The organism is Pseudomonas sp. B392_1p, from assembly GCF_052245235.1.
In the GTDB taxonomy this organism is placed as follows: domain Bacteria; phylum Pseudomonadota; class Gammaproteobacteria; order Pseudomonadales; family Pseudomonadaceae; genus Serpens; species Serpens gallinarum.
Genome location: NZ_JBQPXM010000001.1, coordinates 57,067 through 168,698, shown reverse-complemented (window position 1 = coordinate 168,698; position 111,632 = coordinate 57,067). Strand labels below are relative to the sequence as shown.

Annotated in this window: 108 protein-coding genes and 1 pseudogene (2 of these 109 only partly in view); 54 read left to right on the top strand and 55 right to left on the bottom strand. The window is 61.8% G+C overall.

The features are described 5' to 3' along the window. Nucleotides 1-257, top strand: the final stretch of a protein-coding gene (locus ACTV8E_RS00800) for an asparaginase (RefSeq protein ID WP_443198156.1). The gene continues 739 nt to the left of window position 1, outside the view; 257 of the gene's 996 nt are visible here — the last part of the coding sequence; its start codon lies beyond the left edge, outside the window; its stop codon occupies nucleotides 255-257. A 101-nt stretch (nucleotides 258-358) separates the two neighbouring features. Further along, complete coding sequence (locus tag ACTV8E_RS00795) at nucleotides 359-814, top strand: GNAT family N-acetyltransferase (RefSeq protein WP_443198155.1); 456 nt, start codon at nucleotides 359-361, stop codon at nucleotides 812-814. Nucleotides 815-928: 114 nt separating this feature from the next. Here the strand turns inward: ACTV8E_RS00795 and oadA are convergent, their stop codons facing one another. Further along, nucleotides 929-2,737, bottom strand: coding sequence for a sodium-extruding oxaloacetate decarboxylase subunit alpha (oadA, locus tag ACTV8E_RS00790; protein ID WP_443198154.1), 1,809 nt, complete (start codon nucleotides 2,735-2,737; stop codon nucleotides 929-931). Nucleotides 2,738-2,747: 10 nt separating this feature from the next. Beyond that, nucleotides 2,748-4,163, bottom strand: coding sequence for an acetyl-CoA carboxylase biotin carboxylase subunit (locus tag ACTV8E_RS00785; RefSeq protein ID WP_443198153.1), 1,416 nt, complete (start codon nucleotides 4,161-4,163; stop codon nucleotides 2,748-2,750). Between the two features lie 216 nt (nucleotides 4,164-4,379). Here ACTV8E_RS00785 and ACTV8E_RS00780 point away from each other — a divergent pair, with 216 nt between their 5' ends. Continuing rightward, nucleotides 4,380-5,336 carry a LysR family transcriptional regulator gene (locus tag ACTV8E_RS00780; RefSeq protein ID WP_286010235.1) on the top strand — a complete coding sequence of 319 codons (957 nt, stop codon included), beginning with the start codon at nucleotides 4,380-4,382 and terminating at the stop codon, nucleotides 5,334-5,336. On the opposite strand, the gene ACTV8E_RS00775 is transcribed toward ACTV8E_RS00780, so the two are convergent. Together ACTV8E_RS00775 and hexR are read right to left on the bottom strand one after the other, a co-directional pair. After that, complete coding sequence (locus ACTV8E_RS00775) at nucleotides 5,333-5,494, bottom strand: PA3496 family putative envelope integrity protein (RefSeq protein ID WP_251835832.1); 162 nt, start codon at nucleotides 5,492-5,494, stop codon at nucleotides 5,333-5,335. The genes ACTV8E_RS00780 and ACTV8E_RS00775 overlap by 4 nt on opposite strands. 91 nt (nucleotides 5,495-5,585) lie before the next feature. Then, nucleotides 5,586-6,452: a transcriptional regulator HexR gene (gene hexR / locus ACTV8E_RS00770; RefSeq protein WP_251835516.1), complete on the bottom strand. Its 867-nt coding sequence runs from the start codon at nucleotides 6,450-6,452 to the stop codon at nucleotides 5,586-5,588. A gap of 123 nt (nucleotides 6,453-6,575) precedes the next feature. Here hexR and zwf point away from each other — a divergent pair, with 123 nt between their 5' ends. The 3 genes from zwf to trhP all read left to right on the top strand — a co-directional run bounded on the left by zwf (nucleotide 6,576) and on the right by trhP (nucleotide 11,588). Continuing rightward, nucleotides 6,576-7,997, top strand: a complete 1,422-nt coding sequence (gene zwf, locus ACTV8E_RS00765; RefSeq protein ID WP_251835817.1) for a glucose-6-phosphate dehydrogenase — start codon at nucleotides 6,576-6,578, stop codon at nucleotides 7,995-7,997. A 324-nt stretch (nucleotides 7,998-8,321) separates the two neighbouring features. Continuing rightward, complete coding sequence (locus tag ACTV8E_RS00760; protein WP_251835515.1) at nucleotides 8,322-9,800, top strand: carbon starvation CstA family protein; 1,479 nt, start codon at nucleotides 8,322-8,324, stop codon at nucleotides 9,798-9,800. Nucleotides 9,801-10,229: 429 nt separating this feature from the next. Then, entirely contained in the window at nucleotides 10,230-11,588 is a 1,359-nt protein-coding gene (trhP, locus tag ACTV8E_RS00755) for a prephenate-dependent tRNA uridine(34) hydroxylase TrhP (RefSeq protein WP_443198152.1), read from the top strand. 16 nt (nucleotides 11,589-11,604) lie between these two features. Here the strand turns inward: trhP and ACTV8E_RS00750 are convergent, their stop codons facing one another. Together ACTV8E_RS00750 and ACTV8E_RS00745 are read right to left on the bottom strand one after the other, a co-directional pair. Then, complete coding sequence (locus ACTV8E_RS00750) at nucleotides 11,605-12,306, bottom strand: hypothetical protein (protein WP_443198151.1); 702 nt, start codon at nucleotides 12,304-12,306, stop codon at nucleotides 11,605-11,607. 94 nt (nucleotides 12,307-12,400) lie between these two features. After that, nucleotides 12,401-15,286, bottom strand: a complete 2,886-nt coding sequence (locus ACTV8E_RS00745; RefSeq protein ID WP_443198150.1) for an EAL domain-containing protein — start codon at nucleotides 15,284-15,286, stop codon at nucleotides 12,401-12,403. Nucleotides 15,287-15,488: 202 nt separating this feature from the next. On the opposite strand from ACTV8E_RS00745, the gene uvrD reads away from it, so the two are divergent. The 5 genes from uvrD to ACTV8E_RS00720 all read left to right on the top strand — a co-directional run bounded on the left by uvrD (nucleotide 15,489) and on the right by ACTV8E_RS00720 (nucleotide 21,097). Continuing rightward, nucleotides 15,489-17,684, top strand: coding sequence for a DNA helicase II (gene uvrD, locus ACTV8E_RS00740; protein WP_443198149.1), 2,196 nt, complete (start codon nucleotides 15,489-15,491; stop codon nucleotides 17,682-17,684). A gap of 109 nt (nucleotides 17,685-17,793) precedes the next feature. Beyond that, nucleotides 17,794-18,891 (top strand): TRAP transporter substrate-binding protein, encoded by a 1,098-nt coding sequence (locus tag ACTV8E_RS00735; RefSeq protein ID WP_273538481.1) that lies wholly within the window; start codon nucleotides 17,794-17,796, stop codon nucleotides 18,889-18,891. 130 nt (nucleotides 18,892-19,021) lie between these two features. Next, nucleotides 19,022-19,591 (top strand): TetR/AcrR family transcriptional regulator, encoded by a 570-nt coding sequence (locus ACTV8E_RS00730; protein ID WP_251835509.1) that lies wholly within the window; start codon nucleotides 19,022-19,024, stop codon nucleotides 19,589-19,591. A 111-nt stretch (nucleotides 19,592-19,702) separates the two neighbouring features. Continuing rightward, a complete protein-coding gene (locus tag ACTV8E_RS00725; protein WP_443198148.1) occupies nucleotides 19,703-20,581 on the top strand; it encodes a Tim44 domain-containing protein in 879 nt (292 codons plus the stop codon). A gap of 108 nt (nucleotides 20,582-20,689) precedes the next feature. Then, the gene (locus tag ACTV8E_RS00720; protein WP_251835507.1) at nucleotides 20,690-21,097 is read left to right on the top strand and encodes an SMI1/KNR4 family protein; all 408 of its coding nucleotides are present in this window, start codon (nucleotides 20,690-20,692) and stop codon (nucleotides 21,095-21,097) included. Nucleotides 21,098-21,118: 21 nt separating this feature from the next. On the opposite strand, the gene ACTV8E_RS00715 is transcribed toward ACTV8E_RS00720, so the two are convergent. Then, nucleotides 21,119-21,817 carry an RES family NAD+ phosphorylase gene (locus tag ACTV8E_RS00715; RefSeq protein ID WP_251835506.1) on the bottom strand — a complete coding sequence of 233 codons (699 nt, stop codon included), beginning with the start codon at nucleotides 21,815-21,817 and terminating at the stop codon, nucleotides 21,119-21,121. After that, nucleotides 21,817-22,233, bottom strand: a complete 417-nt coding sequence (locus tag ACTV8E_RS00710) for an antitoxin Xre/MbcA/ParS toxin-binding domain-containing protein (protein ID WP_443198147.1) — start codon at nucleotides 22,231-22,233, stop codon at nucleotides 21,817-21,819. The genes ACTV8E_RS00715 and ACTV8E_RS00710 overlap by 1 nt, the downstream gene beginning before the upstream one ends. Nucleotides 22,234-22,403: 170 nt before the next feature. On the opposite strand from ACTV8E_RS00710, the gene ACTV8E_RS00705 reads away from it, so the two are divergent. Further along, on the top strand, nucleotides 22,404-22,889 hold the full coding sequence (locus ACTV8E_RS00705) for an acyl-CoA thioesterase (RefSeq protein ID WP_251835504.1): 486 nt from the start codon (nucleotides 22,404-22,406) through the stop codon (nucleotides 22,887-22,889). A gap of 31 nt (nucleotides 22,890-22,920) precedes the next feature. Here the strand turns inward: ACTV8E_RS00705 and ACTV8E_RS00700 are convergent, their stop codons facing one another. From ACTV8E_RS00700 to ACTV8E_RS00685, 4 genes are all read right to left on the bottom strand, one after another. Next, nucleotides 22,921-24,591, bottom strand: coding sequence for a diguanylate cyclase domain-containing protein (locus ACTV8E_RS00700; RefSeq protein WP_443198146.1), 1,671 nt, complete (start codon nucleotides 24,589-24,591; stop codon nucleotides 22,921-22,923). After that, nucleotides 24,588-25,457 carry an endonuclease/exonuclease/phosphatase family protein gene (locus tag ACTV8E_RS00695; RefSeq protein WP_251835502.1) on the bottom strand — a complete coding sequence of 290 codons (870 nt, stop codon included), beginning with the start codon at nucleotides 25,455-25,457 and terminating at the stop codon, nucleotides 24,588-24,590. The genes ACTV8E_RS00700 and ACTV8E_RS00695 overlap by 4 nt, the downstream gene beginning before the upstream one ends. 52 nt (nucleotides 25,458-25,509) lie before the next feature. Beyond that, on the bottom strand, nucleotides 25,510-26,139 hold the full coding sequence (locus tag ACTV8E_RS00690) for a thiol:disulfide interchange protein DsbA/DsbL (RefSeq protein ID WP_251835501.1): 630 nt from the start codon (nucleotides 26,137-26,139) through the stop codon (nucleotides 25,510-25,512). A gap of 142 nt (nucleotides 26,140-26,281) precedes the next feature. Then, nucleotides 26,282-26,914, bottom strand: coding sequence for a c-type cytochrome (locus tag ACTV8E_RS00685; protein WP_273538491.1), 633 nt, complete (start codon nucleotides 26,912-26,914; stop codon nucleotides 26,282-26,284). Between the two features lie 417 nt (nucleotides 26,915-27,331). Between ACTV8E_RS00685 and yihA the strand changes: the two genes are divergently transcribed. Then, nucleotides 27,332-27,988, top strand: coding sequence for a ribosome biogenesis GTP-binding protein YihA/YsxC (yihA, locus tag ACTV8E_RS00680; protein WP_443198145.1), 657 nt, complete (start codon nucleotides 27,332-27,334; stop codon nucleotides 27,986-27,988). Nucleotides 27,989-28,292: 304 nt separating this feature from the next. Here the strand turns inward: yihA and polA are convergent, their stop codons facing one another. Continuing rightward, complete coding sequence (gene polA, locus ACTV8E_RS00675; RefSeq protein WP_443198144.1) at nucleotides 28,293-31,076, bottom strand: DNA polymerase I; 2,784 nt, start codon at nucleotides 31,074-31,076, stop codon at nucleotides 28,293-28,295. A gap of 78 nt (nucleotides 31,077-31,154) precedes the next feature. Here polA and ACTV8E_RS00670 point away from each other — a divergent pair, with 78 nt between their 5' ends. From ACTV8E_RS00670 to ACTV8E_RS00660, 3 genes are all read left to right on the top strand, one after another. Then, complete coding sequence (locus tag ACTV8E_RS00670) at nucleotides 31,155-31,436, top strand: DUF2782 domain-containing protein (protein WP_273538494.1); 282 nt, start codon at nucleotides 31,155-31,157, stop codon at nucleotides 31,434-31,436. Between the two features lie 7 nt (nucleotides 31,437-31,443). Beyond that, the gene (locus ACTV8E_RS00665; RefSeq protein ID WP_443198143.1) at nucleotides 31,444-32,394 is read left to right on the top strand and encodes a homoserine kinase; all 951 of its coding nucleotides are present in this window, start codon (nucleotides 31,444-31,446) and stop codon (nucleotides 32,392-32,394) included. Nucleotides 32,395-32,521: 127 nt separating this feature from the next. Then, complete coding sequence (locus ACTV8E_RS00660; RefSeq protein WP_443198142.1) at nucleotides 32,522-33,451, top strand: ZIP family metal transporter; 930 nt, start codon at nucleotides 32,522-32,524, stop codon at nucleotides 33,449-33,451. Nucleotides 33,452-33,460: 9 nt separating this feature from the next. On the opposite strand, the gene ACTV8E_RS00655 is transcribed toward ACTV8E_RS00660, so the two are convergent. After that, on the bottom strand, nucleotides 33,461-34,084 hold the full coding sequence (locus ACTV8E_RS00655) for a class I SAM-dependent methyltransferase (protein ID WP_443198141.1): 624 nt from the start codon (nucleotides 34,082-34,084) through the stop codon (nucleotides 33,461-33,463). After that, nucleotides 34,081-36,090 (bottom strand): DNA helicase Rep, encoded by a 2,010-nt coding sequence (gene rep, locus ACTV8E_RS00650; RefSeq protein ID WP_443198140.1) that lies wholly within the window; start codon nucleotides 36,088-36,090, stop codon nucleotides 34,081-34,083. The genes ACTV8E_RS00655 and rep overlap by 4 nt, the downstream gene beginning before the upstream one ends. Before the next feature lie 169 nt (nucleotides 36,091-36,259). Here rep and ACTV8E_RS00645 point away from each other — a divergent pair, with 169 nt between their 5' ends. After that, nucleotides 36,260-36,622: a PilZ domain-containing protein gene (locus ACTV8E_RS00645; protein WP_251835492.1), complete on the top strand. Its 363-nt coding sequence runs from the start codon at nucleotides 36,260-36,262 to the stop codon at nucleotides 36,620-36,622. 51 nt (nucleotides 36,623-36,673) lie between these two features. Here ACTV8E_RS00645 and ACTV8E_RS00640 read toward each other — a convergent pair whose 3' ends face one another. The 7 genes from ACTV8E_RS00640 to ACTV8E_RS00610 are packed head-to-tail and all read right to left on the bottom strand — an operon-like array spanning nucleotide 36,674 to nucleotide 42,955. Next, entirely contained in the window at nucleotides 36,674-38,770 is a 2,097-nt protein-coding gene (locus ACTV8E_RS00640) for a flagellar biosynthesis protein FlhA (protein WP_443198139.1), read from the bottom strand. Further along, the gene (gene flhB, locus ACTV8E_RS00635; RefSeq protein ID WP_443198138.1) at nucleotides 38,767-39,906 is read right to left on the bottom strand and encodes a flagellar biosynthesis protein FlhB; all 1,140 of its coding nucleotides are present in this window, start codon (nucleotides 39,904-39,906) and stop codon (nucleotides 38,767-38,769) included. The genes ACTV8E_RS00640 and flhB overlap by 4 nt, the downstream gene beginning before the upstream one ends. Continuing rightward, nucleotides 39,899-40,699: a flagellar biosynthetic protein FliR gene (gene fliR / locus ACTV8E_RS00630; protein WP_443198137.1), complete on the bottom strand. Its 801-nt coding sequence runs from the start codon at nucleotides 40,697-40,699 to the stop codon at nucleotides 39,899-39,901. Before fliR ends, flhB begins: the two co-directional genes overlap by 8 nt. 4 nt (nucleotides 40,700-40,703) lie before the next feature. Continuing rightward, the gene (locus ACTV8E_RS00625; RefSeq protein ID WP_433962674.1) at nucleotides 40,704-40,976 is read right to left on the bottom strand and encodes a flagellar biosynthetic protein FliQ; all 273 of its coding nucleotides are present in this window, start codon (nucleotides 40,974-40,976) and stop codon (nucleotides 40,704-40,706) included. A 10-nt stretch (nucleotides 40,977-40,986) separates the two neighbouring features. Further along, entirely contained in the window at nucleotides 40,987-41,742 is a 756-nt protein-coding gene (fliP, locus tag ACTV8E_RS00620) for a flagellar type III secretion system pore protein FliP (RefSeq protein ID WP_251835488.1), read from the bottom strand. Next, nucleotides 41,739-42,119, bottom strand: coding sequence for a flagellar motor switch protein FliN (locus tag ACTV8E_RS00615; protein WP_251835487.1), 381 nt, complete (start codon nucleotides 42,117-42,119; stop codon nucleotides 41,739-41,741). Before ACTV8E_RS00615 ends, fliP begins: the two co-directional genes overlap by 4 nt. Next, nucleotides 42,116-42,955, bottom strand: coding sequence for a FliM/FliN family flagellar motor switch protein (locus ACTV8E_RS00610; RefSeq protein ID WP_251835486.1), 840 nt, complete (start codon nucleotides 42,953-42,955; stop codon nucleotides 42,116-42,118). The genes ACTV8E_RS00615 and ACTV8E_RS00610 overlap by 4 nt, the downstream gene beginning before the upstream one ends. 467 nt (nucleotides 42,956-43,422) lie before the next feature. Between ACTV8E_RS00610 and ACTV8E_RS00605 the strand changes: the two genes are divergently transcribed. From ACTV8E_RS00605 to ACTV8E_RS00565, 9 genes are all read left to right on the top strand, one after another. Then, nucleotides 43,423-44,805, top strand: a complete 1,383-nt coding sequence (locus ACTV8E_RS00605) for a sigma-54 interaction domain-containing protein (RefSeq protein ID WP_443198136.1) — start codon at nucleotides 43,423-43,425, stop codon at nucleotides 44,803-44,805. 17 nt (nucleotides 44,806-44,822) lie between these two features. Continuing rightward, nucleotides 44,823-45,155, top strand: a complete 333-nt coding sequence (locus tag ACTV8E_RS00600) for a flagellar hook-basal body complex protein FliE (protein WP_251835484.1) — start codon at nucleotides 44,823-44,825, stop codon at nucleotides 45,153-45,155. 19 nt (nucleotides 45,156-45,174) lie between these two features. Further along, nucleotides 45,175-46,827 carry a flagellar basal-body MS-ring/collar protein FliF gene (gene fliF, locus ACTV8E_RS00595; RefSeq protein ID WP_443198135.1) on the top strand — a complete coding sequence of 551 codons (1,653 nt, stop codon included), beginning with the start codon at nucleotides 45,175-45,177 and terminating at the stop codon, nucleotides 46,825-46,827. Beyond that, nucleotides 46,824-47,867: a FliG C-terminal domain-containing protein gene (locus ACTV8E_RS00590; RefSeq protein WP_273538511.1), complete on the top strand. Its 1,044-nt coding sequence runs from the start codon at nucleotides 46,824-46,826 to the stop codon at nucleotides 47,865-47,867. Before fliF ends, ACTV8E_RS00590 begins: the two co-directional genes overlap by 4 nt. An 8-nt stretch (nucleotides 47,868-47,875) precedes the next feature. Next, nucleotides 47,876-48,580 (top strand): flagellar assembly protein FliH, encoded by a 705-nt coding sequence (fliH, locus tag ACTV8E_RS00585; RefSeq protein ID WP_443198134.1) that lies wholly within the window; start codon nucleotides 47,876-47,878, stop codon nucleotides 48,578-48,580. A gap of 6 nt (nucleotides 48,581-48,586) precedes the next feature. Beyond that, nucleotides 48,587-49,918, top strand: coding sequence for a flagellar protein export ATPase FliI (gene fliI / locus ACTV8E_RS00580; RefSeq protein ID WP_443198133.1), 1,332 nt, complete (start codon nucleotides 48,587-48,589; stop codon nucleotides 49,916-49,918). Next, nucleotides 49,915-50,340, top strand: coding sequence for a flagellar FliJ family protein (locus ACTV8E_RS00575; RefSeq protein WP_251835479.1), 426 nt, complete (start codon nucleotides 49,915-49,917; stop codon nucleotides 50,338-50,340). The genes fliI and ACTV8E_RS00575 overlap by 4 nt, the downstream gene beginning before the upstream one ends. A gap of 155 nt (nucleotides 50,341-50,495) precedes the next feature. Further along, the gene (flgM, locus tag ACTV8E_RS00570; RefSeq protein ID WP_251835478.1) at nucleotides 50,496-50,777 is read left to right on the top strand and encodes a flagellar biosynthesis anti-sigma factor FlgM; all 282 of its coding nucleotides are present in this window, start codon (nucleotides 50,496-50,498) and stop codon (nucleotides 50,775-50,777) included. Then, nucleotides 50,774-51,217: a flagella synthesis protein FlgN gene (locus ACTV8E_RS00565; RefSeq protein ID WP_273538515.1), complete on the top strand. Its 444-nt coding sequence runs from the start codon at nucleotides 50,774-50,776 to the stop codon at nucleotides 51,215-51,217. The genes flgM and ACTV8E_RS00565 overlap by 4 nt, the downstream gene beginning before the upstream one ends. 253 nt (nucleotides 51,218-51,470) lie before the next feature. Here the strand turns inward: ACTV8E_RS00565 and ACTV8E_RS00560 are convergent, their stop codons facing one another. From ACTV8E_RS00560 to znuA, 3 genes are all read right to left on the bottom strand, one after another. Beyond that, the gene (locus ACTV8E_RS00560) at nucleotides 51,471-52,244 is read right to left on the bottom strand and encodes a TSCPD domain-containing protein (RefSeq protein WP_251835476.1); all 774 of its coding nucleotides are present in this window, start codon (nucleotides 52,242-52,244) and stop codon (nucleotides 51,471-51,473) included. Between the two features lie 54 nt (nucleotides 52,245-52,298). Next, on the bottom strand, nucleotides 52,299-54,449 hold the full coding sequence (locus tag ACTV8E_RS00555) for an adenosylcobalamin-dependent ribonucleoside-diphosphate reductase (RefSeq protein WP_273538518.1): 2,151 nt from the start codon (nucleotides 54,447-54,449) through the stop codon (nucleotides 52,299-52,301). 170 nt (nucleotides 54,450-54,619) lie between these two features. Further along, nucleotides 54,620-55,546: a zinc ABC transporter substrate-binding protein ZnuA gene (gene znuA / locus ACTV8E_RS00550; RefSeq protein ID WP_443198323.1), complete on the bottom strand. Its 927-nt coding sequence runs from the start codon at nucleotides 55,544-55,546 to the stop codon at nucleotides 54,620-54,622. A gap of 97 nt (nucleotides 55,547-55,643) precedes the next feature. On the opposite strand from znuA, the gene zur reads away from it, so the two are divergent. From zur to ACTV8E_RS00530, 4 genes are all read left to right on the top strand, one after another. Next, nucleotides 55,644-56,144: a zinc uptake transcriptional repressor Zur gene (gene zur / locus ACTV8E_RS00545; protein WP_251835474.1), complete on the top strand. Its 501-nt coding sequence runs from the start codon at nucleotides 55,644-55,646 to the stop codon at nucleotides 56,142-56,144. Then, nucleotides 56,141-56,920: a zinc ABC transporter ATP-binding protein ZnuC gene (znuC, locus tag ACTV8E_RS00540; RefSeq protein ID WP_443198132.1), complete on the top strand. Its 780-nt coding sequence runs from the start codon at nucleotides 56,141-56,143 to the stop codon at nucleotides 56,918-56,920. Before zur ends, znuC begins: the two co-directional genes overlap by 4 nt. A gap of 5 nt (nucleotides 56,921-56,925) precedes the next feature. Further along, nucleotides 56,926-57,708, top strand: coding sequence for a zinc ABC transporter permease subunit ZnuB (gene znuB, locus ACTV8E_RS00535; RefSeq protein ID WP_273538523.1), 783 nt, complete (start codon nucleotides 56,926-56,928; stop codon nucleotides 57,706-57,708). A 167-nt stretch (nucleotides 57,709-57,875) separates the two neighbouring features. Then, complete coding sequence (locus ACTV8E_RS00530; RefSeq protein WP_443198131.1) at nucleotides 57,876-58,529, top strand: hypothetical protein; 654 nt, start codon at nucleotides 57,876-57,878, stop codon at nucleotides 58,527-58,529. Between the two features lie 40 nt (nucleotides 58,530-58,569). On the opposite strand, the gene katE is transcribed toward ACTV8E_RS00530, so the two are convergent. Continuing rightward, nucleotides 58,570-60,723, bottom strand: coding sequence for a catalase HPII (gene katE, locus ACTV8E_RS00525; protein ID WP_443198130.1), 2,154 nt, complete (start codon nucleotides 60,721-60,723; stop codon nucleotides 58,570-58,572). 236 nt (nucleotides 60,724-60,959) lie between these two features. On the opposite strand from katE, the gene ACTV8E_RS00520 reads away from it, so the two are divergent. The 4 genes from ACTV8E_RS00520 (at nucleotide 60,960) to ACTV8E_RS00505 (ending at nucleotide 64,017) form a co-directional block, all read left to right on the top strand. Next, nucleotides 60,960-61,967: a methionine ABC transporter ATP-binding protein gene (locus ACTV8E_RS00520; RefSeq protein WP_443198129.1), complete on the top strand. Its 1,008-nt coding sequence runs from the start codon at nucleotides 60,960-60,962 to the stop codon at nucleotides 61,965-61,967. Next, nucleotides 61,967-62,632 carry a methionine ABC transporter permease gene (locus ACTV8E_RS00515; protein ID WP_251835469.1) on the top strand — a complete coding sequence of 222 codons (666 nt, stop codon included), beginning with the start codon at nucleotides 61,967-61,969 and terminating at the stop codon, nucleotides 62,630-62,632. The genes ACTV8E_RS00520 and ACTV8E_RS00515 overlap by 1 nt, the downstream gene beginning before the upstream one ends. Nucleotides 62,633-62,690: 58 nt before the next feature. Then, complete coding sequence (locus ACTV8E_RS00510; RefSeq protein WP_251835468.1) at nucleotides 62,691-63,464, top strand: MetQ/NlpA family ABC transporter substrate-binding protein; 774 nt, start codon at nucleotides 62,691-62,693, stop codon at nucleotides 63,462-63,464. Between the two features lie 127 nt (nucleotides 63,465-63,591). After that, entirely contained in the window at nucleotides 63,592-64,017 is a 426-nt protein-coding gene (locus ACTV8E_RS00505; protein ID WP_443198128.1) for a VOC family protein, read from the top strand. A 23-nt stretch (nucleotides 64,018-64,040) separates the two neighbouring features. Here the strand turns inward: ACTV8E_RS00505 and ACTV8E_RS00500 are convergent, their stop codons facing one another. Genes ACTV8E_RS00500 through coxB (ACTV8E_RS00485) form a run of 4 tightly spaced genes read right to left on the bottom strand, consistent with a single transcriptional unit; the run spans nucleotide 64,041 to nucleotide 68,615 of the window. Then, the gene (locus tag ACTV8E_RS00500) at nucleotides 64,041-64,859 is read right to left on the bottom strand and encodes a cytochrome c oxidase assembly protein (protein ID WP_443198127.1); all 819 of its coding nucleotides are present in this window, start codon (nucleotides 64,857-64,859) and stop codon (nucleotides 64,041-64,043) included. Beyond that, nucleotides 64,850-65,188, bottom strand: coding sequence for a hypothetical protein (locus ACTV8E_RS00495; protein WP_443198126.1), 339 nt, complete (start codon nucleotides 65,186-65,188; stop codon nucleotides 64,850-64,852). Before ACTV8E_RS00495 ends, ACTV8E_RS00500 begins: the two co-directional genes overlap by 10 nt. Beyond that, nucleotides 65,185-67,719, bottom strand: coding sequence for a cytochrome c oxidase subunit I (ctaD, locus tag ACTV8E_RS00490; protein ID WP_443198125.1), 2,535 nt, complete (start codon nucleotides 67,717-67,719; stop codon nucleotides 65,185-65,187). Before ctaD (ACTV8E_RS00490) ends, ACTV8E_RS00495 begins: the two co-directional genes overlap by 4 nt. Continuing rightward, complete coding sequence (gene coxB / locus ACTV8E_RS00485; RefSeq protein WP_443198322.1) at nucleotides 67,716-68,615, bottom strand: cytochrome c oxidase subunit II; 900 nt, start codon at nucleotides 68,613-68,615, stop codon at nucleotides 67,716-67,718. Before coxB (ACTV8E_RS00485) ends, ctaD (ACTV8E_RS00490) begins: the two co-directional genes overlap by 4 nt. 123 nt (nucleotides 68,616-68,738) lie before the next feature. On the opposite strand from coxB (ACTV8E_RS00485), the gene ACTV8E_RS00480 reads away from it, so the two are divergent. Then, a complete protein-coding gene (locus tag ACTV8E_RS00480; RefSeq protein ID WP_273538539.1) occupies nucleotides 68,739-69,200 on the top strand; it encodes a DUF2231 domain-containing protein in 462 nt (153 codons plus the stop codon). Between the two features lie 32 nt (nucleotides 69,201-69,232). Here ACTV8E_RS00480 and ACTV8E_RS00475 read toward each other — a convergent pair whose 3' ends face one another. From ACTV8E_RS00475 to ACTV8E_RS00450, 6 genes and pseudogenes are all read right to left on the bottom strand, one after another. Then, a complete protein-coding gene (locus tag ACTV8E_RS00475) occupies nucleotides 69,233-69,646 on the bottom strand; it encodes a CopD family protein (protein ID WP_251835462.1) in 414 nt (137 codons plus the stop codon). 209 nt (nucleotides 69,647-69,855) lie between these two features. Further along, a complete protein-coding gene (locus tag ACTV8E_RS00470; RefSeq protein ID WP_273538543.1) occupies nucleotides 69,856-70,491 on the bottom strand; it encodes an SCO family protein in 636 nt (211 codons plus the stop codon). Further along, nucleotides 70,488-71,387, bottom strand: a complete 900-nt coding sequence (gene cyoE, locus ACTV8E_RS00465; protein WP_443198124.1) for a heme o synthase — start codon at nucleotides 71,385-71,387, stop codon at nucleotides 70,488-70,490. Before cyoE ends, ACTV8E_RS00470 begins: the two co-directional genes overlap by 4 nt. Before the next feature lie 227 nt (nucleotides 71,388-71,614). Then, nucleotides 71,615-72,598, bottom strand: a pseudogene (locus ACTV8E_RS00460) (COX15/CtaA family protein); the annotation flags it as partial. Nucleotides 72,599-72,609: 11 nt separating this feature from the next. Beyond that, nucleotides 72,610-73,188 (bottom strand): hypothetical protein, encoded by a 579-nt coding sequence (locus ACTV8E_RS00455; protein ID WP_443198123.1) that lies wholly within the window; start codon nucleotides 73,186-73,188, stop codon nucleotides 72,610-72,612. After that, nucleotides 73,163-73,939: an SURF1 family protein gene (locus ACTV8E_RS00450; protein ID WP_443198122.1), complete on the bottom strand. Its 777-nt coding sequence runs from the start codon at nucleotides 73,937-73,939 to the stop codon at nucleotides 73,163-73,165. Before ACTV8E_RS00450 ends, ACTV8E_RS00455 begins: the two co-directional genes overlap by 26 nt. A 22-nt stretch (nucleotides 73,940-73,961) precedes the next feature. On the opposite strand from ACTV8E_RS00450, the gene ACTV8E_RS00445 reads away from it, so the two are divergent. Further along, entirely contained in the window at nucleotides 73,962-74,165 is a 204-nt protein-coding gene (locus tag ACTV8E_RS00445; protein ID WP_251835456.1) for a twin transmembrane helix small protein, read from the top strand. Nucleotides 74,166-74,203: 38 nt separating this feature from the next. Here ACTV8E_RS00445 and ACTV8E_RS00440 read toward each other — a convergent pair whose 3' ends face one another. The 5 genes from ACTV8E_RS00440 to ACTV8E_RS00420 form a co-directional block, all read right to left on the bottom strand. Next, complete coding sequence (locus ACTV8E_RS00440) at nucleotides 74,204-75,091, bottom strand: cytochrome c oxidase subunit 3 (protein ID WP_273538550.1); 888 nt, start codon at nucleotides 75,089-75,091, stop codon at nucleotides 74,204-74,206. A gap of 13 nt (nucleotides 75,092-75,104) precedes the next feature. Beyond that, nucleotides 75,105-75,653: a cytochrome c oxidase assembly protein gene (locus tag ACTV8E_RS00435; RefSeq protein ID WP_443198121.1), complete on the bottom strand. Its 549-nt coding sequence runs from the start codon at nucleotides 75,651-75,653 to the stop codon at nucleotides 75,105-75,107. A 19-nt stretch (nucleotides 75,654-75,672) separates the two neighbouring features. Further along, complete coding sequence (gene ctaD / locus ACTV8E_RS00430) at nucleotides 75,673-77,262, bottom strand: cytochrome c oxidase subunit I (RefSeq protein ID WP_251835453.1); 1,590 nt, start codon at nucleotides 77,260-77,262, stop codon at nucleotides 75,673-75,675. Between the two features lie 3 nt (nucleotides 77,263-77,265). Further along, entirely contained in the window at nucleotides 77,266-78,390 is a 1,125-nt protein-coding gene (gene coxB / locus ACTV8E_RS00425) for a cytochrome c oxidase subunit II (RefSeq protein ID WP_443198120.1), read from the bottom strand. A 279-nt stretch (nucleotides 78,391-78,669) separates the two neighbouring features. Next, nucleotides 78,670-79,395 carry a carbonic anhydrase gene (locus ACTV8E_RS00420; RefSeq protein ID WP_251835451.1) on the bottom strand — a complete coding sequence of 242 codons (726 nt, stop codon included), beginning with the start codon at nucleotides 79,393-79,395 and terminating at the stop codon, nucleotides 78,670-78,672. 191 nt (nucleotides 79,396-79,586) lie between these two features. On the opposite strand from ACTV8E_RS00420, the gene ACTV8E_RS00415 reads away from it, so the two are divergent. Beyond that, nucleotides 79,587-80,234, top strand: a complete 648-nt coding sequence (locus tag ACTV8E_RS00415; protein ID WP_443198119.1) for a hypothetical protein — start codon at nucleotides 79,587-79,589, stop codon at nucleotides 80,232-80,234. Between the two features lie 18 nt (nucleotides 80,235-80,252). On the opposite strand, the gene ACTV8E_RS00410 is transcribed toward ACTV8E_RS00415, so the two are convergent. Next, nucleotides 80,253-81,314 (bottom strand): PA0069 family radical SAM protein, encoded by a 1,062-nt coding sequence (locus tag ACTV8E_RS00410; protein ID WP_443198118.1) that lies wholly within the window; start codon nucleotides 81,312-81,314, stop codon nucleotides 80,253-80,255. Nucleotides 81,315-81,542: 228 nt separating this feature from the next. Between ACTV8E_RS00410 and ACTV8E_RS00405 the strand changes: the two genes are divergently transcribed. After that, nucleotides 81,543-81,863, top strand: a complete 321-nt coding sequence (locus ACTV8E_RS00405; protein WP_251835448.1) for a DUF883 family protein — start codon at nucleotides 81,543-81,545, stop codon at nucleotides 81,861-81,863. A 55-nt stretch (nucleotides 81,864-81,918) separates the two neighbouring features. Here ACTV8E_RS00405 and aroE read toward each other — a convergent pair whose 3' ends face one another. Further along, the gene (aroE, locus tag ACTV8E_RS00400) at nucleotides 81,919-82,734 is read right to left on the bottom strand and encodes a shikimate dehydrogenase (protein WP_443198117.1); all 816 of its coding nucleotides are present in this window, start codon (nucleotides 82,732-82,734) and stop codon (nucleotides 81,919-81,921) included. 56 nt (nucleotides 82,735-82,790) lie between these two features. Continuing rightward, nucleotides 82,791-83,705, bottom strand: coding sequence for an oxygen-dependent coproporphyrinogen oxidase (hemF, locus tag ACTV8E_RS00395; protein ID WP_443198116.1), 915 nt, complete (start codon nucleotides 83,703-83,705; stop codon nucleotides 82,791-82,793). Nucleotides 83,706-83,852: 147 nt separating this feature from the next. On the opposite strand from hemF, the gene ACTV8E_RS00390 reads away from it, so the two are divergent. Continuing rightward, on the top strand, nucleotides 83,853-84,830 hold the full coding sequence (locus tag ACTV8E_RS00390; protein WP_251835445.1) for an NADPH:quinone reductase: 978 nt from the start codon (nucleotides 83,853-83,855) through the stop codon (nucleotides 84,828-84,830). Nucleotides 84,831-84,884: 54 nt separating this feature from the next. Here the strand turns inward: ACTV8E_RS00390 and ACTV8E_RS00385 are convergent, their stop codons facing one another. From ACTV8E_RS00385 to ACTV8E_RS00375, 3 genes are all read right to left on the bottom strand, one after another. Further along, entirely contained in the window at nucleotides 84,885-85,442 is a 558-nt protein-coding gene (locus tag ACTV8E_RS00385) for an L-threonylcarbamoyladenylate synthase (protein ID WP_443198115.1), read from the bottom strand. Nucleotides 85,443-85,532: 90 nt separating this feature from the next. Then, nucleotides 85,533-86,645, bottom strand: coding sequence for a DNA-processing protein DprA (dprA, locus tag ACTV8E_RS00380; protein WP_251835443.1), 1,113 nt, complete (start codon nucleotides 86,643-86,645; stop codon nucleotides 85,533-85,535). Nucleotides 86,646-86,780: 135 nt separating this feature from the next. Then, a complete protein-coding gene (locus ACTV8E_RS00375; RefSeq protein ID WP_443198114.1) occupies nucleotides 86,781-87,806 on the bottom strand; it encodes a LysM peptidoglycan-binding domain-containing protein in 1,026 nt (341 codons plus the stop codon). Nucleotides 87,807-87,958: 152 nt separating this feature from the next. On the opposite strand from ACTV8E_RS00375, the gene def reads away from it, so the two are divergent. The 5 genes from def (at nucleotide 87,959) to ACTV8E_RS00350 (ending at nucleotide 92,653) form a co-directional block, all read left to right on the top strand. After that, the gene (def, locus tag ACTV8E_RS00370; protein ID WP_251835441.1) at nucleotides 87,959-88,465 is read left to right on the top strand and encodes a peptide deformylase; all 507 of its coding nucleotides are present in this window, start codon (nucleotides 87,959-87,961) and stop codon (nucleotides 88,463-88,465) included. 58 nt (nucleotides 88,466-88,523) lie between these two features. Beyond that, nucleotides 88,524-89,468 (top strand): methionyl-tRNA formyltransferase, encoded by a 945-nt coding sequence (gene fmt / locus ACTV8E_RS00365; protein ID WP_251835440.1) that lies wholly within the window; start codon nucleotides 88,524-88,526, stop codon nucleotides 89,466-89,468. After that, nucleotides 89,465-90,769, top strand: a complete 1,305-nt coding sequence (rsmB, locus tag ACTV8E_RS00360) for a 16S rRNA (cytosine(967)-C(5))-methyltransferase RsmB (protein ID WP_251835439.1) — start codon at nucleotides 89,465-89,467, stop codon at nucleotides 90,767-90,769. Before fmt ends, rsmB begins: the two co-directional genes overlap by 4 nt. A 36-nt stretch (nucleotides 90,770-90,805) precedes the next feature. Continuing rightward, on the top strand, nucleotides 90,806-92,179 hold the full coding sequence (gene trkA / locus ACTV8E_RS00355) for a Trk system potassium transporter TrkA (RefSeq protein ID WP_251835438.1): 1,374 nt from the start codon (nucleotides 90,806-90,808) through the stop codon (nucleotides 92,177-92,179). Between the two features lie 156 nt (nucleotides 92,180-92,335). Next, on the top strand, nucleotides 92,336-92,653 hold the full coding sequence (locus ACTV8E_RS00350; RefSeq protein ID WP_251835437.1) for a tetratricopeptide repeat protein: 318 nt from the start codon (nucleotides 92,336-92,338) through the stop codon (nucleotides 92,651-92,653). A 117-nt stretch (nucleotides 92,654-92,770) separates the two neighbouring features. On the opposite strand, the gene ACTV8E_RS00345 is transcribed toward ACTV8E_RS00350, so the two are convergent. From ACTV8E_RS00345 to ACTV8E_RS00330, 4 genes are all read right to left on the bottom strand, one after another. Continuing rightward, nucleotides 92,771-93,421 carry a 7-cyano-7-deazaguanine/7-aminomethyl-7-deazaguanine transporter gene (locus ACTV8E_RS00345; RefSeq protein WP_251835436.1) on the bottom strand — a complete coding sequence of 217 codons (651 nt, stop codon included), beginning with the start codon at nucleotides 93,419-93,421 and terminating at the stop codon, nucleotides 92,771-92,773. 164 nt (nucleotides 93,422-93,585) lie between these two features. Beyond that, entirely contained in the window at nucleotides 93,586-93,855 is a 270-nt protein-coding gene (locus tag ACTV8E_RS00340; RefSeq protein WP_433962673.1) for a PilZ domain-containing protein, read from the bottom strand. Next, the gene (locus ACTV8E_RS00335) at nucleotides 93,846-94,733 is read right to left on the bottom strand and encodes a lysophospholipid acyltransferase (RefSeq protein WP_443198113.1); all 888 of its coding nucleotides are present in this window, start codon (nucleotides 94,731-94,733) and stop codon (nucleotides 93,846-93,848) included. Before ACTV8E_RS00335 ends, ACTV8E_RS00340 begins: the two co-directional genes overlap by 10 nt. Before the next feature lie 97 nt (nucleotides 94,734-94,830). Then, nucleotides 94,831-95,415, bottom strand: coding sequence for a DNA-3-methyladenine glycosylase I (locus tag ACTV8E_RS00330; protein ID WP_273538577.1), 585 nt, complete (start codon nucleotides 95,413-95,415; stop codon nucleotides 94,831-94,833). Between the two features lie 135 nt (nucleotides 95,416-95,550). On the opposite strand from ACTV8E_RS00330, the gene glyQ reads away from it, so the two are divergent. The 6 genes from glyQ (at nucleotide 95,551) to gstA (ending at nucleotide 102,124) form a co-directional block, all read left to right on the top strand. After that, complete coding sequence (gene glyQ / locus ACTV8E_RS00325; RefSeq protein ID WP_251835433.1) at nucleotides 95,551-96,498, top strand: glycine--tRNA ligase subunit alpha; 948 nt, start codon at nucleotides 95,551-95,553, stop codon at nucleotides 96,496-96,498. Beyond that, the gene (glyS, locus tag ACTV8E_RS00320; protein WP_273538580.1) at nucleotides 96,495-98,546 is read left to right on the top strand and encodes a glycine--tRNA ligase subunit beta; all 2,052 of its coding nucleotides are present in this window, start codon (nucleotides 96,495-96,497) and stop codon (nucleotides 98,544-98,546) included. The genes glyQ and glyS overlap by 4 nt, the downstream gene beginning before the upstream one ends. A gap of 76 nt (nucleotides 98,547-98,622) precedes the next feature. Continuing rightward, complete coding sequence (gmhB, locus tag ACTV8E_RS00315; protein WP_443198112.1) at nucleotides 98,623-99,165, top strand: D-glycero-beta-D-manno-heptose 1,7-bisphosphate 7-phosphatase; 543 nt, start codon at nucleotides 98,623-98,625, stop codon at nucleotides 99,163-99,165. Beyond that, complete coding sequence (locus tag ACTV8E_RS00310; RefSeq protein WP_443198111.1) at nucleotides 99,162-99,911, top strand: lysophospholipid acyltransferase family protein; 750 nt, start codon at nucleotides 99,162-99,164, stop codon at nucleotides 99,909-99,911. Before gmhB ends, ACTV8E_RS00310 begins: the two co-directional genes overlap by 4 nt. 49 nt (nucleotides 99,912-99,960) lie before the next feature. After that, the gene (locus tag ACTV8E_RS00305; protein ID WP_251835429.1) at nucleotides 99,961-101,331 is read left to right on the top strand and encodes a diguanylate cyclase; all 1,371 of its coding nucleotides are present in this window, start codon (nucleotides 99,961-99,963) and stop codon (nucleotides 101,329-101,331) included. A 187-nt stretch (nucleotides 101,332-101,518) separates the two neighbouring features. Then, nucleotides 101,519-102,124, top strand: a complete 606-nt coding sequence (gene gstA, locus ACTV8E_RS00300; protein WP_251835428.1) for a glutathione transferase GstA — start codon at nucleotides 101,519-101,521, stop codon at nucleotides 102,122-102,124. An 803-nt stretch (nucleotides 102,125-102,927) separates the two neighbouring features. Here the strand turns inward: gstA and gyrB are convergent. From gyrB to dnaA, 4 genes are read right to left on the bottom strand one after another with little or no spacing between them, the layout of a single operon-like run. After that, nucleotides 102,928-105,348, bottom strand: a complete 2,421-nt coding sequence (gyrB, locus tag ACTV8E_RS00295) for a DNA topoisomerase (ATP-hydrolyzing) subunit B (RefSeq protein ID WP_251835427.1) — start codon at nucleotides 105,346-105,348, stop codon at nucleotides 102,928-102,930. Continuing rightward, nucleotides 105,345-106,448 (bottom strand): DNA replication/repair protein RecF, encoded by a 1,104-nt coding sequence (gene recF, locus ACTV8E_RS00290; RefSeq protein ID WP_443198110.1) that lies wholly within the window; start codon nucleotides 106,446-106,448, stop codon nucleotides 105,345-105,347. Before recF ends, gyrB begins: the two co-directional genes overlap by 4 nt. Before the next feature lie 9 nt (nucleotides 106,449-106,457). Beyond that, nucleotides 106,458-107,561 carry a DNA polymerase III subunit beta gene (gene dnaN / locus ACTV8E_RS00285; protein ID WP_443198109.1) on the bottom strand — a complete coding sequence of 368 codons (1,104 nt, stop codon included), beginning with the start codon at nucleotides 107,559-107,561 and terminating at the stop codon, nucleotides 106,458-106,460. A gap of 24 nt (nucleotides 107,562-107,585) precedes the next feature. Then, nucleotides 107,586-109,076: a chromosomal replication initiator protein DnaA gene (dnaA, locus tag ACTV8E_RS00280; RefSeq protein WP_443198108.1), complete on the bottom strand. Its 1,491-nt coding sequence runs from the start codon at nucleotides 109,074-109,076 to the stop codon at nucleotides 107,586-107,588. 503 nt (nucleotides 109,077-109,579) lie between these two features. On the opposite strand from dnaA, the gene rpmH reads away from it, so the two are divergent. The 4 genes in view from rpmH to yidC are tightly spaced (at most 16 nt apart) and all read left to right on the top strand, a layout consistent with a single transcriptional unit that may run on beyond the window. Further along, nucleotides 109,580-109,714, top strand: coding sequence for a 50S ribosomal protein L34 (gene rpmH, locus ACTV8E_RS00275; RefSeq protein WP_251835423.1), 135 nt, complete (start codon nucleotides 109,580-109,582; stop codon nucleotides 109,712-109,714). A 16-nt stretch (nucleotides 109,715-109,730) separates the two neighbouring features. Further along, the gene (gene rnpA, locus ACTV8E_RS00270; protein ID WP_251835422.1) at nucleotides 109,731-110,126 is read left to right on the top strand and encodes a ribonuclease P protein component; all 396 of its coding nucleotides are present in this window, start codon (nucleotides 109,731-109,733) and stop codon (nucleotides 110,124-110,126) included. Then, nucleotides 110,119-110,364, top strand: coding sequence for a membrane protein insertion efficiency factor YidD (gene yidD, locus ACTV8E_RS00265; RefSeq protein WP_251835421.1), 246 nt, complete (start codon nucleotides 110,119-110,121; stop codon nucleotides 110,362-110,364). Before rnpA ends, yidD begins: the two co-directional genes overlap by 8 nt. A gap of 2 nt (nucleotides 110,365-110,366) precedes the next feature. Then, nucleotides 110,367-111,632 carry the 5' portion of a membrane protein insertase YidC gene (gene yidC, locus ACTV8E_RS00260; RefSeq protein WP_443198107.1) on the top strand. 411 nt of this gene lie beyond the right edge of the window, so the window shows 1,266 of its 1,677 coding nt (coding positions 1-1,266); its start codon is at nucleotides 110,367-110,369; the stop codon falls past the right edge of the window.

Here is a 111,632-nt window from a genome sequence, read left to right as displayed (position 1 = left end):
CCCTGCTGGACGCACTGCGCGATGCCCACCAACGGGGCGTGGTGCTGGCGGCCATCAGCCAATGCACCGAGGGCCGAGTGACCCTCGACACCTATGCCGCGGGCAGCCAACTGGCGGCTTGTGGCGTGATCAGTGGCGGGGCCATGACCCGCGAAGCGGCGCTGGGCAAGCTGTTCGCCCTGCTCGGCGCAGGACTTGAGCAGGCCGAAGCGGAGCGCTGGTTTACCCGGGATCTGTGTGGCGAACGTGCCGGCTAACCCGCCCGCCGCCCGGCCTTCTTGTCAGTTTGGCCGAACGGCAATTGCGCGGCAGGCGCGGCGCATTGCAGGATAAGCCCCTCTGTTGGAGGTGACTGCTCATGCCCACCCGTCTTGCCGTCGAAATCGGTCCGGTTGGCGACGCCGACCATGATGCCTGGCTACCGCTGTGGCAGGGTTATCAGCGCTTTTACATGACCGAGATTCCAGCCGAGGTCAGCGCCACCAACTGGCGGCGCTTTCTCGATCCGGCCGATCCGTTGCACGCCGCGCTGGCCTGGGCCGATGGCCAAGCCGTGGGGCTGGTGCACTGGCTGTATCACCGCTCCAGCTGGACCATCGGTGACTATTGCTACCTGGAAGACCTGTACATTGCCCGCGACCTGCGAGGACAGGGCGTTGGTCGCCAACTGATCGACTATGTCGAGGCCGCTGCTCGCGATAGCGGCTGCAGCAAGCTGTACTGGCTGACCCATGAAACCAACACCATGGCCATGCGTTTGTATGCGCGAGTAGCCGAGCGTAGCGGCTTTGTGCAGTACGCCAAGGCGTTGTAGCAAGAGCCCAGAAACAACGGGTGATCTCGCCGCAGGTACTCGCAGAGCTTCGGCCAGCCAAAAAAAAGGGGAGCATCATGCTCCCCAAGAGGTAATCGTTTAAAAAAGGATGAATCAGCCCTCGATCTCGATCAGCGTCTCGCCCGGGTTGACGCGGTCGCCCTTGGCCACGTGCACGGCCTTGACGGTGCCGGCGATCGGCGCCTGCACTTCGGTTTCCATCTTCATGGCCTCGGCGATCAGCAGCGGCTGGCCCGCCTTGACTGTGTCGCCTTCCTTGACCAGTACCTCGACGATGTTGCCCGGCATGTTGGTGCTGACGTCACCCGGCGCGCTGGCCGGTTTGCGCTGGCCGGGCGCGCCGGCCACGAAGGTGTTGAGCGGCTCGAACACCACTTCCTCGGGCATGCCGTCGATGGACAGGAAGAAGTGGCGTTTGCCCTCACCCTTGACGCCCACGCCGGTAATATCCACGCGGTAGCTTTCACCGTGCACATCGATGACGAACTCGGTTGGCACGCCTTCCTCGCTGGGGGCAGCACCCTTGCCGTTGGGAATGGGCAGCAGGACTTCTGGCGTGAGGGTGCCGGCAACACGCTCTTCGAGAAACTTACGTCCGATGTCCGGGAACATCGCGAAGGTCAGCACATCCTCCTCGCTGTGGGCCAGGCTGCCGATTTCCTCGCGCAGACGCGCCAGCTCGGGTTTGAGCAGGTCGGCTGGGCGCACGTCGATGAGCTCTTCACTGCCGATCGCCTGCTGGCGCAGCTGTTCATTGATCTGCCCGGCGGCCTTGCCGTAACCGCCCTGCAGGTACAGCTTCACCTCGTTGGTGATGGTCTTGTAGCGTTCGCCCGCCAGCACGTTGAAGAACGCCTGGGTGCCAACGATCTGTGAGGTCGGGGTAACCAGCGGCGGGTAGCCCAGGTCTTTACGCACCTTGGGAATTTCCGCCATCACTTCGTCCATGCGGTGCAGCGCGCCCTGCTCCTTGAGCTGGTTGGCCAGGTTGGAAATCATCCCGCCCGGTACCTGGTTGACTTGCACACGGGTGTCGACCCCGGTGAATTCACTTTCGAATTGGTGGTACTTCTTGCGCACGGCATAGAAGTACAGGCCGATCTCCTGCAGCAGCTCTAGATCCAGACCCGTGTCGTATTCGCTGCCCTTGAGCGCGGCAACCATCGACTCGGTGCCCGGGTGACTGGTGCCCCAGGCCAGGCTGGAGATCGCCGTATCGATGCGATCGGCGCCATTTTCGATGGCCTTCATCTGGCACATGCTGGCGACACCGGCGGTGTCGTGGGAGTGCACCACCACCTCCAGGTGTGGCAGAGCTTCCTTGAGGGCCTTGACCAGCGTACCGGTGGCGTACGGGGTGAGCAGACCGGCCATGTCCTTGATGGCAATGGAATCGACGCCCATCGCCGCCATCTGCCGCGCCTGTTGGACGAAGGCTTCGTTGGTGTGTACCGGGCTGGTGGTGTAGCAGATGGTGCCCTGGGCATGCTTGCCGGCGGCCTTTACCGCTTCGATGGCCACGCGCAGATTACGCACATCGTTCATGGCATCGAAGATGCGGAACACGTCGATGCCGTTATCCGCCGCCTTGGCAACGAAGGCCCGTACCACGTCATCGCTGTAGTGCCGGTAGCCGACCAGGTTCTGTCCGCGCAGGAGCATTTGCAAACGGGTATTGGGCAGGGCAGCGCGCAGCTGACGCAGACGCTCCCAAGGGTCTTCCTTGAGGAAGCGCACACAGGCATCGAAGGTGGCGCCGCCCCACACTTCCAGCGACCAGTAACCGACCTGATCGAGCTTCGGGCAGATCGGCAGCATGTCTTCGGTGCGCATGCGCGTTGCCAGCAGAGACTGGTGGGCATCACGCAGGACGGTATCGGTAACGGAGATTCGTTTGCTCATGGTGTGTTCCTCACAGGCCTGCGTGGGCGGCAATGGCGGCGGCAATGGCCAGGGCCAGTTCGCCCGGCTTGCGTTTGATCGAGTAGTTCAGCAGTTCAGGGTGTTCGTCGACGAAACTGGTATTGAAATGTCCGCTGCGAAAATCCGCGTTGGCGAGAATCTGCTGATAATAGGTGGCGGTGGTTTTCACCCCCTGCACGCGCATGTCGTCCAGCGCCCGCGAGCCTCGCGCCACCGCTTCTTCCCAGGTCAATGCCCAGACCACCAGCTTCAGGCACATCGAATCGTAAAATGGCGGAATGGTGTAACCGGTGTAGATCGCCGTGTCAGTACGCACGCCGGGGCCACCGGGGGCGTAGTAGCGGGTGATCTTGCCGAAGCTGGGCAGGAAGTTGTTGCGCGGGTCCTCGGCGTTGATGCGGAACTGTAAGGCGAAACCGCGGTACTGGATGTCTTCCTGCTGCACGGACAGCGGCAGCCCCGACGCGATACGAATTTGCTCTCGCACGATGTCGATGCCGGTGATTTCTTCGGTGATGGTGTGTTCCACCTGGACGCGGGTGTTCATTTCCATGAAATACACCTCACCGTCGGCGAGCAGGAATTCCACAGTGCCGGCGTTTTCATAGCCCACCGCCTTGGCGGCGCGCACCGCCAGGTCGCCGATATAGGCGCGCTGCTCTGGCGTCAGCTGGGGGCTGGGGGCGATTTCGATGAGTTTCTGGTTGCGCCGCTGGATCGAGCAGTCGCGCTCGAACAGATGCACGGTATTGCCGAAGCTGTCGGCGAGGATCTGCGACTCGATATGCTTGGGATTGACGATGCACTTCTCGAGGAACACCTCGGCATTGCCAAAGGCCTTGGTTGCTTCGGAGATTACCCGCGGGTACGCGTGCTCCAGCTCCTCACGGCTGTTGCAGCGACGAATGCCTCGGCCACCGCCACCAGAGGTGGCCTTGAGCATGACCGGGTAACCCAGACGCTCGGCTTCCTGCAGCGCCTGGGCCAAGTCGACGACGTTGCCTTCGGTGCCGGGCGTGACCGGCACACCCGCCTTGATCATGCTGCGCCGCGCTTCGGTCTTGTCGCCCATGCGGCGAATCACCTCGGCGCTGGGACCGATGAATTTGATCCCACGCTCGGCGCAGATCTCTGCAAGTTCGGGGTTTTCAGACAGAAAGCCGTAGCCCGGATGCAGCGCGTCACAACCCGTGTCCACCGCCAGGTTGACCAGCTTGCGCGGGCTCAGGTAGCCACTCAGCGGATCCTCGCCAATGTTGTAGGACTCATCGGCACGCTTGACGTGTAGCGCATGGCGGTCGGCCTCAGAATAGACCGCCACGGAGCGGATGCCCATCTCGGCACAGGCCCGCACGATGCGGACAGCGATTTCGCCGCGGTTGGCTATCAGGATTTTCTTGATCACGTGTGTTGTCCTCGACCCGTGAACTGGCGACCCCTGGCGGGGCGGTGATGGGTTTCACCCTACGCCTGCACACCTGATTAATGAAAATCAATATTTGTTTGAATCGCGATAAGTAAAAGCTTATACGTTAGGCGGCAATGCACCGACAGCTCCCTGTCCATGGGCACTCGAGACTCGACAACCTGCTTCAAGGCGACCGAAGGTCAGGAGAAATATATGCGCAAATCGCTGTTGCGTATGACGCTGCGGCAAATGACGGTATTTCGCGCAGTCTGCGACAACCGATCTTACAGCCGCGCCGCCGAGGAAATGGCCCTGACCCAACCGGCGGTGAGCCTGCAGATTCGCCAGCTTGAAGAGCTGATCGGCCAGCCCTTGTTCGAATATGTCGGCAAGAAGCTGTACATGACCGACGCCGCCGAGGCGTTGCAGCATGCCTGCCTGGATATCTTCGGTCGCCTGGAAAACCTCGACATGCAGCTTTCGGAGCTACAAGGTTCGCTCCAGGGACAACTGCGCCTCGCGGTGGAGTCCAGCGCCAAATACTTCATCCCCCACCTGTTCGCCGCCTTTCGCCAGAGCTACCCAGAGGTGAGCCTGCAACTGGCCGTGGTCAATCATGCCCAGGCGATCAAGCGCCTGAGCATCAACCGTGACGACCTGCTGATCATGGCCATGGTGCCGACCGGCATGGAGCTGGAGTTCTTCCCGTTTCTGGACAACGCGATCATCGCTGTGGCGCGCCCCGACCATCCCTTGCTGCGCCGGGGTCCCCTGCAGCTTCAGGACCTGACCGCCTACCCGCTGTTGCTGCGCGAGGCTGGCTCCGGCACCCGGCAGGCCACCCAGGAGTATTGCCATCAGAAACGCGCGCACTTCCCGCAGACACTGGAAATCGGTTCCCTGGAAGGCCAGCGCGAAGGGGTGATCGCCGGCCTTGGCCTGGCCCTGCTGCCGCGCCACGCGGTGCGCCGTGAACTGGACGGCGGCGCATTGGTGGAACTGCCAGTCGCCGAACTGCCGCTGATGCGCAGCTGGTGCGTGGTGCATCCACGCGGCAAGCACCTGTCGCCGGTCGCGCAAACCTTCTTCGAGTTCGTCCGCCAGCAGCGCAGCCAGATCGGCGAGCTGGTGGGTCGCTTTCAGGCGCTGCAGCCTGGGCCGGTGGATTAACGAGAGGAATACAGGAAATCGGCCAAGCCCACGCTGAGCCGGCGCTGCTCCCAGTACTCTTCAATGGCCCGCCGGTAACGCATGCGGCGCTGGTCTTCGAGCCGGCGGCGGGCCTTGGTATCCAGCGGGTGCGGATAGTGGAGAGATTGACAGGACATGGCGGCACTCCCAGCACAATGCGGAAGTTGCACCCTGACAAGCCTGCATGACGCTTTGAGGGCAGGACGATAACGATGCGGTGACGCCCGCTCAGTCCTCCTGAGCTTTCACCGCTTTAGGCGACAGACGCAGGGTACGCAGGCTGCGTTTGACGCTCTTCAGGTGATTGACCAGGTCCGGGCCCCGAGCCATGGCAACGCCCATGGCCAGCACGTCGATCACCACCAGGTGAGCGATGCGCGAGGTCAGCGGCGTATAGATCTCGGTGTCTTCCTGCACGTCGATGGCCAGGTTGACGTCGGCCAGTTCGGCCAGCGGCGTCTGTCCAGGGCACAGCGTGATCAGCGTGGCGCCGCTTTCGCGCACCAGATTCGCGGTGGTCAGCAGGTCCTTGGAGCGCCCGGACTGGGAAATGCAGATCGCTACATCACCGGGCTTCAGGGTCACCGCAGACATCGCCTGCATATGCGGATCGGAATACGCCGCGGCGGTGAGCAGCAGGCGGAAGAATTTGTGCTGAGCATCGGCGGCTACCGCGCCGGAGGCGCCAAAGCCGTAGAACTCCACACGCCGCGCCTGGGCACAGGCCGCAATGGCGCGCTCCAGCGCCTGCGTATCGAGCCGTTCGCGCACTTCCATCAGGGTATGCAGGGTGGTGTCGAAGATCTTCAGGCTGAAGTCGGCGATCGAGTCGTTCTCGGTGATGGCGAACTGACCGAAACTGGCGCCAGCGGCCAGACTCTGCGCCAGTTTCAGCTTGAGGTCCTGGAAGCCGTTGCAGCCAATGGCCCGACAGAAGCGCACTATGGTCGGCTCACTGACGCCCACGGCGTGGGCCAGATCGGCCATCGAGCTGTGCATCACCACTGCGGGATCGACCAGAACATGTTCAGCGACCTTGAGTTCGGATTTACGCAGCAGGTGACGGGATTGAGCGATGTGTTGCAACAGATTCACGGGCAAGACTCGGTTATGATCGGCACCAGCCGGGTTGTAGTGGTTTTGTAGTTATACTACAAGACACATCGCCCGCCCAGTAAACCGACTTTGGGAGCGCGTGTGGTGATCCCTCCTTGCGATATGCTGGTTTTTGGCGGCACAGGTGATCTCGCCCTGCACAAGTTGCTGCCGGCGCTCTATCATTTGCACCGCGATGGCCGTCTGCCTAAAGACATGCGCATCCTGGCATTGGCACGCAAATCCTTGAGCCGCGCGGCCTACCAGGCGTTGGCCGAGCGCCATTGCCGCGCCCAGGTGGCGCGTGCCGATTTTGATGCCGACACCTGGCAGCGCTTTGCCGAGCGACTCGACTACCTGGCCATGGATGCAGGTCAGAGTGCTGACTACGGCCGCCTGGCACGTCATTTAGGGCAGTCCTGCCAACGTGGGCGCATCTACTACATGGCTACTGCCCCGGACCTGTTCGAGGATATTGCCGCCTCGCTGGGCACCGCAGGGCTGGTCACCGAGGACAGCCGGATCGTGCTGGAAAAACCCATCGGCCATTCGCTGGCATCGGCCCAGGCGATTAACGCCGCCATTGGCGCCGCCTTTGCCGAACCGCAGATTTTTCGTATCGACCATTACCTGGGCAAGGAAACCGTCCAGAACCTCATGGCGCTGCGCTTTGCCAATGCCCTGTTCGAGCCGGTGTGGCGTGCCGGGCACATCGACCATGTACAGATCAGTGTCTGTGAAACCCTCGGCGTGGAAAATCGCGGCGCTTATTACGACCGCGCCGGCGCAATGCGTGACATGGTGCAGAACCATCTGCTTCAACTTCTGTGCCTGGTGGCCATGGAAGCCCCGGTGCGGTTCGATGCCGAAGCGGTGCGCAACGAGAAGGTGAAGATTCTCGAAGCGCTCAAGCCCATCCAGGGGCTCGACGTCCGAGACAAGACGGTGCGCGGTCAATACGGCGCCGGGCGGATTGGCGGGCATGACGTGCCCGCCTATTACTTCGAGAAAAATGTAGATAACGACAGCGACACCGAAACCTTTGTTGCGCTGCAGGCGGAAATCGACAACTGGCGCTGGGCCGGCGTGCCTTTCTATCTGCGCACCGGCAAGCGCTTGGCGAAAAAAACCTCGGAAATCGTCATCCAGTTCAAACCGGTGCCCCATCACCTGTTCAAGGGCGATGAAGCCAACCGGCTGCTGATTCGCCTGCAGCCGGAGGAGCGCATCAGCCTGCAACTGATGGCCAAGACGCCGGGCAAGGGCATGCACCTGGAGCCGGTTGAACTGGATCTCAATCTAGCCCAGGCCTTCCAGCAGCGACGCTGGGATGCCTATGAGCGCTTGCTGCTCGATGTGATCGAAGGCGACTCGACCCTGTTCATGCGCCGCGATGAAGTAGAAGCCGCTTGGCAGTGGATCGACCCGATCCTGCAGGGTTGGCAGCAGCATTACCAGAGCCCGCGCAGCTACCCGGCCGGCAGCAGCGGTCCGGAACAGGCCCACAGCCTGCTGGAGCTGGGCGGGCGCGAATGGTTGGGCTAGCACATCCATTTAATAATCACGCGCGTGCCGCAAACCGTAACGAGAACTCAGTTAGCGCTATACCCGCCTGTTTTTTGTCCGGCTGCGCTCAGCGTGAAGCACTTTCTACCCGTCACCGTTCACCGCGCCTTGTTGTGAACTGTAGCGCAACAATCTCACCCTGATACCAAGGCGCAGCCCCTTGCTGGTACGGTTCGTTTGGCCCACGCTAGGCTTCAGGGGTGCGGGCGACCATAGGCTAATATCCAGAGCAAAAAAAATCCTATTAGCATATGAGGTTCTAAAAAGAGCAGCCGGGCTTAACTCCCATAACGAGGTGCATAAATGCTCATTTTCTTTGCCAGCCTTGCCATACTTTTACTCGGCTACAAGTTCTACAGCCCATTTGTTGAAAAACAAGCGGGTATAGACCCAACAGCCATAACACCTCAACAACGCTTGCATGATGGTGTTGACTACGTTCCCATCAGCCCCGCGCGGGCTTTTTTGATTCAGTTTTTGAACATCGCCGGGATTGGTCCCATTTTCGGCCCTATTCTTGGGGCCCTGTACGGTCCGATCGCGCTGGTCTGGATTGTCATAGGCAACGTGATCGGCGGTGCGGTGCACGACTATTTTTCTGGCGTCATGAGCCTCAAGGAAAACGGCAAAAGTCTGCCGGAGATTGCAGGCAACTATTACAACGTGATTTTCAAAGGCTTCATGCTGGTCTTCACCTGCATGTTGTTGTTTTTTGTGGGTGTGGTTTTCATCATGAGTCCGGCGGGGCTGCTGAGTAACCTGTCGTATTTCGAGGGCACATTACTGGCGGGCAATACGTTCTGGGTATTGGTCATTCTGGCCTACTATTTCTTCGCGACCTTGCTGCCCATCAATAAGATCATCACCAAACTGTATCCGCTGTTTGGTTTGCTGATGATCGTGATGACCAGCCTGGTTGCTCTGGCGGTGCTGTGGGAAGCTCCCCACTTGCCCCAGATCACTGGTATTTTTTCCTATTTCAGCGGCGATCATGCGCATGATTTCCTGGTTCCCAACCCTGATGGCTTGCCTGTATGGCCGTTGCTGTTCCTGACGATCACCTGCGGCGCTATTAGCGGTTTCCACTCCACGCAGTCCCCGATGATCGCCCGCTGTCTCACCAATGAGAAATATGCTCGTCCGGTGTTTTATGGCGCGATGATGTGCGAAGGCATCGTCGCTTGCGTCTGGGCAACTGCCGGGATCGCCACGTTCCCCGGCGGTTATGTAGAACTAAAAGCCATGCTGGCCCAGGGAGGACCGGGTTTGGTGGTTAATCATATCGCCACCAGTTACCTGGGCGTCTTCGGTGGTGTTATGGCGATCCTGGCGGTGGCCATCTTCCCGATCACCTCCGGCGATACCGCATTCCGCTCGCTGCGCCTGACGATTACCGATGCATTCAATATCAGCCAGTCCGCCATGCACAGACTGGCTCTGGCGGCGCCGCTGCTGGGCGTGGCGTATCTGATGACGTTCCTGGACTTCTCGCTGATCTGGCGCTACTTCGCCTTCTCCAACATGCTGCTGTCGACCAGCGTGCTGTGGCTGGCAACCAAGTATTTGTTGGACAGGGGCAGCTTCCACTGGATCGTCAGTATTCCCGCCGTTATCGGTACTTCTATAACCATTTCTTATATCGCGACGGCCGGTATTGGCTTCAGCTTGCCGATGACCTACGCCAAACCGATAGGTATCCTGATCGCCATAGCGTGCCTCATCGGCGTTGTCATTCAGCATAACCGGAACAATGCCAACGCTTATGCGGGGCCGGAAGTGTAATCCGCCGAGAACACTCGGCAGCACTCACCGGGCACACGGGGCGAACTCGAAAGAGTTCAGGCCCCGCTGTGCTTAATAGGGCATGACGCAGGGCGAGCGGCGTTTCTGGGTTCACGCATTTGTAGCAAATCAAGCACGGTATCCTCGACTCAGCGACCGCTTGTTGCGACCCACCTTCGGAATGCAACAGGCCGTTGAAAAGCGTAGGCGAGGCAGCCCAGACGAGACGCAACGCAGTAACAACCGCGCGATTCGATCAGAGCATCATGCTGGCGATGCCCAAGGCCTGCAGGCAACAGTAGCAAAGCGACAGACGCGCGCCGCCCGACAAGCGCGTATGGCGGCGCCGTGACGGTCCGCGCACCCTGCGCCAGAACGTGCTTTACCGTAGAATCCCCCACGTTTTGTCCGCCATCTGGGTTTCTTGCCATGTCCAGCGTCTTTCGCCCCGAACTGCTTTCTCCCGCAGGGACCCTCAGGTCCATGCGCTACGCCTTCGCCTATGGCGCCGACGCGGTTTATGCCGGCCAGCCGCGCTACAGCCTGCGGGTGCGCAACAACGAGTTCGATCACGCCAACCTGGCGCTGGGCATCAATGAAGCACATGCGCAGGGCAAGCAATTTTACGTGGTGGTCAACATCGCACCGCACAACGCCAAGTTGAAGACCTTCATCAAAGACCTTGAGCCGGTGATCGCCATGGGGCCGGATGCGCTGATCATGTCCGACCCGGGCCTGATCATGCTGGTGCGCGAGCATTTCCCGCAGATGAACGTGCACCTCTCGGTGCAAGCCAATGCGGTGAACTGGGCCAGCGTCGAGTTCTGGCGTCAGCAGGGCCTGACCCGGGCGATCCTGTCCCGTGAGTTGTCGCTGGAGGAAATCGGCGAGATCCGCGAAAGAGTGCCCGGTATGGAGCTGGAAGTCTTCGTCCATGGCGCGCTGTGCATGGCCTATTCCGGCCGCTGCCTGCTGTCGGGCTACATCAACAAGCGCGACCCCAACCAGGGCAGCTGCACCAATGCCTGCCGCTGGGAATACAAGGCCCACGAGGCCAAGGAAAACGAGCTGGGCGAGGTGGTCCACCAATACGAACCGATTGCCGTGCAGGCCGTGGAACCAACCCTGGGCGCGGGTGCGCCCACCGACGAGTTGTTCCTGCTGGAAGATGTCAGCCGCCCCGGCGAGTTCATGGAAGTCAGCGAGGACGAGCACGGCACCTACATCATGAATTCCAAGGACCTGCGCGCCGTGCAGCACGTCGAGCGCCTGGTGAAGATGGGCGTGCATTCGCTGAAGCTGGAAGGGCGCACCAAGAGCCACTACTACGTGGCGCGCACCGCCCAGGTGTACCGCAAGGCTATCGATGACGCGGTGGCCGGTCGGCCGTTCGACAAGTCGCTGATGGATACCCTGGAATCCCTGGCTCATCGCGGCTACACCGAGGGCTTCCTGCGCCGCCACGTACACGATGAATACCAGAACTACGAGCGCGGCTTCTCGCTGTCCGAACGCCAGCAGTTTGTCGGCGAACTGACCGGCGAGCGAAAAAACGGCCTGGCCGAGGTCAAGGTAAAGAACCGCTTTGCAGTCGGCGACCGTCTGGAATTGATGACGCCGCACGGCAATTTGAATTTTCAGCTCGAAGCCCTGGCCAACCAGCACGGCGAACAGCGCGACGTGGCGCCGGGCGACGGCCACACCCTGTACATTCCGGTGCCCGAGGAAATCGATTTGCAGTACGCCCTGCTGATGCGCGAACTGCAGGCCAGCCCGGCTCGCCGCTGAGACTGCGCGCAGCCGGTCAGCTCGGTACGGCAGGCTGCGCGCGGAGCGAATCGAGAACCAGCAGCTTTGCCCGCAACCGCTCCGGCAAATGCTCGCGCAACGCACCGCCGCTTTTTTCCATCAGCAAGGGCAGCAGCGCGACCAGCGTTTCCAGCGTCAATCCACTGCAGACATTGCCCTGTCGTGCCAACGGCAGGCCGCTGAGCACCTCGGCGGCCAGGACGAAACTGTCGGTACTGGCCGCGGCTTCGGTGAGGGTGCGCAAATAGCCGGCCGACAAACCGCGCAAACTCTGCATGATCAGCTGCATATCGCCCATATGTCGGGCGATATGCAGGATGGCCGTGGGGTCATTGAGCCCTAGAATCATCAACTTGAGCTGGTGCGCAGTGAGGCATTCGGCATAGCGCGCGGCCGTGGCGAACTGTTTGTCGGCGCACAGTTGGCGGGCAACCCGCAGGTGCAACTCGTCAGGCAGGCTGCGATAGGTGTTGAGAATCGCGCGAGGATCGAGATGCTGGGTCACCTGTGCGGCGAAGTCGCTGGGCAGGGCGATGATCAGTGGGCGTAACTGACTGTCCGGCAGATGCGGAGCCAACCAGGCGGTGCGTTGCGCGCCAAGCCGACGCAACAACATGACCTTGAGTTCCAGCGGAGCCAGGCCTTGCCAGGCCAACAAAGTCCGCCATCCGAAACCAAGCGTGGCACGCGTATCCATGCGTGAGTCCTTTGTCGGGGAGTCCAGGCTTTAGAATGGCACGGCGCCAGCATTTGTGCCGCCTAACTTTGCGCCGGCGCCCCTGAGCTCACGACTACGCCATGCTCGGCGAGGCTACGTGTGCGCGCAGAACTCGTACGAAATCCAGCGCCTCGATCGGTCGGCTGATCAGGTAGCCCTGGATTTCATCGCAGCCCTGCAGCCTGAGGAAGTCCAGTTGATCCTGGGTTTCGACCCCCTCGGCCACCACCTTGAGTTCCAGGTTGTGGGCCAGGGCAATGATCGCCCGCGTAATCGCGGCGTCCTCGCCGCCCTGGGACAAGTCGCGGATAAAGGTCTGGTCGATTTTCACGTAATCGACTGGAAAGCGTTTGAGGTAGCTGAGTGACGAATAGCCCGTGCCGAAATCATCGATGGCCAGCTTGATGCCCAGAGCATGCAATTGATGCAAGGTGGCGATGACGCTTTCGACGTTGTCGAGCAGCTGGCTTTCCGTCAGCTCCAGTTCCAGTAGCCGAGCCGGCAGGTGGGTTTCTTCCAGCACCTGGCGGACGATGCTGGTCAGATTGCCCTGACGCACCTGATGAACAGAAACATTCACCGACACGCGCACATCCAGCCCCTGCTGATGCCAGGCATAGGCTTGGTTGACCGCCTGACGCAGCACGAACTCGCCAATGGCGCCGATCAAGCCGGTTTCCTCCGCCAGGGAAATGAACTCGCCGGGGCCCACCAGGCCACGTTGCGGGTGCCGCCAGCGCACCAGCGCTTCGGCTCCCCCAATACTGTCATCGGCCAGATTCAGCTTGGGCTGATAAAACACTTCCAACTCGCCATTCTCGATGCCTTTGCGCAACTGCGTTTCCAGTTGCAGGCGCTCAAGAGTCGTGACCTGCAAATTGTCGGTGTAGAACTGGAAGCAGTTCCCGCCCAGGTGCTTGGCATGCTGCATGGCCATATTCGCCTGGCTGATCAGCGGCGACAATTCACGGCCGTTATCCGGAAACAGGCTGATGCCGATGGAAGCGCTGACCACCAGTTCGTGGCCATCGATAGTCAGCGGTTTGCGCACTGTGGCAAGCAGGTTGCTGGCCAGCCGGGCCAGAGTCGCCAGGCTCGGATAACCATCGACAATGAGCGCGTATTCATCACTGCTCAAGCGCGACACCGTATCCGCTTCCGGTACCGCCTGGGTCAGGCGCTGGGCCATCCGGCGCAGCAGTTGGTCGGCGATGTCATGACCCAGGCTGTCGTTAAGGACCTTGAAACGATCCAGGTCGACATGCAGCAGGGCCAGACGGCTCGCCGCAGAGCGCGAACGCTGAATCGCGTCGTGCAGACGTTCGCGGAATAGGGTGCGATTGGCCAATCCGGTCAGGTTGTCGTAGTGAGCGAGGTAACGCAGGCGCTCTTCCGTCTGGTGGCGCGTGGTGAGGTCGGCGAAGAAACCCACCACTTGGGCGATACGCCCTTGCCGGTCGCGTACCGTGTTGAGCTGCAGCCATTGCGGATACAACTCGCCGTTCTTGCGGGTTTCCATCAGTTCGCCCTGCCAGCGGCCATGCTGCATTAGATGCTCATGGATCTGCTGGTATTGGAGACGCGCCTCATGGGTGCTGATCAGGCGAATCACGCTCTGGCCGAGGACTTCCTCGCGGCGATATCCGGTCATCTCGCTGAAGGCCTGATTGACCGCCAGCACATGGTACTGGGCATCCAGAATCACGATGCCCTCGCTGGCCGCTTCGAATACCGTGCCGGCCAGGCGCTGTTCTTCCTCGCGATGCTTGCGTGCGCTGATGTTGCGCCGGGTGCCGAGCATGCGCTGCACCCGACCGCGGGCATCGCGCTCCATGGCCCGGCCACGATCCTCGACCCACACCCAATGACCATCGGCATGGCGCACGCGGTATTCGACCGCGTAGCCGTCGGTGCGCCCGCGCAAGTGCGCGGTCAAGGCACGCAGCAATAAGGGTCGATCCTTGGGATGCAGCAGCGGACGCAAATCTTTGCGCATGTTCAGCGTGCCGCTCTGCGGCAGGCCGAACAGCTCCTGCAGTTTCGAGTGATGCACCGCGTCGGTGCGCAGGTCCCAGTCCCATAGCCCCAGCTCGCTGGCTTCCAGGGCCATGGCCAGGCGCGCCTGGCTCTTGCCCAACGCATAGGTGGCCTCGTCCAGCTCGCGGGTACGTTCGCTGACGTGCGCTTCCAACTGGTCATGGGCACTGCGCAGGCTGCGCTCGGCCAGTCGGCGCTGCTCGACTTCGCGTGACAGTTTGCGATTAAGGGCTTCGGCCTGCCGTTTGGCCTCTTCTTGCCGCTCCAGCAACGCCTGGTTGTGGAAACGCTGGATCAGGCTGCGCTGCACCAGTCGGTTAACCTGCCAGGCCACCACCAGCATCGCGACCAGCAGAATCAGACACAGCTTGCCCCAGCCTTGCTGCATCTCGTGTTCGCTGAACATCAGATAGACCATTGACGGCAGCAGGCAGGGCAGAACAAAACTGAGCAGTGCCGCGAAGCTGACGGCATACGCAGCGGAAGCGCAAGCCACCGACGCGGCAATCAGACCGTACACCGGCACTTGCTGGTAGAAGCTGTCGGCGGGAACGAGAAAGATGACGGCAAAACTCAGGGTCACACCGGAGGCGCCGGCCCCGAGCAGGAACATGCGGTGCCAGTAGTTTTCTGCCTGGCGTATCGCCGGAGCCCGATCGAAGGCGCGCATCTGCAGCAGACGCAATGTCGCCAAGGCGCTGAGCCAGACCAGCCAGCCAATCAGGAGCAGCTTGTGTTCCTGGTTCCACAGCAAGAATGCGCACGCAATGCCACACAGCAGCATGAACAGCGTCGGCAGGCGAGATCCCGCATACAACAGACGCGTTTTCTCGATACCGATGGGAGTAGCGTAATGCTGCTCGATGGCCTGGCCCGAAAGCGATGCCGAGAGCGGTAGAACAGTGGTGATAGGAGCGGTCATAGGCGCTTTTCGAATAATTGGTTGCCTAGGCTTCGCCGAGCATACCCGAGCCCACGACGATGCCCAACACTACAAACAGTCTATTAGTACTGAATCCTGGTAATGGGCGTTATACCGGCACTGAGCGACTATTTTGCACGAATAGCCTCTCCGGTCAGCGCGACGGTTTGCCCCGTCAAGCGCACACCCCTAGAATGCCGCGATGCACGATGACCTCTCCTTATTACTGAACTCCCTCAACGATGCTCAACGCCAGGCCGTAGCGGCCCCGCGCGGGCGTCAACTGGTGCTGGCCGGTGCCGGCTCGGGCAAGACTCGCGTGCTGGTGCACCGGATTGCCTGGCTGATCCAGGTCGAGCACGCCTCTGCGCACTCGATTCTGTCGGTGACCTTTACCAACAAGGCCGCCGCCGAGATGCGCCAGCGCATCGAACAACTGCTCGGCCTGAATCCGGCGGGCATGTGGGTCGGCACCTTCCACGGCCTGGCGCACCGCCTGCTACGCGCCCATTGGCAGGAAGCTGGTCTGGCGCAGAATTTCCAGATCCTCGATTCCGATGATCAGCAGCGCCTGGTCAAGCGGGTGATCCGCGAACTGGGTCTGGACGACAACAAGTGGCCGGCCCGTCAGGCGCAGTGGTTCATTAACGGCCAGAAGGACGAGGGCCTGCGCCCCCAGCACATTCAAGCCAGTGGCGACCTGTTCCTGGCCACCATGCGCACCATCTACGAAGCCTACGAATCGGCCTGCGCGCGCGCCGGGGTCATCGACTTCTCCGAGTTGCTGCTACGCGCGCTGGACCTGTGGCGCGATCAGCCCGGTCTGCTGGCCCATTACCAGAAGCGTTTCCGGCACGTCCTGGTCGACGAATTCCAGGACACCAACGCCGTCCAATACGCCTGGCTGCGCCTGCTTGCCCAAGGCGGCGACAGCCTGATGGTGGTCGGCGATGACGACCAGTCGATCTACGGCTGGCGTGGCGCGAAAATCGAGAACCTGCACCAGTACAGCCAGGATTTCCCTGACGTCGACACCGTGCGCCTGGAACAGAACTACCGCTCCACCGCCACCATTCTCAAGGCCGCCAACGCGCTGATCGCCAACAACCAGGGGCGCCTGGGCAAGGAGCTGTGGACCGACGGTGAGGAGGGCGAACCGCTGGCGCTGTACGCCGCCTACAACGAGCACGACGAAGCGCGTTACGTGGTTGAAGGTATCGAGCGAGCCATCAAGGACGGCATGGCGCGCAGCGACATCGCCATTCTCTACCGCTCCAATGCCCAGTCGCGGGTGCTTGAAGAGGCCCTGCTGCGCGAGCGCATTCCTTACCGCATCTACGGTGGCCAACGCTTCTTCGAGCGTGCCGAGATCAAGAACGCCATGGCGTACCTGCGTCTGCTGCAGACCCGCCACAACGACGCGGCGCTGGAGCGGGTGATCAACCTGCCGACGCGCGGCATCGGTGAAAAGACTGTGGAGGCCTTGCGCGACTTCGCCCGTCAGCAGGATTTGTCGCTGTGGGCGGCGATTCACGAAGCGACGGGCCTCAAGGCCATCACTGGGCGCGCCGCCAGCGCACTGAATGCCTTCGTCGAACTGATCGACGAGCTGGCCTTGAAGGTCGAAGGCCTGCCCTTGCACAGCATGGCGCAGCGGGTCATTGAAGAGTCCGGACTGCTCGCTTACCACCGCGACGAAAAAGGCGAGAAAGGTCAGACGCGCGTGGAAAACCTCGAGGAACTCGTTTCCGCCGCGCGGGCTTTCGATCACTACGAAGGCGAAGAGGGTGACGAGGCGCAGACGCCGCTGGCCGCCTTCCTCGACCACGCCTCACTGGAGGCCGGCGAGCAGCAGGCCGCCGAACATGAGGACAGCGTGCAACTGATGACCTTGCACAGCGCCAAGGGCCTGGAGTTTCCGCTGGTCTTCCTGGTCGGCCTGGAAGAGGGCCTGTTCCCGCACAAGATGAGCTTGGAAGAACCCGGCCGCCTGGAAGAGGAACGCCGCCTGGCCTATGTCGGCATCACCCGCGCCATGCAGCGGCTGATCATGTCCTACGCGGAAACGCGCCGCCTGTACGGCAGCGAAACCTACAACAAGGTCTCGCGCTTCGTGCGTGAAATTCCCGCCGGGCTGGTTCAGGAAGTGCGTCTGTCGAACAGCATCAGCCGCCCCTACGGGCAGAACACGCAACATGCTGCGGGGTCGATGTTCGCCGGCGCCGCCGTGCCGGACACCGGATTCAACCTCGGCCAGCGCGTGCGCCATGCGCTGTTTGGCGAAGGCGTGATTCTCAACTTCGAAGGCTCCGGCGCCCAGGCGCGCGTTCAGGTGAATTTCGCCCAGGAAGGCAGCAAGTGGCTGATGCTTGGCTACGCCAAACTGGAGGCGCTGTAAAAAAAGCCGCACCGGCGCCGATATGGTAAAAACCAGCACGCGCCTGACGTAAGGCGCGCAGCATATTAAAAAAACACCCGACAACGGGTTTGACCACTAGGGAGACACCATGAATCGTCGCCATCTGTTCGGCGCCGCCGCTGCCTTGCTTGCCACGTTGGGCTTGGCTGGCTGCAAAGACGACAGCAGCCCGGCCGCCCAGCAAGCCGCTGCTCAACCTGCCCAGACCTTCCACTGGAAAATGGTCACCTCCTGGCCGAAGAACTACCCAGGTCTGGGTACCGCTGCCGACCGCCTGGCCGAGCGCATCAACACCATGAGCAACGGTCGCCTGACCATCAAGGTGTACGCCGCAGGCGAACTGGTACCGGCACTGGAAGTATTCGACGCCGTTTCCCGCGGCACCTCTGAAATGGGCCACGGCACTCCCTACTACTGGAAGGGCAAGGTACCGGCCGCACAGTTCTTCAGCTCGATCCCGTTCGGTTTCTCGACGGGCGAGATGAATGCCTGGATTCACAAGGGCGACGGCCAGGCCCTGTGGGACGAAGCCTATGGCGCACACGGCGTAAAACCGTTCGCGGCCGGCAACACCACCATGCAGATGGGCGGCTGGTTCAACAAGGAAATCAACTCGGTTGACGACCTCAAGGGCCTGAAGATCCGTATGCCGGGCCTGGGCGGCGAAGTGCTGGCCAAGCTGGGCGCTACCACCATCAACCTGCCGGGCGGTGAAATCTTCACCTCGCTGCAGACCGGTGCCATTGATGCCACCGACTGGGTCAGTCCGTACAACGACCTGGCCTTCGGCCTGAACAAGGCGGCCAAGTACTACTACTTCCCGGCCTGGCAAGAGCCGCAGGCGCTGGTCGAACTGCTGGTCAACAAAGCCGCCTACGAAAGCCTGCCGGCCGACCTGAAGGCCATCGTTGCCGAGGCCTCGCGCGCCGCGACCCTGGACATGATGGACGATTACACCTTCAACAATGCCAAGGCACTGCCGGCACTGATCGAGCAGGGCACCGTCCTCAAGCGCTTCCCTGATGACGTCCTGACGGCGCTGCGCGAAACCTCCACCCAAGTGATCACGGATGTCGCCGCGCAGTCCGAACTGGCCACGCGTATCCACGCCTCGCAGCAAGACTTCCTCAAGAAAGCCACGCAGATGCACCAGATGACCGACAAGGAAATCTATCAGTGGCGCTAAGCGCCACTGACGTCACGTAGCGTAACGCCTGCAGCGGAGCCCCTCGGGGCTCCGTTTTCATTTGCGCCATCCGTCGCGGTGCACTACTGCATGGCTCCTGCCGGCCATACTTTCCGGCGAGGTGATTGCCATGCCCCAGCCTAGCGCACAGCAGATTCTCGACACTGCCCTGATTTTGGCCGAAGACTGTGGCTGGGAGCGCTTGCGCCTGTTTGCCATCGCCGATCAGCTGGGCGTCGGCCTCGATGCCATCGCCCACCATTTCACCGACAAGGACCAACTGGTGGAAGCCTGGTTCGACCGTGCGGACCAAGCCATGCTGATACGCAGCCGTGACGAAGCACTGAGCCTGCTGGCGCCTGCCCAGCGGCTGGAGGAGCTGTTGATGGCCTGGTTTGCGCCGCTTGATGCTCACCGCCGGCTGACCCGGCAGATGCTGCTCTACAAATTCGAACCGGCTCATGTGCACCTGCAGGTGCAAGGCCTGTTGCGCATCAGTCATACCGTGCAATGGTGGCGGGAAGCGGCGCAGCGCGGCACCAGCCATGGGCAGCGGGTGGCTGAGGAATGTGCGCTGAGCGCGGTGTACCTGAGCACCGTATGTCACTGGTTGCGCGCGTACTCCGCGGACCTTGGCGAAACCCGTGCGCATTTGCGTGCCCGCTTGCGCTGCGGCCCTCTGCGCCTGCTGCTGCGGTGATCGGCTCGCACAAATACATTGCCAGGCAAAAGCCGGAAACATTCTGCGCTGGCATTCAGTGCAGGGGCTGTGCAAGATGACGCGCGTGGATCAACCAACGGGACTACCTTAATGCAGCGTTTTCTCAGCATCGCCCTGGCCTTGTGCCTGGGCCTGACTCTCAGCCTCGACGCCAATGCCAAGCGCATGGGCGGTGGCAAAAGCTTCGGCAAGGCACCCAGTCACCAGACTCGCCAAGCCGCTCCGGCGCAGCAAGCACCCACCGCCGGCGCAGCAGCCGCGGCGCGCCCCGCCAGTGGCGCCTCCAAATGGCTCGGCCCGTTGGCCGGTCTGGCTGCCGGTGGCTTGCTGGCCTCGATGTTCATGGGTGATGGCTTCGAAGGCCTGCAGTTCATGGACATTCTCTTGTTCGGCCTGATTGCCTTCGTGATCTTCAAGCTGATCGCCTCCCGTCGTCGCAAGGCCCTGGCCACTATGCCGCAGGCGCAGCAATACGCCGCCGCGGGCGCAGGGGGTCCGGCGCCCATGACGCGTGATGTCCAGCAGCCGGCAGCCGGCAGCAACATCTTCGGCCAGAGCCTCGGTGGCGCTGCCAGCGCCGCCCCGGTCATCAATGCTCCGGCCTGGTTCAACGAACAACGCTTCGTTGAGCAGGCTCGCGAACACTTCCTGTCCCTGCAGCAGCATTGGGACGCCAACGAAATGGACCAGATCGGCGAGTTCGTGACCCCAGAACTGCTGGACTTCCTCAAGCGCGAGCGCGCCGAGTTGGGCGATGGCTTCCAGTCCACCTACATCGACAACCTGCACGTGCAGCTCGATGGCGTGGATGACGATGCCGAGAAGACGGTCGCCACGCTGACGTTCAGCGCCGTGAGCAAGACGTCGCGCTTCGACCAGGGTGAAGCGTTCAGCGAAAGCTGGCGCATGGAGCGCGAGCAGGGCGAAAACCAGCCGTGGCTGGTCGCCGGTATTCGCCAGAACGGCTGATCCGCACACGCGAAGACCCCAAAACCCGGAGCTTGCTCCGGGTTTTCTTTTGTCTGCCTGCCGCTTGCGCTATAAAGCGAGCATTCCCTGCACAGAGAGCCCCCCACCGTGGAAGACGTCATCGACCAACTGCGTGAAGTCAACGAAACCGTTCCGGTGCCGCTGGAGTTGCCCGAAGAGGAAACCCTGGTGGAGATCCAGGAGCAAATCCTGATCCATCTGCCCTATGAACTGCGTGAATTTCTCCTCAAGGTCAGCGACGTGGTGTACGGCCGCCTGGAGCCGGTGACGGCCAGCGATCCGCATTCCCACACCTACCTGCCGGAAGTCGCCGCCACGGCTTGGGATATCGGCGTACCACGCGAGCTGGTGCCGCTGTGCCAGGACGGCCGTGACTATTACGTGGTGGATGCCGAAGGCGAGGTCTTTCTGTGGCTCGAAGAAACCGGCGAGCTCGATGACGAGAGCTGGGAGTCAGTCTGGCATTGGGTACGCGACGTCTGGCTGGAAAGCTGATCCGCCGCGCCCATTCGCCGCTCAGGGGCGGCGCAGCTCCGCCAGGCTGAGGCGACGCAGCAGCCGGCCCGGCTCCCGCTCCACGTCAACGACCCCAGCCTTGGCATCGATACGATAGGTCAGCTCATGCAGCTGCACCGGTTGTGACAAGGGCGAGGCGCGAAACGCCGCCAGGCATTCGCCACCCGGCCAGCGCGCCGAAGGGTACAGCAAGCCAGGCAGGCCCTCATGGGCCACGCGCTTGCCCACCGCTTGCGGCCAGGCGTAATCGTCGCCAACCAGCGCCGGAAAAGCGACAGCCTTGCGGCGAAGATCAATGAACAATCCCCCCGCCTGCACGCGCCAGACCTGGCGATAGCGAGTCACAACCCGATCGATGCCCTCGATTTCGCGCAGCATCATGATTTGGTGATAACAGGTCTCGGCCAGCGCGGTATCGCTGTCCAGCGCCCCGTACCAGACGCGGATGCTGCCATCACCGAAGCGGCTCGCCACGCAGATGTCGGATTCGAAGGGGTAATTAATGGCTTCGCTGTAGGCCAGGCCGCGGTCGATGACACCCTGTGGCACCTGGCGCACACGCATTACGGCGACAACCGCCACGTCCTGCGCGCGAGCGTCTGGCAGCAGGTCATCGAACAGGTTGACCGACTGGCGCAGTGAGGCAATGTTGCGAAATACCGGTGCGGAGAAATCGCAACAGGTATCCAACAGCGCCATCAGCGACCCCGCTGAAAATCGACCAACCGCGCAATGCGCGCGATACCGATCAAGCCGTCGCGCACCATGATTTCCAGCGGCGTGGCGCCATCCAGGGCCTGGTTGCGCCGCCGCACCCAGTTGAAGCGCAGCTCTTCATCCTCGGGAAACAGCACCCGCAGCCCCTTGTGGATAACCAACAGGTAACCGGCGCGATCCAGGGTGTCGCGGCTGTTGGGCAGCGCGCTTTCACCGGCACGGTATTTGGGCAGTTGCTTGCGGCTGTTGGGGCTCATGCCCAGCAGCTGCATCTGCACCTCGGTATCGAGCGCCCAGCGTTCAAACAAGGCCGCCAAAATGCGCGCCAGTTCGCGCCGCTCTTCTTCTGTACCCAACGCCTGGGCGGGGTGCGCTGAACGCAAGCTGGTGACAGTCATGGGATGGATGTACACCGGTAGTTAGTAGAAATATCGCCAACTTTAGTAGATAAAACCTTGCGCCAGCCAGAAAACCGATAAAACAATTAACCTAATAGCCACTAGCCACGGGACAAAATGCCGCACCTCGGCTATCGTGGCGCCTCGTTTTTCTGTTGGTGAAAAGTGTGATGGAAGTCGGAAACCACCAATTGTCGATGTCAGTACTGATGACCCCCGACAAGGCCAATTTTTCCGGCAACGTGCACGGCGGCACGTTGCTCAAGTACCTGGACGAGGTGGCTTATGCCTGCGCCAGCCGCTACGCCGGCCGTTATGTGGTGACCCTGTCGGTGGACCAGGTGATGTTCCGCCAACCGGTGCATGTGGGTGAGTTGGTCACCTTCCTCGCCTCGGTCAACTACACCGGGCGCACCTCGATGGAAATCGGCATCAAGGTGATCACCGAGGATATTCGTGAGCGTTCGGTGCGCCACACCAACAGTTGCTTTTTCACCATGGTGGCCCTGGACGAGGAAGGCAAACCTGCCGAAGTACCGCCCTTGCAGCCGGAAACCGCTGAAGAGCGGCGGCGCTTCTTTCAGGCCGAGCAGCGACGCAAGATCCGCGCTGAGCTTGAACAGCGCTATCAGGAATTGCGCGCACCGCAAGGCTGAACGCTCTGCGTATGACAGGCCTGCCTGGTCCTCAGGGTGCCAGGCAGACCGTCATTTCGCCGTCTACCACGAGCCGGTTGCGGCCCTCATGCTTGGCCCGGTACAGCGCCTGGTCAGCCCGCTGGAAGGCCTCCTCACCGGTCTCTGCGCTGCGAAAGCTCGCCAGGCCGGCAGACAGGGTAATCGGCAAGCGCTCGCCCTTGAAATGAAACGGACAGGCCTCGATGCTGGCCAGCAGACGGCGCAGCAAGTCCTGTCCTGACGCCAGACTGCGATCGGGCAGCAACAGAACGAACTCCTCGCCGCCAAAGCGCGCAATGAATTCCTTTTCGCCCAGCTCGCGAACCAGCGCGTCGGCGATCAGCTTGAGCACTTTATCCCCAGCCAGGTGGCCGTAGCTGTCATTGACCTGCTTGAAATGATCGACATCCAGAATTGCCAGCAGCAACTCGCCACCGCGCGCCTGCCACTGCTCCATTGCCGTTCGCAAACGGGCATTCCAGGCGGCGCGATTGGGCAGACCGGTCAAGGGGTCGAGCAGCGTCTGTCGTTGTTGTGTGTCGATGTGCGCACGGTAGTGTTGGGCTTCGCTTTCCAGCTCGGCCACCCGCTCCGCTAGAACCTTCAGGCGTCCAAGCAGCGCCTGATCGCGACGCTCACGTTGCTCCCGTTGCAGGGTAAGGCTCGCCAGCAGGCTGTCCAGGCGCTCGGTAAGGCTGGTTTTGAGTTGCTCCAGATCCTGGGCTTCGCGCACGCTGTGCTGCAGGTGGTCCACATGCGCACGTAATTGCTGGTCGAGATCGCGGGCCAACGCCACTTCGTCGGCCTGAGCGGCATCCATGTCCATCAGGCTCGCCTGGAACTCGGCCAGACGCTCAATCAATTGCTGAAGATAATCGCCCAGGCTGCGCTGGTCGGAGGCAGCGTCACGCACCAGGCGGGCCAGGCTTTCCACTACGGTCACCAGCTCGTAGCCGTGCAGGCCTCGATTGATCTTTCGCTTGAGCCGTCGTGCCTGGAGCTGATAGTTCGCCGGCAGATCGTCGTCTTCGAACAGCTCGTAAAGGACGCTTTCGACCCGCCCGACGATATAGGCGTAGCCCAGCATGGATGGCTGATCGTCCGCCGCTGCGGTGTTCTCGCTGGACGGACTGACGCCCCTGTCGAGTTCATTCGACACGGCAGATTTATCCGCTGGCAGGGCAGACGCAGGCGTACCCAAACCCTCCAGCAAACCGGCCGCCAACGACTTGTGGGCGACGAACTGCGCCAGCACTTGCCACTGATATTGATTGAATTCGCTCAGGGCCGCGGACAAATCCAGCTGCAGCGGATCGATTTCATCCAGCGCCTGGGAAAACTGCGTAATTGCGCGATGCAGCTCCTGAGACAGGTTCAAGGTTTGCAGTTTGGTCGCCTGCCCGATCAGGGCATGGCGCTGCTCATGCAGGCTGGCGCTGCGCCTGCTTGCCACATCCACCAGGACGATGTCCAGTTGCGCCAACACCGCTTCCAGCTGCGCGCCATCCTCGCCCCGCAATACCTGGCGCAACTCGCGCAGGCAGTGATCAACCGCACTGTCATGGCCCACCACAGCGAAACTGCTGCGCACCATGGCCTGGCGCAGCAGCTGATTTTCCGCCTGCAGTCGCTGCAATGCCGGGCAGGGGTCGCCATTTTCAAAGCTGTCGGGACAACTCATGACGCGGATTCACTCATTTTCTGAGGCAGGGCATCGCCCCCCAGCTGATGGGGCAAGCGAATCTCGACCGCCACAGGCAGATGGTCGGAGATCGCCTGATCCAGCACCTGTACCCGCTCCAGGCTCAAGCTCGGGCTAAGCAGGATGTGGTCCAGGCAGCGCTGCGGCTTCCAACTGGGGAACGTGGCTGCAATCTGGGGCGCCACCAGGCTAAGGTCACGCAACGGGGAGTGCTCAAGCAGCTCAACGGCCTGGGTATTCATATCCCCCATCAGCACCATGTGCCGGTAATCGCCGAGCAGCTCGCGAATATAGGCCAACTGCCGGGTGCGTACCCGAGCGCCCAGCGCCAGGTGCATCATCACCACCGCCAGGGCATTCTTGCCCTCGCCGAAACGCAGCAGGATGGCGCCACGGCCGGCCGGACCCGGCAGCGGATGATCCTCGAGCCCCTGTGGCTGCAGACGGCTGAGCAAGCCGTTGCTGTGTTGGGCAAAATGCCCAAGGTTGCGATTGAGCTGCTGATACCAATAGGGAAAGTCGCCCAACTGGGCGAGGCGCTCGACCTGATTGACATAACCGGAGCGCAGACTGCCGCCGTCGACTTCCTGCAACGCCACCAGATCGTAATCGCCCAGCAGTTCGCCAATACGCTGCAAGTTATTGGCGCGCCCCGCATGGGGCAACAGATGCTGCCAACTACGGGTCAGGTAATGGTGATAACGCTGCGTGCTGATCCCGACCTGGATATTGAAACTCAACAGGCGTAACAACCCATCGGCAGGCAAGCCGCGGCAATCCTGACCCTGCGAGTTGACCTGAGGTTTGCAGGCTGCAGGCGTGCGAGACAGGCGACGGCGCAGCATCAACAGCTCCGATAGCCGGGCCGGGCTGAGCGAATCGGCAGCGACGCGGGCTTCACTGGGCTGCGCGCTCCTTTGCGATCAGGAAATCAGCCACCGCCACCGCTTGCTGCGGGCCGCCGGCGGAGCCGAGGTCCAGGCGGTACTTGCCATTGACCACCAGCACCGGGACGCCGGTGATCTGATAGGCCATGGCCAGCTTCTTGGCCTTTTCCATCTGCCCTTTTACGGCAAATGATTTGTATGACTTGAGGAAAGCTTCGCTGTCCACACCCTGCTCGGCCAGCAGTTCGGCCATGGCTTCGGGCGTGGCGAGCTTCTTGCCATCGCGGTGGATGGCGGCGAATACCGCCTCATGAACCTGCTGATCGACCTTCATGGCTTCCAAGGTGAGAAACAGCTGGCCGTGGGTATTCCACACACCGCCGAACATGGCCGGTACGCGGACGAAGTTCACGTCATCGGGCAGGGTATCCACCCAGGCATTCAGGGTCGGTTCGAACTGATAGCAGTGCGGGCAGCCGTACCAGAACAGTTCAACCACTTCGATCTTGCCCGGCTGGGACACCGGGACCGGGCTGCTCAGCTCGACATACTGCTTGCCCGCCTGATAATCGGCGGCCAGCGCAGCCATGCCGAAAAGACTGGTGGCCGCCAGAACGGCGCTGAGTAACAGGTTACGCATGGTTGACTCCTAGACTGAGATTTGGGACCGCTGTCGGCCGCATTTCGACCGAAACCGCACTGCGGCGGTTCCTTGATTGTAACGAGGCCGGAAATAAAAAAGGGCGGCCATCGCCACCCTTTTTTTAATGCAGACCCTGCGCTCAGTGCAGGCCCTGGATATAGCTGGACAGCGCGGCGATGTCCTTGTTGCTCAGTTTGGCAGCAATGGAACGCATGATCATCGTGTCGCCATCGTTGGTGCGCACACCTTCACGGAAATCAGTCAGCTGCTTGGCGACATAGGTTGCGTGCTGCCCGCCCAGTGCCGGGTAGGCTGCCGGAGCGTTGCCCTTGCCGTCCGGAGCGTGGCAGCCGATGCACGAAGGCATGCCTTCGGCCAGCTTGCCACCGCGATACAGCGCGGCACCACGCTCAACCAGAGCCGGGTCGGCGGCGCCGACGCTGATTTTCTGGCTGGAGTAGTACGCGGCAATATCAGCCAGATCCTGGTCGCTGAAGGGGTCCAGCATGCCGGTCATTTCCAGCACCTTACGGCCTACGCCCTCGGGGGCACCGGGAGTGGAACCGGCCTTGATGTCTTTCATCTGCTTGAGCAGGTAACGCTCACCCTGGCCCGCCAGCTTCGGAAAGTTCGGCGCAGCGCTGTTGCCGTCCGCGTTGTGGCAGGCGCCACAGAGTGCAACTTTGGTCTGGCCGGCTGCAGCATCGCCAGCAGCTTGTGCCATACCAGTGATTCCCAGGGTCAACAGCAGACTCACGAGTACTTTGTTCATCAGCTAATCCAATAACGGCTAAGGGTGAGAGGGGCTTTTGGAGTTACGTGCTCATCCGCTTCGATGACGGCCTTGTAGTCCTCGACAGAGCAATCCATCCACATGCCGCTCGGCGGCATGGCGTTGAATCCATTGACGACATGGGGGTACCGGAGTGTCCATGCCTTATCCAGCAGCAGTTTCAGGCAGTATCGCCCTGTGTGTAGCGCCATGGGCAACTGTCTTTTAAGGCAGACGCTGCAGCTACGCTCAAAAGACCGTTTGCGGATAGTGTGCGGCCTGAGCGTGAATTACCAGCCCATCGCCACACAACCACGGAACAAAGCGCACACAAAATCTGCGGCATTATATACTTGCGTCGCTGAAACGGAAACGAAACCGCCGCCTGCGACGCCGAGTCGCACCCCTGGAAAGCCCATGTCAACCAAGAATCCGATCCTCGGCCTGTGCCAACAGGCCGCCTTTCTCATCAGTGCCGCCAAGGTTGATCAATGCCCGCCGGACGAAGGTCTGGAGGTGGCGTTCGCCGGACGTTCCAATGCCGGCAAGTCCAGCGCGCTGAATACCCTGACCCATGCCAGCCTGGCGCGCACCTCGAAAACCCCAGGCCGTACGCAGTTGCTCAACTTCTTCGCACTGGATGGACAGCGTCGCCTGGTCGACTTGCCTGGTTATGGCTACGCCAAAGTGCCGATTCCACTCAAGCTGCACTGGCAAAAGCACCTGGAAGCCTACTTGGGCAGCCGCAATAGCCTGGCGGGCCTGATCCTCCTGATGGATATCCGCCATCCGCTCACCGAGTTCGATCGCCTGATGCTCGACTGGTCGCAGGCCAGCGGGATGCCCCTGCACATCTTGCTGACCAAGGCCGACAAGCTGGCTTTCGGCGCGGCCAAGAATGCGCTGCTCAAGGTGCAGAAAGACGTGCGCGACGGCTGGGGCGAGGAGGTCAGCGTCCAGCTGTTCTCGGCCCCCAAGCGCCAGGGCATTGATGAAGCGCTGGCGGTACTGGCCAACTGGCTGGAGCTCGGCCAGGACGAGAATGCAGCCGAACAGGAGCAGCAGCAGGGCTGAACAACAGCTGCGTTGCGCCCGGTTTACTCACGTTTTACAGGCAAAAAAAAACCTCGAACTTCGTATGGGGAGGGGAAGTTCGAGGTTCAAATCCGAACCGCTATGGCGAGGCCCGGATATCTGCCAACACTAAACACAACAAGGAGCAATGAACGGCTTCACCCATTCAAGGCGTCTGACCGAGGATGCTCCGCAATAGTTCAATCGCCCTATAAAAAAATCGCCGAAGCAGCATGGATGTCCGGCGATTTTTGTTTAAAGGGGGCCGAGAAGGCGGTTGCCCAGCTTGGCGGACCCGGTCTAATCAGTGTGCTTCGTCCCAGTTGTTACCCATGCCTGCCTCAACCAGGAGCGGCACGGCCAGCTCAGCGGCATGACTCATCAGGGAGATAACCTGCTCACGCACCTGATCGAGCAGCTCTTCACGCACCTCCAGCACCAGTTCGTCGTGCACCTGCAAAATCACGCGCGCATCCAGGCCGCTGTTCTGCAGCCAGGTATCCACCGCCACCATGGCGCGTTTCATGATGTCCGCCGCAGTACCCTGCATGGGTGCGTTGATGGCGGTACGCTCCGCCGCCTTGCGCATCGCGCCGTTCTTCGCGTTGATCTCCGGAAGGTACAGACGACGGCCGAACAGCGTCTCGACGTACCCTTGGGCGGCGGCTTGCTCGCGGGTGCGTTCCATGTAAGCGAGCACACCGGGATAGCGAGCGAAGTAGCGGTCGATATAGGCCTGGGCCTCCTTGCGGTCGACACCGATCTGCTTGGCCAGGCCAAAGGCGCTCATGCCGTAGATCAAGCCGAAATTGATCGCCTTGGAGCTGCGCCGCTGATCATGACTAACCTGATCCAGCGGGACGCCGAACACCTCAGCGGCGGTCGCGCGGTGCACGTCCAGATTGTTCTGGAAGGCATGCAGCAGGCCGGCATCCTGGGCCAGGTGGGCCATGATGCGCAGCTCGATCTGCGAGTAGTCGGCGGCCAGCAGCTTGTAACCCTCGGGCGCGATGAACGCCTGACGAATGCGCCGCCCTTCGGCGGTGCGGATCGGGATGTTCTGCAGGTTCGGGTCTTGGGAAGACAAACGCCCGGTCGCCGTGACGGCCTGTTGGTAGCTGGTGTGGATGCGTCCCGTCTGCGGGTTGATCTGTTCGGGCAGGCGGTCGGTGTAAGTGCTCTTCAACTTGCTCAGGCTGCGGTACTGCATCAGTACCTTAGGCAGCTCATACTCCTGCTCGGCCAGTTCGGCGAGCACGCTTTCAGCGGTAGAAGGTTGCCCCTTGGCGGTTTTGCTCAGGACAGGCAAGCCGAGCTTTTCGTAGAGAATCACCCCCAACTGCTTAGGCGAGCCAAGATTGAATTCTTCGCCGGCAATGGCAAAGGCTTCGCGCTCCAGCTGCACCAGACGCTCGCCCAGTTCGCGGCTGTGTTCGCCGAGCAGCTTGGCATCCACCAGCGCACCTTGGCGCTCGATACGCGCCAGCACCGGCATCAGCGGCATTTCGATGTCGCTGAGCACACTGGCCAGGCTCGGCACCGCCTGCAGCTTGGGCCACAGACTCTGATGCAGGCGCAGAGTGAGATCGGCATCCTCGGCCGCAAAGGGACCGGCCTGCTCCAGGGCAATCTGGTCGAACGTCAGCTGCTTGGCACCCTTGCCGGCAATATCCTCGAAGCGGATGGTGCCGTGGTTCAAGTACTTCAGCGCCAGGGCGTCCATGTTGTGGCGCGTGGCGACGGAGTCCAGCACATAGGATTCGAGCAGGGTGTCGAACGCCAGGCCGCGCACCTCGATGCCATAGCGCGCCAGCACATTCATGTCGAATTTACCGTGCTGGGTGACCTTGGCCCTGGCCGGGTCTTCCAGCAACGGCTTGAGGGCCGCAAGTACTCTTTCACGGTCCAGCTGCTGCGGCACACCCATGTAGGTATGGGCCAGCGGCACATAAGCCGCCTCATGGCTGTCGACCGCGAAGGACAAGCCGACCAGCAACGCCTGCTGGGCGTCCTCGCCCGCGGTTTTGGTGTCGAAGGCGAACAGCGGGGCAGCGCGCAACTTGTCCAGCCAGGCGTCGAAACGGGCCGGATCGAGCACGGTTTCGTAGCGGCTCTCGGTGTCGACGAGCGCTGCGTCGGCTTCGAGTGCCGCCGGCTCGGCGAACAGGTCGCCGCTGGCGCCCGGCTGACTCGGCGCGGGGGCCGGCGGCGCCTTGCGCAGCAGTTCATTGAGCCAGGTCTTGAATTCCAGCTCACGGTACAACTCGATCAGCGCCGCGTCATCCGTTGCCCCGGGGTGCAGCTGTTCGATCTCGATATCCAGCGGCACGTCCAGCTTGATGGTGGCCAGCTGGTAAGAGAGGTACGCCATCTCCCGATGTTCGGCGAGCTTGGCGCCGAGGGTCTTGGCGCCGCGAATCGGCAGCTCGGCGACCTTGTCGAGATTGGCATACAGCCCGTCCAGACCACCGGGAATCCCGGTCAGGAGGCCCAGCGCGGTTTTCTCGCCGACCCCCGGCACGCCGGGAATGTTATCGACCTTGTCGCCCATCAGCGCGAGGAAGTCGATGATCAGTTCGGGACCGACGCCGAATTTGCTCTTAACACCTTCGACGTCATAGACGCTGCCGGTCATGGTGTTGACCAAGCTGACATGGGGGCAGACCAATTGCGCCATGTCCTTGTCGCCGGTGGAAATCACCACGTCGCGGCTCTGCGCGGCACATTGGCGGGCGAGGGTGCCGATCACGTCGTCGGCCTCGACTCCTTCGACGCACAGCAGCGGCAGGCCGAGGGCTTGCACACTCGCGTGCAGCGGTTCGATCTGCAGGCGCAGCTCATCGGGCATCGACGGCCGGTTGGCCTTGTAGTCGGCGAACAGTTCATCGCGGAAGGTGCCGCCCTTGGCATCGAACACCACGGCAAAGGGGCTGTCCGGGTACTGCTTGCGCAGGCTGAGCAGCATGTTCAGCACGCCCTTGACCGCACCGGTCGGCAGGCCTTTGGAGGTGGTCAGCGGCGGTAGGGCGTGGAAGGCGCGATACAGATAGGAGGAACCGTCCACCAGGACGAGGGGCACTTGACTCATGTGCAGGGCAACCTTTTGCACGGGCCCGGCGCTAGAATGACCGAACCAACGAATTGATAACTGAGGGACAAGGTTACCATGCGCGTTCTCAAACCTTTGCTGCTGGCAAGTCTGCTGGCGTTGCCACTGAGCGGCTTCGCCCAGGACCCGGTGGATGCCGACCCCGACGTGACCATTCGCCAGCAGGGCGACAGGACCATCGAGGAGTACCGTGTGAACGGCTTCCTCTATGCGATCAAGATCACCCCGAAAAACGGCAAGCCCTATTTCCTGGTACGCGCCGATGGCGATGACGGCAATTTCGTGCGTGCCGACCAGCCGGACCTGCTGATCCCGTCCTGGAAAATCTTCAGCTGGTAGGTGTGCCATGTCAGTCTTTACGCCACTCGAACAACACGAACTGGAAACCTTCCTGGCCCCCTACGGGTTGGGGCGGTTGCATGAATTCCAGGGCATCGCCGCCGGCACCGAAAACAGCAACTTCTTTGTCAGCCTGGAAGGCGGCGAATTCGTACTGACCCTGGTCGAACGTGGCCCGGTGGGCGACCTGCCGTTTTTCATCGAGCTGCTCGATGTGCTGCACCAGGCCAACCTCGCAGTGCCCTACGCGCTGCGCGATCGCGACGGCATGGCGCTGCGCTCGCTGGCTGAAAAACCCGCGCTGCTGCAACCGCGCCTGCCGGGCAGCCATGTCAGCGACCCCAATCCGCACCATTGCGCGGAAGTCGGCGACTGGCTGGCGCAACTGCACCTGGCCACCCGCGAGCGGGTTCTGGAACGTCCCAGCGATCGCGGCCTGGCGTGGATGCTGGAGCAAGGGCCCAGCCTGGCCCTGAGCCTGCCCGATGAACAATTGCCGCTGTTGCGCGATGCCCTGGCGGAAATCCAGGCACTGTTACCGCGCCTGCAGACCCTGCCTCGCGCCAACTTGCACGCCGATTTATTCCGCGACAACGTGCTGTTCGAAGGCACGCACCTGACCGGCGTGATCGACTTTTATAACGCCTGCTCAGGTCCGATGCTCTACGACTTGGCGATCACCGTGAACGACTGGTGTTCGACGCTGGACGGTCCACTCGACCCGGCGCGCACCCAAGCCCTGTTGGGAGCCTATTCGACGCAGCGCCATTTCACCCCGGCTGAAGCCGAACTCTGGCCGGCCATGTTGCGTATCGCCTGCGTGCGCTTCTGGCTGTCGCGGCTGATCGCTGCGGAAGAAAATGCCGGCCGCACCGTACTGATCAAGAATCCCGACGAGTTCCGCTGCTTGCTGGAGGCCCGCCAACAGGTCGACAGCGCGCTGCCCTTCGCGCTGTAGCGAGGGCATTTTGGCGGGACGGGGCGTTGACGATAAGCAAGGCCTATCGCCCCGTTCAGAGCTCCTCATCTTCCTCGCTGGATACCTCGGGTTACACTGGCGCCTCGTTTTCAGTCCGGGTCCGATCATGGCTAATATTCCCACCCTTGCTGCCGAACTGCGCAGCGCCTGGGCCGCCCAGGCGCGCGCCAATCCACTGATTGCCCTCGGGCTGGCCGGGACCAGTCTGGCACTACTGTGCCTGGTGATCGCCAGTGTTTACAGCGCGGTCAGCAACGGTAACCAGACCAACCTCGGCTACGCCTTCATTGGCGGCACGGCCGGGTTTGTCACCACGTCCCTGGGTGCGCTACTGGCCGTCGCCCTGACCAGCATTTCAACCCGCACCCAGGACAGCATGCTCGGCTTCGCCGCCGGCATGATGCTCGCCGCCAGTGCCTTTTCCCTGATTCTGCCCGGACTGGCTGCCGCCGAAACCATTTTTGGCAATGCGCCCGCCGCCGCGCTGACAGTGGTGATCGGCCTGGGCCTAGGCGTGCTTCTGATGCTCGGCCTCGACTACTTCACCCCACACGAGCACGAAAGCACCGGCCCGTGCGGCCCGGATTGCGTGCGTTTGAACCGGGTCTGGCTGTTCGTGCTGGCCATCGCCCTGCACAACATCCCGGAAGGCATGGCCATCGGCGTGAGTTTCGCCCACGGCGATATGACCGTCGGTCTGCCGCTGACCAGCGCCATCGCCATTCAGGACATTCCCGAAGGCCTGGCCGTGGCCTTGGCCCTGCGCGCCATCGGCCAGTCGATGCTGCGCTCGGTGCTGATTGCTGCAGCCTCCGGGCTCATGGAGCCCATCGGCGCATTGCTTGGCATCGGCATTTCCAGCGGGTTTGCCATTGCCTACCCGGTCAGTCTGGGCCTGGCTGCCGGCGCGATGATCTTCGTGGTCTCCCACGAGGTAATCCCGGAAACCCACCGCAACGGTCATCAGACCCCGGCCACTGTCGGCCTGATGGTGGGGTTTGCGGTAATGATGTTTCTGGATACGGCGTTGGGCTAACGCCTGGCGTTAGGATTGCGAACCAACCGCTGGCTTGCGCCACACGCTGGCCAACCAGGGCTGTTGTTCACGTGGCAGCCCGGCGGGGCGGTAATAGTGCTCCAGCTCTTCGAACCCGGCCGCCAGCAGTAGCCCGCGCCAGCGCGGCCAGTCGTGCCACACGCCGTAGCGCTCGCCCTGCCAGCCTTCATCGTTGCGTCCACGCGGGTTGGAGCTGAACAGCGCGCCGCCGGGCTTCAGGCAGGCATACAACTGACCGAGCACGCGCGGCAGGTCGGCGGCAGGGATGTGGAACAACGAGGCATTGGCGAACACGCCGTCAAAGCGCTCGCCGGGCAGGTCGAGTTGTAGAAAATCCTGCTGCCACACCTCGCAACCGCTGTCTTCTCGCGCCATGGCGACAAAGTCGGCGCAGCCGTCCAGGCCCACCGGCGCGTGGCCCAGCGCCTTGAAGGCGGCCAGGTCCCGGCCTGGGCCGCAGCCGAAATCCAAAATGGCCAGCGGTGCAGATGCCGGTAAATGGCGCAGCAGCGCCTCGATGTTCTGTCGTACATCGTGATCGCGCGTGCCTTCGCGGAAGGCTTCGGCATTGCGCTGGTAATGGGCGAGGGTGATGCGGCTGGTGTCTTTCATCGTTTCAGCATGGCACGCATGTTGGCCAGCGCATCATTGCCGCGCGCGGCCCTGACCTCCTGCGGGGCTTCTTCCTGGCCTTCCCAGACCAGATCCTCGCTGGGCAGCTCATCGAGGAAGCGGCTCGGCAGGCAGTCGATGATCTCGCCGTATTGCTTGCGCTTGGCGGCGAAGGTCATGGTCAGGTTACGCTTGGCGCGGGTGATGCCGACATAGGCCAGGCGGCGTTCTTCCTCGATGGTGTCGGCTTCGATGCTGGAACGGTGCGGAAGGATTTCCTCCTCCACGCCAAGGATATACACCGAAGGGAATTCCAGGCCCTTGGAGGCATGCAGGGTCATCATCTGCACGCCCTCGGCGCCGTCTTCCTCTTCCTGCTGGCGCTCGAGCATGTCGCGCAGCACCAGCTTGCCGATGGCGTCCTCGATGGTCATATCACCCTCTTCGTCCTTCTCCAGGGTGTTCTTCAGCGCCTCGATCAGGAACCAGACGTTGCCCATGCGGTACTCGGCGACCTTGTCGCTGGAGGCGTTCTGCCGCAGCCAGGTCTCGTAATCGATATCCATGACCATGCTGCGCAGCGCGCCGATGGGGTCATCTTCGGCGCACTGCTGGCGCAGCTTGTCCATGTAGCGCTTGAAACGGCCCAGACGCTCGGTGTAACGGCTGTCCAGATGCTCGGCAAGGCCGAGTTCATCACTGGCGGCGTACATGGAGATCTTGCGCTCGGTGGCGTAGTTGCCGAGCTTTTCCAGGGTGGTCGAGCCGATTTCCCGGCGCGGCACGTTGATCACCCGCAGGAAGGCGTTGTCGTCGTCCGGATTGACCAGCAGACGGAAGTAGCTCATCAGGTCCTTCACCTCCTGGCGGGCGAAGAAACTGGTGCCGCCGGACAGGCGATAGGGAATCTGGTGGTGCTGCAACTTCAGCTCCATCAGCTTGGCCTGGTAGTTGCCGCGATAGAGGATGGCGAAATCGCTGTACGGGCGCTGGGTGCGCAGGTGCTCGGTGAGGATTTCCAGGGCCACGCGCTCGGCTTCGGCATCCTCGTTGCGGCAACGGATCACGCGGATCTCGTCGCCGTGGCCCATCTCGCTCCACAGCTGCTTTTCGAACACGTGCGGGTTGTTGGCAATGAGGATGTTGGCGCACTTGAGGATGCGGCTGGTGGAGCGGTAATTCTGCTCGAGCATCACCACCTTGAGCGACGGATAGTCCTCCTTCAACTGCATGAGGTTTTCCGGTCGCGCGCCGCGCCAGGCATAGATCGACTGATCGTCATCGCCGACCACGGTGAACTGGCGGCGCTGTCCCACCAGCAGTTTTACCAGCAGGTACTGACTGGCGTTGGTGTCCTGGTATTCGTCCACCAGCAGGTAGCGGATGCGGTTCTGCCATTTTTCCAGAATGTCGGCGTGCTCCTGGAACAGCTTCACTGGCAGCAGGATCAGGTCGTCGAAGTCCACCGCGTTGTACGCCTTGAGCGTGCGCTGGTAATGCAGGTAGACGATGGCGGCGGTCTGCTCCTTGGGATTGCGTGCTGTTTCCAGGGCTTCTTCAGGCATGATCAGGTCGTTCTTCCAGGCGCCAATCAGGTTCTTCACCTCGTCTGCGCCATCGTCACCGGCATACTCCTTCTGCATGATGTCGCTGAGCAGCGCCTTGATATCGCCCTCGTCGAAGATCGAAAAGCCGGGCTTGTAACCCAGGCGCGCGTATTCCTTGCGGATGATGTTCATGCCCAGGTTGTGGAAGGTCGACACCGTCAGACCCTTGCCCTCGCTGCCACGCAGCAGGCTGCCGACGCGCTCTTTCATTTCGCGCGCAGCCTTGTTGGTGAAGGTCATGGCCACGATGTGCCGGGCCTGGATGCCGCACTGCTGGATCAGATAAGCGATCTTGCGGGTGATCACGCTGGTCTTGCCGGAGCCGGCACCCGCCAGCACCAGCATCGGACCGCTGACGTAGTGCACCGCTTCCTGTTGGCGGGGATTGAGTCGGGACATGAATACCGTGCCTGAAAAACGCGAGCCGGCGATTCTAGCAGGCGAGCGGCAGGCACTGCTGAGCTCGGTGATCCATGTCATGGTTTGGCCCAGAAGGCGGAACGGCATAGACTAGCAGCGCAGGCCCTATGCCATTATTCGTATTCTCTGTGCCGAGACGACCCGAAATATGCGTAAGTTCAGCCGTTTTCCGTTTATCAAAGGTCTGCGGATCGATGTCATCGATACCGTCCGAGGACAATCCCTGGGCTATGCGGCCGATGTGTCGTTGGGAGGCCTGCGCCTGATCGGTGCGGAGCCGCTGGTGGCAGGCGAGGAATATCAGCTGCAGCTCAACATCCCGGCCAACAAGGTGCTGCCGCAGCAGGAAATCCCCATACAGGTGGTCGTGCAGTGGTCGCGCAAGAACTTTCGCCGCGGCTATGAGCAGGGGCTGAAGCTGACCGAGTCCTCGCGGGCTTTCGAAAACCTGGTCAAGTCCCTGAGCCATACCCTGGGGTTATCGGACACCAGTCTGCCCAGACGCCGCTGACGTTGCGTGAGTGAAGGCGGGGTGGATGGTCAGCGCATCCACCCCAACCCACTAGCCCAGCGTACCGACAATCTTCACACCGACTTTTTCCGGAATCTCGTTCTGCGAAAGCACGTGCAGGCCGGGGCTGAACACCCGTGCGTAACGGGCCAGCAGCGGGCGCAGCTGCGGCATCACAGTGAGGACCGGCGGGTGGCCGTCCTTGCGCAGGCGCTCCTTGACCACCGGCATGCTGGTCTGCAGCTGGTTGAGCAGCGCCGGGTCGACGGGAATGTTGTCCAGGCTGACCGGGCCCTGCTGCTGGGCGATGCCCAGGGCGCCAAGCAAGGTGTTTTCCAGCGCGCCTTCCAGCACAAATACGCCCAGCTCGCTGCGCTCACCGGCGATCATCGACACGATGGTGCGGCGCAGCGCATAGCGCACGTCAGACGCCAGCAAGATAGGGTCCTTGGTGGTTTCGCTGGACTCCAGCAGCGTGGTGGCGATGGTGACGATATCGCGCAGCGGCACTTCTTCCTGCAGCAACTGGCGGTAAACACGATGCTGCTGCGTATAGCTCAGCGCCCCCTTGAGGTGCTCGGCGAGCTTGGGCGCCTGCAGGGTGAGACGCTGCATCAGCTGGTCGACATCGTCATGCTTGAAGATCTCGCCCAGGTTTTCGCGAATGATCTTGTTCATGTGCGTGGCCACTACGCTGGCACAGTCGATCACCTGATAACCCAGGTTCAGCGCCTTGCTCTTCTGGCCCGGCTCGATCCACACCACTTGCATGCGGTAGGCCGGGTCGTTGCCGAGGATGCCGTCGATCTCGCCATAGGTTTGCGGCGAAGGAATGGCCATCAGCCGGTCGGCGTGCAGCTCGGTGCCGTCGATGCGCTCGCCGTTGATGTAAATCGCATACTGCGACGCCTTCAGGCGCAGGCTGTCGCGAATGTGCACTTCCGGCAGCAGGAAGCCGAGCTGCTCGGACAACGTCTGGCGCACGCCGCGAATCCGCTGTGGCAGCGGCGCGCCGCTGGCCTCGTTGACCAGGCCAACCAGTTTGTAGCCCAGGGAAATGGACAGCCGCTCGACCAGCGGGATGTCTTCCCAGGCCAGGCTCTGCGGCTTGTCCTGACGCAGGTCCTGGCTCAGTGCGGTGATCTTCTCGAGGCTTTGCGCCTCGTCCACCGGCAGGGTTTTCGAGACTTTCCACGCGACAAAGCCGATCAGTGCCGCGAAGCTGAAAAACGCCAGGTGCGGCATGCCGGGAATCATCGCCAGCACGGCGATAACGCCGGCCACGGTGTAGAGCACCGGCGGCTGGGCGAGCATCTGCCGACGGACCAGGCTGGTGATGTCGGCCGACTCGTTGGTGCGGGTGATGATGATCGCTGCCGCGGTGGACAGCAAAATGGCCGGAATCTGCGAGGCCAGGCCGTCACCGATGCTCAGCAGGGCATACAGGCGGAACGCGTCGCCGGCGGACAGGTCATGCACCAGCATGCCGATGGCGAAACCGCCGAACAGGTTGATCAGCAGAATCAGGATGCCGGCGATGGCGTCGCCGCGCACGAATTTCGCCGCCCCGTCCATGGCGCCGTAGAACTCGGACTCCTTGGCCACGTCGCGGCGACGCTTGCGTGCGTCGTCCTGGCCGATCAGCCCGGCGTTGAGGTCGGCGTCGATGGCCATCTGCTTGCCAGGCAATGCGTCCAGGGTGAAGCGCGCGGTCACCTCGGCGATGCGCTCACCACCCTTGGTGATCACCATGAAGTTAACGATGGTGAGGATCACGAACACGATCATGCCGACAATGAAGTTGCCGCCGATCACCACTTCGCCGAAGGCCTCGATCACCTTGCCCGCGGCATCGGTGCCGTTGTGCCCTTCAAGCAGCACGATACGCGTCGAGGCCACGTTCAGGCAAAGACGCAGCAGCGTGGTGATCAGAATCACCGTAGGCAACAGCGAGAAGTCCAGCGGCGTGCGGGTCGATACACACACCAGCAACACCAGCACCGCCATGCCGATGTTAAAGGTGAACAGGATGTCGAGCATCAGCGGCGGCAGCGGCAGGATGATCATCGACAGGATGGACAGGACGACCAGCGGGATGCCGATACGGCCGCTGCGCAAGGTGGGCATGAACTGCTGCAAAAGACTCATGATGGCACTCGGTTGGCAAGGGCTTCGGGAATGGGCAGGTCTTGCGGCAACACCGGCTGTTTACGCCGGCCTTGTCGATAGGCCTTGAGTTGCAACACGTACGTCAGTACGTGGGCGACCGCCTGATACAGCGGTGCGGGAATCTGTTGATTGACCTGGGTGGTGAAGTACACCGCACGGGCCAGCGGTGGCATTTCCACCACTTCGATGGCCAGCTTGGCGGCCAGCTCGCGAATGAACAGCGCGGTTTCGTCGTGCCCTTTGGCAATCACAAAGGGCGCCTGGGCTTTGCGGGTGTCGTACTTGAGGGCCACCGCGTAGTGCAACGGGTTGGTGATCACCACATCGGCGTCTTTCAACACCTTACTGATTTGCCGCTGCGCCAGTTGGCGCTGCAACTGCTTGATCTTGGCCTTGACCTCAGGCTTGCCCTCCATGTTCTTGTGCTCTTCCTTGCGTTCCTGCTTGGTCATGCGCATTTTTTTCATGAACAGGAAGCGCTGCAGCGGCACGTCGATCATCGCGAACAGGACGAACACCGCCATCAGCGTCAGCAGCAAATCGAAGGTTAGCGAGAACGCGCTGCCGATCGCGGTGAACAGGTCGGTTTTTTGCAGGGCGATCAGCCGCGGCAGGGTGTAGACCATCTGCAGCCAGGCGATGGCGATCAGCACGATGATCTTCAGCAGCGACTTGAGAAAGTCGGTGAGGTTCTGCAGCGAGACGATGCGTTTCAGGCCGGTCAGCGGGTTGATCTTGTCGAGTTTGAAGTGAAAGTTCTTCGAGGCGAACATCCAGCCGCTGGGAATCATGCCGAAGATCACCACAATGAAGGGCGCCAGAGCCAGCGGCAGTAGCACTTTGACGAACAGCAGCAGGTTCAGGGTGAGCAGCGTGGTCAGGTCGTCCAGGCCGATTTCGCTGTGATGGAAATTGATGTAGGAGGCGGCGAAGATCTGCTGCAGACCGTCGAACATGAATTCGAAGAAAAAGCGCAGCAACAGCAAGGTGGCGAGCAGCGACACCATGGTGGCCAAGTCGCGGGAACGGGTCACCTGTCCATCGTCGCGGCTCTTTTTGAGTTTCTGCGCGGTAGCTTCTTCAGTTTTTTCCTGAGACGAATTCTGCTCAGCCATCACCGCCTCGCTGCAGCAGGATGGCCAGGTTGTCGAGCACCTGGCGGCTGAGGTTCAGGTAGCTCTCCGGCAGGTAAGGCACGATCAGCGACAGGCACAGCATGCCGACCAGGATGGTGACCGGAAAACCCAGGGAAAACAGATTCATCGCCGGGGAAATACGGTTCAGCAAGCCGAAGCAGAACTGCACCAGGAACATGCTGAACACCACCGGAATCGAGATCAGCAGGGCGGCGGCAAACACCCAGGCCAGGGCGTGCACCAGAGCATTCAAGCCGAAATAATGCAGCCCACTGCCCACCGGCCAGTACAGAAAGCTCTGATAAACAATGCTTAGCAATAAAAGGTGGCCATCAATGGCGAAGAACACCAAGCCCAGCAGGATATAAAAGACCTGATAGAGAATCGGTGAGGACGACACGCCGTTGACCGGGTCGTTCATCTGCGCCATGGCCATGCCCATCTGCGTCGACATCACCGCGCCGACGATGCTGAACACCGCGAACACCAGCTGCAGCATCAGGCCCAGCAGCATGCCGAACAGAATCTGCTCCGCCGTGGCCAGGGCACCGGCGAGCGACAGCACGTCGATCTGCGGCGGCGCGGGCAGTGAGCCGGCCACCGCCGCGCTGATCACCAGGGCCAGCAGCAGGCGGATTTTCGGCGACACCGCCTTGTGGCGAAACATCGGCGCGACGCTCATCGCCGCCGCGATGCGGCAGAACGGCCACCAGAACACCTGCAGAGCCAGCAGCCATTGGCTGACATGGAACAGCGCCTGACTCGAATTCATCGGTTCAACCGACCAGGCCGCCCGCCTGGCGAAAGCTCTCGATGAACAGCTCGCTGAGGGTGCGCAGAATCCAGTGGCCAGCGACGATGAGCATGGTCAGCGTAATCAGCAAGCGTGGCAGGAAGCTCAGCATCTGTTCGTTGATCTGCGTGGCCGCCTGGAAAATAGCCACCAGCAGACCACCCAACAGGCTCGGCACCACCAGGACGCAGACGATCAGCCCGGTGATCTGTACGGCATGGGTGATGATGTTGACGGCGATATCGGGGGTCAGCATGACGAGACCTCTAGAACGGCTGAATGCTACTGGTCAGCGTGCCGACCAACAGGGTCCAGCCATCGACCAGCACAAACACCATCAGCTTGAATGGCAGGGAAATCATCATCGGCGAGAGCATCATCATGCCCATGGCCATGAGTACGCTGGCCACCACCAGGTCGATGACCAGGAACGGCACAAAGATCATGAAGCCGAGCTGGAAGGCGGTTTTCAGTTCGCTGAGCACGAAGGCCGGCAACAGCAGGCTGAAGTCCAGGTCCTTCAAGTCGGCAGGCTGTTCTTCCTTGGCCAAGTCGAGGATGGTCTGCAAGGCGGTCTGGTTGGTCTGCGCCAGCATGAAACCGGACATGCTTTGCTTGGCCACCTCCAGGCCTTGCTCCAGGCTGATCGCGTCGTTCTGGAACGGCTCGTAGGCATTGGCGTAGATGTCTTGCCACACGGGCCGCATGACCAGCAGCGTGATCGCCAGGGCGATGCCGATCATCACGTTGTTGGGCGGGCTCTGCTGCAGGCCCATGGCTTGACGCAGGATAGCCAGAACGATGATGAAACGCGTGAAGCAGGTCATCAGCATCAGCATCGCCGGCAGCAGGCCGAGCAAGGTCATCAGCACCAGGATCTGCAGCTTGACGCTGAGGGTCTGGCCGTCTTCGGTGTCGTTGAAGTTGAACAGGGTAATCTCGCCGTTGGCCGCCTGGGCCGCCATGGGCAGCAGGGCGGTGCCGACCAGGGCCAGGACCGCCAGCAGACGAGCCGGGATCATGACTTCAGACCGGCCAGACCGTTGCCGATGAGCTCAAGAATGCGCAGGCCGTAATTGCCATTGAGCACCACCACTTCGGCCTTGGCAAAGGGCGCACCGTTGACCTTGACGTCCAGCGGCTCGCCGGCCAGCTTGTCGAGGGCGATCACGCTCTGCACGTCCACCGCCAGTAGATCCTGCAGCGGAACTTCCACCGAGGCCACTTCCAGGGTGACATGCACGGGGATCTTGCCGAAGAAGCTCAGGTCCTGCTGCGGCAGGCTGGGCGTCGAGACCACGGGTTCGCTGTTGGTCGCCGCTTCGGGCTGTTCAGCGAGGCTCAGCTCGCCGTCATTGATCAGGGATTCAAATTCGCTGTTCGACAGTTGGCCGGTCATGGGGTTTTCACACTTTCCAAAGAGGTTAGAAACAGGCTGCCGTTGTCTTCGAAGATGCTGCCACGGAACAGACGTTGCTGATTGACGCGCACTTCGACGGGGTCTTGCAGGCGGGCCGCAATAATGTCACCAGGACGCAGGGCCAGCACTTCAGACAGGTTCATCTGCAAGGAAGCGACCACGCAATCCAGGTGTAACGGCAGGCGCTTGATCTGCTCCAGCGGATCGAAATTGCAGACCGATGCAGGGCGCTCGCTGAGTCGGCTGGTCAGTTCATCGACCATGTCGTGGTCCAGGTACAGGAACAACGATGACTCTTGCTGGCTGTGGTGGCTCAGGTAACGGAACTCGGCGATGTATTCCCACTGCACCTGTTCATAGGCGTTTTCGTAGCGCTCCAGCTGGCCGAGCGACTGGCCGCCCAGCACCATGCGCGCGAACATGTCTGCCACATCCTTGCCCAGCCGCTCACTTAAGCGCTGCTCGGAGGTATTGGGCGGTGGCAGGTTTCCGGTGGCGGGTGAACTGCCGCCGTAATAGCACTCGAGTATTTCCGCGAGGAGCACACGGTCGATGGAGAAACCGATACGTCCGAACGCACTTGCATAGGTCAGCGCCGGTTCTGCGGCCAGGCTTTCATGCACCTCGACCTGGCCCAGCTCGATATTGATGCGAAAACTGCGTAAAAAATAATCGCTGATAATACGCGGATGCTTACTGGCGCTTTCCTTTATATAAATCGGCACCTTGTGATAGTGTCGACCCAGTTTATGCGGCTTCAACCGGATCAAACTGTCTGCCGGCACATCATGTTGGACTTTTGAGTGGCCAGTCATGTTGTGGATCTATCCTGAAGTTGGTTCGCGGCCTGTGGCGGATCGGTCAAACTCGCAAGGTTTATATGCGGTCGAGTCTGACTGCATCGAGCACACAACCTTTATGTAGGCTCGCGTCGTTGGAACAATGCCTTGTGAGCGCGTCCATTTGTGATTCATAACACTATCGGCGAGAGGCGCCGAAACTTAAATCAAAAAAGATCAAAACCGCGTTTGAGTTGATTTTGATCTTTCTGATGCAATTTAATCTGCTTGAACCTGTTCAGGGCTGGCAAATTGCTGCTAGTTTGCGCGGGTTGCTGCAAGGGCTACGCTACGTGCCCTGAAGCGAGGAGAGGCGGGTCTGTGTCGAAACCATTCGGCCAGCTGTAATAAACCAACCAGTGGCCAAACAGCCGTGGGTCGGATAATACAGCGTAATAGACCGTTCGTCACACGTTATTGCATCGACAAGTCCTTGAGTTTATATGCATTACTTAAACGATCAGTCATGTGAAGTTCTGGACGCCGCCACACGTATTGGTATTGTCGGCGATCGAGATAACCACAGTTACGCACTGCTGTTACAGCATGTGCAGCGCGAAGGCTGTCAATTAACCAAGTATGCCGAACTCGCCGATGTTGGCGATAAACAGCGCGCGCAACTCGATATCCTCTTTGTCTATGCCCGCGACATTGCTGCGGACAATTTGTATCGTCAATTATTACCCTTGGTAGCCTGTCAGCAATTGAGTGTGGTGCCGATCGTTGAATATGCCGATCAGGCCATTGCAGCTCGCCTGCTGGAGCTAGGCTGCGTGGACTATCTGCTGGCGCCGTTCAGTGGCGCACAGATCACCGCCCTGCTGCGCCGCCACGAGCAGGCGCGCCTCGCCCAGGAAGGCTTTGTCACCCAATCGGCTGCCGGCCGTCGGCTGCTGGCCATGGCGCAGCGCGTGGCGCTGACGCACATGCCCATCCTGATCAGCGGCGAAACCGGTACCGGCAAGGAATTGATGGCGCGCTACATCCACCGCTTCGCCGGCGATGCGCAAGCGCCGTTCGTGGCGGTCAATTGCGCGGCGATCCCCGAGGCAATGCTCGAATCCATTCTGTTCGGCCACGAGCGCGGGGCCTTTACCGGCGCGGTGAGCGCCCAGCCGGGCAAGTTCGAACAGGCCAACGGCGGCACCCTGCTGCTCGACGAGATCGGCGAACTGCCACTGGGCCTGCAGGCCAAATTGCTGCGCGTGCTTCAAGAGCAGCGCGTCGAACGCCTCGGCGCCAGCAAGGACATCCCGCTGAATGTGCGCATCATCGCAGCCACCAACCGCGACTTGCCCCACGAAGTCGAGCAAGGCCGCTTTCGCGCCGACCTGATGTATCGCCTCGACGTGCTGCCGCTGCACATCCCGCCGCTGCGTGAGCGTCGCGAAGACGTGCTCCCGCTGGCGCGCACCTTCATCAAGCGCTATGCGCCCCATGAAGATGCCGAACAACTGCTCACCGCCGCAGCCTGCCAGGCCCTGCTGCAGCACGACTGGCCGGGCAACGTCCGCGAACTGGAAAACACCCTGCAGCGTGCCCTGGTGTTGCGCAACGGACTGTTCATTCAACCCAGCGATTTGGGCCTGGCCAAACCGGTTGAAAACACCGTGCCAACGATGCCCACCTTCCCGTTGATGGTCGATGGCGGACGCGCCGCGCTTAAAGCCAGCGGGAAATTGGCCGAATACCAACATGTACTGGAAACCATTCGCCGCTTCGGCGGGCACAAGACCAAGGCAGCGGAAAGTCTCGGCATGACCACCCGCGCCCTGCGCTATCGCCTCAATGCGATGCGCGAACAGGGCATACCGATCGACCTTTAACGGCTGGAGAACAGGCCATGGATTCAATCAGCAACATCCAGCGCGACATGCTCGCCCGCCTGGAACAGCTCAGCGCCGCCGCCCAAGGCGGCGTAGTGCGTCCGGCCATGGCCTTCGACTCGTCTGAAGTGGGCGGTGTCAGCCAGGCATTCGCACACCTGATCAAAGCGGTGGACGCCGACCAGCATCGCGCCAGCGACGCAGTGCGCGCCGTAGAACTGGGCGAAAGCGAAGACCTGGTCGGTGCCATGGTGGACAGCCAGAAGGCCAGCGTGTCCTTCTCGGCGTTGTTGCAAGTGCGCAACAAGCTGACCACCGCCTTTGACGAGATCATGAGAACGCCGCTTTAAGCGGTACGAGAGCTGACCTGTGCTGCAGACCCTACTGAACAAATTCAACGAGCGTGGCATCAAGCTCGACCCACGCTGGTTCCTTGCCAGCCTCGCCGCCGTGGCCGCCCTGATCGCCATCCTGGTGGTGTTCTACCTGTGGCGCGATCAGGAATCCCTGCGCCCGCTGTACGGCAGCGGCGAAAGCTTCCAGGCCGCCGAGGTGATGGCCGTGCTGGACGCCGAAGCACTGCGCTATCGGGTGCACCCGACCAGTGGACAAATTCTGGTACGCGACGCCGACCTGGCCCGCGCCCGCATGCTGCTGGCGTCCAAGGGCGTCAAGGTGAGCTTGCCGGCCGGTTACGAGCTGTTCGACAAGGAAGAGCCGCTGGGCACCAGCCAGTTCGTGCAGAACGTGCGCTTGAAGCGCAGCCTGGAAGGCGAACTGGCACAGACCATCATGACCCTCAAGGGCGTGGACAGCGTGCGCGTACACCTGGCCCAGGAAGAGAACCATTCCTTCGTAGTCGGCAAGCGCGCGCCCGCCAAGGCCTCGGTGATGTTGCAGCTGAGCCCCGGCTACAAGATGGATCAGGAACAGGTGCATGCCATCGTCAACCTGGTGGCCGGCAGCCTGCCGCAACTCAAGCCCGAAGACGTACATGTGGTCGACCAGTACGGCGTGCTGCTCTCCCGCGGGCTGAACGCCTGGGGCGGGCCGACGCAGAACTGGCAGGCGCAGGACGACTACCAGCAGAAAATGACCCGCAATATCGAACAGGTGCTGGCGCCGGTGCTGGGTCTGGGTAACTACCGGGTCAGCGTCGCCGCCGACATAGACTTCAGCCAGCGCGAAGAAACCCAGCAGGTTTTCGGTGAAACGCCCTATCTGCGCAGCGAAGTGCTGCGCGACGAACGCACCCTGGACCAGCTGGCGCTCGGGGTTCCCGGCTCGCTGAGCAACCGCCCCGTGGTGGAACCGGCCGAGGGTGATGACGAAAACCAGGCCGCCACCTCGACCCGCCAGGAAAGCACCCGCCGGCTCGATTACGACCAGACCGTCACGCACATCAAGTATCCGGCGTTCCGCCTGCGTCAGCAGAGCGTGGCCGTGGTGCTCAACGCATCCAGTGCGCCGGAAGAAGGCTGGACCCCGGAAGCGCGTGCCGAACTGGAAACCATGATTCGCAGTGCGGCCGGCTTCCAGGCCGAGCGCGGCGATCTGGTGACCCTCAGCGTGCTGCCGTTCGCCGGCCCGGCCGCGGTGGAGGAACCTGTGTCCTGGTGGCAGGACGACAAGGTGCTGGAGTGGGGCCGCCTGGGTCTGATCGCCTTCATCAGCCTGCTGCTGTTGCTGTTCGTGGTGCGCCCGGTCATCCGCGCACTCAGCCCGCGTCAGGATCCTGACCTGGAAACCCAGGCACTGGCTGCACCGAGCACACCGCTGGGCATGCCGCCAAGCGCCAACCTGCCCGGCGACGACCTGCAACTGCTGGCTCGCGAGACGCAGAGCAGCGGTCTGCCGAAGGTCTTCAGCGAGCTCAACCCGCTCTCGGAAATCCGCCTGCCGGCGCCGGGTTCGGGACTTGAGCATCAGATTGAACACTTGCAAATGCTGTCCCTCAACGAGCCTGAGCGGGTCTCCGAGGTGATCAAGCATTGGATTGGGCGCAACGAGAAGAAAGCATGAGCACGCCAACCAGCGACAGCACCGAAGTCAAAAGCCGGGTGATTTCCGGCGACACGCCCAGTTCCATCGAGCAGGCGGCGATCCTCATGCTGAGCATGGGTGACGAGGCGGCGGCCGGGGTGCTCAAGCACTTCACCCGCGAGGAAATCATTGCCATCAGTCAGGCCATGGCGCGCCTGTCCAACGTCAAGCTGCCCACGGTCAACGAAGTGATCGAACGCTTCTTCGGCGATTACAAGGAGCAGAGCAGCATCAAGGGCGCCAGCCGCACCTATCTGGCCGGCATGCTCAGCAAGGCGCTGGGCGGCGACATCACTCGCACCCTGCTGGACAGCATCTACGGCGAGGAGATCCGCGCCAAGATGTCCCGGCTGGAATGGCTTGACCCGCGCCAGTTCGCCGCCTTGATCGCCAAGGAACACGCGCAGATGCAAGCGGTGTTCATCGCCTTCCTGCCGCCGAACATGGCCACCGACGTGCTTGAGGCGCTGCCCGTCGAGCAGCAGGACGACCTGTTGTACCGCATCGCCAACCTCAGCGAGATCAACGGCGATGTGATCGCCGAACTGGAGCAACTGATCGAGCGCAGCCTCAGCGTGCTGTCCACCCAGGGCTCGCAGGTGCGCGGCATCAAGCAGGCGGCGGACATCATGAACCGCTTCAAGGGCGACCGCATCCAGATGTTCGAAATGCTGCGCGCTCACGACGAGACGCTGGTGGAGAAGATCGAAGACGAGATGTACGACTTCTTCATCCTCGCCCGGCAAAGCCAGGAAGTGCTTCTGGTACTGCTCGAAGCGGTACCGCTGGACGAGTGGGTGGTGGCCCTCAAAGGCGCCGAGCCCGAGCTGGTCAAGGCCATCCAGAACGCCATGCCACGTCGCCAGGCGCAGCAGATGGAATCCATCAAGCGCCGCCAGGGCCCGGTACCGCTGAGCCGCGTCGAGCAAGTGCGCAAGGACATCATGAGCGTGGTCCGCGAAATGGCCGCCGATGGCGAGCTGCAGATCCAGTTGTTCCGTGAACAGACGGTCGAATAGGTGAGCGCATGACGGTACGAGTGATCAAGGACGGCGGACGCGCCTGGCGCGTCTACCGCTTTCCGCCGCGTAGCCGCGCCGCAGTAAGCGCCGACGTGCAGGAGCAACTGCACAGCGATCCGGCTGCGTTGCAACGCGCGCTGGCCGACGGTTATCAACAGGGCCAGGAACGCGGCTATCAGGAAGGCTTGGCCCAAGGCACCGAAGCCGGCCACGCCGACGGTTACGAACGCGGCCTGCAAGAAGGCCTGGCCAAAGGTCTGGAAGAAGGCCGCATTCAGGGCCGCACTCACTTTGAAGCCGCCAGCGCCCCGTTGGAGCGGATGATTGCCGAGTTCGACAGCGCCGTGGCCACGTTCGAACAGGGCCGCCGCGAGCAGCTGCTGGAACTGGTCGCCAAGGTCGCCAAGCAGGTCATCCGTTGCGAGTTGACCCTCAACCCCGCGCAGATGCTGACCCTGGCCGAAGAAGTGCTGAGCAGCCTGCCGGATGCAGCCGATGAGGTGCAGATCCTGCTCAACCCGGAAGAGTGCGCGCGCATCAAGAGCATCAGCCCGGAGCGCGCCAGCGCCTGGCGTCTGGTCCCCGACGAGCGCCTGGCCCTGGGCGAATGCCGCGTGGTCACCGCGCAAAGCGAAGTCGACGTGGGTTGCCAGCAACGTCTGGACGCCTGCCTGGACACGTTGGCCGACCACCTCCAGGTCGAGGCCTAAGCCGCCATGCTGCTGGATACCGCGGCCCTCGACGAAGCCCTGCGTTCGCTCGACAGCGTGCAACTGGCCAAGGTCAGCGGCCGCCTCGTGCGTGTCTCCGGGCTGATTCTGGAGAGTCTCGGCTGCCAGCAACAGACCGGCCAGCGCTGCTATATCGAACAGGCCGACGGCAGCCTGTTGGAAGCACAGGTGGTGGGCTTCAACCGCGACATCACCTACCTGATGCCGTTCAAGAAACCGCTGGGCCTGGCCACCGGTGCGCGGGTATTCCCGATTCGCGACGAAGCACGTCTGCGCATCGATGATTCCTGGCTCGGCCGGGTGCTCAACGCCTTGGGCGAGCCGCTGGACACCCTTGGCAAGCTCACCGGCGAAGTTCCACTACCGCCGTCACCGGCACCGATTCACCCGCTGCGCCGCCGCCCGGTGGAAGAACCGCTGGACGTCGGCGTGCGCGCCATCAACGCCATGCTGACCCTGGGCAAGGGCCAGCGCGTTGGGCTGTTCGCCGGCAGCGGGGTAGGCAAGAGCGTGCTGCTGGGCATGATCACCCGGCAGACCAAGGCCGATGTGGTGGTGGTTGGGCTGATCGGCGAACGCGGTCGTGAAGTGCAGGAATTCCTCCTGCATTCGTTGGGCGAGGAAGGCTTGCGCAAGGCCGTCGTGGTGGTGGCGCCGGCCAACGAGTCGCCACTGATGCGCCTGAAGGCCGCCGATTTGTGCCACAGCATCGCCGCGCATTTTCGCGACCAGGGCAAGGACGTGCTGCTGCTGGTCGATTCGCTGACCCGCTACGCCATGGCCCAGCGCGAAATCGCCCTGGCTCTCGGTGAGCCGCCGGCCACCAAGGGCTACCCGCCGTCGGTGTTCGGCATGCTGCCCGAGCTGGTGGAAAGCGCCGGCAACGGTGAAGCCGCCACCGGCAGTCTGAGCGCCATCTACACCGTGCTGGCCGAGGGCGATGACCAGCAGGACCCGATCGTCGACTGCGCGCGGGCGATTCTCGACGGACACATCGTGCTGTCGCGCAAACTGGCCGAGAACGGCCACTACCCGGCAATCGACATCGGCGCCTCGGTGAGTCGCTGCATGCCCCAGGTCAGCGAGCCGGCCCATCGCGGCGCGGCGCGCCAGCTCAAGGAGCTGTACAGCACCTACGAGAAAATTCGCGAACTGATTCCACTGGGTGGTTACGTGCCGGGCATGGACGCCAAGACCGACCGCGCCGTGCAACTGGCGCCGAACATCGAACGCTTTCTGCGTCAGGAAACCAGCCAGGAAGCCGACCTGGCCAGCAGCGTCGCGTCCTTGCAGCAGCTTCTGGGGAATCGCGGATGAAAGACTACCTCTCAACCCTGTCCAAGCTCTCGTCCCTGCGCCGCACACGGGTGAACGAACTGCTTGGCCGTGTGCAGTACCAGCGCAACCTGTGCCAGCGCTACCGCAATAACATCACCGGCCTGGGCAAGCTGTGCGAGTACCAGGTGCACGGCAACACCGCGCTGCAGCGTGACAATCAGCAGCAGTACAAAAGCACCCTCTACAAGATGCTCGACCTGCAACGTCGCGAACTGGAGGTTGCCGAGCAAAACCTCGCCCGCCTGCAGGGCGATCTGATGAAGGCCATGCGCAACGAGAAGGTGCTGGAGCAGTTCATCGACGGCAAGGTCGACGAATGGCAGCTGACCCTGACGCGCCAGGAGCAGAAAATTCAGGACGGCCTGGCGGCACAAGCCTGGTGGCGCAACGCCGGAATTTGACGCGCCAGCGCCAAGCGATCGTCATTCAGGCATCATCCCGGGGGCGGCAAAACAGCCGTTCGACGGCTTTGTGACGTTTTGGGCAACATGGGGTTTAAGTTTTACCCTATACCTGTCGCCTTTATGGCGTAAGGCCCCCGAGTTTGGAAACCATCATGGAAATCAGCCGCTCCCTCAAGCCCGCCGCAATCACCGGCATCGACGGCACCAGCGCTCAGCGCACGCAAGCTCCGTCGGCCGGCAAACGTGAGCGACACATCGCCGGCGCGCCACAACTGAGCCTGGAATCCCTGCAAGACAACCTGCGCGCGCTGCCCGAAGTTGACTTGGACAAGGTCGAGCAAATCAAGCAAGCCCTGCAGCGCGGCGAGATCTCCCTCGACCCCGAGGCGCTGGCAGCGAGCATGCGCGCTTATCACAACGGCAAAGATCAGTGAGTCAGAAAGATAAATTGCTGGCTGTGGTCGCGGCTGACATCGCCGCCGACCTGAACACATATGGCCAGCTGCAGAGCTTGCTGGATGAGCTTCACGAGCGCCTGCTGGCGCGCGATACCCTGGCCATCGAGCAGCTGAATCAGCGCATCGAGCCCTGCCTGAACGCCTTGGCTGAGTGCAGTGCACGCCGGGGCAAAGTATTGCGCGCCTTCGGCCTGACTGCCGACCCGGAAGGGATGCAGCGCCTGCTCGATGCCTATCCCGCCACTCAGGGTGAAACAGTACGCAGCCAATGGCAGCAACTGGGCCAGGCGGTACGCGATTGCCGCCAGCGCAACGAGCGCAACGGCCGCTTGCTGGCCATGCACAACGACATTCTCAACCAGCTGCTCAGCGGCACCGGCGACGGCACTGCGCTGTACGGCCAGCAGGACTACTAGGCACGCCTCAAACGTTTCTCCCAGACATTGCACCCTGTGTTGTAAGGGCGATTCATTCGCCTGGCACCGAGACTTCTGGCGCCTACAGGGTTGCTACGTACTACGCGGCTGAATGCCTTGAATCTGTCGCATCCGCTGCGTGGTCTAGAGGGCGTGTGTCAGGCGAATGAATTCGCCCCTACCAGATGCGCACCGTGACTCGCTATGCAGGCACCGGCAGGCGTACTGCCGGCGCGCATACCTCACGCGTTTGCTAGCCGCACTTCGAATGCCCGCAGTTCAGGCAGGTGGCACAGCCGTCCATCTGCACCACCGCCTGGGTGTTGCACGTGCCGCACAACTGCGCGCCGGCCGGGAAGCCGTCGCCCGGTTCCAGCTTATTGGCGCCCTGGCTGGCTTCGTAGGCGGCGCGTTTTTCCGCCAGGTATAGGCGCTGGCTTTCGTCCAGCGCCTGGCCTTCTAGCATGCCGATGCTGATCAGGTGACGCTCCACCACACCGCCGATCTCGGCCACGATCGACGGCATGTACACACCGCCCTTCTTCAGATAGCCGCCACGCGGGTCGAATACGGCCTTGAGCTCCTCAACCATGAAGGTGCAGTCACCACCCTTGCGGAACACCGCGGACATGATCCGGGTGAGCGCGACGATCCACTGGAAGTGATCCATGTTCTTCGAGTTGATGAAGATCTCGAACGGACGGCGCTGCTCGTAAGGCGTGCCGGCGTTGAGCACAATGTCGTTGACCGTTACGTACAGGGCATGCTCGAACAGCGGCGATTTGATTTTGTAAGTCACACCGATCAGCGTTTCCGGACGCTGCAGGGTTTCGTCCATTTCCACCACCTTGGGTGCGGCTGCCAGTGCGGGTGCAGGCGCGGCTGCAAGTACGGCTGCAGGCGCGGCCGCGACAGTGGCGACAGGCGCCACCGGGGCTGCCGGGGTGACAGGCGCTGGCGCGGGACGCTCCAGAGCCTCGTCGATGACCTTAAAGCCTTTGATGCGTTGTTCAATCTTGACAGTCATTGCAGGTGTTCTCCGGCCGGGTCGCTGACGGCGACCCGGCATCAATTCGGTGTCTTAGTACTTGCCGTAGTAGCCTTCTTTGAGGGCATCGAACAGGTTGGCAGCCGTGTTCACCTCCCCGTCGTATTCCACCTCTTCATTGCCGCGCAGTTCGACCACGCTGCCGTCTTCCAGCTCGAAGCGGTACAGGGTGTTCTGCAGATCGGCTTCCTTGACCAGCACGCCCTGGAACGCCGCCGGGTTGAAACGGAAGGTGGTGCAGCCCTTGAGCCCCTGACGCCAGGCGTAGCGGTAGATATCCTTGAACGCTTCGAAGGGGTAATCCGTCGGCACGTTGGCCGTCTTGGAAATCGACGAGTCGACCCACTTCTGCGCCGCAGCCTGGATATCCACGTGCTGAGTCGGGGTGATGTCATCGGCGCTGACGAAATAAGCCGGCAACTGTTTGGCCGGATCCTGGCTGTCCGGCTTGGCCTGGGCATTGACCAACGCGCGGTAGGCGAGCAGCTCGTAGCTGAACACCTCGACCTTTTCCTTGGCCTTGCGCCCGGGGCGAATCACGTTGCGCGAGTAATGGTGGGCGAAGCTCGGCTCGATACCATTGGAGGCGTTGTTGGCCAGGCTCAGGCTGATGGTGCCGGTGGGCGCGATGGAGCTGTGGTGAGTAAAGCGCGCGCCCTGTTCGGCCAGCGCCTCGATCAGCTCCGGCGCGTATTCGGCCAGGCGCTGCATGTAGCGCGAGTATTTGGCGTGCAGCACCCGACCGGGCACCTTGTCGCCGATTTTGTAGCCATCCTCGGCCATTTCCGGACGCTTGCGCAGCATCTCAGCGGTGACGTCGAACTCCTCGGCCAGCAAAGGTGCCGGACCCTTTTCACGGGATAGCTCCAGCGCCTCTTCCCAGCCAACCAGCGCCATTTCACGCGCCACTTCCTCAGTGAACACGCAGGCTTCGGGGCTACCGTAGCGCATCTTCAACAGCGTCAGGGTCGAGCCCAGGCCCAAAAAGCCCATGCCATGACGGCGCTTGTGGGTGATCTCGTGACGCTGCTGTTCCAGCGGCAGGCCGTTGATTTCCACCACGTTGTCCAGCATACGGGTGAAGATACGCACCACCTTGCGGTACTTATCCCAGTCGAAGCGGGCGTCGGCGCCGAACGGGTTCTGCACGAAACCGGTCAGGTTGATCGAGCCGAGCAGGCAGGAGCCGTAGGGCGGCAGGGGCTGCTCGCCACACGGATTGGTCGCGCGAATCGCCTCGCACCACCAGTTGTTGTTCAGCTGATTGACCCGATCGATCAGGATGAAGCCCGGCTCGGCGAAGTCATAGGTGGACACCATGATCATGTCCCACAGATGGCGGGCGCGCAGGGTGCCGTAGATCCGGCAAGCCACCAGGCCGTCTTCGCGCACGATGTACTCGTCGTGCACCGGCCATTCGCGCCAGATCACCTGGGCCGGATCCTTCAGATCCAGGTCGGCCTGTTCTTTCTGGTGAACCGGGAAGACCAGCGGCCAATCGCCGTCGTTTTCCACCGCCTGCATGAATTCGTCGGTGATCAGCAGGCTTAGGTTGAACTGGCGCAGCCGGCCATCTTCACGCTTGGCACGAATGAATTCGCGCACGTCGGGATGACCGACGTCGAAGGTGCCCATCTGCGCGCCGCGCCGACCGCCCGCGGAGCTGACGGTAAAGCACATCTTGTCGAAGATATCCATGAACGACAGCGGCCCGCTGGTGTGCGCGCCGGCGCCGGACACGAACGAGCCGCGCGGACGCAGGGTGCTGAATTCATAACCGATGCCGCAACCGGCCTTGAGGGTCAGCCCGGCTTCGTGGACCTTGCCGAGAATATCGTCCATGGAGTCGCGAATGGTCGCCGAAACCGTGCAGTTGATGGTCGAGGTTGCCGGCTTGTACTCCAGCGCGCCGGCATTGGAAATGATCCGACCGGCGGGAATCGCGCCGTTGCGCAGGGCCCAGAGGAACTGCTCGTTCCAGTGTTCGCGCTGCGACTCGGGCTCGACTTCCGCCAAGGCGCGGGCGACCCGTTGCCAGGTGGCGTCAACGTCGGCGTCGATCGGCGTGCCGTCTTTGTCAGTCAGGCGGTACTTCTGCGCCCAGATGTCCTCGGAAGCCGGTTGCAAGGCAAGGCCCGTGGTCTGTTTGGTGTCTGCCGCGATCGGCCCGTCCGTCTTCGCCATGCTGCACATCCTCGTAACGAAGGGTGTAAAAAAAGGGCGCGATTGTACGCCAAATAAACCCGTTGGCGAATCTGGAAAGCCCCGACAAATCCCGTATGTTGTAGTGAAACTGGCAGAAAACCACAATTGCTAGTTAGCTAGAGCGCCGAATGCTTCACGCACAGCACCAATTAAAGGGTTTCCAGACAGCTGGCCAACTGCTCGCCAAGGTTACCTAGCAACCGTTCATAACCGTTGGCGTCCGGCTTCAGACCGTCACCCATGGCGTCCAGTTCGGCCAGGCGCACCGGCAGGCCGGCGGTCAAGGTTTCGGCCAGGCGCGGACGCTGCGGCGGCTCGTTGAACAAGCAGGCAGCACCGGCCTGCTGCAGACGCTCACGCATCGCCGCCACATGCCGGGCCCCCGGCTGGACCTCACCGAGGCTGAAGACACCGAGATGGCGCAGGCCGTAGGCGGACTCAAAATAATCATAGGCCTCGTGGAAGACGAAGTACGGCTTGCCGGCCAACGGTGCCAGGCGCGCACGCAGGCGCTGGTCGAGCACATCGAGACGCTTCTCGAAGGCCCGCAGATTGGCCTGATAGTGTGCCGCGTTGGCCGGATCGACACTGGCCAGATCGCTCGCCATGCGTGCGGCGATCAGCCGCGCATTGGCCGGCAGCAGCCACAGGTGGGCATCCAGACTGCCGGGCCGATGGTCATGATCATGCTCGTGGTGCGGATCAGCAGAAGGGTGATGATCGTCATGATGCTCATCGTGACCTGCATGCGCGGCGTGCTCTTCCAGGGTCTCGCCAATATGGCGCAACTGCAGGCCAGGCAAGGTCTGCACGGCCAGGCTCGGCGCACGGCGGTTGTCGACCACGCGCGTCAGGAAGGTTTCCAGGTCCGGGCCGACCCAGTAAAACAACTGCGCCGTGTCAATGCGCCGCAGGTCGGAGGGGCGCAGCGCATAATGGTGCGCCGAGGCTCCAGCAGGCAGTAGCACGTCAGGCGTGCCGACGCCGTCCTGCACCGCTGCGGCAATCAGCTGCAGGGGTTTGATGCTGGTCAGCAACACCGATTCGGCACGCACGACTAGGGAGCACAGGCACATCAGCAGGCAAACGGACAGACGTAGCAGCACGACAGTAACACCAGAGGCAGGAAACGTAATAGAATAACGTCCTTCTTATCAAACGCACCATTTTTTTATGCTCAGACCACTCATTACCAAGACCCCCTTGGTCTGTCTGCCCCATGATCATTCGCACTGCGTCCGCAATGCCTTGGCGGAGGCCGAAGCCCTGTGCGCCCGTCAGGGGGTGCGCCTCACGCCGTTGCGCAAACGGGTGCTGGAGCTGGTCTGGCAAAGTCATCAGCCGCTCGGCGCCTATGACATTCTCGCCACGCTGAGCGAGGAAGACGGCCGCCGCGCCGCACCGCCGACTGTCTATCGAGCCTTGGATTTCCTGCTGGAAAACGGCCTGGTACACCGCATCGCGTCGCTTAACGCCTTCGTTGGCTGCAATCAGCCGGAGCTGGCTCACCAGGGCCAGTTTCTGATTTGCCGCGCCTGCAAGACCGCCATCGAGTTGGAGCAACAAACCATCAGCGACGTCATCGTCAGCGTCGCCGACAGCATCGGTTTCAGTGTCGAGGCGCAGACCGTGGAAGTGGTCGGCTTGTGCGCCGCCTGTCGGGAGGCCGCGTGAGCCAAGACTTATTGCGTCTGAGCGGCGTCGGCGTGCGCTTTGCGGGCCAGGACGCCCTTGACGATGTGAGCTTGCGCGTGCGCGCCGGTGAGATCGTCACCCTGATCGGCCCCAACGGCGCCGGCAAGACTACCCTGGTGCGCGTGGTGCTCGGGCTGCTCAAGCCGGACCGCGGCGAAGTGTGGCGCACGCCGCGCCTGCGCATCGGCTACATGCCGCAGAAACTGCAGGTCGACGCCACCCTGCCGCTCTCCGTACTGCGTTTTCTGCGCCTGGTGCCCGGAGTGGACCGCGCCAAGGCGCAAGCCGCGCTGGCCGAGGTGGGTGCCAGCCCGGTCATCGACCATCCCCTGCAGAAGATTTCCGGCGGCGAACTGCAACGCGTGCTGCTCGCCCGCGCTCTGCTGCGCAAGCCCCAATTGCTGGTGCTCGACGAGCCGGTGCAAGGCGTCGATGTCGCTGGCCAGGCCGAGCTGTACCGGCTGATTGGCAAGCTGCGCGCGCGCCACGGCTGCGGCGTCTTGATGGTGTCTCACGACCTGCACCTGGTGATGAGCGCCACCGATCAGGTGGTGTGCCTGAACCGCCACGTATGCTGCTCCGGTCATCCCGAGCAGGTCAGCGGCGACCCGGCCTTCGTCGAGCTGTTCGGCCAGAACGCCCGCAGCCTGGCGATCTATCACCACCAGCACGACCACACCCATGACCTGCATGGCGGTGTGGTGATCGGCGAGCCCTACCAACCCCACGTCCACGGCCCGGACTGCAAGCATTGATCCCCATGCCCGATTTTCTTGTCAACGCACTGCTCGCCGGCCTGGCCCTGGCCCTGGTGGCCGGCCCGCTCGGTTCCTTCGTGGTCTGGCGGCGCATGGCCTATTTCGGCGACACCCTGTCCCACGGCGCACTGCTCGGCGTGGCCCTGGGCCTGATTCTCGATGTCAGCCCGGCGCTGGCGGTGACGGTCGGCTGCGTGCTGCTCGCCATTCTGCTGCTGGGCTTGCAGCAGCGCCAGCCGCTGGCCTCGGACACGCTACTCGGCATCCTTGCCCACAGCACACTGTCGCTGGGGCTGGTGGCGATCAGTTTCATGGAGGTGCGCATCGACCTGATGGCCTACCTGTTCGGCGATCTGCTGGCGGTCGGCCCTACGGACCTGGCGTGGATTCTCGGCGGCAGTGCGCTGGTGCTGCTGTTGCTGATCCCGTTGTGGCGACCGCTGCTGGCGATCACCGTGCATGAAGAGCTGGCCCGTGTGGAGGGCCTGCCGGTGGCGGCGATCCGCCTCGCGCTGATGCTGCTGATCGCCGTGGTAATTGCCGTGGCGATGAAGATCGTCGGCGTGCTGCTGATCACATCGCTGTTGATCATTCCTGCCGCCGCCGCCCAACGGCACGCGTACACCCCCGAGCAGATGGCCCTGGGGGCCAGCGTGCTGGGCCTGCTGGCGGTGTGTGCCGGATTGGCGCTGTCCTGGTACCAGGACACGCCGGCCGGACCGTCCATTGTGGTCAGCGCCGCGGCGCTATTTCTGCTTAGCTTTGCTCTGCCCAAGCGTGCGTAACGGCGATGCGAGGGCTACGGCGTGACACGGCAAGTTGCGCGGTAGTCAGAGGTGTTCGTGTTGAGAATGTGTCACCCGTTGGACACAGAGGCGGCAAGGCCCGTTTTGGCCGCCCTGTCGTGCACCGGTTAGAATCGCTTTAGCTCGCTTTATTCGAGGCTTATCCCATGCGTTTATCCGCTTCCCGCTGCCTGATCACCCTGGCCATTGTCCTGCTTGTCGCCTGCCAGAGCGCGCCCGAGTACGACAGCCAAACCGTGCTGTTCCAGCAATACCTATCAAACAACCAGTTGAGCCTGGCCGACCAGCAATTGGCCGAGGCCGGCGCTCAGGGGGTCAGTGCCGACAAGCTCGCGCCCTATGAGCGTCAGCTGGCGGATGCCTACCTGCGCCAAGGCCAGGAAGCCCTGCAGGCCGGCGACCTAAACACCGCCACCACGGCGCTGAGCCGGGCGCGCAGCCTGTTGCCCGAGGCTCCGGCGCTGACGGCCGGCTTGGGCGACGCCTTGAGTACCGACGGCCAGGCCGCCATTGACGAGGCATTGCAAGGGCGCAGCGTAGCCCTGCCGCTGCTGGATCGCGGCGATTACGCCGGCCTGCGCGTGCAGTTCGACGAGCTGGCCGCCGAGGTGCTGGGTTGTGCCTGCACGGTAATCCTTGAGGCGCGCGGTTCCTGGCAATCCAACAAGGCCATCGTCCTGCTGGGCGAAAGCCTGGAAAAACACACCCCCGGTGCTCGGGTAGATGTGCAGGTGAGCCACAGCCCGTCCCGCGTGCCACGCCTGGTGCTGATCTCCAACACTGCAGCCGGCGCCGAGTAAGGCGTCGCCTGCAGGCCGTTGCCCTTCCCCCAACGGTGACTTACGCCGGCACCGCCTTAGCCTTGGCTTCACGGGCCCAGACCCGGTGCTTGGCAATGGCGGCGATGAAATCGCCGCTCACCGCCGCCGCGTTGCTGCCCACCAGCACGCCTTCATCCGGATCCAGATGCAGCGCCGTCAGCAGGTCCTTGGCGTCACCGAGCACCGCGATGGCCTTGAGGTGCTTGTAGGCTTCCAGCACGTAATGCAATGCCGTGCCGTTGGTCGCCATCAGGCGCACCGCGTCGCTGCCGCCGGGCAGCACGACCGCATCGAATGCAATCGACGGCAAGCCGGCCATCGAGCCGTCCGGGGTCAGCAGTTGGCCCGTTGCGCTGCCCACCGGGCTGGCCGAAGGCGCAATCAGCTTGACCTTGGCGCCTTCGGCCAATAGAGCTGTCTGCATGTCCGCCACCGCCGCACCGTCGACCCCGTTGGCGATCAGAATCGCAATCTTGCGCGACTTGATAGTGCCGGACAGCAGGTTCATCTGGCTCAGCGCCGGTGACTCCTTGAGGCTGGAGGGCTTGCCGGGCACGGTGGCACCAGTAGGCGGTGCAACCCCAATGGCCGCCGCCACCTGGCTGGCGAGCAACGGGTCGATATTGGCAAGAATCTCGTTCACCTCGCGTTCGCGGATCGCCATGCGCTCCACTTTGCCCAACTCGAACGCGTAGGCCTCGATGATGTGCTCCTTTTCCGGCGCGCTCATGCTGTTCCAAAACAGTGTGGCCTGGGAGAAGTGGTCGCCGAAGGATTCGCTGCGGTTGCGGATCTTGTGCCCTTCGATGCGCTCCGCATAACTCTCGAAGCCACCCCCCACCGGGCCCGGCGGGGTCTCCTTGGGCCAGCCACCGTCGATCGAATTGGGCTCGTAGGAGGCGCGGCCCTGGTGGATGGTTTGCCGATGGAACGCATCGCGCTGGTTGTTGTGGAATGGGCAAATCGGCCGGTTGATCGGGATCTCGTGGAAATTTGGCCCGCCCAGGCGCAACAGCTGGGTATCGGTGTAGGAAAACAGCCGGCCCTGCAGCAGTGGATCATTACTGAAGTCGATGCCGGGCACGATATGCCCGGGGTGAAAGGCCACCTGCTCGGTTTCGGCGAAGAAGTTGTCCGGGTTGCGGTTGAGGGTCAGCTTGCCGATCGGCTGCACCGGGACCAGCTCCTCGGGAATGATCTTGGTGGGGTCGAGCAGGTCGAAGTCGAAACTGTGCTCATCTGCTTCCTCGACCACCTGCACGCCCAGTTCCCATTGCGGGTAGTCACCGCTTTCAATGTCCTCCCACAGGGCGCGACGGTTGAAGTCCGGGTCCTTGCCGGCCAATTTCTGTGCTTCGTCCCAGACCAGCGAATACACCCCGGACAACGGCTTCCAGTGGAACTTGACGAACCGGCTGGTGCCAGCGGCATTGATCATGCGGAAGGTGTGCACCCCAAACCCCTGGATGGCGCGCAGGCTCACCGGGATGGCGCGGTCTGACATGGTCCACATGACCATGTGCGCGGTTTCCGGCACCAACGAGACGAAGTCCCAGAACGTATCGTGGGCCGACGCACCCGTGGGAATTTCGTTGTGCGGCTCGGGCTTCACCGCATGCACGAAGTCGGGAAACTTCATGGCGTCCTGAATGAAGAACACCGGCATGTTGTTGCCCACCAGGTCGAAGTTGCCTTCCTCGGTGTAGAACTTGACGGCAAAGCCGCGCACATCGCGCACCGTATCGGCCGATCCGCGCGGCCCCTGCACGGTGGAGAAGCGCACATACACCGGCGTTTCCTTGGCGGGATCCTGCAAAAATGCGGCCTTGGTCAGCTCGGCCTGGGACGCATAGGCCTGGAACACCCCATGCGCCGCCGTACCACGGGCATGCACGATGCGCTCGGGAATTCGCTCGTGGTCAAAATGCGTGATCTTCTCGCGCATGATGAAGTCTTCGAGCAACGACGGCCCACGGTCGGTGGCTTTCAGGGTGTTCTGGTTATCGGCAATCTTCACGCCCTGATTGGTCGTAAGGGCCTCGCCGGTGGCATCGGAACGCAGGGGCTCGAGTGAGTCGAGTTTGGCATTGTGGTTCTGCCGGTCCGGCGTATCGGTTCCGGCCAACTCGCTGGGTCTGGGTTGAGTGGGGTTGGATTTGGATTGTTTGGCCATTCAGCTTTACCTCGACGTGGTGCGGACTCGGCCGCCGGCGATCGTCTATAGCCGACCGGCAAGCCTCACCAAATGTTCCTGCGCCGGTTTACGAAGCGTGAGAGTTGGTCGGGATTTATCGCCAAATGTAAGCATCTATAGCCAAGAGAACTAAAGATCCCCATGCAAACCGGCTAAACTGCGCCTCTTTTGCGCGGCGTTACGCTCATCATTCTGTACCCACAAGGTTCGCTTTCGTGATCGAGTTTCACCAAGTTCATAAAACCTACCGCGTCGAGGGCCGCGATATACCGGCCCTGCAACCCATCGACCTACGCGTCGAAGCGGGCCAGGTGTACGGCCTGATCGGCCATTCCGGCGCGGGTAAAAGCACCCTGTTGCGCCTGATCAACCGCCTGGAGGAACCCTCAGGTGGACGCATTCTGGTGCATGGCGTCGACGTCACCGCCCTGGAAGCCGATGGCTTGCGCCGTTTTCGTCGCCAGGTCGGCATGATCTTCCAACATTTCAACCTGCTGGCCTCCAAGACCGTCGCCGACAACGTCGCCCTGCCGCTGCGCCTGGCCGGCGAGCTGCCGGCGGCGGAAATCGACCGCAAGGTTGCCGCGCTGCTGCAGCGGGTCGGCCTGGAAGACCACGCCCGCAAGTACCCCGCGCAACTCTCCGGCGGCCAGAAGCAGCGTGTCGGCATCGCCCGCGCACTGGCCACCGACCCGAAGATTCTGCTGTGCGACGAGGCCACCAGCGCCCTCGACCCGCAAACCACCGCCCAGGTGCTGCAGCTGCTGAGCGAAATCAATCGCGAGCTGGGCCTGACCATCGTGCTGATCACCCATGAAATGGACGTGATTCGCCGTGTCTGTGACTGCGTGGCGGTCATGGATGGCGGGCAGATCGTCGAGCAGGGCGTAGTGGCCGATGTGTTTCTGCACCCACAACACCCCACGACCCGCCGCTTTGTGCTGGAAGACGAGCAGGTTGACGAAGGCGAGCAGCATGATGACTTCACTCATGTGCCCGGCCGCATCCTGCGCCTGACCTTCCAGGGCGAGGCCACCTATGCCCCCTTGCTGGGCCGCGTGGCGCGCGAAACGGGCGTGGACTACAGCATCCTGTCCGGGCGGATCGACCGCATCAAGGACACCCCTTATGGCCAGCTCACTCTGTCGTTGATCGGCGGTAATGTCGAGGCAGCCCTGTCGCGCCTGCAAGCTGCCGACGTACACGTGGAGGTGCTGCGCTGATGGACGCGTTCTTCGTCAACATCGACTGGTACGAGATCTGGCTGGCCACCTGGGACACCCTGTTGATGCTGGGTGGCTCGCTGCTGTTCACCGTGCTGCTCGGCCTGCCGCTGGGCGTGCTGCTGTTCCTCTGCGGCCCGCGCCAACTGTTCGACAACCGTCCGCTGTATGCGCTGCTGTCGTTCGTGGTGAACGTGCTGCGCTCGCTGCCGTTCATCATTCTGCTGATCGTGATGATCCCGATCACCGTAGTGCTTACCGGCACCTCACTGGGCGTCGCCGGCGCCATTCCGCCGCTGGTGGTGGGCACCACGCCGTTTTTCGCGCGACTGGTGGAAACCGCACTGCGCGAGGTGGACCGCGGCATCATCGAGGCCACGCAAGCGATGGGCGCGACCACCCGGCAGATCATCCTCAACGCCTTACTGCCTGAAGCGCGTCCGGGGATCATCGCCGCCACCACTGTCACCGCGATTACGTTGGTGTCCTACACGGCAATGGCCGGCGTGGTCGGTGCCGGCGGCTTGGGCGACCTGGCCATCCGTTTTGGCTACCAGCGCTTCCAGACCGATGTCATGGTGGTCACCGTGGTGCTGTTGCTGGTGCTGGTGCAGATCCTGCAAACCGTCGGCGACAAGCTGGTGGTGCATTTTTCCCGCAAGTGAACACCCTGCGGCGACCTCACCTGCGGAGCCGCTTCTCATCCCGCAAAGGAGTTGAACGATGAAAAAACTGCTAGTTGCCTTCGCCGCCTTCACGGCGTTTTCCACCCAGGCCGCCGAGACGCTGAACGTGGCGGCCACCGCCGTGCCCCACGCGGAGATTCTCGAATTCGTCAAACCGACCCTGGCCAAAGAGGGCGTGACCCTTAACGTCAAGGTGTTCACCGACTACGTGCAACCCAACGTGCAGGTCGCCGAGAAGCGTCTGGACGCCAACTTCTTCCAGCATCAGCCGTACCTGGACGAGTTCAACAAGACCCGCAAGACCACCCTGGTCAGCGTGGCCGGCGTGCACGTCGAGCCCTTCGGCGCCTACTCGCAGAAGGTCAATGACCTCGACGACCTGCCCAACGGCGCCAATGTGGTGATCCCCAACGATGCCACCAACGGCGGTCGCGCCCTGCTACTGCTGCAGACCGCGGGCCTGATCACCCTCAAGCCGGAGGCCGGCATCACCGCCACGCCGCGCGACATCGCCGAAAACCCGAAGAAGCTGAAGATTCGCGAACTGGAAGCCGCCACCCTGCCGCGCGTGCTCGGCCAGGTCGACCTGGCGCTGATCAATACCAACTACGCACTGGAAGCTGGCCTGAACCCCGCCGAGGACGCCCTGATTATCGAGGGCAGCGAATCGCCCTACGTAAACATCCTGGTCAGCCGCGAAGACAACAAGGACAGCCCGGCCATGCAGAAACTGGCCAAGGCCCTGCACAGCGACGCGGTGAAGCAATTCATCGAAGAAAAGTACCAGGGCGCTGTGGTACCGGCGTTCTGACGCCGCTTTGCCTCGCGTCCAACGAAGCCCGCCTTGTGCGGGCTTCGTTGTTTTTTGCCCGAGATAAAACGTGGGGCACGGGAATTGCCTACTCTGCTTGAAGCCAACGCAACGGAGGAAACCCCGCATGTCCCTGTCGCCCTTTCATCTGGCCATTCCTGTTCACGACCTGGCCGCAGCCCGGCATTTCTACGCTGAGGTGTTCGGCTGCACCGAAGGTCGCAGTAGCGCGCAGTGGGTGGATTTCGACTTCTTTGGCCATCAGTTGGTAATCCACCAGGCACCGAAAATGCCCCATCAGGAAGCCGCTCATACCAATGCGGTGGATGGCCACGACGTGCCAGTGCCGCATTTCGGCGTGGTGCTGGGGTGGGAAGAATGGGAACGCCTGGCCGAACGCCTCAGGGCGCACGAAGTGCGCTTTGTCATCGAACCCCACGTGCGCTTCCAGGGCCAGGTGGGCGAACAGGCCACGTTGTTTCTCCTCGACCCCTGCGGCAATGCGTTGGAGTTCAAGGCGTTCAAGGATATCGGTCAGCTGTTTGCCCGCTGACCCGAATCCATAAGTCCGGCCCATCAGCGTCCTTGCCACCGTGTCTCACCCTGCGATTGCCTGGCCCGCCCAAGCCAGCGCCAGGCAATCCAGCCCGCCCCCATCAGATAGACCAGCCCACCGGGCACCCACATCAACAAGCCGGCCAGCTGCTGGTCGGCCAAATCCCGCGTGTCGCCGTACAGCGGGACACTGGCGAAGGTCAGCAAGGCACCCAGCAGGCCGGTGTGCATGAGGGTCAGCAGAATCGCCAACAGCGCCACGGGTGTCTTACGTGGCGGTATGCGCAGCACCGACCACCAGAACAGCCAGCCGCTGAACAGGAAGCAACCATGCTCGATGGCATGCCACCAGAGGTTGTCCAGCGCCAGCTGATAGAGCCGGGGCGTGTGCCAGATCCAGATCACCGCGCCGTGCACCAAGGCCAGGGCGGTGGGATGGCGACCGGCGCGCAGGATCCAGGTCCACAACGATTGGCCCAGCCGTCCGGTGAGGGCGCGCCATTGCGGCAGCGGCCGCGCCAGCGCCCAGAGCGGGGCGATAACCACGATAAACAGCATGTGCTGGGTCATGTGCCAGCTGGTACTGGTTTCCGCCCACTCATCCAGCGGACCGAAGATAGCCAGCACGGCGAGCAGCATGGCCAGGTGCATGCACAGCGCCTCACCGCGATGCGGCGCCACCCGGCGCACACCCAAGCCATAAAGCAACCAGGCGCTGCCCAGCAGCAGAGCGGTCAGCAGCAAAGGCAGGCGTTCAAACAAATGCGCATCGAATAATCCATGGGCGCGGACCGGGGATGCCAGCACCAGTAGCAGCCATGCAGCGTGCTTCACAGGCATGGCGGCAGGCTCAGCAGGGGCAGCCCGATGAACGCCGTGGCCAGCGCCGCCACCAGATGCACGCTCGCAGACAAGCGCGCCACGAACCGCTGCGCCGCCGTGGCAGCGGCTAGGCGCCAGAAACGCCAGGCCAGGAACAACAGCAACGCCAGCGTCAGTGCGGTGAACAGGCCCAGCGCCGCATTCAGCCAGGTGGTCGCCCCCGCCTGGGGCGGCGGCGGGGCCAGTTCACAGCCCAATCCCTGGGCGCCATACAAGGCGACAAACCAGAGGCTCCAGATCACCAGACCGAGCGGGATCTGCGCGGGATTGAAGGCCGAGCGATTCATCCCCCCGTGCTCCAGCCCAGGGGAAACAGCATCACCGCCAGGTAGCTGCTCCACACCACCGCCAGGTTGTAGGTCCACAGCTGACCCACCACCAGCGGCTCGTACGGCGACGCCGCGCTCACATAGCCATAGGCGACGCGCCAGGCCTGCAGGCCGGTCAGCAGCGCCGCCAGCATGCAATGCATCAGGCTGTACAGCAGAATCACCAGCACCAGCGCATCGTGGGCGGTGACGCGCGGCTGCAGGTCGGCGCTAAATAACGCAGCGAGCACCAGGGACGATTGCACCAGCGCCAGCCCACACAGTAGGGCCAGTTGGCCTTGCAGCCGGTGATCATCGCCGCGACGCAGGCGCTTGAGCACGCGCCGCAGCCACAGCGTGCCGACACTCAGCAGCAGTGCGCTGCCCAGCAGCCAGCCGCCGCCTTGCCCCGCGCGCTCCGGCACCAGCCAGGCCGGCGCCACGGTCCACAGGTAGAACCAGCCGAATAGCAACGACAGGTACAACGCGGCGTTGGCCAGCAGGGTCACGCCCATCCCCCACAACCCCGGCCCGTCGCAGGTGCGCCAATGCAGCGGCGGATCGCCGGGCTGCGTTTGCGTGTCCGGCGAAGCGGCGGGATGCGCGCCATTCATCCACGACCAGCGCAGCAGCACCAACAGGGTGGCCAGGCTGATGCCCAGCGCCAGCCAATAGCTCTTGAGCAGCAGGCTCAGGCACAACCCGGCGAGCAACAGCGCGGTGTTGAACGGCAGCCACGTATTACCTGGCAGGTGCGTGACCTCGCGTATCGTGCCGGTCAATGGATCGACACCGTACGTCTCGCGCCGGCCATGGTCGATGACCGTCAGCCCATGCTCGCCACGGGCAATGCTGTCCGGCAGCTGCGGGTCGTCCCACAGCGGGTGGCGGCTGTGAACATCCGGCAGGCTGACGAAGTTGTAGGGGCTGGGCGGCAGGCTGGTTGCCCACTCCAGGGTGTCGGCGCGCCAGGGATTCTTCCGCGCGGCCAGGCCGAAGCGGTAATGCAGGAGGATATCCAGCAGGATGGTCGCCACGCCCATGGCCATGACGAAGCTGCCGATCGACGAGACCAGGTTGGGCAGATCCCAGCCCAGGCCGCTGTCATAGGTGTACACGCGGCGCGGCATGCCCATCAGCCCGGTCCAGTGCATGACCAGGAAGGTCAGGTTGAAGCCGATGAATACCAGCCAGAAGCCCCAGCGACCTAGGCGCTCCGACGGCATGCGCCCGGAAAAATGCGGCAGCCAGTAATACAGCCCGGCCATCAGCGGGAAGAACATGCCACCCACCAGTACGTAGTGCATGTGCGCGACCACGAAATGGGTGTCATGCACCTGCCAGTTGAACGGCACCAGGGCAAGCATCACCCCGGTCAGCCCGCCCGCCACGAAGACGATCAGAAACCCCACCAGCCAGAGCATCGGCACCCGGTACAGCGGCTTGCCCAGCCACAGCGTGGCAATCCAGGCGAACACCTGAACGCCGGTGGGGATCGCCACCAGCATGCTGGCCGCCGAGAAGAACGCCAGGGCCAGCTGTGGAATACCGACGGTGAACATGTGGTGCACCCACAGGCCGAAGCTCAGAAAACCGGTGGTCAGCACACCGAGCACCACCCAGCGGTAGCCCACCAGCGGCCGCTGGCAAAACACCGGCAGCAGGGTGGACACGATGCCCGCACCGGGCAGGAAGATGATGTACACCTCGGGATGGCCGAACAGCCAGAACAGGTGCTGCCACAGCAACGGATCGCCGCCGCGCGCCACGTCAAAGAATGGCAGACCGGCGGCGCGCTCCAGCTCCAGCAGGATGCTGCCCAGGATCAGCGGCGGAAAGCCGAACACGATCATCAGCGCCATGACGAGGATGTACCAGGCGTAGATCGGCATCTGGTGCAGAGCCATGCCATTGGCGCGGGTGCGCAGGATCGACACAACCAGTTCGACGCCGGCGCTGACTGCGGAAATCTCCACGAAAGTAATGCCCAGCAGCCAGAAGTCCGAATTCATGCCTGGCGTATACACCGCGCTGGACAGCGGCGTGTACATGAACCAGCCGGCCTTGGGTGCCAGATCGAGGAACAGGCTGACGCACAGGATGATGCCGCCGAACAGGTAGCAGAAATACCCGAGCGCCGAGAGACGAGGGAAGGCCAGGTCGCGAGCCCCGAGCATCTTGGGGATCAAATAGACCGCCAGGCCTTCCATCATCGGCACGGCGAACAGGAACATCATCACCGTGCCGTGCATGGTGAATACCTGGTTGTAGACGTCCGGCTCCATCATCACGTAGCCCGGCACGGCCAACTGAGCACGGATCAGCATGGCCAGCAGCCCGCCGAACAGAAAGAACACCGCGCCGGTAACCAGAAAGCGCAGGCCGATGGTGGTGTGGTTGACGACCGTCAGCGCCCGCCAACCGCGCGGACTGCCCCACACGGCATTGAACTGATCGTGCAACTGCGCCGGATCGGTGGCCGGCGCGCCGGTTTCGCGGCTCGGGTTCATGGCACGAGGCTCTCCAGCCAGATTGCAATGGCATCCAGATCGGCATCCTCCACCACGTCATGGGACGGCATGGCATTGCCGGGTTTCAGCGTCTGGTGTTCGCGCAACCAGCGGCGTAACCCCTCGGCATCGTTGGCAATCACACCCGCGCCAAGCGTAGGCCGCGACGCGAGGTCGCTCAGGTCCGGGGCGCGCTGCCCCTGGGAAATGCCCGCCACGCGGTGACACAGGCCGCAGCGACTGGCAAACACCTCGCCGGCGGAGCCTGGCGCAGGTGCTGCAATCTCGCGCTCGGCTCGCGCTGCGATCCAGGCAGTAAAGGCGTCAGGCGCCTGAGCCTCGACATGCAGAATCATGTGCGCATGCTGGGTGCCGCAAAATTCCGTGCATTGCCCACGAAACACGCCGGCCTCATCCGCCTGCAGGCGCAGCACGTGGCGACGGCCGGGCATCATGTCCAGCTTGCCACCCAGCTTCGGCACCCAGAACGCATGGATCACATCGGCGCTACCCACCTCAATGTCTAAGGGACGGCCCACGGGTACGATCAGCTGATTGGCGGTGACCACGCCGCTGTCCGGGTAGCGCACTTCCCACCACCATTGATGGCCGGTCACCTCGATGCGCAGCGGTTGCTCGCCACCGATAACCGGCAGCGGCGGCAGCAGGCCGCGCCCGGCGGAGAGTCCATAGACCAGCAACAGCACGACGCTGACTGTCGGCAGTAGCAAACCGCCGCCGACCAGCCAGCGCCGTTGCGCGCGCCGCTCCCGCTCGGGACTGACGGTACGTGGCGCACGCAGCATGGCATACAGCCACAAGGCGCTGACCAGCACCAACACCAGCAGTGCAAAAGCACACATGACCCACCACACCAGCGCCACTTCGCGGGCCATGGGACCGGCCGGATCGAGGATCGACTGCACGCCCTGACAACCCGTCAGACTGGGAACTGCCAGCGCCAGTGTGGTCCATTGCAGAACACGGCCAGCCGGACGTGCCAACCAGGGGAAACAGCGGTGCCCAGCGTACGCGAGCCGATTACCAGTAATGCCGCCATCGGCCAGCACCCGCTGCATCCGATGCTGATCCACTTTCCGGTGGCCGCCTTGCTCGGATTGGTGCCGGTGGACCTGGCGTTTTTGTGGACCGACGATGTGTTCTGGTGGCGCGCCGGCGTCTGGCTGGCGGGAGTCGGCGCGTTCGGCGGCTGGGTGGCCAGTCTGGCCGGATTGATCGATCTGCTCACCGTGGCGGAAATTCGCCGCAAGATCACCGCCTGGTGCCACGCCATCCTCGCCGTGATGATGCTGTCGCTGGCCTCGCTGAACTGGCTGCTGCGCTACGAGACCCTGGTGAGCGAGGCCGTGGCGCTGTGGGCACTGTACCTGTCCGTGCTGACGGCCGGGCTGATTGGCCTGGCCGCCTTTCTGGGCGGACGCCTGGTCTATGAACACGCGGTGGGCGTGCAGACCGAATAGCCCGCGCTCAATAGCCTGAGCGGTCCTCTGGCTCACAGGGGCTTGGCCAGGACCAGCCACAACGTCAGGCCGATCAATACCGTTGCCAGACTGCCCAACGCCGCGCACTCCGCCGCCACACGACGTTGCGGCTCGCGCTCGATGCGCAGCACCAACACGCCGCACAAGGCATGACAGAGCACCATGGCGGCGACCACGCTGAGCTTGAGAATCAGCCAGCCTGCCAGGGTGCCATCGCGTAGAAACAGGACCGTGCCTGAGCCAATGGCCAGCAGCGCCGCTGGCGTAGCAAAGAGCGTGAACACCCAGCGCGTCAGGTGGGCGTGATCACGATAGAACAGCGCATCGCTATGGCGGGTTCCGGCGGCAATCAGGGCCGGCAAGTAGAGCAGGGCGCCGCACCAGCACAGCAAGGCGGCAAGGTGCAGCAGTTTGAGCAAGGGCATCCTGGCTTCCCCACGAGGCCGTTTGGCGAACCGTTGTGGGGATTGTGACCGTGCCCGGGCTAGCCGGTTCGCTGTCCATTCAGGAAGCGGGGGTGGGAGCGGGTTACAGAACCGCTGGCATGAGCACCGGTTTGTAGGATGGATCGCGCTTCATCAATCTACCGGGTGGCGATCCACAGGGTGGCGGTCCACCCTCCACAGGCCGGCCTTTATCCTTCGCCTGCCAGCAGCGTCGGCAACTGGGCGGCCAGCTTGGCATTGTTCAGTGGTCCGCGAATAAAACCGCGCTGGCGACCGTCCGGGCCGATGAGGGCCAAGTTACCGCTGTGATCCACGGTGTAATTCGGTTTGCTCTCGTCGCCGGGAATGAAGGGGATGCCCACGCTGTTGGACAACTTCTGGATATCCGCCAGCTCGCCGGTCAGACCACGAAATTCGGCATCAAAAAAGCCCAGGTACTCCTTGAGCTGCTGCGGCGTGTCACGGGCGGGGTCGACACTGACCAGCACCACCCGCAGATTGTCCCGGATCTCCTCGGGCAACATACCCTTGAGCTGGCGCAACTCGGCCAGCGTTGTCGGGCAGATGTCCGGGCAAAAGGTGTAGCCGAAAAACAGCACGGTCCAAGCGCCTTGCAGCTGATCGACGGGCTGGACTGCGCCGTTCTGGTCGATTAATCGCACATCCGGCATCGGCCGGCCTTGTGGCAGCAAAACGATGCCGGCATCCAGCAACTGGGCGGGATTGACCTGGTCTTGGCGATTCAGCGCCTTGGAGACAGTCAGGCCGATCACCACGGCGATCAGCGCAACGAGGATAAAAACGGTGGTGTGGATTCGGGTCATACATTCAACTTCAGGTAGTGATCGAGCAAAAGCGCGATAAATAACAAAAACAGGTAGGCGATCGAGTACTTGAATGTATTGATCGCCGCGTGAGGTCGGCTGTCACGGTACAACGCCCAGGCCCAAAACAGGAAACGACCGCCGAGCAGCAGCGCGCTGACCAGGTACAACGGGCCGCTCATGTGAATGACAAACGGCAGCAGGCTGACCGCCAGCAGGATCAGCGTGTAGAGCAGGATATGCACTTTGGTGTACTGCTCGCCATGGGTTACCGGCAGCATGGGAATATCCGCCTTGGCGTACTCGGCCTTGCGGTGGATCGCCAGCGCCCAGAAGTGCGGCGGTGTCCAGGCGAAGATGATCAGCACCAGCAGCAGCGCCTCGGCGCTTATATGGCCGCTGACCGCCACCCAGCCAAGCAGCGGCGGCGCCGCACCGGCCAGCCCGCCGATGACGATGTTCTGTGGCGTGGCGCGCTTGAGAAAACCGGTGTAGAGCACCGCGTAACCAAGCAACGAAGCCAGCGTCAGCCAAGCGGTCAGCGGATTGGTGAAGACCAGTAGTAGCGCCTGGCCGAGCAGGGCGAGCAGCAGGGCAAAACCCAGCGCGGCACCCGGCGACATCCGGCCCGCGGTCACCGGCCGCTTGTGGGTGCGCGCCATCAGCGCATCGATACGCCGGTCGACGACATGATTGACCGCCGCCGCCGCACCGGCGCACAAGGCAATACCCAGGTTGCCGAACACCAGCACTGTCCAGGGCACTCCCGCCCGAGTAGCCAGAAACATGCCGACCAGCGAGGTAATCAGCATCAGCACCACAACCTTGGGCTTGGTCAGTTCCAGATAGTCACGCCACGTAGCGTTGAGGTGGGTTTGGCTCAAGACAGGGGTCATGACAATGCTCCTTTTGCTCAGGCTCAAGAGTTATCAGGCCGTTTAAAACCTACCTGCGTTGGCAATACGTCATTAAAAAAAACAGCCTCAGAATGCTCATTTAGAACACCTAAACTGCGCTTCTTCGGCTGTTTTCGCCTCGTCCTGCCTGCCTCGCCTACATTTTTCAACGGGCTGATATCCACAAGGGGTTTTCCCCAGGCGTCCAGCGGCCCTGTGCAGCGCTCGGCCAGCGGACTGCGTAGCCGTTCATTGATCAGCACCAGCACCAGCAAAAGCGCCGCGCCGCCGCCGTTATGCGCCACGGCCACCGCCAGCGGCAGGTGCAGCAATACGTTGGCCACGCCCAGGCCGAGCTGTATACCCAGCGCCAGCACCAGCAAGGCAGCCAACCTGCCGCGCCTATGACGCCACAACTGCCAAGCCAGCAGCAGCAACACCAGACTCAGGACCAGCGCGCCTAGACGGTGGCTCATGTGAATGGCTGTGCGGGCATCGCCGTACAGCAGGCCACCCAGGTAATTGGGGCCAATATGCTGGGTGAGGTTTAAACCGTTGGCAAAATCCATGTCGGGCCACCACACGCCCTGGCAGGTGGGAAAATCCGGACAGGCCACAGCCGCATAGTTGGAGCTGACCCAACCACCCAGCATGATCTGGCCGATAGCCAACAGCAAGGCCACTCCAGCCAGCCGGCGCAGGCGCCTCGGGATGGGTGACACCGCCGCCCCGTATCCGGACAGGCGAACGCTGAGCAGAAACAGGAGCGCTAAGGTGGCAAAGCCACCCAGCAGGTGCGCGGTGACCACTTGCGGCCAGAGTTGCAGGGTGACCGTCCACATGCCGAACAGAGCCTGGGTGATCACCACGCCCAGCAATAACAGCGGCAAGCCGAGCGGCTGTCCCACCTCGTTGCGCCGACGCACGGCCTGGATGGCCAGCCCAAGAATCACCAATCCCAGGGCACCGGCGAAGTAGCGGTGGACCATTTCATTCCAGCCCTTGTGCACCTCCAGCGGCGCCTCGGGAAACCGCGCGGCGGCCAGCGCCTGGGCCTGCTCGCTCATCGGCACCCCGAGAAACCCGTAGCAGCCCGGCCAGTCGGGACAACCGAGGCCGGCATGGGTCAGGCGGGTGTAGGCGCCAAGCAGGACCACAACTCCTGCCAACGCGAAGGCGAACAGGCTTAGCCAATAACCGGGCTTGCGCATCCTGGGCTCCTTTAGCCGATCCGCGACAATTTGAGCAGCAGGCGCAAGTCTTCAAGAATCGCCTTGCCTGGCGTGCTGCTGTCGTAACGCAGAACCAGGTTGCCGAGCGGGTCGACAATCCACAGTTGCGCCTCGTGTGTCGGAGTGACGCTGCGTGCGTAGCGCTGCAGATCCAAGCTATGAATCCCCAGTTGCGGGTATTCGCGTCGCAGCTGCGCTTCGTAATCGGCATCCAACGGCCCAGCGGTGGCTAGAGCATGGCTGGCGCGACTGGCCTCGCGGCCCAGGCCGATGTTCAGTTGGCGGGCCAAATAGACAAGTTGGCGACATTCGCCGCGGCAGCCATCGGGTGCGGTGACCAGCAGTTGCCACCCCACATCCGCCACACCCTCAATGCCCAGATCGGCGCGGCTCTGGCCATTGCCGATAAGCACACCGTGGTAGGTGCGCTCCTGCGGCACCCAGAAACGCCACTGATACATGGCCGTGGCCAGCACCATTGGCCCGATCACCATCACCAGCATCAGGATCAATGGCAGTCGCCCGCGACGTGCCGGTGGGGTTTCACTCATGTCGATGGCTGGCTGCATCGCGTACCTCTCGTGCCTGGTGGATTCCAAAGTAGATGAATAGGGCGCACAGGGCTGCCGCCAGAGCGAACCATTGCACCGCATAGCCCAGGTGTTTTTCAGGGCTCATGCTGACAATCGGCCAGTCGACCGCCAACGCGGCGGGCCCTGGTTCGAGGCGTAACTCAACAGACAGGCCGTCACGCCCCAGCTCTTGCCAGAAGGCGTCAAGCTTCACCCGATTGGTCAAGCGCGGCCAGGACGTTCCACGCTCGCCAGCCAGGACCAGTGGCTGACCCGGCGATACATAGACCCAGGCCAGCACGTCCAGCGCCCCGGAGGGGGTGACAAAACGTGGCGGTATGCGGCGATCCGGCCAAGGCAGCCAACCGCGATTGATCAGCACCCAGCGGCCGCTGGGCTGGTCGAGAAACGGTTGCAGTAGTTCGACACCTACTTGGCCTTGGTGCACACGGCTGTCGAGCAACAGGCTATGCGCGGCCTCGAAATAACCGTGCAAACGTATGCGCTGAAAGGCCGGCGGACTGGTCAGATCCAGCGCATCGAGCCGGATCGGTGGGGCCTGGCGGCGGGCCTCCTGACTGGCCAGCAGGACGCGCTTTTCTTCCGCCCGCGCCAGTTGCCAGCAGCCCAGGCCGACCAAGAGCGGGAGCATGCACAATACACACAGGCTTGGCAGCCAGCCGGGCTTGAAATGCTGTGTCAGCCGCCAGCCAGACGCACCGAGTGACTGGCTATACTGCAACTTCATACGTCTCCCCCGGAGTCCCGCAATGCTCAAGGCGGCGATCCTCCTGTTATTGCTGGCCATTCTGATCAGCCTGTTCAGCGCCCTGTTTTTCATGGTCAAGGACCAGGGCCACGGGCGTCGGATGATGTATGCGTTGTATGTCCGGGTCGGCCTGGCCGCACTCACCGTGTCGCTGATTGCCTGGGGGTTTTACTCTGGGCACTTACAGCCCCATGTCACCTGGTAAACCCCGGGCTTCAGGCGGGTGCTGGCCACGATGTCAGGTCAGAGCACGTAGACAAAAATGAACAATGCAATCCACACCACGTCGACAAAGTGCCAATACCAGGTTGCTGCCTCGAAGCCGAAATGCTGCTCGGGTGTGAAGTGCCCGCGTAGCACCCGTACCAGCATGACAATCAGGATGATGGTGCCCAGGGTGACGTGGGCACCGTGAAAACCGGTGAGCATGAAGAAGGTGGCGCCGTAGATGCCTGAGCCCAGGGTCAGCCCCAGCTCCTGATAGGCATGCACATATTCCTCCGCCTGCAGGATCAGGAAGGCGATACCGAGTAGCACGGTCAATGCGAGCCAGGCTTTCAGCAAGGTGCGGTTGCTGTTCTTCAATGCATGATGGGCAAAGGTCAGAGTGAAGCTGGAACTGACCAGCAGGATGGTGTTGACCAAGGGCAGCGACCAGGCGCTGATGACTTCGGTGGGCGGCGGGAACAGTTTGGAGTCGGGGTTGGCCAGCAGGGGCCAGGAGAAGGTGAAGTCCGGCCAGAGCATGTTGCTCACGCCCTTGTCGCCAGCGCCGCCGAGCCAGGGGCCGGCCCAGTAGCGCACATAGAACAGCGCGCCGAAGAACGCGAGGAAGAACATCACCTCGGAAAAAATGAACCAGGTCATGCCCCAGCGGAATGAACGATCCATCTGCGCGCTATACAGCCCGCCCCGGCTTTCCCTGATGACATTGCCAAACCAGCCGAACAGCATGTAGGCCAGAAACAGCGTGCCGATGAAGAAGATCAGCGGACCGTTGGAACTCTCCCGCTGCGCGGACAAATCGTTGAACCAACTGCCCAGGCCATACACAGTCACCAACATGCCGAGACTGGCAATGATCGGCCATTTGCTTTGCGAAGGAACGAAATACGGCTCGTGAGTTGCCATCTCTTTATTCTCCTTAACCGTCATGGCGGGCCGCGACTGGTTGGCGAGCAGTGATATCGAACAGCGTGTAGCCGAGTGTCAGGTGATACACATCGCGGGGCAGGTCGCGATCGACGATGAAGCGCACAGGCATCTCGATACGCTCGCCGGGCTGCAACACTTGCTGGGTGAAGCAGAAACATTCGGTCTTGTGGAAATACGCCGCCGCTCGGGAAGGCGCTACGCTGGGCACCGCCTGGGCAGTCATCGGCTGGTCCGTGGTGTTGTGGGCGATAAAGAGAACTTCCTGGCTGGCGCCGGGATGGACGCGGATCTCTTCGGTCAGCGGCTGGAACTCCCAGGTCATGCCTGCAGCATTGGTGGCGAGGAACTGCACGCGTACCTCGCGTGACTCGTCAATGGACTGCGAGCCCTGGTAGGCGCCGGCGGTTTTGCCATTGATGCCAAAGGCCTTGCACATCACGTCATAGATGGGCACCAGAGCGAAACCGAAGGCGAACATCGCCACCGCCAGCAGCAGTAGACGGGTGACCAGACGGGGCGTACTGATGGCTCTGCTCATGACGCGACTCCCCAGCGTTTCATTTCACTTCCGGTGGTGTCTGGAAGGTGTGGTAAGGCGCCGGCGACGGCACCGTCCACTCCAGTCCTTCGGCGCCATCCCAGGGTTTTGCCGCGGCGGGCTTGCCGCCGCGAATGCACTTGATGACGATGAACAGGAACAGCAACTGGGTGACGCCGAACATGAAGGCGCCCACCGATGACACCATATTGAAATTGGCGAACATCATGTTGTAGTCCGGAATCCGCCTGGGCATGCCGGCCAGGCCCACGAAGTGCATCGGGAAGAACGCCAAATTCATGCCGACGAAGCTCATCCAGAAATGCAGCTTCGCCAAGGTCTCGTCGTACATGTGCCCTGTCCATTTGGGCAGCCAGTAGTACGCCGAAGCGAAGATGCCGAAGATCGCGCCCGGCACCAGCACATAATGGAAGTGGGCCACCACGAAATAGGTATCGTGGTATTGGAAGTCCGCTGGCGCGATGGCCAGCATCAGCCCCGAGAAGCCACCGATGGTGAACAGGATGACGAAGGCCACCGCGAACAGCATGGGCGCCTCGAAGGTCAGCGACCCTTGCCACATGGTGCTCGCCCAATTGAATACCTTGACGCCGGTGGGCACGGCGATCAGCAGGGTGGCATACATGAAGAACAGCTCGCCGGTCAGCGGAATGCCGACGGTAAACATGTGATGCGCCCAGACCAGGAACGACAGGAAGGCGATGGCGCCAGTGGCGTAGACCATGGAGGTGTAGCCGAACAGTGGCTTGCGGGAGAAGGCTGGGATGATTGAGCTGACCGCGCCGAAGGCCGGCAAGATCATGATGTACACCTCGGGGTGACCGAAAAACCAGAACACGTGCTGGAACAGCACCGGGTCGCCGCCGCCGGCTGCACTGAAGAAGCTGGTACTGAAGTGGATATCCATCAGCATCATGGTTACCACGCCCGCCAGCACCGGCATCACGCCGATCAGCAGGAAGGCCGTGATCAGCCAGGTCCATACGAAGAGGGGCATTTTCATCAACGTCATGCCCGGCGCGCGCAGGTTGAGCACGGTGGCGATCACGTTGATGGCGCCCATGATGGAGCTGAAGCCCATCAGGTGGATGGCGAAGATAAAGAAGGTCACGCTTTCCGGTGCATAGGTGGTGGACAGTGGTGCGTAGAAGGTCCAGCCGAAGTTCGGCCCACCACCTTCCATGAACAGCGTGCTGACCAGCAGCGTAAAGGCCGCCGGCAGCAACCAGAAACTGAAGTTGTTCATGCGCGGCAAAGCCATGTCCGGCGCGCCGATCATCAAGGGAATCATCCAGTTGGCCAGGCCGACGAAGGCCGGCATCACCGCCCCGAAGACCATTACCAGGCCGTGCATGGTGGTCATCTGATTGAAGAACTCCGGCTGCACGATCTGCAAGCCGGGTTGGAACAGTTCGGCGCGGATCACCATGGCAAAGGTGCCGCCGAGCAGGAAGGCGCCGAAGCTGAACCACAGGTACATCGTGCCGATGTCCTTGTGATTGGTGGTCAGCAACCAGCGCATCAAGCCCTTGGCTGGGCCGTGGTGGAGGTCATGTCCGGCATGACCATGGTCGATCACTGCACTCATGTCTTACTCCTGGGCCTGCTTGAGGGCGAGTACGTCCTGCGGCGTCAGCATGTCGCCGACACTGTTACCCAGGGCGTTGCGTTCGTAAGTCACCACGGCGGCGATGTCCACTTCCGACAGCTGCCTGCCGAACGCCGCCATGGCCGTGCCAGGCTTGCCGTTGAAAACGATATCGAGGTGAGCTTCCATCGGACCGACGGCTATCGGCGAGCCTTTGAGCGCCGGGAACATTGGCGGTAGACCTTCCCCACCCGCCTGGTGGCAGGCCGAGCAGTAGGTCTGGTACACCGTGCCGCCTCGCTCCACCAGCTCCTCACGCGTCCATTCCTTGCTGGTCAGCTCCTTGAGCTGGGCCGCTTCGGCCTTGCGTTCGGCCATCCAAGTGGCGTAGTCCGCTGGACTTTTTGCTTCCACCACCACGGGCATGAAGCCGTGGTCCTTGCCGCACAGCTCGGTGCACTGGCCACGGTAGAAGCCCGGCTCTTCGATGCGCGTCCAGGATTCGTTGACGAAGCCGGGAATGGCATCTTTTTTCACAGCCAGTGCCGGCACCCACCAGGAGTGGATCACATCGGCCGAGGTGATCAAAAAACGCACCTTGGCACCCACCGGCACCACCAGCGGATTGTCCACTTCCAGCAGATAGTGCTCGCCTTTAGGGGCCTGGTTGTTGATCTGCTCGCGCGGCGTGGTCATGTTGCTGAAATATTCAACATCCTGACCCAGGTACTTGTAGTGCCATTTCCATTGATAACCCGTGACCTGGATATCCACATCCGATTCGCTGGGGTCATAGATATGGATCAGCGTACGGGTGGCCGGCACCGCCATAGCGATAAGGATCAGCAGCGGAATCACTGTCCAGAGCACTTCGATTCGAGTGTTTTCATGGAAATTGGCCGGTTTCTGGCCTGTGGAGCGACGGTGAATGATCATCGACCAGATCATCACGGCGAAGACCAATACACCGATAACCACACAGATCCAGAAAATGGTCATGTGCAGATCGAATACCGAGCGGCTGACGTCGGTAACACCGGGTGACATGTTGACGTCCCATGCAGCCTGCGCCTGGCTGAATAGCGACCACAGCAGCAGACCCATCCCGAGTCGTGGATGTCGCAACATTGCGGGTTCCCCTATCGTTCTTGTTATCCCGCCGAAACACCGGGCTGCCAGGGAACGGCAATCGAGACTGCACGCTTCAACTGCCGAAACCGGCACGCGAGGCGCTGTCGGTTCCTATCAGGTAACGTCGTTCGTGTCGAAGTATAGACAGCGACCCGCACCTGGCAATTACGCCGGTGAAATGGCCGGAAACGCTGTGGGAGCGCCCAAGGACAGGGCGCCCAACGCGGCGGAGAACCCGCAAAAAAGAATCAGACCGCGGCGTGCGCCGCGAAAACGTCAGCTGCGGAAATAACGCTGGCGCGGCGTGGCCATGGGGACGATGTCGCCATCCAGAGGCAGGAAGCGGCCCTGTTCGGAGTCATAGGCAATGATTTTGCTGCTTTCGATGTCGTACACCCAACCGTGGATGAACAGCTGCCCGCTGGCCAGCCGTGCCGCCACGGAAGGATGGGTGCGCAAGTGGTCGAGCTGGGCGACAACGTTTTCCTCGGTGAGGATTTCCAGGACATCGTGATGGCCGCAGCCGCAATTTTCCTCGACCACACGCAGGGCCACTTCCGAATGGCGCAGCCACGCCTGTACCGTGGGCATGCTGGCCAGCGCAACCGGGTCGAGCACCGCCTTCATCGCCCCGCAATCGGAATGGCCGCAGATAATGATGTGCTGAACGTGTAGCGCCAGCACCGCGTATTCGATGGCGGTGGATACGCCCCCCATCATCTGCCCGTACGCGGGAACTACGTTACCGACGTTGCGGCAGACGAACAGGTCGCCGGGAGAGCTTTGTGTAATCAGCTCTGGAACGATGCGTGAATCAGCGCACGTAATGAACATGGCCCGTGGGTTTTGGGCAGTAGCCAGACTTTTGAACAGTTCCTCTTGGGCAGGAAACACTTCATTACGAAAGCGTTTGAATCCATCGACGATACTGTGCAATGCCTCATCCGCACTCTCGCTGGCCGTCCGCACGTGAATGGGAATGGCCTTGTGCTTATACGGCATCGTGCTGCCTCCAGTGGTTTAGTCGAAAACGTTCAATGCATGACGACAGCAAGTAGCTCACTCAAGTCACATGGTTTTTTGGAAGAGCAATTTATGCCGGCTCGCCAACACCGGCAATCCCTTACCCGACCGAAACCACAGGAAAGTCGCATCGGCTAAGGTAAATAGTGCAATGCTCATCAGGAGTAGTCATGGACCTGTCCCCCATCCGCGAAACCATACGTGAAGCTCTGCAGGAGGAACACCGCAGCGGCTTGCTCGCCAATCTGCTTAGCACGCGTCTGGCAAGCTTGCACCCGGCCATACAGCTGCCGGATGGAAATACGCCCGATACGCTGCTGCACTTTATCAGCGCCTATATCGAACAAGTTCCCGAATTGCTCGAGGCGGCCGCCGCGGTCGCCCGGGAAACCGGTTTGGAAGCCCACATCGAACCGCTGCTGCGGGTTGCCGTGCAATTCTTCAAGGCCCCCCTGCACGCTGAGGCCGGCCTTGCCGCCTTACTGGATGACGCCTATCTGGCCCAGCGCCTGATTGAGGAGGTCAATGATCGTTACCTCGCCCAATTGGGCCGTCCGCTGATCCCTTTGGACAACACCACGGCCAATCTTATCGCCCACCAATTGATTGGCGAGCCGTTCGCAAATGCCCTGGATCAGGCTGTATTTGACAGCGTCGATGGCCTGCTTGATCCCTCACGTCTGAGCGCTGCCGAGCAGGTCGCCTGCCGTGATCACCTGGGGGACCAACATTTGCAGGATGCTTGGCACCACTGGCCCTGCCTGAGTCGACAATTGGGTGTTGGCCTGCAGCTCGGCAGCGGAACGAACGCCGGCTGATCGGAAGTCAGTCGCAGCTTAAAACAACGACATCTGGTCGCTGGGTGGCGCAAACCGGCTGCAATCCAGCCCAGGCGATGCGTCGCGTCCGTTTAGTCCAAGGCGCTTGCAGGCAATCCGGAAGCGGTGCGCCAGCAGCTCGGCAAAAGGTCCCTCGCCGCGCATGCGCACGCCAAAGCGGCTGTCATACGCGTGACCGCCGCGACATTGTCGAATCAGGCTCATCACATGTTCCGCTCGCTCGGGGAAATGCGTGGCCAGCCATTCCTCGAACAGCTCAGCAATCTCCAGCGGCAACCGCAGCAAGACATAGCCCGCGGTTTGCGCACCGGCATCATGCGCAGCCTGCAACAGCCTCTCCAACTCGGCATCGTTGATCATCGGTATCATCGGCGCGCACATCACATTGACGGGCACACCCTCCGCACTCAACACCCGCAGACAACGCAGGCGCGCCGCGGGTGAGGCCGCCCGCGGCTCCATGATGCGCTTCAATTCGTCGTCCAGCGTGGTCAGGCTGATGGACACACTGACCAGGCGCTGTTCGGCCAACTCCGTAAGCAGGTCCAGGTCGCGCAGAATCAGCGAGCTTTTGGTAATGATATGCACCGGATGTCGATAACGAAGCAGGATTTCCAGTGCCCGGCGCGTCAGCCGCTGTTGGCGCTCGATCGGCTGGTAGGCGTCTGTGTTGACACCCAGGGCGATAGGCTGGGGTACATAGCCCGGCTTGCTCAGCTGTTCCTCAAGCACGTCCCCCAGGTTGCTCTTGGCGATCAGCCGGGTTTCGAAATCGATACCCGGCGAGAGGTCCCAATAGGCATGGCTGGGGCGCGCGAAACAGTAGATGCAACCATGCTCGCAGCCGCGATAAGGATTCACCGAGCGGTCGAAGCCCACGTCGGGCGAGCGATTGCGGGTGACCACCGTCTTGGCGGTTTCACTGCGCACTTCAGTGGCGCGACTGTCCGGCACCTCTTGCATCCAGCCGTCATCAAAGGCCTCGGTACGTGTCGGCGCAAAGCGATTGACCGGGTTGCTGGCAGTGCCGCGACCCCGTGGCGGTGAGGAAAAGGTCATACAAACCCCATACACTGTTTTTTTATACAGTATATGGGTGATAACGCTCTTTGCGCCCATGCCGTTCGGCAGATCGATGCGGAAACGTCCTGCCGGGCGGTGAGCGCCCCCTGCAAGGCGCTGCATTGAGCCGAACGGCGCGGGTCAGAATAGTCCGGGAACCCCATCGCACCTCCCGGCGCGCCGAGAGTCCAACTCCCTGCACATTCAGCACTGGGAGGTTTTGTCATGGCCCGTTTCGGTTCACATGCGGCGCAAAGCCGCGAAGATGTTCTTGAGGAGATTCAGCGCCTGCAACAAGCCCTGGATGATCTTCGGCACGACAGCCTGCACGGCACCCGCAAAGGTTTCGATACCTTACGTCGCCGTGCCGAATCCATGTGGCATGACCATCACCTGAACGAGCGCTACGGTGACCTGAGCAAAAATACGCGCGAAGCCAGTCGCCTGGCCCGCGAATGCGTCCGCGAGCATCCCGTCAGCAGCGCTGCGCTGGTGCTAGGTGTGTGTGTGGTGATCGGGTGCCTCTGGATGTACCGACGATCCTGAGATAACAACCGCAGGCTGCGCGGTGCGCAGCCTCCCGGAATCAGTAGCGCCGACGTCAGGCGCTCAGCTGGCGGCGCAGCTCGGCCATCACCGGTGCCGTTTCGGGACGCACCCCACGCCAGACGAAGAACGCCTCGGCAGCCTGTTCGACCAGCATGCCGAGCCCATCGCGGGTCAGCGCGCCCTGTTCGGCCGCCCAGCGGTTGAACGCCGTCGGCATGGCGCCATACATCATGTCGTAACACAGCGTATGGCCAGAGCGAATCAAGGTCGCGCCAATCGGCGGGACGTCGCCGGCCAGGCTCGCCGAGGTACCGTTGACTATCAGGTCCAGCGGCTCACCCTGCCAATCGAAGCCACAAGCGCTGACCGGGCCCAGGTCGGCAAAGGCTTCGGCCAATTGCGTAGCCTTGGCCGGGGTCCGGTTGGCAATCAGCAGCAGGTCCGGCTGCTCAGCCAGAAAAGGCTCGAGAATGCCACGCACCGCCCCACCGGCCCCGAGGATCAGGATGCGCTGTCCTCGCAGCGGGAAGCCTTGGCTTTTCAGGTCCCGGACCAGCCCGGCGCCGTCGGTGTTGTCGCCCAACAACCCGCCGTCCGCAGTTTTTTTCAGGGTATTCACGGCCCCGGCACGTCGTGCCCGCTCGCTGAGGGTATCGGCGAGGCGATAGGCCTCTTCCTTGAACGGCACGGTGACATTGGCGCCGTGCCCTTGGCGAAAAAACTCATGAGCAAAACCGGCAAAGTCATCCAGCGGCGCCAGCAGCGCCTCGTAACGCAGCTGCTCGCCCGTCTGTTCAGCAAACAGACGGTGGATCAGCGGCGACTTGCTGTGGCCAATGGGATTGCCGAATACGCCGTAGCGGTCCATGAAATTCCTCGGTTTTTGGGGCGTGTCGGTGACGACCTGGTCGCCACCCGATTCATTCAGGCGTCCGCGAGCCAGTCTCGATCCTGTAGGAAATACTCCGTCAGGCGCGCTTCTTCGCTGCCCGGCTCGGGCTTCCAGTCATAGCCCCAGCGCACTTGCGGCGGCAGGGACATCAGGATCGACTCGGTACGCCCGCCCGATTGCAGGCCGAACAAGGTGCCACGGTCCCAGACCAGGTTGAATTCCACATAGCGGCCGCGACGGAACGCCTGGAACTCACGCTGCGCCTCGGTGAACGGAGTAGCTTTGCGGCGCTCGACAATCGGCAGGTACGCCGCCAGGTACGCATCGCCAATGGCCCGCATGAAGGCGAAACTGGTGTCGAAGTCCCATTCGTTGAAATCATCGAAGAACAGGCCACCAATGCCTCGCGGCTCACTGCGGTGCTTGATATAGAAGTAGCGATCACACCAGGCCTTGAAGCGCGGATAAACGTCGGCGCCGAAGGGCGCGCAGGCATCGCGAGCCACTTGGTGCCAGTGCACGCAGTCTTCTTCATGGGCGTAGTAAGGCGTCAGGTCGAAGCCACCGCCAAACCACCAGACGGGCTCGGCGCCTTCTTTCTCGGCGCTGAACAGGCGCACGTTGGCGTGGGAGGTCGGCACGTGGGGGTTTTCCGGGTGGATGACCAGCGACACGCCCATGGCCTGGAATCCGCGCCCGGCCAGTTCCGGTCGATGAGCGCTGGCCGAAGGCGGCAGGTTATCGCCGTACACATGGGAGAAATTCACCCCACCTTTCTCGATCAGGGCACCCTCGCCAATCACCCGCGTGCGGCCACCGCCGCCGCCCGGGCGCTCCCAGGCATCTTCAACGAAACGGGCACGGCCGTCTTCGGCTTCCAGCGCGGCGCAGATGCGGTCTTGCAGATCAAGCAGATAGGCTTTGATGGCCTCGGTTTGGTCACTCATGAAAAATTACCTTGTAGCGCGTCCCGCCGAGGTCGGTGGGCGGAAAAGTGCTAAGCATACACCGGGCCCGGAGCCGCCGCAGTTGACGCCGCGTCGCCGGAGCGCTTGGATAGGCATCGTTCCCTCACTCATCTCACGGAGAGATTCATGGCCAAGCGCATCCAGTTCAGCACTCACGGTGGTCCCGAGGTGCTTGAGTATCGCGACTACACACCGGCCGAACCGGGCCCGCTTGAGGTACGCGTGCGTAACCACGCCATCGGCCTGAATTTTATCGACACCTATTTTCGCAGCGGGTTGTATGCACCGGCCTCGCTGCCGTCGAGCCTGGGCACCGAGGGCGCAGGCGAAGTCGAGGCAATAGGCCGCGACGTGACCGGTTTGCAGATCGGTGACCGCGTCGCCTATGCCACTGGCCCGCTGGGCGCATACGGCGAACTGCATGTGCTGCCCGCCGACAAACTGGTCAAGCTCCCCGACAATATTTCCTACGAACAAGCCGCCGCGGTGATGCTCAAGGGATTGACCGTGCAGTACCTGCTGCGCCAGACCCATGTCGTGCAGCCGGGCGAAACCCTTCTGTTTCACGCGGCCGCCGGTGGCGTGGGCTCGCTGGCCTGCCAGTGGGCCAAGGCCTTGGGCGCCAAGCTGATCGGTGTGGTGGGCTCGGCGGAAAAAGCCGAACGGGCCAAGGCGATGGGCGCCTGGGCGACCATCGACCGCAGCCACGAGGATATTCGCGCACGCGTGCTGGAGCTGACCAACGGCGCGAAATGCCCGGTGGTGTATGACTCGGTGGGCAAGGCCACCTGGGAAATTTCCCTGGACTGCGTGGCGCCGCGCGGCCTGCTGGTCAGCTTCGGCAATGCCTCAGGCGCGGTCACCGACGTGAACCTCGGCATCCTGGCGCAAAAAGGCTCGCTGTATGTCACCCGGCCGATCCTTGCCGGCTACGCCACGACGGCACAACGCCTGCAGGCCATGGCCGATGAGCTGTTCGCCATGATCTCCAGCGGCCAGGTGCAAGTGGACATCAGCCAGCGCTATGCGCTCAAGGACGCGGCTCAGGCGCAGACCGCGCTAGCCGCTGGCGAGACGGTGGGTTCGACGATTCTGTTGCCCTGAGCACAGCTGGCCCGTCGGCAGGATGGTGTTCCATCCACCGACGGGGCCCGGTGGTCAGGAAGGCCGGATTACTTTGCCCGTGGCCAAGTCGCGGATCAGGCTGGGGTTACGCCGTCCACCCAGACTCCCGCCCAGTACGCCGTCCAGGCGTCCGTGAAAATACTGCTCAACCCGCAAGCGTGAACGGGCCGAAGGGCGACCGGCCGGGTTGGCCGACGTTGACACCAGCGGACCGGTCAACGCACACAGCTCGGCAATCAACGGATGATCACTGACCCGCAACGCCACGCTGTCATGCTCGCCGGTGATCCACTCGCCAAGCCGGTTCTGGTGCGGCACCAGCCAGGTATTCGGTCCCGGCCAGCTGCTGGACAGGGGCTTTAGCCAGTCCGCTGGCAGGTCATGCAACAAAAAATCGAACTGCGCGACGCTGCCCGCCACCAGGATCAGGCCTTTGCGCATCGGGCGTGACTTCAAGCCCAGCAGACGCAACACCGCCGCCTCGTTCCACGGATCGCAGCCCAGCCCCCAGACCGCTTCGGTCGGATAGGCGATCACTCCGCCAGCTCGCACCACGCCTGCCATGTGCCGCACCCGCCAACTGCTGTTCATTGCAACCTTCACGTGTTTTGAGCCGCGCGCAGTGTACTGCAGGCGCAGGCTTTTCCGCGATGCGACATACCCCAGCGGTCAATCCTGTGTTTAACCCGCCCGACCGCTCCAGACTCCCGCCGCGCAAGCAACCCGGCCGCTTATTTCAAGGTCGGTGAGCGCCGCCAACACCTGCGGCAACGGCCAGCCGCTGGCATCGGCCAGGGCTTCGCTGCTGTACGGTGCGGCCAGTAATAGCTCCAGCAACGGATGCTCGGCGTTGGAGGCTCCCGTCGCGCTAGGTATAACGGGCGCTTCCGGCAATGGCGCCATGTTCTGCCAGCCGCGCAATTCCTGCAGAATATCCTCGACGCTTTCCACCAGGGTCGCGCCCTCGCGGATCAGTTGATGGCAACCGCGTGCGCCGGGATGATGGATGGAGCCGGGAATCGCATACACCTCGCGGCCCTGTTCGGCGGCCAGCCGGGCGGTGATCAGCGAGCCACTGGACGGACTGGCCTCGATGACCAGCACACCCAGCGACAAGCCGCTGATCAATCTGTTGCGCCGTGGGAAATTACCCGCCTGCGGTGGCGTATCCAGAGGAAACTCGGACACCAGCGCACTGCCCTCATCAACAATGCGCGCCGCCAACTGACGGTGCGTGGCGGGATACACACGTTGCAGGCCGGTGCCCAGCACCGCCACGGTGCGTCCGCCCACATCCAGGGCGGCCCGGTGGGCGGCGCCATCGATTCCCAGGGCCAGGCCGCTGGTAATCACCAAGCCACCGCCGGCCAGGCTGCGGGCAAACGCTTCGGCGGTATCCAGCCCGGGCCGCGAAGCGCGACGGCTGCCGACCACAGCGACCTGTGGTTGCTCCAGCAGTCCGACATTCCCGGCCACGAACAGCAACGGCGGCGCATCGTGCAGCTCGGCCAGTAGGGCGGGATAGCGGGGGTCGTCCCACATCAACAGGTGCTGGCCAGGTTGCTCCAACCAGGCTTGCGCGGCGCGTGCCCGCTCGCGGACCTCCGGGCTGCGCCGCGCATCGGCACACACCGCCGGCAATCCCAGCGACCGCCAGGCACTGGCCGGCGCACTGTACGCAGCACCGGCACTGGCGAACGCCTGCAACAAGCGCCGAAACCGGCGTGGACCCAGCTCGGGCAAGGCATGCAGACGCAAACGGGCTTCGAGTTCGGCGGGCGAGGGCAGCGACATGGCGATCGTCCTTGATCGTAAAGGGACGAGTCAGCATAGCCCGTGCGCACCCAACGGCCTTTTCCGCTTGAATATCATAAAAAATGCCGCTCCCGTACGGGCGAGCGGCATTCAGGTACAGCCGTCAGGCGAATGTCAGGGGTTGCGCACCTTGTCCATCACCGCCAACTGGCGCGTGGCAACCAGTACCAGGCCGTAGCTGAGCTTTTCGTAAGTGCGGAACACCATCAACAGGCCGGCGCGTTCGTCGGGAATTTTCACCCGCTCACCGGTGATGCGGTCGCGCACGGTTTCCCCGGTCTTGTACACCGCCAGCACGTTGCCTTCCACCAGGCCATCGCGCGCGCCCTTGTTGAGGGTCACCACATCGAACTGGCCGATCTGCGTCACGCCGCGCGGTACATCAAGAATAAGGCCGCGAATCTCGTTGGCCGGCTCACTGGGCATAAAGCTCGAATTGAGGGTGCGATGCTCGGTAGAGAACAGACGGTCGCCGAGACGAATCTCCTGAGTCGAACGGCTGAGCATTAAGGTGGTGATATCGCCTTCCTCGGCAATTCGCTCGCCGGTGCCGATGTCATCGGCGTTGATACCGAGGAACTCCTTGGTTTCCGGGTCAACGTACACCCGACCCTGGCGGAAGATGCCATAGACCGGCTCATCGTTGGGGAACGTGCCGCGTGCATAGACCCGGTCGTCCTTGCCGCTGATCACCCGCTCGGCATTACCAGCCACAACGTACGGTGCGGTCTCGAAGTCCTCGGCGCTGTCAACGATGCGGTTGGACAGCAGGAAGCTGTTGATCGCCCCCAGCGGGATCGCCGGAATCGCCTCGGCCATTGGCGTACTGCGCACGGTGGGCGACAGCTTGATGGTGCCGCGACTGGCGCCACGGTCCAGCATAAGGCGCGGCTGGCCGTCGATATAGACCAGACTCAGCACATCCCCCGGATAGATCAGGTGGGGGTTTTCCACCTGTGGGTTGACGTGCCAGATCTGCGGCCACTTCCAGGGTTTACTGAGAAACTTGGCGGAGATGTCCCACAGGGTGTCGCCCTTGACCACGGTATAACGCTCTGGATGATTCTCCTTGAGCGGTACGCCTGCGTAGGCCAAGCCGCCCGCAGTCAACAGCAACAGGGCGAGTAGTGATTTCCTCATGCGGCGAATCCCTTTATCATGTGTCTTCGCGCAAAAGCCCCTTCAGCACCCGGCAATCCCTTGAAAGCCGTGGGTTGAAGGCGTTTTGCAATGCTGGCTGGCATCTTAGCAGCGGCCTTTTTCTCAATTGCATACGTGCTTCACAAACGCTTATGGCCATTCTCAACATCCTCGAGTTTCCCGATCCGCGCCTGCGCACCATCGCCAAGCCGGTGGACGTGGTCGACGACGGCATTCGCCAGCTGGTCGACGATATGTTCGAGACCATGTACGACGCACCGGGCATCGGCCTGGCGGCGACCCAGGTGAATGTGCACAAGCGCGTGGTGGTGATGGACCTGTCCGAGGACAAGTCCGAACCGCGCGTATTCATCAACCCCGAGTTCGAAACCCTGACCGACGAGATGGATCAGTACCAGGAAGGTTGTTTGTCGGTACCCGGTTTCTACGAAAACGTCGACCGTCCGCAAAAGGTCAGGATCAAAGCCCTGGACCGTGACGGCCAGCCGTATGAGCTGATCGCCGAAGGACTGCTCGCCGTGTGCATCCAGCACGAGTGCGATCACCTCAACGGCAAGCTGTTTGTCGATTACCTGTCGCAGCTCAAGCGCGACCGGATCAAGAAGAAGCTGGAAAAACAGCACCGCCAGCAGGCTTGATCCACGCCTTCAAAGGCTTGCCACGGCAAGCCTTTTTCTTTTCAGCCGCTTTTTATCAGTGAGTCACGCCATGCGCATCGTCTTCGCCGGTACTCCGGAATTCGCCGCCCAGCATTTGCAGGCCCTGCTGAATACCGATCATCAGATCGTTGCGGTCTACACCCAGCCGGATCGCCCGGCCGGTCGCGGACAAAAACTGATGCCCAGCCCGGTCAAGCAACTTGCCGAGGCTCACGGCATTGCGGTCTATCAGCCACAGACCCTGCGCGACTCCGCCGCCCAGACGGAATTGGCGGCACTCAACGCTGACCTGATGGTGGTGGTCGCTTACGGCCTGATCCTGCCCCAGGCGGTGCTGGACCTGCCGCGCCTGGGCTGCATCAACAGCCACGCGTCATTGTTGCCGCGCTGGCGTGGCGCGGCGCCGATCCAGCGCGCCGTGGAAGCCGGCGATGCCGAGAGCGGCGTGACCGTGATGCAGATGGAAGCCGGCCTGGACACCGGGCCGATGCTACTCAAGGTCAGCACGCCGATTACCGCCGAAGACACCGGCGGCAGCCTGCATGACCGCCTGGCCGAGCTCGGCGCGCAGGCCATCGTGCGCGCCGTGGACGGCCTGCAGGCTGGCACCTTGCGCGGCGATATACAGGACGATGCCCTGGCCTGCTACGCCCACAAACTGAACAAGGACGAAGCCCGCCTCGACTGGCAGCGCCCGGCGGTGGAACTGGAGCGACAGATTCGCGCGCTGCATCCCTGGCCGATCTGCCACAGCACCCTCGGTGAGGTGACGCTTAAGGTGCACGGCGCACGCGTGGGCGAAGGGCAGGGCGCGCCCGGCGAAATTCTCGCCGCCAGCAAAGAAGGCCTGACCGTCGCCTGCGGGCAAGGCGCGCTGTTGCTTACTCGCCTGCAGCTGCCGGGTGGCAAGCCGTTGACCTTCAGTGATCTCTACAACAGCCGCCGCGAGCAGTTCGCCGTCGGCCAGGTGCTGGGCCAATGAACCCGCGCCTGGCCGCCGCCCGCGCCCTGGCCGCCGTGCTCAACGGCAAAGCTTCACTGGGCAGCAGCCTGCCGCCGTTGCTCGACAAGGTGGACGCCCGCGACCGCGCCCTGACCCAAGATCTCGCGTTTGGTACCGCTCGCTGGCAACCGCGCCTGGCCTTGCTGGCGGAAAAACTGCTGCAAAAGCCCTTCAAGGCGGCCGACCGCGACGTCGAAGCCCTGTTGCTGGTCGGCCTGTATCAGCTGTTCTACACGCGCATTCCGCCCCACGCGGCGATCGGCGAGACGGTCGGCTGCGTTGACCAGCTGAGAAAATCCTCACTCAAGGGGTTGCTCAACGCCGTGCTGCGCCGTGCCCAGCGCGAAGGCGAGGCGCTGTTCGCCGAACTGGAGCGCGACCCGGTGAGCCGCACCGCCCACCCGCGCTGGCTGCAAAGGCGCCTGAAGGCGGACTGGCCGGAACAGTGGGAAGCCATTTGCGCGGCCAACAATGCCCACCCGCCCTTGCTGCTACGCGTCAATCGCCGCCATGGCAGCCGCGACGCCTACTTGGCCGACCTGCAGGCCGCCGGCTTTCCCGGTGAAGCCTGCGCATTCAGCCGCGATGGCATTCGCTTACTGCAGCCCTGCGATGTCACCCTCTTGCCGGGTTTTGCCGAAGGGCGAGTCAGCGTGCAGGACGAAGCCGCCCAACTGGCCGCCGACCTGCTGGAGCTGGCCCCGGGGCAGCGCGTACTGGATGCCTGCGCCGCGCCAGGTGGCAAGACCTGCCACCTGCTGGAAGCCGAAGCCGGTCTGATGGAAGTGGTGGCGCTGGATCTGGAGCCGCAACGTCTGCTGCGCGTGCGGGAAAATCTAGAGCGCCTGAAACTGCAGGCCACGCTCATTGCCGCCGACGGTCGCGATACCGCCGCCTGGTGGGATGGCCGACCGTTCCAGCGCATTTTGCTGGATGCCCCTTGCTCGGCCACCGGCGTGATCCGCCGCCACCCGGATATCAAACTCACCCGCCAAGCCGACGACATCAGCGCCCTGGCGCAGCTGCAAGGCGAACTGCTCGATGCGCTGTGGCCGACCCTGGAGGTGGGCGGCGTGCTGCTGTATGCCACCTGCTCGGTGCTGCCGGAAGAAAACAGCGCTAACATCGCGGCCTTTCTGGCCCGTACGCCCGGAGCGCGCGAGCTGGCCATCGGCGGCCCGTTCGGCCTGAAGCAGCCTCACGGTCGCCAGCTGCTGCCACAGGAAGGCGGCCATGACGGGTTTTATTACGCCAAACTGATCAAGATCGCTGCGTGCTAGCGCAACGCCTGTGGGCAGACACGAGGGAGTGAACGGGTGAAGATCATCATTCTGGGTGCCGGTCAGGTGGGTGGTACGTTGGCCGAGCATTTAGCCAGCGAGGCCAACGACATCACCGTTGTCGACACGGATGGCGACCGTTTGCGCGACCTGGGCGACCGCCTGGATATTCGTACGATTCAGGGCCGCGGCTCGTTTCCCACCGTGTTGCGCCAGGCTGGCGCCGACGATGCCGACATGCTGGTCGCCGTCACCAACAGCGACGAAACCAACATGATCGCCTGCCAGGTGGCCTACAGCCTGTTCCATACCCCGACCAAAATCGCCCGGGTGCGCGAAGCCGCCTACCTGACCCGCGGCGGGCTGTTCAGCAATGAGGGGATTCCGGTCGATGTACTGATCAGCCCCGAACAGGTGGTGACCAACTATATCAAGCGCCTAATCGAGCACCCCGGCGCCTTGCAGGTGATCGATTTCGCCGAAGGCAAGGCTCAACTGGTAGCGATTCGCGCCTATTACGGCGGTCCGCTGGTGGGTCATCAGCTCAAGCAGATTCGCCAGCACATGCCCAACGTGGATACCCGAGTGGCGGCCATCTTCCGCCGCAACCGGGCCATCCTGCCCCGCGGCGATACGGTCATCGAAGCGGATGACGAGGTGTTTTTCATTGCCGCCAAGGCCAATATCCGCGCGGTGATGAGCGAGCTACGCCGCCTGGAGCACAGCTACAAGAAAGTGGTGATTGCCGGCGGCGGGCATATCGGTGAGCGCCTGGCCGAAGCGATCGAAAGCCGCTACCAGGTAAAGATCATCGAGATGAACCCGGCGCGCTGCCGTTACCTGTCCGAGGTGCTGGACAGCACCATCGTACTGCAAGGCAGCGCCTCGAATCGCGACCTGCTGATGGAAGAAAACATCAACGATGCGGATATCTTCCTGGCTCTGACCAATGATGACGAGGCCAACATCATGTCCTCGCTGCTGGCCAAGCGTCTGGGCGCGCGCAAGGTGATGACGTTGATCAACAACCCGGCCTACGTCGACCTGGTGCAGGGTGGTGAGATCGATATCGCCATCAGCCCGCAACTGGCTACCATCGGCACGCTACTTACCCACGTGCGCCGGGGCGATATCGTCAGCGTGCATTCGCTGCGTCGAGGCGCCGCCGAAGCCATCGAGGCCATCGCCCACGGCGACGCCAAATCGAGCAAGGTTATCGGCCGCAAGATCTGCGACATCGCCCTGCCGCCGGGCACAACCATCGGCGCGGTGATCCGTGACGAAGAAGTGTTGATCGCTCACGATGACACGGTGATCGAGTCCGGCGACCATGTGATCCTGTTCCTGGTCGACAAGCGCCACATCCGCGACGTGGAACGTCTATTTCAGGCCGGCCTGACGTTCTTTTAGGCCTCAGGTCGTCATTCCCGCGCAGAGAGAAACCACACCACGGCCAGCGCCTGGGCTCCGGCCGACGGTTTGTGCGTCCTGGTGAGGTGTTACGGCCATTTGTGCGCTGAAAACGGTAAGGTAGGCTTCCGCTGACCCTCGCCATAGGAGGCTGACATGCTTACGTCGCTGGAAAACATGCTTGCCAAGGGTATCGACAATTCACTGCTGCGCTTTGGGCTGGGCAAGGGTTATCTGGACGCGGGGGAAGCGGCGCGCGCTGCCGAGCATCTGCGCCGCTGCGTTGAACTGGATCCGAAATATTCCGCCGCCTGGAAACTGCTCGGCAAGGCGCTGCAAGCCGCCGACGATCCGGCCGGAGCGCGCGCCGCCTGGCAACAGGGGCTGATCGCCGCACAGGCCCACGGCGACAAGCAGGCGGAAAAGGAAATGACGGTATTTCTGAAAAAACTCGACAAGTCGGCGCAGGGATAGCTGCCGGCAACCAGCCGTAGGGTAGATGTCGTTTTTTACATCCACCATGGCCCTGCTCTGTGGATCGCCACCCGGTGGATCGATGAAGCGCGATCCACCCTACAAAAGCCGAGCGCCTTACACCAGCGCCGCGCGCTTGGGCAGCAGACGCACGATGCTGTTGAGCAGCATGCCGTAAAGCGGCACGAACATCATCAGACTGATCGCCAGCTTGATGACGTAGTCCACCAAGGCGATTTCCACCCAGTTGGCGGCCATGAACGGGTTGCTGCTGTTCCAGAAAGCCACCGAGAAGAATGCGAAGGTGTCCAGCAGATTGCCAACGATCATCGCCGCCGTGGGGGCAATCCACCACTGGCGCTTTTTACGCAGCCGGTCAAACACCTGGATATCGAGGATCTGCCCCAGCACGTAGGCCACGAAACTGGCCAGGGAAATTCGCAACACGAAACTGTTGAACTCCAGCAGTGCGCCGGCCCCACGGAACACCGCTTCCTGGAACAACACCGAGACGACATAGGAAGCGACCAGAGCCGGCAGCATGACCCGTGCGATCACCTGGCGGGCCGGCCCTTTACCCAGCAGGCGCACGGTCAGGTCGGTGGCCAGGAAGATGAACGGGAAGCTGAACGCGCCCCAGGTGGTATGCCAGCCAAATAGGCTGATCGGCAGCTGTACCAGGTAGTTGCTGGCGATGATGATGAGGATATGAAAGGCAATGAGCGCGGCCAGCGTCGTGCGCTGCGCCGATGCGGTCAATAACGGCATCTGAGCATCCTTTTTAATGATGGGGGCGAGGGAACCCATGTGTGCGCCCAGGTGTGGCGCGGCCGCATTCTAGCGGTTTTCGTCAGGTGGTGGGAGGCATCCTGTCGTGGGCGGCCTTGTGGCCCAGGCGTGAAGGCTTTCGTTGCGAAAGAAATTGCGGGCAGCTAACGCACGAAGCGCAGGCCGACTCCACGGTCATCAGCCCAGCGGATTTCCATTTCCACCCGCGGCGCTTCGTTGGGCAGGCCTTGTATCTGACCAATCATGCGCGTACCCAGCGGCAAGCGCGTCAACTCGACCAGTTGGATGTACACACCACCGTCGGAAAAATCGCGGGTTTGCCCACGCAACTCACCGAAGCTTTCGTGCCAGACACAGATCTGCCAATTGAGCGGAGTGCGCGGATGCCGCCGCCGATTGTCGGTCAGTACCAACGGGGTTCACCCTGCGGCCGCTGCTTGAAACGCTTCATGCTCCACATGTACTGGTCGGGATAGGCGCGCACATACTTTTCCACCATTGCGCTCAAGGCCGTCACTGCAGTTTGCGGGTCTTCGCTGTACATGGCCTCGGGGGCGGCTTCGAGGATCACTTTGAAGCCCGATCCGTCCTCCAAGCGTACGGCATGCAGAAAAACCCCCACCGCTTTGTGGCCGGCGAGCATGCCGGGCACGAATTTACTGGTTAGCGCCTGGGTGGCGAAAAAGGGCACGAACACGCCACTGCTGCGGCTCGGCTCCGGATCGGCGGGAATGCCCACCGCCCCACCACGGCGCACTTCCTTGATGACGCTGAGAATGCCTTCCTTGGTGGAAGGGGCCACACGATTGCCCGTCAGCGTGCGCTGTTTTTTCAGCAACTCATGCACCGCATCCAGTTTGGGCGGCCGGTAGAAGGCGATCGGTTGGCACTGGGAGCCATAGTAATGGTTGAGCACTTCCCAATTACCCAGGTGGCTGGTGATCCCCACCACCCCCTTGCCGGAGGCCAAGGCCGCTTGCAGCACGTCCAGCCCTTCGACTTCACGCACCTTGGACAGGGTTTTGTCCACCGGCCAGATCCAGGCGCAGGCACTTTCGGTGAACGTCTTGCCGATGTTTATCAGGGTGCGACGCAGCAACTGCTCGCGGGCCACCTGATCAAGCTCCGGGAAGCAGCGCGCCAGGTTGGTGCGTGCCACGTCGCGAGAGCGGTTCGGCACCTTCCACATCAACCAGCCCATGCCGGTGCCAGCAGCTTGCACGGCGCGCCACGGCAGCCGGGCAAACAGCTTGAGAAAGCCCACCACCAGGGCGCCTTTGAAGGTTTCCACTCGCTACTCCCGATATTCGCAAGGGCGGCATTGTAACCAGCGCAACGCCGTTTCATGTAGCCAGCGTACGCAAATCTACTCGGCAGGCTTCCCTTTCTCAGGCCGGGCGACTGGTGGGTGACCGGTCGCGGGGAACGCTCAGCACGGCGAAACGATCGCAGTCGCGGGTGTGGTCCATGACCATGCCCGCCGCCTGCATGAAGGCGTAACAGATGGTGGGGCCGACAAAGCTGAAACCGGCCTTTTTCAGTGCGCGACTCATTGCCTCGGCCTCGGTGGTAATCGCCGGAACGTCTTCGCGTGCCGTGAACTGATTGATTTTTGGGCTCCCGCCGACAAACGACCAGAGAAAGCCCACCGGGTCCTCCAGGCGCAGCCAGGCCTGGGCATTCTGCCGCGCGGCACGCAGCTTGGCGCGGTTGCGGATGATGCCCGGATCCTGCATCAGCTGTTCGATCTCCTCATCACTCAGCTGCGCCAGCCGGGCCGGATCGAAACCGTGCAGGACACGACGGTAGTGGGCGCGCTTTCTCAACACGGTGAGCCACGACAAGCCGGCCTGAAAGCCGTCGAGTACCAACATTTCGAACAGCACGCCCGCGTCGTATACCGGCACGCCCCATTCTTCATCGTGGTAACGCATGTACAGCGGATCGTCCGTGCACCAAAAGCAGCGTGGCATAAGGCTTTCCCTCGATTCTAAGCATCCATGATTGGGGTATACTCCCGCGTTTTATACGTCGACGAAGCGCTGTCGAGCCGGCTTGGTTTGCTCGGTTACCACGCGCTTTCCACGCATCAGCACAGGTGAAAATTCGTGAGCCAGACTACGCCCGCCGTGCGCACCTTCCAAGACCTGATCCTAGCCCTGCAGCAGTACTGGGCCGAGCAGGGTTGCGTGGTGTTGCAGCCCTACGACATGGAAGTGGGTGCCGGTACCTTCCACACTGCAACCTTCCTGCGCGCCATCGGCCCGGAAACCTGGAACGCTGCCTACGTGCAACCGTCCCGACGCCCCACCGACGGTCGTTATGGCGAGAACCCCAACCGCCTGCAGCACTACTACCAGTTCCAGGTGGTCTTGAAGCCCAACCCGGAGAATTTCCAGGAGTTGTACCTGGGTTCGCTGAAGGCCATCGGCATCGACCCGCTGGTGCATGACATCCGCTTCGTCGAGGACAACTGGGAATCGCCGACCCTGGGCGCCTGGGGCCTGGGTTGGGAAATCTGGCTGAACGGCATGGAAGTCACCCAGTTCACCTACTTCCAGCAAGTGGGTGGGATCGAGTGCTACCCGGTGACCGGCGAGATCACCTATGGCCTGGAGCGCCTGGCCATGTACCTGCAGGGCGTCGACTCGGTATACGACCTGGTCTGGACCGACGGCCCGTTCGGCACTGTGACCTACGGCGACGTGTTCCACCAGAACGAAGTGGAGCAGTCCACCTACAACTTCGAGCACGCCAACGTCGAAAAACTCTTCGAGCTGTTCGACTTCTACGAGTCGGAAGCCCAGCGCCTGCTCGCCGTGCAACTGCCGTTGCCGACCTACGAAATGGTCCTCAAGGCCTCGCACACCTTCAACCTGCTGGATGCCCGCCGCGCCATTTCGGTCACCGAGCGCCAGCGCTACATCCTGCGTGTGCGCGCCCTGGCCCGCGAGGTGGCGCAGAGCTACCTGCAGGCCCGCGCGCGCCTCGGCTTCCCCATGGCCACCCCCGAACTGCGTGATGAAGTGCTAGCCAAGCTGGAGGCTGCGGAATGAGTGCACAAGACTTTCTGGTTGAACTGGGCACCGAAGAGCTGCCTCCCAAGGCGCTGAAAAGCCTTGCCGAAGCCTTCCTCAGCGGCATCGAAAAAGGCCTGCAGGCCGCCGGCCTGGACTACACCAATGCCCGCTATTACGCCGCGCCACGTCGCCTGGCGGTGCTGGTCGAACAACTCGCCATTCAGCAGCCGGATCGCAGCGTTAACCTTGACGGCCCGCCGCTGCAGACCGCGTTCAAGGATGGCCAGCCTACCCAGGCTGCGCTGGGTTTCGCCCGCAAGTGCGGCGTGGACATCGCTGACATCGATTGCAGCGGCGCCAAGCTGCGCTTCTCGCAGACCATTGCCGGCCAGCCGGCAGTGAGCCTGCTGCCGGGCATCGTCGAATCCTCGCTCAACGCCCTGCCAATTCCCAAGCGCATGCGCTGGGCGGCGCGCCGCGTTGAGTTTGTCCGCCCGACCCAGTGGCTAGTCATGCTGTACGGCGATGCCGTGGTCGATTGTGAAATCCTGGCTCAGAAAGCTGGCCGTACGTCGCGCGGCCACCGTTTTCACAGCCCTGAAGCCGTGCGGATTTCCTCACCGTCCACTTACGCCGAAGACCTGCGCAGCGCCTATGTGCTGGCTGACTTTGCCGAACGCCGCGAGCTGATTGATCGCCGTGTGGCCGAACTGGCCGCCGAACAGAACGGCCGCGCCATCGTGCCGCCGGCGCTGCTCGACGAAGTCACCGCGCTGGTCGAGTGGCCGGTGCCGCTGGTGTGCTCGTTCGAAGAACGCTTCCTGGCCGTGCCGCAGGAAGCGTTGATCACCACCATGCAGGACAATCAGAAGTACTTCTGCCTGCTGGATGCCAACGGCAAATTGCTGCCGCGCTTCATCACCGTGGCCAACGTCGAGAGCAAGGACCCGGCGCAGATCGTTTCCGGCAACGAGAAGGTCGTGCGTCCACGCCTGACCGACGCCGAGTTCTTCTTCAAGCAGGACCAGAGGCAGCCGCTGGAGCAGTTCAACCAGCGCCTGGCCAACGTCGTGTTCCAGGCCCAACTGGGCACCGTGCTGGAAAAAGCCCAGCGCGTATCGCACCTGGCGGCGTTCATTGCCGAGCGCATTGGCGGCGACACCACGCTGGCGGCCCGCGCCGGCCTGTTGAGCAAGTGCGACCTGGCCACCGAGATGGTGGGTGAATTCCCGGAAATGCAGGGCATCGCCGGTTATTACTACGCCCGCAATGATGGCGAGCCGCAGGACGTGGCCCTGGCGCTGAACGAGCAGTACATGCCGCGCGGCGCAGGCGGTGAATTGCCCAGCACCCTGACCGGTGCTGCCGTGGCGGTGGCCGACAAACTAGACACCCTGGTCGGCATCTTCGGCATTGGCATGCTGCCCACCGGCTCCAAGGACCCCTATGCCCTGCGTCGCGCGGCCCTCGGCGTGCTGCGCATCCTGATCGAGAAGCAGCTGGACCTGAACCTGGTGGAAGCGGTCGAGTTCGCCGTCAGCCAATACGGCGCCAAGGTCAAGGCGGACGGCCTGGCCAACCAGGTGCTGGACTTCATCTTCGACCGCCTGCGTGCGCGTTATGAAGACGAAGGCGTGGAGGTGTCCACGTACCTCGCCGTACGTGCCGTACATCCCCACTCGGCGCTGGACTTCGACCAGCGCGTGCAGGCCGTGCAAGCCTTCCGTCAACTGCCCGAAGCCGCTGCGCTGGCTGCCGCCAACAAGCGCGTCTCCAACTTGCTGGGCAAGCTGGAAGGCAAGCTGCCGGCAGGTGTCGAGGCCCGCTACTTCGACAATGCCAGCGAGTTCTCGCTCAACGCGGCCATCCAGCACGCCCAGCAGGACGTACAACCCTTGGCCTCCGCGCGCTTCTACCGCGAAGCGCTTGAGCGTCTGGCCGCGCTGCGCGATCCAGTGGACGCGTTCTTCGATGCGGTGCTGGTAAATGCCGAAGATGAGTCCGTGCGCGCCAACCGTTACGCCTTGCTGGCCCAGTTGCGCGGGCTGTTCCTGGGTGTGGCGGATATTTCCCTACTGGGTTAAAGCAGCGACAAGCTGCAAGCCACAAGCTGCAAGCGAGCGGCTGTGGCTTGCAGCTTGAAACTTGAGGCTTGCCGCTATGAAACTGATCATTCTCGACCGCGACGGGGTCATCAACGAAGATTCCGACGCGTACGTCAAATCGGTGGCCGAGTGGATTCCGCTTCCCGGCGCCATCGAGGCCATTGCCCGTTTGTGCAAGGCTGGCTGGAACGTGGCCGTGGCCACCAACCAGTCCGGGCTGGCACGCGGGTATTTCAGCCCGGCCATTCTCGAGGCCATGCATGCCGAATTGCAGCGGCTGGTTACCGAGCAGGGCGGGCACATCGAGCTGATCGAGCACTGCCCCCATGGTCCTGACGACGCCTGCGACTGCCGCAAACCGCTTGCCGGCATGTTCCGGCGCATCGCCGCCCATTATCAGTTGCCTGACCTAACCGGCGTGCCAGTGGTCGGCGACAGTCTGCGCGACCTGCAGGCCGGACTCACCCTGAACGCCGAACCCTACCTGGTGAAAACCGGCAAGGGACTGCGCACCCTGGAAAAACCCCTGCCGCCCGGCACGCAGGTTTTCGCCGACCTGGCCGCCGTGGCCGATCATCTACTGGACGCTCGTCAATGACCCTTGTGCAACGCCTCAAGACTGTCCTGTTCTACCTGGTACTGTCCCTCAGTGCCTTCCTCTGGGGAACCTTGAACCTGCTGGTGGCGCCTTTCTTGCCGTTCAGTGCCCGCTATCGTTTCGTCGTGCAGCGCTGGTGCCGCTTCGCCGTGTGGCTGGCCAAGGTTATGGTGGGTGTGCGCTACGAAGTCAGCGGTCTGGAAAACATCCCCCAGCGCCCCTGCGTAATTCTCGCCAAGCACCAGAGCACCTGGGAAACCTTTTTCCTGTCCGGCTTTTTCTCGCCCCTGAGCCAAGTGCTCAAGCGCGAGCTGATGTATGTACCCTTCTTTGGCTGGTCGCTGTGGTTGATGCGTCCCATCGCCATTGATCGCGAAAACCCCAAGGTGGCCCTCAAGCAGATCGCCAAGCAGGGCAAAGAGCGCCTGGAGCAGGGCGCCTGGGTGCTGATCTTCCCCGAGGGCACCCGTGTGCCGGTGGGCCAGATGGGTAAGTTTTCTCGAGGCGGCGCCGCGCTGGCCGTCAACTCGAACCTGCCGGTACTGCCGATCGCCCACAACGCCGGACACTGCTGGCCCAAAGAGGGTTGGGCAAAATACCCGGGCACCATCAAAGTGGAAATTGGTCCCTTGATGCATGCTGAAGACGAAGGTCCGCGGGCCATTACCGAACTCAATCAACGCGCCGAACGCTGGATCAGCGAGCGCATGGAAGCATTGGAAGGTCGCGCCGCGGTCCCGGGCTGATCTTATTCCCCTTGCCGGATGCGTCCGGCGCTAACTCGAATTTTCGTTTATGCCTACCTACGCCAGTCAGCAGTTCGCCCTTGAATGGCGCTCTCTGCTTGATGAGTTTCCCAGCGACACACTCGATACCGTGCAACGGATTGCCGAAACTCACCGTACAGAAATGGCGCGGTTTTTCTATGCGCATATGCTGGACAACCCGACCTCATCGCCCTTTCTAACCCATGACCAGGTCAAAACCCGGCTTGCGGCTTCGATGGAGCGCTGGATCCTCACCGTGTTTTCCGCCCGCTCGGCCGAGGAAATCGATGCCGTCATCGACCTGCAAAAACAGGTCGGAGAAATTCACGCCCGTATCGAGGTTCCCGTCAGTCTGGTGTTGCGGGGTGCGCGGCAGTTGAAGGTCAGCCTGGCGCTGTTCATTGAGCAGTCTTCTCTTTCTGCTGAGCAGAGCCTGGCCTGCAGCCGACTATCCGCACGGCTGATCGACCTGGCCATGGAATTAATGAGCCTGGCTTATTCGCAATCCCATGACCGCAATTCGCGGGCTGAAGAAGCGTACCGGCTGTTTTCGGTCTCCCATAACCTGGGCGCCGAAAAGGAACGTCAGCGTGGCGCCTTGCTGGACTGGGAGAACCAGTTGATGTTCGCCTTGGCTACCGGCCAGGGCCACGACTCCCTGCCTTTAATAGCCACCTCGGAGTTCGGCCTGTGGTTTCGCCACAAAGCTTCCCATGCCTTTCAGGGTTCGCCGGAAAGTACCTCGATCCTGAGTTATATCGAAGCGATCGATGCTCAACTGCGCGACATGACGTATCTGGCCGACCAAGCAACCACGCTGGGCCTGCTGCGCAAGGTTCGCGAGCAAACCAAGTCCATCAAGTTTCTGCTCGACAGTCTCTTCGAGCAGGCCAACGACCTGGAAGCGGGCCGCGATGCCCTGACCCGGCTGCTCAACCGCAAGTTTTTGCCGGTGGTGATGAGCAAGGAAGTTCTTTACAGCCGACAGTCAGGTCATACCTTTGCGGTGCTGCTGCTGGATGTCGACTATTTCAAGCAGATCAACGACAACCACGGACACGATGTGGGCGACCAGGTACTGCAACACCTTGCCGGGTTGCTGACCAGCAATACCCGTGGCGGCGACTATGCCTTCCGCCACGGTGGCGAGGAATTTCTGGTGTTGCTGGTGGATATCAACCCCACCAAAGCCATGCAGGTTGCCGAAAACCTGCGTCACCGTATCGCTGCGGAACCCGCCAAGCTTTCCAACCAGCAAAGTCTCAACGTCACGGTGAGCATTGGTGTTGCGGTGCATGACGGGCACCCCGATTACCAACGCCTTCTGCGTCGCGCCGATGAAGCCCTGTATCTGGCCAAGAGCCAGGGTCGCAATCGCTGTGTGCTTAAGGAAAGCTGAGAGCAAGGCGCCTTCTCCAGCTGACCGGTGACAACCCCCCTGCAAGGTATACTGCGTTGGCCAACGGCCCTGTTAATCTGGGCCTTCGCGCGATCTACAATCCGGCAACGCGACTTTTCATTTCGGGCAGATGCTCAAGCAGGGCTGCCCGGAGTCGTCCCCATCCATCACTGTCATGGAGTTATCGATGAAACTTTTTTACACGCCTGGCGCCTGCTCCCTGTCCCCGCACATCGTCCTGCGCGAACTGGGTCTGGCCCATGAATTGGAAAAGGTCGACCTGCGCAGCCACACCACTGACTCTGGGGCCGATTATTACGCGATCAACCCCAAGGGCTACGTGCCGGCGCTGCAACTGGAAAATGGCCAGATCCTCACTGAAGGTCCGGCCATCGTCCAATACCTGGCTGATCTCAAGCCCGAGGCTGGTCTGTTGCCCGCCGCCGGTACTCTGGAACGCGCTCGCGTGCAGGAATGGCTGGGCTTCATCGGCACCGAACTGCACAAGAACTTTTCTCCGCTGTTTAACCCCACCACGTCCGATGACAGCAAGAACGCCGCACGGGCCAGCATTGCCAAGCGCTTGAGCTACGTTGAACAAGCGCTGTCTGGGCAAGCGTTTCTTGCTGGCGAACAGTTCAGCGTGGCCGACGCCTACTTGTTCGTAATCCTTGCCTGGTGCCAGCACATGCAAATCGATCTGGCGCCCTATCCGGCGGTCGTCGCCTTCCAGCAGCGCGTCGCAGTACGCCCCGCTGTGCAGCAAGCCTTGAAGGCAGAAGGCCTGGCGTAACGCTTGTGACCTAACTGCACAAGCCCCGCTCGAAGGCTTCGAGCGGGGCTTTTTTATGAGTGCTTTACCAGCCGATTGCCGCCCCGCATGAACGGCGCTATCCAGCCCGCGGATAGTCGCTTGCGAAGCACTATTTTTGCAGCAATAAAAAGGGGAGCCTTCTGGGCTCCCCTATCGGTGCTGCATATTTTTGTTCTACACGATGAACGCTTGTTATTTTTATCGTTCCCCGGGCATTTGCTTGCCAAATGTCGATTCCAACCGGAATCAAGAGCGAACGTATTGTTTTGATCACTGATGTCGCTGCGATCACCTAGGTGATTCAACCGGAACAGGTCTGCTTGGTAGACAGTTTTATTGTTCGAACCGGTTGCGGGACTGGCCCTGCGCCGTACATCAACTTCAAAAGAATCTGCTAGCTACGCCTCTGCCGTTTTGTTGTTATTTGATCAGAGTCGCTACGTTTTGTTGTTATTGAGGTTCTGCGTTTTTATTGTTGTTGTAATACTTATAAAGCACTTCCTGTGCCAAATTCGAAATACCCTTATAAATCAATTGGTTACCTATAAAGGCTTGTTTTTGCGGGGAGTCGCGATGCCAGGAGTGTTCCCTTCCCACCCGCTTTTTGCTCTGCCGGGATCCTGAGGTAACACGTCCTTCCTGGGTAGCCTGCCTGAGGTCGATATATGGGGCGCCCATTCACCACCACCCACTTCTCCAGCTAATAGCCTGGTCTAAAACGGAAAACCCCGGCACCAGGCCGGGGTTTTCAAGAACAAAGAAAACAGCACAGACAGAGAGCGTTAGAAGTCCAAGTTGGATACCGCCAAGGCGTTGGTTTCGATGAACTCACGGCGCGGTTCAACGGCATCGCCCATCAGGGTGTTGAAAATCTGATCGGCAGCAATGGCGTCCTCGATAGTCACCTGCAGCATCCGTCGGGCGTTAGGGTCCATGGTGGTTTCCCAGAGTTGGTCCGGGTTCATTTCACCCAGCCCCTTGTAGCGCTGGATGCTGTGCCGCTTGGTGCTTTCCGTCATCAACCAGGCCAATGCTTCCTTGAAGGTGCTGACGGCCTTCTTGCGCTCGCCGCGCTGCACGTAGGAGCCGTCTTCGAGCAGGTTGTTGAGTTTTTCACCCAGATCAGTAACGGACTTGTAGTCGTTGCTGGCAAAGAAGTCCCGGTTGAATGTAATGAAATTCGACAGGCCGTGGGCCTTGATTTCGATCTCGGGTAGCCAGAAGCCTCGCTCGCGGTCTTCACGCAGCTGCAGCTTGTAGGTTTCGCCTGATTTTTCCACCGCGCCCAAACGAGCTTGCAGACCGTCCAACCATTCCTGCATTTCGGCCTGGTTAGAGAACTTCTCCAGTCCTACGCGGGGCAGGTAAATGAAGTGTTCGGTGAGCTCCTGAGGATACAGGCGCGACAAACGAGCGAGAGTTTTCATTACCCCACGGTATTGCTGTACCAGGCTTTCCAGCGCTTCGCCGGACAATCCTGGGGCATTGTCATTGACGTGCAGGCTGGCGTCTTCAAGGGCCGACTGGGTCATGTACTCCTCCATGGCCTCGTCGTCCTTGATGTACTGCTCCTGCTTGCCCTTCTTCACCTTGTACAGCGGCGGTTGGGCAATATAGATGTAGCCGCGCTCGACTAACTCAGGCAGCTGACGGAAAAAGAAGGTGAGCAGCAGGGTACGGATGTGCGAGCCGTCAACGTCCGCGTCGGTCATGATGATGATGTTGTGGTAACGCAGCTTGTCGATGTTGTACTCATCTCGACCAATGCCGCAGCCCAGAGCGGTAATCAGCGTGCCGACTTCCTGGGATGAAATCATTCGGTCGAAGCGCGCCTTTTCCACGTTGAGGATCTTGCCTTTGAGCGGCAGGATGGCCTGGGTCTTACGGTTACGTCCCTGCTTGGCGGAGCCGCCAGCAGAGTCACCTTCCACCAGGTAGAGTTCGGAGAGGGCAGGGTCCTTCTCCTGGCAGTCAGCCAATTTGCCGGGCAGACCGGCAATGTCCAATGCCCCTTTGCGGCGGGTCATTTCCCGTGCCTTGCGGGCCGCCTCACGCGCCCGCGCCGCATCTATCATCTTGCCCACCACAGCTTTGGCTTCGTTGGGGTTTTCCAACAGGTAATCGGCAAACTGCCTGCCCATCTCCTGTTCAACCGCGGTCTTCACTTCGCTGGAGACCAGCTTTTCCTTGGTCTGGGAGCTGAACTTCGGGTCTGGAACCTTGACCGAAATGATCGCCGTCAGCCCCTCGCGGGCATCGTCGCCGGTGGTGGCTATCTTGTGCTTCTTGGCCAGGCCTTCAGCTTCGATATAATTATTCAGGTTGCGCGTCAGGGCCGAGCGGAAACCGGCCAGGTGGGTACCACCGTCACGCTGGGGAATATTGTTGGTGAAGCACAGAAGGTTTTCGTTGAAGCTGTCATTCCACTGCATAGCCACTTCAACCCCGACACCATCTTCTTCGCGCTGAGTGCTGAAATGAAAGACTGGGTTGACGACCGTCTTGTTGGTATTCAGATAGTCGACGAAGGCTTTGAGGCCGCCCTCGTACTTGAACAACTCTTCTTTACCACTGCGTTCGTCACGCAGCACGATACCCACGCCGGAGTTGAGGAATGACAATTCGCGCAGGCGTTTGGCCAAAATATCCCAGCTGAAATGGATATTGCGGAAGGTATCGTTGGAGGGTTTGAAGTGGATCTGCGTGCCGCTACCGTCGGTTTCCCCCACCGGGCTCAAGGGTGCCTGCGGCACACCATGGTGATAGGTCTGCTCCCAGACTTTACCCGCGCGGCGAATGGTCATGACCAGCTCTTCGGACAGTGCGTTGACCACCGAAACACCTACCCCGTGCAACCCACCGGAGACTTTGTAACTGTTGTCGTCGAACTTACCACCGGCGTGCAGGACCGTCATGATCACTTGGGCAGCGGAGACGCCTTCTTCCTTGTGGATATCCACGGGAATTCCACGCCCATTGTCGCGCACCGTGATGGACTCATCGGTGTGAATGGTGATGGAGATTTCGGAGCAGTGACCGGCCAGCGCTTCGTCGATTGAGTTGTCCACCACCTCAAATACCATGTGGTGCAAACCGGTGCCGTCATCGGTGTCACCGATGTACATACCGGGCCGTTTGCGCACCGCATCCAATCCTTTCAGTACTTTGATACTGGACGAATCGTACGAATTATTTTCGCTCATGCTTCACTCCGATGGTCTTGGGTGATTCGACCATGTTCCACGTGGAACATGGCTACCGGCGTATCCGTTCGCCAGCCATCCTTCAATAAATGGGGGTCAACACAGGTGATAAACACCTGGCATTGCAAATCTTCCAGCAAGCGGCATAACGCCTGCCGATGTTGTTCATCAAGCTCCGAAGGCAAGTCGTCCACCAGGTAAATACACCGGCCATGCTTGGCTTGATTGACCAGATGGCCTTGGGCAATGCGCAAAGCGCACACCACCAGTTTCTGCTGGCCTCGGGAAAGAATATCCGCTGCGTTGTGGCCTCCGATGCGCAACCGCAGGTCAGCACGTTGCGGACCGGCTTGCGTGTGCCCAACAGCTTGGTCGCGAGGTAGGGAAGTCGACAGCACATCCAGAAGTTCGCGCTCCTTGTCCCAGCCCCGGTAATAGCTGAGTTGCAAACCTGGCAAGTCGAGCAGCTCCGTCAGGGTCTGCTCAAAGACGGGCTTAAGCGCCTGGAGGTATTCTCGTCGGTAGCCATCAATTTCGGCGCTAGCCAAGCTTAATTCCCGGTCCCAGGCTGCTTGTTCAATGACGTCAAGTCTACCATGCCGGAGCCACGAATTCCGCTGCCTGAGCGCCTTCTGGACGCGCTGCCAGCCACCCAGAAAGCGAGGTTCCACGTGGAACACTCCCCAATCCAAAAATTGCCTGCGCACCTTGGGAGCGCCTTCCAGAAGGCGAAAACTGTCGGGATTGATCAATTGCAGCGGAAGCGTTTCAGCCAGCTGTGCCGCGCTTCGCGCATTTTCGCCGTCGATACGAATCTGGAACTCGCCATCACGGCCCCGGGAAACACCCAGGTTACACAGCCCACCTTGCGGCAGTTGCACTTGACCAAACACCGTGCATGCCGATTGCTCGTACTGAATCATCGGTTGCAAGCGCAAACTGCGAAATGAACGTGCCAGGCCAAGAAGGTACACTGCTTCCAGGACGCTGGTCTTACCGCTCCCATTGGCGCCGTAGAGGATATTGATGCGCGGTGAAGGAGACAGGGTCACCGGGTGCAGGTTACGCACCGCGGTGAGGGAGATGCGATTCAGGGACACGTTGGAGTGCTACAGGCGCATCGGCATGACAACGTAAGCGGAATCGTCGTTATCAGACTCTTGCAGCAGAGCGCTGCTATTGGCGTCGGCAAGAATCAAGCGGACTTGCTCGGTGCCCATTACCGAGAGCACATCGAGCAGGTAGCTGACGTTGAAGCCAATTTCCAATTCAGCGCCGTTGTAGTCGACAGCCACTTCTTCTTCAGCCTCTTCCTGCTCCGGGTTGTTGGCCTGGATCTTCAACAAGCCAGACTCAAGCTGCAGGCGAATGCCCCGGTACTTCTCATTGGAAAGAATCGCCGTGCGGCTGAAGGCTTCACGCAACAGTTGCCGATCACCCAGCACCAGCTTGTCACCGCCACGGGGCAATACACGCTCGTAATCAGGAAACTTGCCGTCAACCAGCTTGGAGGTGAACGTGAACTCACCAGTGGTCGCGCGAATGTGATGCTGCCCCAAGCTAATCGCGACATCGGCGTCCTGCTCAGTGAGCAGACGTGCCAACTCGAGGATGCCTTTTCGCGGCACGATCACCTGGTGACGATCGACCTGCTCAATGACGGCAGGCTGCGAACACATCGCCAGACGGTGTCCATCGGTGGCGACGGCACGCAGATAGCCCGCATTTACTTCCAACAGCATGCCGTTGAGGTAATAGCGTACATCCTGTTGGGCCATGGCGAAGCTGGTACGCTCGATCAGGCGGCGCAACTTGCTTTGCGGCAAGCTGAAATTCAGCGAACCCTGGCTGTCTTCAACCGAGGGGAAATCGTTGGCCGGCAGGGTAGACAAGGTGAAACGGCTACGCCCGGCCTTGATGATCAGCTTCTGCTCATCCACCCGAATATCGATCAACGCATCGCCCGGCAGGCTTTTGCAGATATCCATCAGCTTACGCGCAGGGACCGTGATTTCGCCCGGCTCAGCCGCCTCTTCAAGCGCCACACGACCCACCAGTTCGACTTCAAGGTCAGTACCGGTCAGCGCCAATTGCTGACCTTGCACGACCAACAGAACGTTGGAGAGGACGGGCAGGGTCTGGCGACGTTCCACGACGCCGGCGACCAACTGCAGGGGTTTCAACAGGGCTTCGCGTTGAATGGTGAAATGCATGGTCGATCCCTTGCGTGGTGAATATCAGGTGGTGAGTGTACGCAGCAAGTTTTTATAATCTTCGCGAATGTCTGCGTCCGATTCTTTCAGTTCGGCAATTTTACGGCAGGCATGCAGCACGGTGGTGTGGTCCCTGCCGCCAAACGCGCTGCCGATCTCCGGCAGGCTGTGATTAGTGAGTTCCTTGGACAATGCCATGGCCACCTGGCGGGGGCGGGCGATGGAACGCGAGCGGCGCTTAGACAACATCTCGGTCAGCTTGAGCTTGTAGTACTCAGCCACGGTCCGTTGAATATTGTCGATGCTGACCAGCTTGTCTTGCAGGGCCAGCAGGTCTTTGAGCGACTCACGGATCAGCTCGATGCTGATCGGATGATTGGTAAAGTGCGAATGGGCGATCACCCGTTTGAGCGCACCCTCCAGCTCGCGCACGTTGGAGCGTATGCGCTGAGCGATAAAGAAAGCCGCCTCGTGGGACAACTCCACTTTGGTCTGTTCGGCCTTCTTCATCAGAATGGCCACCCGGGTTTCCAGCTCGGGCGGCTCGACCGCAACCGTCAGGCCCCAACCGAAGCGCGATTTGAGGCGCTCCTCAAGCCCCTCGATTTCCTTGGGGTAGCGATCGCTGGTGAGAATTACCTGCTGACCACCTTCGAGCAAGGCATTGAAGGTATGGAAGAATTCTTCCTGCGAACGTTCTTTCTTAGCAAAGAATTGGATGTCATCAATCAACAGCGCATCAACGGATCGGTAAAAGCGCTTGAACTCATTGATGGCATTGAGCTGCAGGGCCTTGACCATGTCAGCCACAAAACGCTCGGAATGCAGATAGACAATCTTGGCGTTGGGATTTTTCTTCAGCAGCTGATTGCCAACGGCATGCATCAGGTGAGTTTTGCCCAACCCGACACCGCCATATAGAAACAGCGGGTTATAGCCGTGCTTGGGGTTATCCGCCACCTGCCAGGCCGCCGCGCGGGCCAACTGGTTAGACTTGCCCTCGACGAAGTTCTCGAAGGTAAACGTACGATTCAGATAGCTGGTGTGCTTGAGCGCGCCCTCAACCTGCACAGTGCGTTCGTTGCGCATCGTCGCCGCAGGTGGGGCCACCGGGGCGCTGCCGCCCATGCTGTCGAAGCTGCTGCGAGAAGGAGCGGCACGCTGGGGTGCTGAGGCTGTTGGCGCAGCAGGAGCAGGAGCAGATACTGAAGGTAAAGGTGCCGGTGCCGCCGCCTTGGGCGCAGTGGGTGCTGGACGTGCCGCTGCGCTTCGGCGGCTGCCGATCAGCAATGCCAGGGCGGGTGCTAACCCATTGCCTCGCTCAGCGAGCAACTCCATGAGTCGCCCCAGGTACTTTTCATTGACCCAGTCGAGAACGAAGCGGTTAGGTGCATAGACGCGCAGCTCTTCGCTGTCGCCATCCACTTGCAGTGGACGGATCCAGGTATTGAATTGCTGGGCCGGCAGCTCATCGCGAAGCAGTTCGACACACTGCTGCCAAAGTTCCACAGACACGGTTTACCCCCAAACATCAATTAGGCGTAAAAGCCGCCAAAAACAAACCGCATTGTAGCGAGCCGACCCTGGGTTATCCACAAGAAAGTCGGGCTAATCATCTGAACCTGGTTGCTGCTCGAGCCAAATAACTCTGTTGATAACAACCGCTTAACCCCCGCGCAAAAGCGGTGGAAAACCCGCGGGATAACTAATCTGTGCATATCTCATCATTCCATCCACTGCATTTCCCCAGGCAATCGACAGCCGTGGCACGGGTTTCCCACCGCATTACCCTTGCCGGCAGGCAGCAAAATAGAGCCGCTTGGCTGGGTTATCCACAGAAAGGGCTGGCACTATATACAACAGCTTCATCTATCTTCTTTTAACCTTCTTATCCTTTTATCTATTTCATCCATTCAATGTTGGCTGGAAATTGACCCACGGCCACGCCTTCTCTACAATCGCCGGTCTCTTAAACGGGGGCCACTCCCGGCCCGTAGTGACCACCAGGTAGATCCATCATGAAACGCACTTTCCAACCCAGCACTCTCAAGCGCGCTCGCGTGCATGGTTTCCGCGCCCGTATGGCCACCAAGAACGGTCGTGCCGTCCTGTCGCGTCGTCGCGCCAAGGGCCGCAAGCGCCTCGCAGTCTGATTGCCCGGCACGGAAGGTGAGCCGGAGCTTCAGTCGGGAAAAGCGCTTGCTGGTTCCCCGACAATTCAAGGCAGTATTCGACTCACCTACCGGCAAGGTACCCGGCAAGCACGTTCTGCTTCTGGCCCGCGCCAATGGCCTCGATCATCCTCGCTTGGGCATGGTCATCGGCAAGAAGAGCGTCAAGCTCTCCGTGGAGCGCAACCGGCTGAGGCGCCAGATCCGCGAAACCTTCCGCCATGCCCAGGATCATCTGGCTGGTTGGGATATCGTCGTGGTGGTCCGCAAGGGCCTCGGCGATCTGGACAATGACGAGCTCGCCGAGCAGTTCGTCAAACTCTGGAAACGTCTTGCACGCAACCGACCCGATCCGCAAGCCGATGCACAAGGGGCACGCAGCCAACATGCGTAAACTGGTCCTCGCACCGATCCAGTTCTATCGCTATGCCATCAGCCCACTGATGGCCAGTCACTGCCGTTTCTATCCCAGCTGCTCTTGCTACGCACTGGAAGCCATTGAACAACATGGCGTCCTGCGCGGTGGCTGGTTGAGCCTGCGTCGGCTCGGCCGCTGCCATCCCTGGAATTCCGGGGGGTATGACCCGGTTCCACCCGTTTCCTCTTCCCGCCCCTCTTCGATGGCCGAGTAATCATGGATATCAAACGTTCGATCCTGCTCGTCGCCCTGGCGGTTGTGGCCTACCTGTTGGTTCTACAGTGGAACCAGGATTATGGCCAGGCCGCTTTGCCGCCGACACAGCATTCCGTCGCCAGCACTCCTGCGTCCGATTTGCCGGACACCACGGCAGGCGCCGTCGGTAGTCAGGGTGACGTGCCGACCGCAACCCAGGCACAACCGGAGCCGATGCTGAGTGCCAGCACGGCAACCAGCAATCAACTTATTCGGGTCAAAACCGATGTGCTGGAGCTGGCCATTGATCCGCGTGGTGGCGATATCGTGCAGCTGACGCTGCCGGAATACCCGCGTCGTCAAGACCGACCCGATGTCCCCTTCCAGTTGTTCGACAACGGCAACGAGCGGACTTACCTGGCGCAGAGCGGTCTGACCGGCGCCAACGGCCCGGATGCCCGCGCCAATGGTCGTCCGCTGTACAGCAGCGAGCAACGCAGCTATGTGCTTGGCCAGGATCAGCAGCAACTGATCGTCGACCTGCGCTTCAGCGAAGCGGGTATCAACTACATCAAGCGCTTCACCTTCAAGCCGGGCACCTACGACCTGGACGTGCGCTACCTGATCGACAACCAGAGCGACAAGCCCTGGACCGGCAACCTCTTTGCCCAGCTCAAGCGTGACGCCAGCAGCGACCCGTCGTCGACCACCGCCACTTCCGCCACCTATCTGGGCGGTGCGGTCTGGACCCAGGACGAGCCGTACAGAAAAGTCAAAATGGGCGACATGGACGACAAGCCACTGCGCCTGAACGTGCAGGGTGGTTGGGTCGCCTGGCTGCAGCACTATTTCGTCACTGCCTGGATTCCGGCGGCAGACAGCAACAACTTGGTGCAGAGCCGCAAGGACGGCCAGGGTAACTACATTCTCGGTTTTACCGGACCAGCACTGAACGTACCTGCCGGTGCCCAGGCCGAGACTGGTGCCACCCTGTATGCCGGCCCCAAGAGCCAGGACAAGCTGGCCGAACTGGCCCCTGGGCTGGAATTGACAGTCGATTACGGTTTCCTGTGGTTCCTCGCCCAGCCGATCTTCTGGCTGCTGGAACAAATCCATGAGCTGCTGGGCAACTGGGGCTGGTCGATCATCGTCCTGACCATCATCATCAAGCTGATCTTCTTCCCGCTGTCGGCTGCCAGCTACCGATCCATGGCGCGCATGCGTGCCGTCTCGCCGAAAATGCAGGCGCTCAAGGAGCAGCATGGCGATGATCGCCAGAGGCTCTCC

Bases quoted from the DNA above. Each gene is read 5' to 3' on its own strand.
- flgM (WP_251835478.1), top strand. From the start codon at position 50,496: ATGGAAATCAGCCGCTCCCTCAAGCCCGCCGCAATCACCGGCATCGAC.
- ACTV8E_RS00470 (WP_273538543.1), bottom strand. From the start codon at position 70,491: ATGACCCGAATCCACACCACCGTTTTTATCCTCGTTGCGCTGATCGCC.
- ACTV8E_RS00385 (WP_443198115.1), bottom strand. From the start codon at position 85,442: ATGAACAGCAGTTGGCGGGTGCGGCACATGGCAGGCGTGGTGCGAGCT.
- ACTV8E_RS00510 (WP_251835468.1), top strand. From the start codon at position 62,691: ATGAAAAAACTGCTAGTTGCCTTCGCCGCCTTCACGGCGTTTTCCACC.
- ACTV8E_RS00730 (WP_251835509.1), top strand. From the start codon at position 19,022: ATGCCCCAGCCTAGCGCACAGCAGATTCTCGACACTGCCCTGATTTTG.
- rpmH (WP_251835423.1), top strand. From the start codon at position 109,580: ATGAAACGCACTTTCCAACCCAGCACTCTCAAGCGCGCTCGCGTGCAT.
- ctaD (WP_443198125.1), bottom strand. From the start codon at position 67,719: ATGAACCCGAGCCGCGAAACCGGCGCGCCGGCCACCGATCCGGCGCAG.
- ACTV8E_RS00375 (WP_443198114.1), bottom strand. From the start codon at position 87,806: ATGAGGAAATCACTACTCGCCCTGTTGCTGTTGACTGCGGGCGGCTTG.
- ACTV8E_RS00655 (WP_443198141.1), bottom strand. From the start codon at position 34,084: ATGAAAGACACCAGCCGCATCACCCTCGCCCATTACCAGCGCAATGCC.
- ACTV8E_RS00405 (WP_251835448.1), top strand. From the start codon at position 81,543: ATGGCCCGTTTCGGTTCACATGCGGCGCAAAGCCGCGAAGATGTTCTT.
- fliH (WP_443198134.1), top strand. From the start codon at position 47,876: ATGACGGTACGAGTGATCAAGGACGGCGGACGCGCCTGGCGCGTCTAC.
- ACTV8E_RS00615 (WP_251835487.1), bottom strand. From the start codon at position 42,119: ATGACCGGCCAACTGTCGAACAGCGAATTTGAATCCCTGATCAATGAC.
- aroE (WP_443198117.1), bottom strand. From the start codon at position 82,734: ATGGACCGCTACGGCGTATTCGGCAATCCCATTGGCCACAGCAAGTCG.
- ACTV8E_RS00700 (WP_443198146.1), bottom strand. From the start codon at position 24,591: ATGAGTTGTCCCGACAGCTTTGAAAATGGCGACCCCTGCCCGGCATTG.
- cyoE (WP_443198124.1), bottom strand. From the start codon at position 71,387: ATGACCCCTGTCTTGAGCCAAACCCACCTCAACGCTACGTGGCGTGAC.
- ACTV8E_RS00530 (WP_443198131.1), top strand. From the start codon at position 57,876: ATGCGTTTATCCGCTTCCCGCTGCCTGATCACCCTGGCCATTGTCCTG.
- ACTV8E_RS00455 (WP_443198123.1), bottom strand. From the start codon at position 73,188: ATGCAGCCAGCCATCGACATGAGTGAAACCCCACCGGCACGTCGCGGG.
- ACTV8E_RS00310 (WP_443198111.1), top strand. From the start codon at position 99,162: ATGACCCTTGTGCAACGCCTCAAGACTGTCCTGTTCTACCTGGTACTG.
- ACTV8E_RS00590 (WP_273538511.1), top strand. From the start codon at position 46,824: ATGAGCACGCCAACCAGCGACAGCACCGAAGTCAAAAGCCGGGTGATT.
- ACTV8E_RS00685 (WP_273538491.1), bottom strand. From the start codon at position 26,914: ATGAACAAAGTACTCGTGAGTCTGCTGTTGACCCTGGGAATCACTGGT.
- ACTV8E_RS00665 (WP_443198143.1), top strand. From the start codon at position 31,444: ATGTCAGTCTTTACGCCACTCGAACAACACGAACTGGAAACCTTCCTG.
- ACTV8E_RS00705 (WP_251835504.1), top strand. From the start codon at position 22,404: ATGGAAGTCGGAAACCACCAATTGTCGATGTCAGTACTGATGACCCCC.
- ACTV8E_RS00735 (WP_273538481.1), top strand. From the start codon at position 17,794: ATGAATCGTCGCCATCTGTTCGGCGCCGCCGCTGCCTTGCTTGCCACG.
- ACTV8E_RS00420 (WP_251835451.1), bottom strand. From the start codon at position 79,395: ATGCCGTATAAGCACAAGGCCATTCCCATTCACGTGCGGACGGCCAGC.
- katE (WP_443198130.1), bottom strand. From the start codon at position 60,723: ATGGCCAAACAATCCAAATCCAACCCCACTCAACCCAGACCCAGCGAG.
- ACTV8E_RS00745 (WP_443198150.1), bottom strand. From the start codon at position 15,286: ATGACCGCTCCTATCACCACTGTTCTACCGCTCTCGGCATCGCTTTCG.
- ACTV8E_RS00390 (WP_251835445.1), top strand. From the start codon at position 83,853: ATGGCCAAGCGCATCCAGTTCAGCACTCACGGTGGTCCCGAGGTGCTT.
- znuA (WP_443198323.1), bottom strand. From the start codon at position 55,546: ATGTGCCTGTGCTCCCTAGTCGTGCGTGCCGAATCGGTGTTGCTGACC.
- ACTV8E_RS00475 (WP_251835462.1), bottom strand. From the start codon at position 69,646: ATGCCCTTGCTCAAACTGCTGCACCTTGCCGCCTTGCTGTGCTGGTGC.
- def (WP_251835441.1), top strand. From the start codon at position 87,959: ATGGCCATTCTCAACATCCTCGAGTTTCCCGATCCGCGCCTGCGCACC.
- ACTV8E_RS00795 (WP_443198155.1), top strand. From the start codon at position 359: ATGCCCACCCGTCTTGCCGTCGAAATCGGTCCGGTTGGCGACGCCGAC.
- gyrB (WP_251835427.1), bottom strand. From the start codon at position 105,348: ATGAGCGAAAATAATTCGTACGATTCGTCCAGTATCAAAGTACTGAAA.
- coxB (WP_443198322.1), bottom strand. From the start codon at position 68,615: ATGGCCCGCGAAGTGGCGCTGGTGTGGTGGGTCATGTGTGCTTTTGCA.
- ACTV8E_RS00625 (WP_433962674.1), bottom strand. From the start codon at position 40,976: ATGCTGACCCCCGATATCGCCGTCAACATCATCACCCATGCCGTACAG.
- ACTV8E_RS00495 (WP_443198126.1), bottom strand. From the start codon at position 65,188: ATGAATCGCTCGGCCTTCAATCCCGCGCAGATCCCGCTCGGTCTGGTG.
- ACTV8E_RS00710 (WP_443198147.1), bottom strand. From the start codon at position 22,233: ATGACTGTCACCAGCTTGCGTTCAGCGCACCCCGCCCAGGCGTTGGGT.
- glyS (WP_273538580.1), top strand. From the start codon at position 96,495: ATGAGTGCACAAGACTTTCTGGTTGAACTGGGCACCGAAGAGCTGCCT.
- zur (WP_251835474.1), top strand. From the start codon at position 55,644: ATGCTCAGACCACTCATTACCAAGACCCCCTTGGTCTGTCTGCCCCAT.
- ACTV8E_RS00450 (WP_443198122.1), bottom strand. From the start codon at position 73,939: ATGAAGTTGCAGTATAGCCAGTCACTCGGTGCGTCTGGCTGGCGGCTG.
- ACTV8E_RS00670 (WP_273538494.1), top strand. From the start codon at position 31,155: ATGCGCGTTCTCAAACCTTTGCTGCTGGCAAGTCTGCTGGCGTTGCCA.
- ACTV8E_RS00410 (WP_443198118.1), bottom strand. From the start codon at position 81,314: ATGACCTTTTCCTCACCGCCACGGGGTCGCGGCACTGCCAGCAACCCG.
- ACTV8E_RS00440 (WP_273538550.1), bottom strand. From the start codon at position 75,091: ATGGCAACTCACGAGCCGTATTTCGTTCCTTCGCAAAGCAAATGGCCG.
- ACTV8E_RS00555 (WP_273538518.1), bottom strand. From the start codon at position 54,449: ATGGCGAAGACGGACGGGCCGATCGCGGCAGACACCAAACAGACCACG.
- coxB (WP_443198120.1), bottom strand. From the start codon at position 78,390: ATGTTGCGACATCCACGACTCGGGATGGGTCTGCTGCTGTGGTCGCTA.
- ACTV8E_RS00575 (WP_251835479.1), top strand. From the start codon at position 49,915: ATGAAAGACTACCTCTCAACCCTGTCCAAGCTCTCGTCCCTGCGCCGC.
- dnaN (WP_443198109.1), bottom strand. From the start codon at position 107,561: ATGCATTTCACCATTCAACGCGAAGCCCTGTTGAAACCCCTGCAGTTG.
- ACTV8E_RS00445 (WP_251835456.1), top strand. From the start codon at position 73,962: ATGCTCAAGGCGGCGATCCTCCTGTTATTGCTGGCCATTCTGATCAGC.
- fliP (WP_251835488.1), bottom strand. From the start codon at position 41,742: ATGATCCCGGCTCGTCTGCTGGCGGTCCTGGCCCTGGTCGGCACCGCC.
- trhP (WP_443198152.1), top strand. From the start codon at position 10,230: ATGTCCAGCGTCTTTCGCCCCGAACTGCTTTCTCCCGCAGGGACCCTC.
- ACTV8E_RS00330 (WP_273538577.1), bottom strand. From the start codon at position 95,415: ATGCCACGCTGCTTTTGGTGCACGGACGATCCGCTGTACATGCGTTAC.
- hemF (WP_443198116.1), bottom strand. From the start codon at position 83,705: ATGAGTGACCAAACCGAGGCCATCAAAGCCTATCTGCTTGATCTGCAA.
- ACTV8E_RS00605 (WP_443198136.1), top strand. From the start codon at position 43,423: ATGCATTACTTAAACGATCAGTCATGTGAAGTTCTGGACGCCGCCACA.
- ACTV8E_RS00695 (WP_251835502.1), bottom strand. From the start codon at position 25,457: ATGCTGCGCCGTCGCCTGTCTCGCACGCCTGCAGCCTGCAAACCTCAG.
- ACTV8E_RS00610 (WP_251835486.1), bottom strand. From the start codon at position 42,955: ATGACTGGCCACTCAAAAGTCCAACATGATGTGCCGGCAGACAGTTTG.
- ACTV8E_RS00640 (WP_443198139.1), bottom strand. From the start codon at position 38,770: ATGAGTCTTTTGCAGCAGTTCATGCCCACCTTGCGCAGCGGCCGTATC.
- ctaD (WP_251835453.1), bottom strand. From the start codon at position 77,262: ATGAGTGCAGTGATCGACCATGGTCATGCCGGACATGACCTCCACCAC.
- ACTV8E_RS00760 (WP_251835515.1), top strand. From the start codon at position 8,322: ATGCTCATTTTCTTTGCCAGCCTTGCCATACTTTTACTCGGCTACAAG.
- ACTV8E_RS00750 (WP_443198151.1), bottom strand. From the start codon at position 12,306: ATGGATACGCGTGCCACGCTTGGTTTCGGATGGCGGACTTTGTTGGCC.
- uvrD (WP_443198149.1), top strand. From the start codon at position 15,489: ATGCACGATGACCTCTCCTTATTACTGAACTCCCTCAACGATGCTCAA.
- zwf (WP_251835817.1), top strand. From the start codon at position 6,576: ATGCTGGTTTTTGGCGGCACAGGTGATCTCGCCCTGCACAAGTTGCTG.
- ACTV8E_RS00715 (WP_251835506.1), bottom strand. From the start codon at position 21,817: ATGGCGCTGTTGGATACCTGTTGCGATTTCTCCGCACCGGTATTTCGC.
- gstA (WP_251835428.1), top strand. From the start codon at position 101,519: ATGAAACTTTTTTACACGCCTGGCGCCTGCTCCCTGTCCCCGCACATC.
- ACTV8E_RS00505 (WP_443198128.1), top strand. From the start codon at position 63,592: ATGTCCCTGTCGCCCTTTCATCTGGCCATTCCTGTTCACGACCTGGCC.
- yidD (WP_251835421.1), top strand. From the start codon at position 110,119: ATGCGTAAACTGGTCCTCGCACCGATCCAGTTCTATCGCTATGCCATC.
- fliI (WP_443198133.1), top strand. From the start codon at position 48,587: ATGCTGCTGGATACCGCGGCCCTCGACGAAGCCCTGCGTTCGCTCGAC.
- ACTV8E_RS00350 (WP_251835437.1), top strand. From the start codon at position 92,336: ATGCTTACGTCGCTGGAAAACATGCTTGCCAAGGGTATCGACAATTCA.
- ACTV8E_RS00600 (WP_251835484.1), top strand. From the start codon at position 44,823: ATGGATTCAATCAGCAACATCCAGCGCGACATGCTCGCCCGCCTGGAA.
- flhB (WP_443198138.1), bottom strand. From the start codon at position 39,906: ATGGCTGAGCAGAATTCGTCTCAGGAAAAAACTGAAGAAGCTACCGCG.
- fliR (WP_443198137.1), bottom strand. From the start codon at position 40,699: ATGAATTCGAGTCAGGCGCTGTTCCATGTCAGCCAATGGCTGCTGGCT.
- ACTV8E_RS00500 (WP_443198127.1), bottom strand. From the start codon at position 64,859: ATGCCTGTGAAGCACGCTGCATGGCTGCTACTGGTGCTGGCATCCCCG.
- ACTV8E_RS00725 (WP_443198148.1), top strand. From the start codon at position 19,703: ATGCAGCGTTTTCTCAGCATCGCCCTGGCCTTGTGCCTGGGCCTGACT.
- ACTV8E_RS00345 (WP_251835436.1), bottom strand. From the start codon at position 93,421: ATGCCGTTATTGACCGCATCGGCGCAGCGCACGACGCTGGCCGCGCTC.
- ACTV8E_RS00515 (WP_251835469.1), top strand. From the start codon at position 61,967: ATGGACGCGTTCTTCGTCAACATCGACTGGTACGAGATCTGGCTGGCC.
- gmhB (WP_443198112.1), top strand. From the start codon at position 98,623: ATGAAACTGATCATTCTCGACCGCGACGGGGTCATCAACGAAGATTCC.
- rep (WP_443198140.1), bottom strand. From the start codon at position 36,090: ATGTCCCGACTCAATCCCCGCCAACAGGAAGCGGTGCACTACGTCAGC.
- yihA (WP_443198145.1), top strand. From the start codon at position 27,332: ATGTCAACCAAGAATCCGATCCTCGGCCTGTGCCAACAGGCCGCCTTT.
- ACTV8E_RS00775 (WP_251835832.1), bottom strand. From the start codon at position 5,494: ATGTCCTGTCAATCTCTCCACTATCCGCACCCGCTGGATACCAAGGCC.
- ACTV8E_RS00415 (WP_443198119.1), top strand. From the start codon at position 79,587: ATGGACCTGTCCCCCATCCGCGAAACCATACGTGAAGCTCTGCAGGAG.
- ACTV8E_RS00645 (WP_251835492.1), top strand. From the start codon at position 36,260: ATGCGTAAGTTCAGCCGTTTTCCGTTTATCAAAGGTCTGCGGATCGAT.
- znuB (WP_273538523.1), top strand. From the start codon at position 56,926: ATGCCCGATTTTCTTGTCAACGCACTGCTCGCCGGCCTGGCCCTGGCC.
- ACTV8E_RS00560 (WP_251835476.1), bottom strand. From the start codon at position 52,244: ATGACTGTCAAGATTGAACAACGCATCAAAGGCTTTAAGGTCATCGAC.
- ACTV8E_RS00780 (WP_286010235.1), top strand. From the start codon at position 4,380: ATGCGCAAATCGCTGTTGCGTATGACGCTGCGGCAAATGACGGTATTT.
- oadA (WP_443198154.1), bottom strand. From the start codon at position 2,737: ATGAGCAAACGAATCTCCGTTACCGATACCGTCCTGCGTGATGCCCAC.
- ACTV8E_RS00305 (WP_251835429.1), top strand. From the start codon at position 99,961: ATGCCTACCTACGCCAGTCAGCAGTTCGCCCTTGAATGGCGCTCTCTG.
- ACTV8E_RS00690 (WP_251835501.1), bottom strand. From the start codon at position 26,139: ATGCGTAACCTGTTACTCAGCGCCGTTCTGGCGGCCACCAGTCTTTTC.
- dprA (WP_251835443.1), bottom strand. From the start codon at position 86,645: ATGTCGCTGCCCTCGCCCGCCGAACTCGAAGCCCGTTTGCGTCTGCAT.
- ACTV8E_RS00660 (WP_443198142.1), top strand. From the start codon at position 32,522: ATGGCTAATATTCCCACCCTTGCTGCCGAACTGCGCAGCGCCTGGGCC.
- ACTV8E_RS00435 (WP_443198121.1), bottom strand. From the start codon at position 75,653: ATGAGCAGAGCCATCAGTACGCCCCGTCTGGTCACCCGTCTACTGCTG.
- polA (WP_443198144.1), bottom strand. From the start codon at position 31,076: ATGAGTCAAGTGCCCCTCGTCCTGGTGGACGGTTCCTCCTATCTGTAT.
- rsmB (WP_251835439.1), top strand. From the start codon at position 89,465: ATGAACCCGCGCCTGGCCGCCGCCCGCGCCCTGGCCGCCGTGCTCAAC.